This is a genomic window from Pseudescherichia sp. AS216 (assembly GCF_037152055.1).
GTDB lineage: Bacteria > Pseudomonadota > Gammaproteobacteria > Enterobacterales > Enterobacteriaceae > Pseudescherichia.
Genome location: NZ_JBBCMV010000009.1, coordinates 1 through 92,340, shown reverse-complemented (window position 1 = coordinate 92,340; position 92,340 = coordinate 1). Strand labels below are relative to the sequence as shown.

At 57.7% G+C, this 92,340-nt stretch carries 86 protein-coding genes, 6 tRNA genes, 1 rRNA gene, 1 other RNA gene and 1 pseudogene; 70 read left to right on the top strand and 25 right to left on the bottom strand.

Features of this window, described 5'->3' with window-relative positions:
* The 3 genes from rrf to WFN61_RS19825 all read left to right on the top strand — a co-directional run.
* A 5S ribosomal RNA gene (rrf, locus tag WFN61_RS19835) occupies positions 1-103 on the top strand; the annotation flags it as partial.
* A gap of 55 nt (positions 104-158) precedes the next feature.
* Positions 159-235 (top strand) — tRNA-Asp (locus WFN61_RS19830).
* Positions 236-290: 55 nt separating this feature from the next.
* A tRNA-Trp gene (locus tag WFN61_RS19825) sits at positions 291-366 on the top strand.
* A 119-nt stretch (positions 367-485) separates the two neighbouring features.
* Here WFN61_RS19825 and hdfR read toward each other — a convergent pair.
* A complete protein-coding gene (hdfR, locus tag WFN61_RS19820) occupies positions 486-1,307 on the bottom strand; it encodes an HTH-type transcriptional regulator HdfR (RefSeq protein WP_257759158.1) in 822 nt (273 codons plus the stop codon).
* 118 nt (positions 1,308-1,425) lie between these two features.
* On the opposite strand from hdfR, the gene WFN61_RS19815 reads away from it, so the two are divergent.
* Complete coding sequence (locus WFN61_RS19815; RefSeq protein ID WP_144819090.1) at positions 1,426-1,764, top strand: DUF413 domain-containing protein; 339 nt, start codon at positions 1,426-1,428, stop codon at positions 1,762-1,764.
* Positions 1,765-1,791: 27 nt separating this feature from the next.
* Here the strand turns inward: WFN61_RS19815 and WFN61_RS19810 are convergent, their stop codons facing one another.
* Positions 1,792-3,312, bottom strand: a complete 1,521-nt coding sequence (locus WFN61_RS19810; RefSeq protein ID WP_238082114.1) for a YifB family Mg chelatase-like AAA ATPase — start codon at positions 3,310-3,312, stop codon at positions 1,792-1,794.
* Positions 3,313-3,632: 320 nt separating this feature from the next.
* On the opposite strand from WFN61_RS19810, the gene ilvL reads away from it, so the two are divergent.
* The 7 genes from ilvL (at position 3,633) to ilvA (ending at position 10,180) form a co-directional block, all read left to right on the top strand.
* Positions 3,633-3,731 (top strand): ilv operon leader peptide, encoded by a 99-nt coding sequence (gene ilvL, locus WFN61_RS19805; protein ID WP_001311244.1) that lies wholly within the window; start codon positions 3,633-3,635, stop codon positions 3,729-3,731.
* A gap of 86 nt (positions 3,732-3,817) precedes the next feature.
* Positions 3,818-3,868: a peptide IlvX gene (gene ilvX, locus WFN61_RS19800; RefSeq protein ID WP_208674148.1), complete on the top strand. Its 51-nt coding sequence runs from the start codon at positions 3,818-3,820 to the stop codon at positions 3,866-3,868.
* 2 nt (positions 3,869-3,870) lie between these two features.
* Positions 3,871-5,517 carry an acetolactate synthase 2 catalytic subunit gene (gene ilvG, locus WFN61_RS19795; RefSeq protein WP_257759160.1) on the top strand — a complete coding sequence of 549 codons (1,647 nt, stop codon included), beginning with the start codon at positions 3,871-3,873 and terminating at the stop codon, positions 5,515-5,517.
* Complete coding sequence (ilvM, locus tag WFN61_RS19790; RefSeq protein ID WP_042395027.1) at positions 5,514-5,777, top strand: acetolactate synthase 2 small subunit; 264 nt, start codon at positions 5,514-5,516, stop codon at positions 5,775-5,777. The genes ilvG and ilvM overlap by 4 nt, the downstream gene beginning before the upstream one ends.
* A gap of 17 nt (positions 5,778-5,794) precedes the next feature.
* Entirely contained in the window at positions 5,795-6,724 is a 930-nt protein-coding gene (locus WFN61_RS19785; RefSeq protein ID WP_257759161.1) for a branched-chain amino acid transaminase, read from the top strand.
* Positions 6,725-6,782: 58 nt separating this feature from the next.
* Complete coding sequence (gene ilvD / locus WFN61_RS19780; RefSeq protein ID WP_144819098.1) at positions 6,783-8,633, top strand: dihydroxy-acid dehydratase; 1,851 nt, start codon at positions 6,783-6,785, stop codon at positions 8,631-8,633.
* Positions 8,634-8,635: 2 nt separating this feature from the next.
* Entirely contained in the window at positions 8,636-10,180 is a 1,545-nt protein-coding gene (ilvA, locus tag WFN61_RS19775; protein ID WP_257759162.1) for a threonine ammonia-lyase, biosynthetic, read from the top strand.
* Here the strand turns inward: ilvA and ilvY are convergent.
* The gene (gene ilvY / locus WFN61_RS19770; protein WP_144819102.1) at positions 10,177-11,067 is read right to left on the bottom strand and encodes an HTH-type transcriptional activator IlvY; all 891 of its coding nucleotides are present in this window, start codon (positions 11,065-11,067) and stop codon (positions 10,177-10,179) included. The genes ilvA and ilvY overlap by 4 nt on opposite strands.
* 152 nt (positions 11,068-11,219) lie before the next feature.
* On the opposite strand from ilvY, the gene ilvC reads away from it, so the two are divergent.
* A complete protein-coding gene (gene ilvC / locus WFN61_RS19765) occupies positions 11,220-12,695 on the top strand; it encodes a ketol-acid reductoisomerase (protein ID WP_144819104.1) in 1,476 nt (491 codons plus the stop codon).
* Positions 12,696-12,786: 91 nt separating this feature from the next.
* On the opposite strand, the gene WFN61_RS19760 is transcribed toward ilvC, so the two are convergent.
* Positions 12,787-13,401, bottom strand: coding sequence for a class I SAM-dependent methyltransferase (locus WFN61_RS19760; protein WP_222126339.1), 615 nt, complete (start codon positions 13,399-13,401; stop codon positions 12,787-12,789).
* 181 nt (positions 13,402-13,582) lie between these two features.
* Between WFN61_RS19760 and WFN61_RS19755 the strand changes: the two genes are divergently transcribed.
* Together WFN61_RS19755 and WFN61_RS19750 are read left to right on the top strand one after the other, a co-directional pair.
* Complete coding sequence (locus WFN61_RS19755; protein ID WP_257759164.1) at positions 13,583-14,023, top strand: Rrf2 family transcriptional regulator; 441 nt, start codon at positions 13,583-13,585, stop codon at positions 14,021-14,023.
* On the top strand, positions 14,020-14,385 hold the full coding sequence (locus WFN61_RS19750; RefSeq protein WP_222889108.1) for a DUF1360 domain-containing protein: 366 nt from the start codon (positions 14,020-14,022) through the stop codon (positions 14,383-14,385). The genes WFN61_RS19755 and WFN61_RS19750 overlap by 4 nt, the downstream gene beginning before the upstream one ends.
* Before the next feature lie 49 nt (positions 14,386-14,434).
* Here WFN61_RS19750 and ppiC read toward each other — a convergent pair whose 3' ends face one another.
* Positions 14,435-14,716, bottom strand: a complete 282-nt coding sequence (gene ppiC, locus WFN61_RS19745) for a peptidylprolyl isomerase PpiC (RefSeq protein ID WP_024555327.1) — start codon at positions 14,714-14,716, stop codon at positions 14,435-14,437.
* Between the two features lie 83 nt (positions 14,717-14,799).
* Here ppiC and rep point away from each other — a divergent pair, with 83 nt between their 5' ends.
* Entirely contained in the window at positions 14,800-16,821 is a 2,022-nt protein-coding gene (gene rep / locus WFN61_RS19740; protein WP_337039122.1) for a DNA helicase Rep, read from the top strand.
* 49 nt (positions 16,822-16,870) lie between these two features.
* Here the strand turns inward: rep and gppA are convergent, their stop codons facing one another.
* Both gppA and rhlB read right to left on the bottom strand, forming a co-directional pair.
* Positions 16,871-18,355 carry a guanosine-5'-triphosphate,3'-diphosphate diphosphatase gene (gene gppA, locus WFN61_RS19735; protein WP_312235462.1) on the bottom strand — a complete coding sequence of 495 codons (1,485 nt, stop codon included), beginning with the start codon at positions 18,353-18,355 and terminating at the stop codon, positions 16,871-16,873.
* Between the two features lie 6 nt (positions 18,356-18,361).
* Positions 18,362-19,633 (bottom strand): ATP-dependent RNA helicase RhlB, encoded by a 1,272-nt coding sequence (gene rhlB, locus WFN61_RS19730; RefSeq protein ID WP_144819114.1) that lies wholly within the window; start codon positions 19,631-19,633, stop codon positions 18,362-18,364.
* A gap of 135 nt (positions 19,634-19,768) precedes the next feature.
* On the opposite strand from rhlB, the gene trxA reads away from it, so the two are divergent.
* From trxA to WFN61_RS19640, 18 genes are all read left to right on the top strand, one after another.
* Complete coding sequence (gene trxA / locus WFN61_RS19725; protein ID WP_042394997.1) at positions 19,769-20,098, top strand: thioredoxin TrxA; 330 nt, start codon at positions 19,769-19,771, stop codon at positions 20,096-20,098.
* A 356-nt stretch (positions 20,099-20,454) separates the two neighbouring features.
* Complete coding sequence (rho, locus tag WFN61_RS19720) at positions 20,455-21,714, top strand: transcription termination factor Rho (RefSeq protein WP_042394994.1); 1,260 nt, start codon at positions 20,455-20,457, stop codon at positions 21,712-21,714.
* 244 nt (positions 21,715-21,958) lie between these two features.
* Positions 21,959-23,062, top strand: coding sequence for a UDP-N-acetylglucosamine--undecaprenyl-phosphate N-acetylglucosaminephosphotransferase (wecA, locus tag WFN61_RS19715; RefSeq protein ID WP_144819116.1), 1,104 nt, complete (start codon positions 21,959-21,961; stop codon positions 23,060-23,062).
* Positions 23,063-23,075: 13 nt separating this feature from the next.
* Positions 23,076-24,122, top strand: coding sequence for an ECA polysaccharide chain length modulation protein (wzzE, locus tag WFN61_RS19710; protein ID WP_337039121.1), 1,047 nt, complete (start codon positions 23,076-23,078; stop codon positions 24,120-24,122).
* Between the two features lie 56 nt (positions 24,123-24,178).
* Entirely contained in the window at positions 24,179-25,309 is a 1,131-nt protein-coding gene (wecB, locus tag WFN61_RS19705; RefSeq protein WP_144819120.1) for a non-hydrolyzing UDP-N-acetylglucosamine 2-epimerase, read from the top strand.
* Positions 25,306-26,568, top strand: a complete 1,263-nt coding sequence (gene wecC / locus WFN61_RS19700) for a UDP-N-acetyl-D-mannosamine dehydrogenase (protein WP_144819122.1) — start codon at positions 25,306-25,308, stop codon at positions 26,566-26,568. The genes wecB and wecC overlap by 4 nt, the downstream gene beginning before the upstream one ends.
* A 9-nt stretch (positions 26,569-26,577) precedes the next feature.
* Entirely contained in the window at positions 26,578-27,255 is a 678-nt protein-coding gene (gene rffC / locus WFN61_RS19695) for a dTDP-4-amino-4,6-dideoxy-D-galactose acyltransferase (protein ID WP_144819124.1), read from the top strand.
* A 4-nt stretch (positions 27,256-27,259) separates the two neighbouring features.
* Positions 27,260-28,390: a dTDP-4-amino-4,6-dideoxygalactose transaminase gene (gene rffA, locus WFN61_RS19690; protein WP_222889102.1), complete on the top strand. Its 1,131-nt coding sequence runs from the start codon at positions 27,260-27,262 to the stop codon at positions 28,388-28,390.
* Between the two features lies 1 nt (position 28,391).
* Entirely contained in the window at positions 28,392-29,642 is a 1,251-nt protein-coding gene (gene wzxE, locus WFN61_RS19685; RefSeq protein ID WP_337039120.1) for a lipid III flippase WzxE, read from the top strand.
* Positions 29,639-30,718, top strand: a complete 1,080-nt coding sequence (locus WFN61_RS19680) for a TDP-N-acetylfucosamine:lipid II N-acetylfucosaminyltransferase (protein ID WP_312283146.1) — start codon at positions 29,639-29,641, stop codon at positions 30,716-30,718. Before wzxE ends, WFN61_RS19680 begins: the two co-directional genes overlap by 4 nt.
* Positions 30,715-32,067, top strand: coding sequence for an ECA oligosaccharide polymerase (wzyE, locus tag WFN61_RS19675; RefSeq protein ID WP_222889099.1), 1,353 nt, complete (start codon positions 30,715-30,717; stop codon positions 32,065-32,067). The genes WFN61_RS19680 and wzyE overlap by 4 nt, the downstream gene beginning before the upstream one ends.
* A 13-nt stretch (positions 32,068-32,080) precedes the next feature.
* Entirely contained in the window at positions 32,081-32,821 is a 741-nt protein-coding gene (gene wecG / locus WFN61_RS19670; RefSeq protein ID WP_144819134.1) for a lipopolysaccharide N-acetylmannosaminouronosyltransferase, read from the top strand.
* Positions 32,822-33,061: 240 nt separating this feature from the next.
* The gene (gene thrP / locus WFN61_RS19665) at positions 33,062-34,447 is read left to right on the top strand and encodes a bifunctional threonine/serine APC transporter ThrP (RefSeq protein WP_312283148.1); all 1,386 of its coding nucleotides are present in this window, start codon (positions 33,062-33,064) and stop codon (positions 34,445-34,447) included.
* 102 nt (positions 34,448-34,549) lie between these two features.
* Positions 34,550-34,626 (top strand) — tRNA-Arg (locus WFN61_RS19660).
* A 67-nt stretch (positions 34,627-34,693) separates the two neighbouring features.
* Positions 34,694-34,769, top strand: a tRNA-His gene (locus tag WFN61_RS19655).
* Between the two features lie 19 nt (positions 34,770-34,788).
* Positions 34,789-34,874, top strand: a tRNA-Leu gene (locus tag WFN61_RS19650).
* Positions 34,875-34,917: 43 nt separating this feature from the next.
* Positions 34,918-34,994: transfer RNA gene (locus WFN61_RS19645), tRNA-Pro, on the top strand.
* Positions 34,995-35,028: 34 nt separating this feature from the next.
* Positions 35,029-35,162: non-coding RNA, RtT sRNA (locus WFN61_RS19640), on the top strand.
* A gap of 20 nt (positions 35,163-35,182) precedes the next feature.
* On the opposite strand, the gene WFN61_RS19635 is transcribed toward WFN61_RS19640, so the two are convergent.
* The 5 genes from WFN61_RS19635 to hemC all read right to left on the bottom strand — a co-directional run bounded on the left by WFN61_RS19635 (position 35,183) and on the right by hemC (position 42,749).
* Positions 35,183-38,104: an RHS repeat-associated core domain-containing protein gene (locus tag WFN61_RS19635; RefSeq protein ID WP_337039119.1), complete on the bottom strand. Its 2,922-nt coding sequence runs from the start codon at positions 38,102-38,104 to the stop codon at positions 35,183-35,185.
* Between the two features lie 558 nt (positions 38,105-38,662).
* Entirely contained in the window at positions 38,663-39,859 is a 1,197-nt protein-coding gene (hemY, locus tag WFN61_RS19630) for a protoheme IX biogenesis protein HemY (protein ID WP_257759171.1), read from the bottom strand.
* A 2-nt stretch (positions 39,860-39,861) separates the two neighbouring features.
* Positions 39,862-41,049 (bottom strand): uroporphyrinogen-III C-methyltransferase, encoded by a 1,188-nt coding sequence (gene hemX / locus WFN61_RS19625; protein ID WP_144819142.1) that lies wholly within the window; start codon positions 41,047-41,049, stop codon positions 39,862-39,864.
* A gap of 21 nt (positions 41,050-41,070) precedes the next feature.
* The gene (gene hemD, locus WFN61_RS19620) at positions 41,071-41,811 is read right to left on the bottom strand and encodes a uroporphyrinogen-III synthase (protein WP_312283150.1); all 741 of its coding nucleotides are present in this window, start codon (positions 41,809-41,811) and stop codon (positions 41,071-41,073) included.
* On the bottom strand, positions 41,808-42,749 hold the full coding sequence (hemC, locus tag WFN61_RS19615; RefSeq protein WP_312283151.1) for a hydroxymethylbilane synthase: 942 nt from the start codon (positions 42,747-42,749) through the stop codon (positions 41,808-41,810). The genes hemD and hemC overlap by 4 nt, the downstream gene beginning before the upstream one ends.
* A gap of 344 nt (positions 42,750-43,093) precedes the next feature.
* On the opposite strand from hemC, the gene cyaA reads away from it, so the two are divergent.
* Positions 43,094-45,640 (top strand): class I adenylate cyclase, encoded by a 2,547-nt coding sequence (gene cyaA / locus WFN61_RS19610; RefSeq protein WP_144819148.1) that lies wholly within the window; start codon positions 43,094-43,096, stop codon positions 45,638-45,640.
* A 69-nt stretch (positions 45,641-45,709) separates the two neighbouring features.
* On the opposite strand, the gene cyaY is transcribed toward cyaA, so the two are convergent.
* Positions 45,710-46,030 (bottom strand): iron donor protein CyaY, encoded by a 321-nt coding sequence (gene cyaY / locus WFN61_RS19605; RefSeq protein ID WP_144819150.1) that lies wholly within the window; start codon positions 46,028-46,030, stop codon positions 45,710-45,712.
* Between the two features lie 135 nt (positions 46,031-46,165).
* Here cyaY and lptM point away from each other — a divergent pair, with 135 nt between their 5' ends.
* The 8 genes from lptM to corA all read left to right on the top strand — a co-directional run bounded on the left by lptM (position 46,166) and on the right by corA (position 53,077).
* On the top strand, positions 46,166-46,369 hold the full coding sequence (gene lptM / locus WFN61_RS19600; protein ID WP_144819152.1) for an LPS translocon maturation chaperone LptM: 204 nt from the start codon (positions 46,166-46,168) through the stop codon (positions 46,367-46,369).
* Positions 46,370-46,404: 35 nt separating this feature from the next.
* Positions 46,405-47,229, top strand: coding sequence for a diaminopimelate epimerase (gene dapF, locus WFN61_RS19595; RefSeq protein ID WP_337039118.1), 825 nt, complete (start codon positions 46,405-46,407; stop codon positions 47,227-47,229).
* Positions 47,226-47,933 (top strand): DUF484 domain-containing protein, encoded by a 708-nt coding sequence (locus tag WFN61_RS19590; protein ID WP_144819156.1) that lies wholly within the window; start codon positions 47,226-47,228, stop codon positions 47,931-47,933. The genes dapF and WFN61_RS19590 overlap by 4 nt, the downstream gene beginning before the upstream one ends.
* The gene (gene xerC, locus WFN61_RS19585) at positions 47,930-48,832 is read left to right on the top strand and encodes a tyrosine recombinase XerC (RefSeq protein ID WP_337039117.1); all 903 of its coding nucleotides are present in this window, start codon (positions 47,930-47,932) and stop codon (positions 48,830-48,832) included. Before WFN61_RS19590 ends, xerC begins: the two co-directional genes overlap by 4 nt.
* Positions 48,832-49,548, top strand: coding sequence for a 5-amino-6-(5-phospho-D-ribitylamino)uracil phosphatase YigB (yigB, locus tag WFN61_RS19580; protein WP_337039116.1), 717 nt, complete (start codon positions 48,832-48,834; stop codon positions 49,546-49,548). Before xerC ends, yigB begins: the two co-directional genes overlap by 1 nt.
* A 62-nt stretch (positions 49,549-49,610) precedes the next feature.
* The gene (uvrD, locus tag WFN61_RS19575) at positions 49,611-51,773 is read left to right on the top strand and encodes a DNA helicase II (protein ID WP_337039115.1); all 2,163 of its coding nucleotides are present in this window, start codon (positions 49,611-49,613) and stop codon (positions 51,771-51,773) included.
* Between the two features lie 148 nt (positions 51,774-51,921).
* Complete coding sequence (gene ysgD / locus WFN61_RS21005; protein ID WP_353621329.1) at positions 51,922-51,978, top strand: YsgD/CorL family protein; 57 nt, start codon at positions 51,922-51,924, stop codon at positions 51,976-51,978.
* Positions 51,979-52,126: 148 nt separating this feature from the next.
* Complete coding sequence (corA, locus tag WFN61_RS19570) at positions 52,127-53,077, top strand: magnesium/cobalt transporter CorA (protein ID WP_222889085.1); 951 nt, start codon at positions 52,127-52,129, stop codon at positions 53,075-53,077.
* A gap of 37 nt (positions 53,078-53,114) precedes the next feature.
* Here corA and WFN61_RS19565 read toward each other — a convergent pair whose 3' ends face one another.
* From WFN61_RS19565 to yigI, 4 genes are read right to left on the bottom strand one after another with little or no spacing between them, the layout of a single operon-like run.
* Positions 53,115-53,495, bottom strand: coding sequence for a DUF2628 domain-containing protein (locus WFN61_RS19565; protein WP_042394921.1), 381 nt, complete (start codon positions 53,493-53,495; stop codon positions 53,115-53,117).
* Between the two features lie 4 nt (positions 53,496-53,499).
* Positions 53,500-54,012 (bottom strand): hypothetical protein, encoded by a 513-nt coding sequence (locus WFN61_RS19560; RefSeq protein WP_337039114.1) that lies wholly within the window; start codon positions 54,010-54,012, stop codon positions 53,500-53,502.
* A 31-nt stretch (positions 54,013-54,043) separates the two neighbouring features.
* Positions 54,044-54,937, bottom strand: a complete 894-nt coding sequence (rarD, locus tag WFN61_RS19555) for an EamA family transporter RarD (RefSeq protein WP_257759178.1) — start codon at positions 54,935-54,937, stop codon at positions 54,044-54,046.
* A gap of 56 nt (positions 54,938-54,993) precedes the next feature.
* On the bottom strand, positions 54,994-55,461 hold the full coding sequence (gene yigI, locus WFN61_RS19550) for an acyl-CoA thioesterase YigI (RefSeq protein WP_144819182.1): 468 nt from the start codon (positions 55,459-55,461) through the stop codon (positions 54,994-54,996).
* Positions 55,462-55,621: 160 nt separating this feature from the next.
* Here yigI and pldA point away from each other — a divergent pair, with 160 nt between their 5' ends.
* Genes pldA through rhtC form a run of 3 tightly spaced genes read left to right on the top strand, consistent with a single transcriptional unit; the run spans position 55,622 to position 59,034 of the window.
* Entirely contained in the window at positions 55,622-56,491 is an 870-nt protein-coding gene (gene pldA / locus WFN61_RS19545) for a phospholipase A (protein WP_144819184.1), read from the top strand.
* 35 nt (positions 56,492-56,526) lie between these two features.
* A complete protein-coding gene (gene recQ / locus WFN61_RS19540) occupies positions 56,527-58,353 on the top strand; it encodes an ATP-dependent DNA helicase RecQ (protein WP_222890676.1) in 1,827 nt (608 codons plus the stop codon).
* 60 nt (positions 58,354-58,413) lie between these two features.
* Complete coding sequence (rhtC, locus tag WFN61_RS19535) at positions 58,414-59,034, top strand: threonine export protein RhtC (RefSeq protein WP_144819186.1); 621 nt, start codon at positions 58,414-58,416, stop codon at positions 59,032-59,034.
* Between the two features lie 38 nt (positions 59,035-59,072).
* On the opposite strand, the pseudogene WFN61_RS19530 reads toward rhtC, so the two are convergent.
* Positions 59,073-59,423: pseudogene (locus WFN61_RS19530) on the bottom strand (ISNCY family transposase); the annotation flags it as partial.
* Positions 59,422-60,042, bottom strand: coding sequence for a homoserine/homoserine lactone efflux protein (rhtB, locus tag WFN61_RS19525; RefSeq protein ID WP_042394902.1), 621 nt, complete (start codon positions 60,040-60,042; stop codon positions 59,422-59,424). The pseudogene WFN61_RS19530 and the gene rhtB, both read right to left, overlap by 2 nt.
* 108 nt (positions 60,043-60,150) lie before the next feature.
* Between rhtB and pldB the strand changes: the two genes are divergently transcribed.
* The 3 genes from pldB (at position 60,151) to WFN61_RS19510 (ending at position 62,954) form a co-directional block, all read left to right on the top strand.
* A complete protein-coding gene (gene pldB / locus WFN61_RS19520) occupies positions 60,151-61,143 on the top strand; it encodes a lysophospholipase L2 (RefSeq protein WP_312235323.1) in 993 nt (330 codons plus the stop codon).
* Between the two features lie 39 nt (positions 61,144-61,182).
* Positions 61,183-61,983, top strand: coding sequence for a sugar/pyridoxal phosphate phosphatase YigL (gene yigL, locus WFN61_RS19515; protein ID WP_144819192.1), 801 nt, complete (start codon positions 61,183-61,185; stop codon positions 61,981-61,983).
* Between the two features lie 71 nt (positions 61,984-62,054).
* A complete protein-coding gene (locus tag WFN61_RS19510; RefSeq protein ID WP_144819194.1) occupies positions 62,055-62,954 on the top strand; it encodes a carboxylate/amino acid/amine transporter in 900 nt (299 codons plus the stop codon).
* Here WFN61_RS19510 and metR read toward each other — a convergent pair.
* A complete protein-coding gene (gene metR, locus WFN61_RS19505; RefSeq protein WP_144819196.1) occupies positions 62,839-63,795 on the bottom strand; it encodes an HTH-type transcriptional regulator MetR in 957 nt (318 codons plus the stop codon). The two genes, WFN61_RS19510 and metR, sit on opposite strands and share 116 nt — an antisense overlap.
* Positions 63,796-63,911: 116 nt before the next feature.
* Here metR and metE point away from each other — a divergent pair, with 116 nt between their 5' ends.
* A complete protein-coding gene (gene metE / locus WFN61_RS19500) occupies positions 63,912-66,173 on the top strand; it encodes a 5-methyltetrahydropteroyltriglutamate--homocysteine S-methyltransferase (protein WP_337039113.1) in 2,262 nt (753 codons plus the stop codon).
* A gap of 36 nt (positions 66,174-66,209) precedes the next feature.
* Here the strand turns inward: metE and WFN61_RS19495 are convergent, their stop codons facing one another.
* Positions 66,210-66,968 (bottom strand): DeoR/GlpR family DNA-binding transcription regulator, encoded by a 759-nt coding sequence (locus WFN61_RS19495; RefSeq protein WP_257759184.1) that lies wholly within the window; start codon positions 66,966-66,968, stop codon positions 66,210-66,212.
* 134 nt (positions 66,969-67,102) lie between these two features.
* On the opposite strand from WFN61_RS19495, the gene WFN61_RS19490 reads away from it, so the two are divergent.
* The 6 genes from WFN61_RS19490 to WFN61_RS19465 are packed head-to-tail and all read left to right on the top strand — an operon-like array spanning position 67,103 to position 72,862.
* Entirely contained in the window at positions 67,103-68,080 is a 978-nt protein-coding gene (locus WFN61_RS19490) for an ABC transporter substrate-binding protein (protein WP_312176920.1), read from the top strand.
* 3 nt (positions 68,081-68,083) lie between these two features.
* Positions 68,084-69,796, top strand: a complete 1,713-nt coding sequence (locus WFN61_RS19485) for an ABC transporter permease (RefSeq protein WP_257759186.1) — start codon at positions 68,084-68,086, stop codon at positions 69,794-69,796.
* On the top strand, positions 69,784-70,809 hold the full coding sequence (locus tag WFN61_RS19480) for an ABC transporter ATP-binding protein (RefSeq protein WP_337039112.1): 1,026 nt from the start codon (positions 69,784-69,786) through the stop codon (positions 70,807-70,809). The genes WFN61_RS19485 and WFN61_RS19480 overlap by 13 nt, the downstream gene beginning before the upstream one ends.
* Positions 70,806-71,876: an MBL fold metallo-hydrolase gene (locus tag WFN61_RS19475; protein WP_337039111.1), complete on the top strand. Its 1,071-nt coding sequence runs from the start codon at positions 70,806-70,808 to the stop codon at positions 71,874-71,876. The genes WFN61_RS19480 and WFN61_RS19475 overlap by 4 nt, the downstream gene beginning before the upstream one ends.
* Positions 71,860-72,417 (top strand): histidine phosphatase family protein, encoded by a 558-nt coding sequence (locus tag WFN61_RS19470; RefSeq protein ID WP_312633928.1) that lies wholly within the window; start codon positions 71,860-71,862, stop codon positions 72,415-72,417. The genes WFN61_RS19475 and WFN61_RS19470 overlap by 17 nt, the downstream gene beginning before the upstream one ends.
* On the top strand, positions 72,407-72,862 hold the full coding sequence (locus WFN61_RS19465) for a phosphatase domain-containing protein (protein ID WP_144819212.1): 456 nt from the start codon (positions 72,407-72,409) through the stop codon (positions 72,860-72,862). Before WFN61_RS19470 ends, WFN61_RS19465 begins: the two co-directional genes overlap by 11 nt.
* Before the next feature lie 18 nt (positions 72,863-72,880).
* Here the strand turns inward: WFN61_RS19465 and WFN61_RS19460 are convergent, their stop codons facing one another.
* Complete coding sequence (locus tag WFN61_RS19460) at positions 72,881-73,693, bottom strand: dienelactone hydrolase family protein (protein ID WP_144819214.1); 813 nt, start codon at positions 73,691-73,693, stop codon at positions 72,881-72,883.
* 253 nt (positions 73,694-73,946) lie between these two features.
* Between WFN61_RS19460 and udp the strand changes: the two genes are divergently transcribed.
* From udp to tatD, 9 genes are all read left to right on the top strand, one after another.
* Complete coding sequence (udp, locus tag WFN61_RS19455) at positions 73,947-74,708, top strand: uridine phosphorylase (protein WP_337039110.1); 762 nt, start codon at positions 73,947-73,949, stop codon at positions 74,706-74,708.
* Between the two features lie 134 nt (positions 74,709-74,842).
* The gene (rmuC, locus tag WFN61_RS19450) at positions 74,843-76,219 is read left to right on the top strand and encodes a DNA recombination protein RmuC (RefSeq protein WP_042395935.1); all 1,377 of its coding nucleotides are present in this window, start codon (positions 74,843-74,845) and stop codon (positions 76,217-76,219) included.
* A gap of 66 nt (positions 76,220-76,285) precedes the next feature.
* Positions 76,286-77,041, top strand: a complete 756-nt coding sequence (ubiE, locus tag WFN61_RS19445) for a bifunctional demethylmenaquinone methyltransferase/2-methoxy-6-polyprenyl-1,4-benzoquinol methylase UbiE (protein WP_042395932.1) — start codon at positions 76,286-76,288, stop codon at positions 77,039-77,041.
* Between the two features lie 13 nt (positions 77,042-77,054).
* Entirely contained in the window at positions 77,055-77,660 is a 606-nt protein-coding gene (ubiJ, locus tag WFN61_RS19440; RefSeq protein ID WP_042395926.1) for a ubiquinone biosynthesis protein UbiJ, read from the top strand.
* Complete coding sequence (ubiB, locus tag WFN61_RS19435; protein WP_312176937.1) at positions 77,657-79,303, top strand: ubiquinone biosynthesis regulatory protein kinase UbiB; 1,647 nt, start codon at positions 77,657-77,659, stop codon at positions 79,301-79,303. The genes ubiJ and ubiB overlap by 4 nt, the downstream gene beginning before the upstream one ends.
* Positions 79,304-79,373: 70 nt before the next feature.
* On the top strand, positions 79,374-79,628 hold the full coding sequence (gene tatA / locus WFN61_RS19430; RefSeq protein WP_103821756.1) for a Sec-independent protein translocase subunit TatA: 255 nt from the start codon (positions 79,374-79,376) through the stop codon (positions 79,626-79,628).
* A gap of 3 nt (positions 79,629-79,631) precedes the next feature.
* Positions 79,632-80,150: a Sec-independent protein translocase protein TatB gene (gene tatB, locus WFN61_RS19425; protein ID WP_337039109.1), complete on the top strand. Its 519-nt coding sequence runs from the start codon at positions 79,632-79,634 to the stop codon at positions 80,148-80,150.
* A 2-nt stretch (positions 80,151-80,152) separates the two neighbouring features.
* A complete protein-coding gene (tatC, locus tag WFN61_RS19420) occupies positions 80,153-80,917 on the top strand; it encodes a Sec-independent protein translocase subunit TatC (protein ID WP_144819220.1) in 765 nt (254 codons plus the stop codon).
* Complete coding sequence (gene tatD, locus WFN61_RS19415) at positions 80,910-81,692, top strand: 3'-5' ssDNA/RNA exonuclease TatD (RefSeq protein WP_337039108.1); 783 nt, start codon at positions 80,910-80,912, stop codon at positions 81,690-81,692. The genes tatC and tatD overlap by 8 nt, the downstream gene beginning before the upstream one ends.
* On the opposite strand, the gene rfaH is transcribed toward tatD, so the two are convergent.
* Positions 81,689-82,177 (bottom strand): transcription/translation regulatory transformer protein RfaH, encoded by a 489-nt coding sequence (rfaH, locus tag WFN61_RS19410; RefSeq protein ID WP_042395910.1) that lies wholly within the window; start codon positions 82,175-82,177, stop codon positions 81,689-81,691. The two genes, tatD and rfaH, sit on opposite strands and share 4 nt — an antisense overlap.
* 170 nt (positions 82,178-82,347) lie before the next feature.
* Here rfaH and ubiD point away from each other — a divergent pair, with 170 nt between their 5' ends.
* Complete coding sequence (gene ubiD / locus WFN61_RS19405) at positions 82,348-83,844, top strand: 4-hydroxy-3-polyprenylbenzoate decarboxylase (protein WP_144819224.1); 1,497 nt, start codon at positions 82,348-82,350, stop codon at positions 83,842-83,844.
* Positions 83,845-83,899: 55 nt separating this feature from the next.
* Complete coding sequence (gene fre, locus WFN61_RS19400) at positions 83,900-84,601, top strand: NAD(P)H-flavin reductase (RefSeq protein ID WP_144819226.1); 702 nt, start codon at positions 83,900-83,902, stop codon at positions 84,599-84,601.
* A gap of 54 nt (positions 84,602-84,655) precedes the next feature.
* Here the strand turns inward: fre and fadA are convergent, their stop codons facing one another.
* Positions 84,656-85,819 (bottom strand): acetyl-CoA C-acyltransferase FadA, encoded by a 1,164-nt coding sequence (gene fadA / locus WFN61_RS19395; protein WP_312633923.1) that lies wholly within the window; start codon positions 85,817-85,819, stop codon positions 84,656-84,658.
* A 9-nt stretch (positions 85,820-85,828) separates the two neighbouring features.
* Positions 85,829-88,018, bottom strand: a complete 2,190-nt coding sequence (fadB, locus tag WFN61_RS19390) for a fatty acid oxidation complex subunit alpha FadB (RefSeq protein ID WP_312235328.1) — start codon at positions 88,016-88,018, stop codon at positions 85,829-85,831.
* 187 nt (positions 88,019-88,205) lie between these two features.
* Between fadB and pepQ the strand changes: the two genes are divergently transcribed.
* Genes pepQ through hemG form a run of 4 tightly spaced genes read left to right on the top strand, consistent with a single transcriptional unit; the run spans position 88,206 to position 92,207 of the window.
* Positions 88,206-89,537 (top strand): Xaa-Pro dipeptidase, encoded by a 1,332-nt coding sequence (gene pepQ, locus WFN61_RS19385; protein WP_313574409.1) that lies wholly within the window; start codon positions 88,206-88,208, stop codon positions 89,535-89,537.
* A complete protein-coding gene (locus tag WFN61_RS19380; protein WP_144819234.1) occupies positions 89,537-90,151 on the top strand; it encodes an IMPACT family protein in 615 nt (204 codons plus the stop codon). Before pepQ ends, WFN61_RS19380 begins: the two co-directional genes overlap by 1 nt.
* 41 nt (positions 90,152-90,192) lie before the next feature.
* On the top strand, positions 90,193-91,644 hold the full coding sequence (trkH, locus tag WFN61_RS19375) for a Trk system potassium transporter TrkH (RefSeq protein WP_144819236.1): 1,452 nt from the start codon (positions 90,193-90,195) through the stop codon (positions 91,642-91,644).
* An 11-nt stretch (positions 91,645-91,655) separates the two neighbouring features.
* Entirely contained in the window at positions 91,656-92,207 is a 552-nt protein-coding gene (gene hemG / locus WFN61_RS19370) for a menaquinone-dependent protoporphyrinogen IX dehydrogenase (RefSeq protein WP_144819238.1), read from the top strand.
* Positions 92,208-92,340 lie beyond the last annotated feature (133 nt).

The following is a 92,340-nucleotide window of genomic DNA, read 5'->3' as shown; positions in this document are numbered from 1 at the left end:
GCGCGGTGGTCCCACCTGACCCCATGCCGAACTCAGAAGTGAAACGCCGTAGCGCCGATGGTAGTGTGGGGTCTCCCCATGCGAGAGTAGGGAACTGCCAGGCATCAAATTGAAGTAAACCGGGACACAATACCCGGTTAGTGACAAAGAAATTCGGTGGAGCGGTAGTTCAGTCGGTTAGAATACCTGCCTGTCACGCAGGGGGTCGCGGGTTCGAGTCCCGTCCGTTCCGCCACTTATTATAAAATTAAGCCTGCTCAGTTATAGCAGGCTTAATAGTAAGAAAATTTAGGGGCGTAGCTCAGTTGGTAGAGCACCGGTCTCCAAAACCGGGTGTCGCGAGTTCGAGTCTCTCCGCCCCTGCCATATTAAGATCCTTTGCTTAGGCAAAGGATTTTTTTTGCCTGCAATTTGGGGTTCCCTCCCTTATCACTCTCTCTTGTCAAACTCATCTCTACGATGCGTCCCTGCACCGTATCCTTGAATCATTCCATCACACTGTTTTTTAAAAGATCTTTAATCTGGCTCTGTTTGTCGCTGTTTTGCAGCCAGATAGCGTAAAGCGGGCGTGAGAGCGTCAGCGTATCAGCCACCATATGCAGATCGGCCTTATCCTTAGCCCAGGAGACTGGCAACCACGTGCAGCCATCAAGCGCTCCTAGCTGCTGGCGTGCAATTTCGGCAGAGCTGGTTGTCAGGAGCGGGATCTCATCGCTGGCAATCAGGCCAGACTCATGCTGTTGAAAATCAGGGCCCCATTCGAGCCGCAGGTAGTTCAGAGTCGATTTCAGGCGCGACGGTACGGTACAGTAGAGCGCAAGGGCAAAATGCCCCAGCAGTTGGCTACTGAACTCATCCATTTTAGGAGCTTCAGTGGTAATCAGCAGATCCAGCTGCCGCTCATGCAACTGTTTTACCAGCGATTGCCGCTGTGCGATACGAGCCTCAAACTGTAAGCTTTTATGTGTCTGATAGAGCCGACCCAGCCAGCCGTTCAGCATACACTCCCATAGCGATGCGCTGGCACCAATAGAGAACTCATTGTGCTGCGAACTGTGCGCTACCTCCTTGCGCGCTGCTTGCCAGGTATTCATTAGCATCTCTGCATAAGGAAGAAGTTTCTCACCTGCCACCGTAAGACGAATATTATTCCGGTGGCGGGTGAACAGGTTTACCCCAAGCTGGTTCTCAAGCTGGCGAATACGAAAACTGACCGCTGATTGTGTCAGATAGAGCGCTTCTGCAGCGCGTCCAAAGTGACGAGTCCTGCTTACTTCCAGGAAAGTTTTTAGCAATTCCGTATCCACAGCTTTCTCCGCAAAATTATTTGTCGTTATGATTTAAATGTTTTGTTTTACACTCTGTCAAGCGTAACTAATACTCCGCGCCATAAATAGCTCGGCCAAAGAATTAGGAGTGTGTAGGATGGCGGAAAGCTTTACGACGACTAATCGTTTTTTCGACAACAAATACTACCCGCGCGGGTTCTCTCGTCATGGTGATTTCACCATCAAAGAGGCGCAGCTGCTGGAGCGGCACGGTTATGCTTTCAATGAACTCGATCTCGGTAAACGTGAGCCGATGACCGAAGAGGAAGAGCTGTTTGTCGCCGTCTGCCGTGGTCAACGCGAGCCCGTCACCGAAGCGGAACGCGTCTGGAGTAAGTACATGACGCGCATTAAACGTCCGAAGCGCTTCCATACCCTCTCCGGCGGTAAGCCGCAGATGGAAGGTGCGGAAGATTACACCGAATCCGACGATTAAGATGCAGGGGCTACGGCCCCTGTTTTTTTATCCCATCATCTTCTGCAGGTGAATGAGCAGGCGGTCAATAGCGCGATAGCCCAGCGCCTCCTGGAGATGCTCTCTGCGTATCGTCTCACTCTCTTCCAGATCGGCAATGGTACGTGCCACCTTAAGCAGGCGCTGCCAGGCGCGTATCGATAGCCCAAGCTGCGTAAGCGTCTCTTCAAGCCAGTCGGCATCCTCGGGCACCAGCTGACAGTAATCGCGTATAGCGGCGCTTTCAAGCCGGGCGTTAAGCGTCTGCTGCCGTTGGTACTGGATCGCCTGTGCAGCAAGCACACGGGCGCGTACCGCCTCGCCAGGTTCGCTACGATTATCCGTCTGGCGCAGTAGACCCGGCGGGGGAAGGGGGATCTCCAGAGAGAGATCGAAGCGATCGAGAAACGGTCCGGAGAGCTTGCTCAGGTAGCGCAGCGTCTGCTCTGGCGTTGCACGATTATGGTTCCCCTGATAGTGGCCAGTAGGGCTGGGGTTCATCGCGGCTATCAGCTGGAAGCGGGCGGGGTAGGTCACCTTGGCGCGGGTTCGGGAAATATGGATCTGTCCGGACTCAATGGGTTCGCGCAGAGCATCAAGCACGCGCCGTTCAAACTCTGGCAGCTCATCCAGAAACAGGATGCCGTTATGCGCCAACGAAATTTCGCCGGGCCCGGGAATTGCCCCCCCGCCTACCATAGCGGTCAGGGATGCACTGTGATGCGGTGAGCGAAAGGGTCTGCGCCGCCACTGTTTTTTTAGCATGGCGGTATTGATCAAGCTTAGGATCGCCGCGCTCTCAAGCGCCTCACGGTTATCTAAAGGCGGCAAAAGGCTATTCAGTCGGCTGGCCAGCATGGTCTTACCCGTGCCGGGTGGGCCAATCAGTAACAGGTTATGCCCGCCTGCTGCCGTGATCTCCAGCGCCCGTTTACCTTGCTCCTGACCCATCACGTCGCTGAGATCGTTTTCAGCTGCAGGAATGGCGTCGATGTCAGGTACGGCCTCCCGAAGCTGATGTTTCCCTTCGAGAAAGGCACACACCTCCTGCAGATGTCCCGCGATCAGGCAGTGGGCGGATTCGATGAGTCCCACTTCAGCTTCGTTATCGCTGGCAACGATAATTTGTCTGCCGGCGCGCGTGGCCTCCTGAGCGCTGGGGATCGCCCCGGGAACGCCACGGAGCGCGCCTGTAAGCGCGAGTTCGCCAACAAACTCATACTGACTTAAGTGAGATGCACTGAGCTGCTCAGAGGCCGCCAGAAGCGCAATAGCGATAGGTAAGTCATAGCGTCCCCCCTCTTTAGGGAGATCGGCGGGGGCAAGGTTAATAGTGATCTTCTTTGCCGGGAACGTATAGCCACTGTTGATGATGGCGCTGCGCACGCGATCGCGGGCTTCCTTGACCGTGGTTTCTGGCAGCCCAACGATGGTAAGGCCGGGAAGTCCGGCGCTAATATGCACCTCAACCGTAATAAGCGGCGCGGTGACGCCCAACGCCGCACGGGTATAGATAACCGACAGTGACATAGCTCCTCCTGTGACTGCAGGATTATGCCGCTGCGTTTTTTCACCGGCAGCTACGCATCTGCGTTTTTACGGCCTGGGTTCCGCACTAATTGTGTCAGAGATGCAACGTATGCTTAACGCTGGAAGCAGGTGCGCAGCCGCGAAAAATCGTTCGCAGGTGAATTATTTTCACTTAATCTTTTTCTTATATAAAACAATACGTTTTATGAATACTTGCCGCCACGCCACTAAAAAACTTATAAAAAAATCTTGTGTCGTTAGCAAAAACTGTGATAACTCTTTAGGTATTCCTTCGAACAAGAAGCCAGAAAGTACAGAAAATGACAGCCCTTCTACGAGTGATTAGCCTGGTCGTGATTAGCGTGGTGGTGATTATTATCCCACCGTGCGGGGCTGCACTTGGACGAGGAAAGGCTTAAAAAACAAGCCTTAACGAACTAAGACCCCCGCACCGAAAGGTCCGGGGGTTTTTTTATGGCCTTAAAACAACAGCGAGGAGCAAAGAATGCGTTGTAGCACAAAATTCTGTTTCTCACGATTTACGACGGGGAACTGACTATGAATGGGGCACAATGGGTAGTACATGCATTGCGAGCGCAGGGGGTCGAAACGGTCTTCGGTTACCCAGGCGGCGCAATTATGCCGGTTTACGATGCGTTGTATGACGGCGGCGTGGAACATCTGCTGTGTCGCCACGAGCAGGGAGCGGCCATGGCGGCCATCGGCTATGCCCGCTCTACCGGCAAAACAGGCGTCTGCATCGCTACGTCAGGTCCCGGTGCCACCAACCTGATCACCGGACTCGCCGATGCCCTGCTCGACTCCGTTCCCGTTGTGGCTATCACCGGCCAGGTTGCCTCGCCGTTTATGGGTACCGACGCATTTCAGGAAGTGGACGTCCTCGGTTTGTCGCTGGCCTGCACCAAGCATAGCTTTTTGGTGCAGTCGCTGGAGGAGCTGCCGCGCGTAATGGCGGAAGCGTTCCAGGTGGCAAACTCAGGCCGTCCAGGTCCAGTGCTGGTCGATATTCCAAAAGATATCCAGGTTGCCGTGGGTGAGCTGGAGCCGCATTTCTCTACTGTTGCAGATGATGACGCCTTCCCACACGCCGACGTTGCGGAAGCCCGCAAGATGTTAGCCCGGGCACAGAAGCCGATGCTGTACGTGGGCGGTGGCGTGGGTATGGCGCAGGCCGTTCCGGCGCTGCGGGAGTTTATCGCCGCGACGCAGATCCCTGCCACCTGTACGCTGAAAGGGCTGGGGGCGGTTGAGGCCGATTACCCGTACTACTTAGGCATGCTGGGGATGCACGGCACCAAAGCTGCCAACCTGGCGGTACAGGAGTGCGATCTGCTTATCGCCGTAGGCGCACGCTTCGACGACCGGGTGACCGGCAAGCTGAACACCTTTGCACCGCACGCCAGCGTGATCCATATGGATATCGACCCGGCAGAGATGAACAAACTGCGCCAGGCACACGTTGCGCTGCAGGGCGATCTTAATGCGCTGCTGCCCGCGCTGCAGCAGCCGTTAGCGGTTGATGGATGGCGTCAGCACGCGGCAGAGATGCGCCATGAATATGCGTGGCGTTACGATCACCCCGGTGACGCCATCTATGCACCACTGCTGTTAAAACAGCTCTCCGACCGCAAGCCGCAGGATAGCGTGGTCACCACTGACGTGGGCCAGCATCAGATGTGGTCCGCGCAGCACATGACCTACAGCCGTCCGGAAAACTTTATTACCTCCAGCGGCTTAGGCACGATGGGCTTTGGCCTGCCAGCCGCCGTTGGCGCGCAGGTGGCGCGCCCGGATGATACCGTAATCTGTATCTCCGGTGACGGCTCCTTCATGATGAACGTGCAGGAGCTGGGCACCGTGAAGCGAAAGCAGCTGCCGCTGAAGATTGTCCTGCTGGATAACCAACGCTTAGGCATGGTTCGCCAGTGGCAGCAGCTCTTCTTCCAGGAGCGCTATAGCGAAACCACCCTGACCGATAACCCCGATTTCCTGATGCTGGCTCGTGCCTTCGGCATTCCCGGCCAGCACATCACCCGTAAAGACCAGGTTGAAGCGGCACTTGACGCCATGCTCGCAAGCGAGGGGCCTTACCTGCTTCATGTCTCAATCGATGAGCTTGAGAACGTCTGGCCCCTGGTGCCACCCGGTGCAAGCAACGCACAAATGCTGGAGAAATTATCATGATGCAACATCAGGTCGCCGTTCAGGCCCGCTTCAATCCGGAAACGTTAGAGCGTGTTTTACGCGTGGTTCGCCACCGTGGCTTTCAGATTTGCGCCATGAATATGGAGACAGCCACCGATGCGCAGAGCATAAATATTGAATTGACCGTTGCCAGCCCGCGCTCTGTCGAATTACTGTTTAGCCAGTTGAGCAAACTGGTCGACGTGGCGCGCGTTGAGATCCAACAACGTTCAACCCCAACACAACAAATCCGCGCCTGAGCGCAAAAGGAAGAAAAATGACGACGAAGAAAGCTGATTACATTTGGTTCAATGGCGAGATGGTTCCGTGGGGTGAAGCGAAAGTACACGTGATGTCCCATGCGTTGCACTACGGTACGTCTGTATTTGAAGGCATCCGCTGCTACGACTCGCACAAAGGACCAGTGGTGTTCCGCCATCGCGAACACATGCAGCGTCTGCGTGATTCAGCAAAAATCTATCGTTTCCCGGTTTCACAAAGCGTTGATGACCTGATGGAAGCCTGCCGGGCGGTGATCCGCAAAAACAACCTGACCAGCGCCTATATTCGTCCGCTGGTCTTCGTGGGTGACGTGGGCATGGGCGTGAACCCACCAGAGGGTTACGGCACCGATGTGATCATCGCCGCTTTCCCATGGGGCGCATACCTGGGCGCGGAAGCGCTGGATCAGGGTATCGATGCGATGGTCTCCTCCTGGAACCGCGTTGCGCCAAACACCATCCCGACCGCGGCGAAAGCCGGCGGTAACTACCTCTCCTCCCTGCTGGTGGGCAGCGAAGCACGCCGCCATGGCTATCAGGAAGGGATTGCGCTGGACGTTAACGGCTACATCTCTGAAGGCGCTGGCGAAAACCTGTTTGAAGTGAAAGACGGCATTCTGTTCACCCCGCCATTCACCTCTTCCGCGCTGCCGGGCATCACCCGCGACGCAATCATCAAGCTGGCGAAGGATCTGGGTATCGAAGTGCGCGAGCAGGTGCTCTCCCGCGAATCCCTCTATCTGGCCGATGAAGTGTTCATGTCAGGTACCGCAGCCGAGATCACCCCGGTGCGCAGCGTAGACGGTATCCAGGTGGGCGAAGGCCGCTGTGGTCCGGTAACCAAGCGCATCCAGCAAGCGTTCTTCGGCCTGTTCACCGGCGAAACAGAAGATAAGTACGGCTGGTTGGATCAGGTTAACCAATAAGCATAAATATGGGACGGCACGCACCGTCCCATTTATTAAATAGAGTTGGGAGTAAAGCATGCCTAAGTACCGTTCCGCTACCACCACCCACGGCCGTAACATGGCAGGTGCCCGCGCGCTGTGGCGCGCCACTGGGATGACCGACGCCGACTTCGGCAAGCCGATTATCGCCGTGGTGAACTCATTTACTCAGTTTGTGCCGGGCCACGTGCACCTGCGCGACCTGGGCAAGCTGGTTGCCGAGCAGATTGAAGCCGCAGGCGGCGTGGCGAAAGAGTTCAATACCATTGCGGTCGATGACGGCATCGCGATGGGCCACGGAGGCATGCTCTATTCACTGCCGTCTCGCGAGCTGATCGCCGACTCGGTGGAGTACATGGTCAACGCCCACTGCGCGGACGCCATGGTCTGTATCTCCAACTGCGACAAGATCACCCCGGGGATGTTGATGGCCTCATTGCGCCTGAACATTCCGGTTATTTTTGTCTCCGGCGGCCCGATGGAGGCCGGAAAAACCAAGCTGTCTGACAAGATCATCAAGCTCGACCTGGTCGATGCCATGATCCAGGGCGCGGACCCGAAAGTGTCCGACGAGCAGAGCGAGCAGGTAGAACGTTCCGCCTGCCCGACCTGTGGCTCCTGCTCCGGCATGTTCACGGCTAACTCCATGAACTGTCTGACGGAAGCGCTGGGCCTGTCGCAGCCGGGCAACGGCTCGCTGCTGGCGACCCACGCCGATCGTAAGCAGCTGTTCCTCAATGCCGGGTCACGTATTGTTGAACTCACTAAACGTTATTACGAGCAGGACGACGAGAGCGCGCTGCCGCGCAACATCGCCAGCAAAGCCGCGTTTGAAAATGCCATGACGCTGGATATCGCCATGGGCGGCTCCACCAACACCGTGCTGCACCTGCTGGCGGCGGCCCAGGAAGCAGAAATTGATTTCACTATGACCGACATCGACCAGCTCTCTCGCAAGGTGCCGCAGCTCTGTAAGGTCGCACCAAGTACCCAGAAATATCATATGGAAGACGTGCACCGTGCGGGTGGCGTTCTGGGTATCCTGGGCGAGCTGGATCGTGCGGGATTGTTGAACCGTGAAGTGAAAAACATACTTGGCCTGACGCTGCCGCAGACGCTGGAGCAGTATGACGTGATGCTGACCCAGGACGAGGCGGTGAAAAAGATGTTCCGCGCGGGTCCGGCGGGCATTCGTACTACCCAGGCATTCTCGCAGGATTGCCGCTGGGACACGCTGGATGACGATCGCGCTGAAGGCTGTATCCGCTCGCTGGAACACGCCTACAGCAAAGACGGTGGGCTGGCGGTGCTGTACGGCAACTTTGCCGAAAACGGCTGCATCGTTAAAACCGCCGGCGTGGACGACAGCATCTTGAAATTTACCGGCCCGGCGAAAGTATACGAGAGCCAGGACGATGCGGTAGAAGCCATTCTCGGCGGTAAAGTTGTGGCGGGCGACGTGGTAGTGATCCGCTACGAAGGGCCAAAAGGCGGGCCGGGAATGCAGGAGATGCTCTACCCAACCACCTTCCTGAAATCAATGGGCCTCGGCAAAGCCTGCGCGCTGATCACCGACGGACGTTTCTCTGGCGGCACCTCTGGCCTCTCTATTGGCCACGTCTCCCCGGAAGCCGCCAGCGGCGGCAACATCGCGCTGATTGAAGATGGCGATATGATTGCCATCGATATCCCAAACCGTGGCATTCAGCTGCAGGTAAGCGATCAGGAGCTGGCCGCACGTCGGGAAGCACAGGACGCACGCGGTGCGGCAGCGTGGACGCCGAAAGCGCGTGAGCGCCAGGTCTCCTTCGCGCTGCGCGCCTATGCCAGCCTCGCAACCAGCGCAGACAAAGGCGCGGTACGCGATAAATCCAAACTGGGAGGCTAACCGTGGCCGAATCCCAACCCTTGTCCGCCGCCCCCGAGGGGGCGGAGTATCTGCGGGCGGTACTGCGCGCGCCGGTCTATGAAGCGGTGCAGGTCACGCCGCTGCAAAAGATGGAGAAGCTCTCGTCGCGGCTGGATAACGTGATCCTGGTGAAGCGTGAAGATCGCCAGCCGGTACACAGCTTCAAGCTGCGCGGTGCCTACGCCATGATGGCCGGGCTCACCGACGAGCAGAAGGCGCGGGGCGCGATCACCGCGTCGGCGGGCAACCACGCCCAGGGCGTCGCGTTCTCTGCCGCGCGTCTTGGGGTGAAGGCGCTGATCGTCATGCCGGTAGCCACCGCCGATATTAAAGTCGATGCGGTACGCAACTTTGGCGGCGAAGTGCTGCTCTACGGCGCTAACTTCGATGAGGCAAAAGCGAAGGCTATCGAGCTGGCCCAGCAGCAAGGCTTTACCTGGGTGCCGCCGTTCGATCACCCGATGGTGATTGCCGGACAGGGTACGCTGGCGCTGGAGCTGCTCCAGCAGGACGCACACATTGACCGCGTCTTTGTGCCGGTTGGCGGCGGTGGCCTGGCGGCAGGCGTGGCGGTGCTTATCAAACAGCTGATGCCGCAGATTAAAGTGATTGCAGTGGAAGCGGAAGACTCTGCCTGTCTGAAGGCCGCGCTGGACGCCGGGCAGCCGGTGGATCTGCCCCGGGTTGGGCTATTTGCCGAAGGGGTGGCGGTTAAACGCATCGGCGACGAGACCTTCCGCCTCTGCCGGGAGTATCTCGACGATATCATTACCGTCGACAGCGACGCGATCTGCGCCGCCATGAAGGATCTGTTCGAGGATGTGCGGGCGGTAGCGGAACCTTCCGGCGCACTGGCTCTGGCGGGCATGAAGAAGTACATCGCCCAGCACAACATCCGCGGTGAACGGCTGGCGCACGTGCTCTCCGGGGCGAACGTCAACTTCCACGGTCTGCGCTACGTTTCCGAACGCTGCGAGCTGGGTGAACAGCGTGAAGCGCTGCTGGCGGTCACCATTCCCGAAGAGAAGGGCAGCTTCCTGAAGTTCTGCCAGCTGCTGGGCGGCCGCTCGGTGACCGAGTTCAACTACCGCTTTGCCGATGCCCACGACGCCTGCATCTTTGTCGGTGTGCGCCTGAGCCGCGGGCTGGAGGAGCGTAAAGAGATCCTTGCTCTGCTCAGCGAGGGGGGCTACAGCGTGGTCGATCTCTCCGACGATGAGATGGCCAAGCTGCACGTGCGCTACATGGTGGGGGGGCGTCCGTCGAAGCCGCTTAAGGAGCGTCTCTACAGCTTTGAGTTCCCTGAGTCTCCCGGTGCGCTGCTGAAGTTCCTGCATACGCTGGGCACCCACTGGAACATCTCCCTGTTCCACTACCGCAGCCACGGTACGGACTATGGCCGCGTGCTGGCCGCCTTTGAGCTGGGGGAACACGAGCCGGATTTCGAAACCCGGCTAAGCGAGCTGGGTTACTACTGTCATAACGAGAGCGATAACCCGGCGTTCCGCTTCTTCCTCGCCGGTTAAGGGTTCGGCAGGATCTCCCAGAACGCGCTAATAAGCGGCTCATGCAGCCGCTTTTTTTGTGCGCAGACGCCAAGCTCAAACGGCGTCTTCTCATCGCTGCGCTCTAAAATCATCACGCGGTTGCGTACCGGCTCCGGGCTGTTTTCCAGCACTACCTCCGGGATCAGCGCCACGCCGCAGCCGAGGGCTACCATTGAGACCATCGCCTCATGGCCGCCGACGGTGGCATAGATCGATGGGTTACTGATCTTCTGCCGCCGGAACCACAGCTCAATGCGTTTTCGTACCGGCCCCTGATCGGCCATGATAAAGGGCACCGTCGACCAGTCAGGCTCTGGCACCGAGATTTGGCTGCGTACCGGGCAGGGCAGCGCCGGGGCAATCAGCACCACCGCCAGATTCTCCAGCATCGAAAAGGCCACCGCGCCGGGCAGCGCCTCTGGCTTACCTGCAATCGCCAGATCCGCCTCGCCGGTGACCACGCGCTCTACCGCATCGGCGGCATCACCGGTGGTCAGTTTGATCTCAACCGAGGGGTGCTCGGCGCGGAACCGGTCAAGGATCGGTGGCAGATGACTGTAGGCCGCCGTGACCGAGCAGAACAGCCGCAGCTCGCCAGAGAGCGAAGGACCCTTCTGGTCAATGGTGTGGCGCAGCTGCTGGTACTGGAGCAGGGTCTGCTGGGCGAAGGTCCGCAGTTCGTCACCCGCCTCGGTCAGGGTAACGGTGCGGTTGTCTCGCACAAAAAGCGGCTGGCCGAGATCCTCCTCCAGGCGCTGGATCTGCCGTGACAGCGTCGACGGGCTGACGTGCATCGCCCGTGCGCTACGGCCGAAGTGGCGGCTCTCCGCCAGGTGGAGAAAGATTTTTAGATCGCGCAGATCCATATGCAGAGCCTCTGTGTTTACGTTGCAGAAAGTGCAATGTCATATTGTGAATATATCAATTTCAGCAACGCATTTCCTGTCATATAGTGGGTTCATTCTCGCGAGAACGCGAACCGAACAATAAGCACGACACAACATCACGAGGTATGATCATGGCTAACTACTTTAATACACTGAACCTGCGCCAGCAGCTGGCCCAGTTGGGTAAATGTCGCTTTATGGGACGCGATGAATTCGCCGATGGCGCGAGCTACCTGCAGGGTAAAAAAGTGGTTATCGTCGGCTGTGGCGCTCAGGGCCTGAACCAGGGCCTGAACATGCGTGACTCCGGTCTGGATATCGCCTACGCGCTGCGTAAAGAGGCGATTGCTGAGAAGCGTGCGTCATGGCGTAAAGCCACTGAAAACGGTTTTAAAGTAGGTACCTATGAAGAGCTGATCCCGCAGGCGGACCTGGTGGTTAACCTGACGCCAGACAAGCAGCACTCTGACGTGGTACGCACCGTACAGCCGCTGATGAAAGATGGCGCGGCGCTGGGCTACTCCCACGGCTTCAACATCGTGGAAGTGGGCGAGCAGATCCGTAAAGATATCACCGTGGTGATGGTTGCCCCGAAGTGTCCGGGCACCGAAGTACGTGAAGAGTACAAGCGTGGTTTTGGTGTGCCGACGCTGATCGCCGTGCACCCGGAGAACGATCCGAAAGGCGAAGGCATGGCGATCGCTAAAGCCTGGGCTGCGGCCACCGGCGGCCACCGTGCGGGCGTGCTGGAGTCCTCCTTCGTTGCCGAAGTAAAATCTGACCTGATGGGTGAGCAGACTATCCTCTGCGGTATGCTGCAGGCGGGCTCGCTGCTGTGCTTCGACAAGCTGGTGGAAGAGGGTACCGATCCGGCCTACGCTGAGAAACTGATTCAGTTCGGCTGGGAAACCATCACCGAAGCGCTGAAGCAGGGCGGCATCACCCTGATGATGGATCGCCTCTCTAACCCGGCGAAGCTGCGTGCCTATGCGCTCTCCGAACAGCTGAAAGCGATCATGGCTCCGCTGTTCCAGAAGCATATGGATGACATCATCTCCGGCGAGTTCTCCTCCGGCATGATGGCCGACTGGGCCAACGACGATAAGAACCTGCTGACCTGGCGCGAAGAGACCGGCAAAACCGCGTTTGAGACCGCCCCGCAGTTTGACGGCAAAATCAGCGAGCAGGAGTACTTCGACAAGGGCGTACTGATGATCGCCATGGTGAAAGCGGGCGTTGAGCTGGCATTTGAAACCATGGTCGATTCCGGCATCATTGAAGAGTCCGCCTACTACGAGTCGCTGCACGAGCTGCCGCTGATCGCCAACACCATCGCGCGTAAGCGTCTGTATGAGATGAACGTGGTGATCTCCGATACCGCAGAGTACGGTAACTACCTCTTCTCCTACGCTTGCGTACCGCTGCTGAAAGAGTTCATGACCACCCTGCAGGCGGGCGATCTGGGCAAAGCGGTAGAGGGCACGGCGGTAGACAACGCCCAGCTGCGTGACGTGAACGAAGCAATCCGCAGCCACGAGATCGAGAAGGTGGGCCAGAAGCTGCGCGGCTATATGACCGATATGAAGCGTATCGCCGTAGCGGGTTGATCGAAAAAGGGTCGGGTGGCGCCACGCTTACCCGACCTACAGAAGTGCAAAATCGTAGGCCTGGTAAGCATCTCGCTACCGGGCCGTTTTTTTATTCGCGACGCAGCGCCACCACTGAGTCGGATACTTCATCCTGCTGCCCTTCTGGCCCTGCCATCACCCGTGAAACCTCTTCGCAAAATTCGACTTTCCAACCTTGTGGCAGTGGCTTCAGCGTGGCAAGAACCTCACTGGCTGAAAGGAACGGGCGTGGGTGTTTGGACCAGCTCGGAGCCTTACCGTGTGAAGTTATGAGGAGGAGACCACCTGGAGCAGTATGACCCAACGCGGTACGGAAAATGGTGGCACGATCGAAGTCTAGCGGTGACTCCAGGAAGGAGGCGACAATCAGATCATATTTACCTGCCGGGAAGCTTTGCGTGAGGTCATGGCATTCGAAAGTAATATGAACGCCCGCGCGCTCGGCGTTTGCCGAAGCATATTCAAGCGCCCGATGAGAAAGATCCACCGCCGTTACCTGCCAGCCCCGCCTGGCTAGCCAGACCGCATCATCTCCCCGTCCGCAGCCCAGTTCCAGTGCGTTACCCGGTGTTAATCCTTCGGTGAAGCGCACCAGAATTTTTCCCGGAATACCATTAGACACAGGGGACATGGCATCGTAGTGCGACTCCCAGAAGCATTCCGGCGTTTGTTCAGCGTTGTGCATAACGGCCTCGTTGTTAGTGATAAATATCATGTAATATTTAAAGTAACATAAGATGATATTTGATCAATGACTACGAGGAAAAAAATAATTAACCATAAATATCAATGATATATTTTTTTGTTGGTATGATTATGCGTTTGGGGATTGTCGTTGGCTACTATTATGTAATATTGTAAGTTACATGAAAACAAATAACTCATTCTCCGCGACGCTACATATCCTGCTTCACCTGGAGCAGATGGATAAACCTCTGACGTCAGAACAGATGGCTGCCTTTATCGACGGAAATCCGGCGTTCATCCGCAAGCTGCTTGCCGGACTTCGAGAAAACAATATTGTCTGTGCCACTAAGGGGCATCACGGCGGCTGGCGGCTGTGCCGTCCAGTTGGGGATATTACGCTTTACGATATCTATAAGGCGCTGGGCGAGCCGACGCTGTTTGCGCTAGGTAACCGCAGCGAAAACCCGCAGTGTCTGGTGGAGCAGGGGGTAAATAGGGTCATGTCAGCGACACTTGCCGACGCACAAACGCTAATACTTGACCGCTTCAAAAGCCTGACGTTGCAGGATATCGGCAGCGAATTTATCAGCTACTTCAACGACAAAGGCCATGACCTATGATGACTACCTTAACCACCTGCCTGATGATTGCCCTGGCGGCCAGCAGTATTTCTATGACGGTGACGCAGACCGAACTATTCGCCGCGTTTCGCGAATGGACGGTAAAGAAAAACGCGCTGATAGGCCACCTGTTTCAGTGCTTTTACTGCTTGAGCCACTGGGTGGTGTTTGGCGGAATGGCAGTATACCGCCCGGCACTTCTCAGCAGCGGTTTTGTGCTGATTGACTGGGTCATGACGGCATTCATCACCATCACTATCACAACGCTGATTAATGGCCTGATGTTTAAAGTGTTTCAGGCAGCAATTAGTACGCACGTGATGAAGCACAATGCGCAGCAGACGTTGCAATCGCAGAAATAAAAAAGGCTTTTTTATCGGTGGCGGCAGGGCAATGCCGCCACACGGATAATTAGTTACGGTACAACACTTTGATAATGTGGTAACCGAACTGGGTGTGCAGCGGGCCGGTCGGCTCCAGCACCGGGCAGGAGAACACCACTTTATCGAAGGCTGGCACCATCTGGCCCTGGCGGAATTCACCCAGGTGACCGCCCTTTTTGCCCGACGGGCAGGTAGAGTGTTTCTTCGCCAGCTTCTCGAAATCGCCGCCGTTTTTGATCTGCTCCAGAAGATCCAGAGCCAGTTTCTCTTCTTTAACAAGGATATGCATCGCTGCCGCTGTTTTTGCCATGATCGTGCCTTGAGTGGTATGGATTAGGCTGGCTATACTACCACGCGTTTTTTCTCCTCTCCCGACTTTCATTGAGTGATCCCATGCGTCTAAATCCAGGGCAACAGCAAGCCGTCGAATTCGTCACCGGACCCTGCCTGGTACTGGCAGGAGCTGGATCCGGTAAAACCCGCGTCATTACCAACAAGATAGCGCACCTGATCCGCGGCTGCGGCTACCAGGCCCGGCATATCGCGGCGGTCACCTTTACCAACAAAGCCGCACGCGAGATGAAAGAGCGCGTGGGCCAGACGCTGGGACGCAAAGAGGCGCGCGGGCTGATGATCTCCACTTTCCACACCCTGGGGCTGGATATCATCAAGCGCGAGTATGCCGCGTTGGGCATGAAATCTAACTTTTCGCTTTTTGACGATACCGATCAGGTCGCACTGCTCAAGGATCTTACCGAAGGGTTGATCGAAGATGAGAAAACGATCCTTCAGCAGCTGATCTCGACGATCTCTAACTGGAAAAACGATCTGATGACCCCGGCGCAGGCGTCAGCGCAGGCCAGGGGCGAGCGGGACCGCATTTTTGCCCACTGCTACAGCCTGTATGACGCCCATATGAAGGCCTGCAACGTGCTGGACTTTGATGACCTGATCCTCCTCCCGACCCTGCTGCTCCAGCGCAATGAAGAGGTGCGCGAGCGCTGGCAGAACAAGATCCGCTATCTGCTGGTGGATGAGTATCAGGATACCAACACCAGCCAGTACGAGCTGGTTAAGCTGCTGGTGGGTGCCCGGGCGCGCTTTACGGTGGTAGGCGATGACGATCAGTCGATCTACTCCTGGCGCGGGGCACGGCCACAGAACCTGGTCCTGCTTAGCCAGGATTTCCCGGCATTGCAGGTGATCAAGCTGGAGCAGAACTATCGTTCATCGGGGCGTATCCTGAAGGCGGCCAACATTCTGATCGCCAACAATCCACACGTTTTTGAAAAAAAGCTCTTTTCAGAGCTGGGCTACGGGCCAGAGCTGAAGGTGATCAGCGCTAACCATGAAGAGCATGAGGCCGAGCGCGTCACGGGCGAGCTGATTGCGCACCACTTTATCAATAAAACCCAGTACAAAGATTACGCCATTCTCTATCGCGGGAACCATCAGTCGCGGGTATTTGAAAAATTCCTGATGCAGAACCGTATTCCGTACCGTATTTCGGGCGGAACCTCGTTCTTCTCCCGTCCGGAAATCAAAGACCTGCTGGCCTACCTGCGGGTGCTGACCAATCCGGACGACGACAGCGCCTTCCTGCGTATCGTTAACACGCCGAAGCGCGAGATTGGGCCAGCGACGCTGCAAAAGCTGGGGGAGTGGGCCAACTCGCGCAACAAAGGTCTGTTTGCTGCCAGCTTTGACATGGGCCTTACCCAGACGCTGAGCGGGCGCGGATACGAGTCGCTGACCCGCTTTACCCACTGGCTAAGCGAAGTACAGCGTCTCGCTGAACGGGAGCCGATTGCCGCAGTGCGCGACCTAATCCATGGTATCGACTACGAATCCTGGCTGTTTGAAACGTCGCCCAGCCCCAAAGCAGCGGAGATGCGGATGAAAAACGTCAACACGCTCTTTAGCTGGATGACCGAGATGCTGGAAGGGTCGGAGATCGACGAGCCGATGACCCTTACTCAGGTGGTGACGCGCTTTACCCTGCGCGACATGATGGAGCGGGGTGAAAGCGATGAGGAGTCGGATCAGGTTCAACTCATGACCCTGCACGCCTCCAAGGGACTGGAGTTCCCTTACGTTTTCCTGGTCGGCATGGAAGAGGGGCTGCTGCCTCACCAGAGCAGCATCGATGAAGAGAACATCGACGAAGAGCGTCGGCTGGCCTATGTCGGCATCACCCGGGCGCAAAAAGAGCTCAACTTTACCCTGTGCAAAGAGCGTCGTCAGTATGGCGAGCTGGTGCGCCCCGAGCCGAGTCGCTTCCTGCTGGAACTGCCGCAGGACGATCTGCTCTGGGAGCAGGAGCGTAAAGTGGTGAGTGCAGAAGAGCGGATGCACAAGGGGCAGGCGAGTATTGCCAATATTCGGGCGATGATGGCGAAAGCCAAAGCTAAATAGTGATGGAACCGGTGGGTCGGGTAAGCGCAGTGCCACCCGGCACAACTGACTAATTGACCGCCAGCGCCCAGTGAACGTAGCTCTGCCACTGGCACTCCTGAACGAGTGTCTCAGCACCCAGCGGGTGCGTCGCCAGCCAGCCCTCCGGCAGCGTCAGCGTTATCGCCTCACCGTGAGCGGCCAAAGAGACATCGGGTAAAAACTCATCCCGGCGACGGCTGGCAAAGATGATCGCCAGGCGCAGCAGACGACAGAGGTGCTCCGCGGTACGCGGCGGCACAGCGTTTTGCTGATGCAGCGAAGAGAGATCGACTGGGTTAGTCTGATTGAGCAGGAGGGTGGCCAGCAGCTTCTTCTGCGCAGGCGTGAAGCCGGGCAGATCCAGGTTACGCACCAGGTAGGCGGCGTGCTGGGAAGCGTGCTTAAAATCGACGCTCAGGCCAATCTCATGCAGATGGCAGGCACCCATCAGCAGCTCGCGGCTTAACGGCTCCAGCTGCCATTCAGCCTGAACCTGCTCCGCAAAACGGGAGGCCAGTTGAGCCACGCGCTGGGCCTGACCGGAGTCGACCATAAAACGGCGCTGAAGATTGCGCAGCGTGCGGCTGCGAATATCGTGATCGACGGGCAGATGCAGCATGCCATAAACCAGCCCTTCACGCAGCGCGCCGCCGGCCAGGGTCATGCCCTGAACCTCCAGCTCGCTAAAGATAGCGATCAGAATGGCCAGGCCGCTGGGGAAGACCAGCGCCCGCTCAAGCGTTAGCCCTTCAATCTCCAGCTCTTCCAGACGGCCGCACTGAATAGCGCGCTGCTTTAGCTGCTGCAGTTTGGCAAGGGTGATGCACTCATCCATGCCCTGCGCCATCATGATCTCCTGCAACGCCTGAACGGTGCCGGAGGCCCCTACGCAGATTTTCCAGCCGTGACGACGCAGCGCATCGGCTACCGGCAGCAGAACCTCCCGCGCTGCCTTTTCCGCCGCGTCGAAATTTTCCTGAGCCAGGTTGCGATCGGCGAAGAAGCGTTCGAGCCAGGTAACACAGCCCATCGACAGGCTAAAGAGGGAGGTAGCGTGCGCGCCGGTGCCGGTGACCAGCTCGGTGCTGGCCCCGCCGATATCGACGACCAGGCGGCGATCGTCCCCGCCAGTCGTATGGGCCACGCCCTGATAGATAAGCCGCGCCTCATCTTCACCGCTAATCACCTGGACAGTCGTGCCTAAAATCTCCTGCGCGGTGGCAAGAAACTCCCCGGCATTAACGGCCAGACGCAGCGTTGCCGTGGCGACCACCCGGATCTGCATGGGTGGGATATCCTGTAGCCGTTCAGCAAACAGGCGCAGACACTGCCAGCCACGCGCCATGGCATCCGGAGAGAGCCGGTTATCGCGGTCCAGCCCTGCCGCCAGGCGTACTTTACGTTTGATGCGGGTCAGGGTCTGTATACTCCCCGCTACCTCGCGCACTACCAGCATATGAAAACTGTTCGAACCTAAATCAATAGCGGCGTAGAGCGAGTTAGAGGTGAGCATAAGGCATTAACCTGAACGACGTCTGTTACGTGGTGCACCACCACCGGTGCGGCGTGGGCCATTGCCTGGACGCGCGCGAGGCAGGCGCTTCGGCGGTGGCAGCTCGCTCAGGAGCGCATCCGGATTGTATTTACTGACTGGAATCGAGTGACCGATGTAGGTCTCGATAGCCGGCAGGTTCAGGGCATACTCTTCACAGGCAAGGCTGATTGAATTGCCGCTTGCGCCCGCACGACCGGTACGGCCAATACGGTGAACATAGTCTTCGCAGTCGTCTGGCAGATCGTAGTTAAAGACGTGGGTCACGGCCGGAATATGCAGGCCACGCGCGGCAACGTCGGTCGCTACCAGAATGTCTATATCACCACTGGTAAACTCTTCGAGAATGCGCAGGCGTTTTTTCTGCGCCACGTCGCCGGTCAGCAGGCCAACGCGATGACCATCGGCAGCCAGGTGGCCCCAGATATCTTCACAGCGGTGCTTGGTATTGGCGAAGATGATGGCGCGATCCGGCCACTCCTCTTCGATCAGCGTTTGCAGCAGACGCATTTTCTCTTCGTTGGACGGATAGAAAAGCTCTTCTTTAATACGGTGGCCGGTTTTCTGTTCCGGTTCCACTTCCACATACTCAGCGTTGTTCATCTGCTCAAACGCCAGCTCACGCACGCGGTAAGAGAGCGTCGCCGAGAAGAGCATGTTCAGGCGCTGGTTTGTCGCAGGCATGCGACGGAACAGCCAGCGGATGTCTTTAATAAAGCCGAGATCGTACATGCGGTCGGCTTCGTCCAGCACCACGACCTGGATCGCGCCCAGGTTGATATGGTTCTGTTTCGCGTAATCGATCAGGCGCCCGGTGGTGCCGATAAGGATATCAACGCCGCTCTCCAGCACCTTAAGCTGTTTATCATAGCCGTCGCCGCCGTAGGCGAGGCCCAGTTTCAGGCCGGTAGTCTGGGCCAGCGGCTCAGCATCGGCATGAATTTGCACCGCCAGTTCACGGGTTGGAGCCATGATCAGCGCGCGCGGTTGGTTCACCTTGCGGTCTTCGATCGCCGGGTGAGAGAGAAGATAATGAAACGTTGACGTCAGAAACGCCATCGTTTTGCCGGTACCGGTTTGCGCCTGTCCCGCTACATCCCGACCCGCCAACGTCAGCGGAAGGGCGAGTGCCTGGATGGGGGTGCAGTTATGAAAGCCTTTATTTTCAAGGGCTTCAATCACCTTCGGGTGCAGGGCGAAGTCGGAAAACTTCTGTTCTGTTAAATGTGTTTTGCTCATAGTGTGGTAGAATATCAGTTTACTATTGCTTTACGAAAGCACATCCGTTCAAATAAACGGGGTGAAATAACGTCAACCTTTAGCCAGGCTATGCTACAGACCTTAATAAGGTAGACATAATCCTGTGGAGTAAATATGAGCGATAAAATTATTCACCTGACCGACGACAGTTTTGACACGGACGTACTCAAAGCGGAAGGGCTGACCCTCGTCGATTTCTGGGCAGAGTGGTGTGGTCCGTGCAAAATGATCGCCCCGATTCTGGATGAGATCGCTGACGAGTACCAGGGTAAGCTGACCGTAGCGAAGCTGAACATCGACCAGAACCCAGGCACCGCGCCGAAATACGGCATCCGCGGTATCCCGACCCTGCTGCTGTTCAAAAACGGCGAAGTGGCGGCCACCAAGGTAGGCGCGCTCTCTAAAGGGCAGCTGAAAGAGTTCCTCGACGCTAACCTGGCGTAAGGGCTCTCCCCACCTGGCGTCTGGCTCTCCTAATTTTAGTGGATTGCTGGACGCCCGGCTTTAGTCGTGCTAAGTTAGTTTTGACTTCGAAATAAACATATCTTTGTCGTTTGAACCTTGTCAGTTTGAACCGTGTTGTACCCGATGCTTCCCGCCAGCCACCGCGCCGCGAGAGAAGTGGATAGATTCCGGGCTCGTCACTCAATCCGTCTTGTCGTTTCAGTTCTGTGTTCTTCCTGTAAGCAGGCAGCGAACAGACATGAGTTGATGGCCGCTAAAACAGGCATGGATGACCCTGCCATACCATTCACAAATTAAGTTCGAGATTTACCCCGAGTTTAAGAACCCACACCACTATGAATCTTACCGAATTAAAGAATACGCCGGTTTCTGAGCTGATTACTCTCGGCGAAAATATGGGTCTGGAAAACCAGGCTCGTATGCGCAAGCAGGACATCATTTTTGCCATCCTGAAGCAGCATGCTAAGAGTGGCGAAGATATCTTTGGCGACGGTGTGTTAGAGATATTGCAGGACGGATTTGGTTTCCTCCGTTCTGCAGACAGCTCCTACCTCGCCGGTCCTGATGACATCTACGTATCCCCTAGCCAAATCCGCCGTTTCAACCTCCGCACTGGTGACACCATTTCAGGTAAGATTCGTCCTCCGAAAGAGGGTGAACGTTACTTTGCGCTGTTGAAGGTTAATGAGGTTAACTACGACAAACCGGAAAACTCGCGCAATAAGATCCTGTTTGAAAACTTAACCCCGCTGCACGCCAACTCGCGTCTGCGTATGGAGCGTGGTAACGGTTCAACAGAAGATTTAACCGCCCGTGTTCTGGACCTGGCATCGCCGATTGGCCGTGGCCAGCGTGGCCTGATCGTTGCACCGCCGAAAGCGGGTAAGACCATGCTGCTGCAGAACATCGCCCAGAGCATTGCCTACAACCACCCGGACTGTGTCCTGATGGTGCTGCTGATCGACGAGCGTCCGGAAGAAGTGACCGAGATGCAGCGTCTGGTTAAAGGCGAAGTGGTTGCGTCTACCTTTGATGAGCCAGCGTCTCGCCACGTGCAGGTTGCCGAGATGGTTATCGAGAAAGCGAAGCGTCTGGTTGAGCATAAAAAAGACGTTATCATTCTGCTCGACTCCATCACCCGTCTGGCGCGTGCTTATAACACCGTCGTACCGGCTTCTGGCAAGGTGCTGACCGGTGGTGTGGATGCCAACGCCCTGCACCGTCCGAAACGCTTCTTCGGTGCTGCGCGTAACGTGGAAGAGGGCGGTAGCCTGACCATCATTGCTACTGCGCTGGTGGATACCGGCTCTAAAATGGATGAAGTTATCTACGAAGAGTTTAAAGGTACCGGCAACATGGAGCTGCACCTCGCGCGTAAAATCGCTGAGAAACGCGTCTTCCCGGCTATCGATTACAACCGCTCCGGTACACGTAAAGAAGAGCTGCTCACCACTCAGGAAGAGCTGCAGAAAATGTGGATCCTGCGCAAAATCATTCACCCGATGGGGGAGATTGACGCGATGGAGTTCCTCATCAATAAACTGGCGATGACCAAAACCAACGACGACTTCTTCGATATGATGAAGCGCTCGTAACTTAAATAAAGCCTGTAAACGCCACGTTTTTACGTGGCGTTTTTTATTTATGGAATATAGGCTATAGCCAGGGGATCCGCTGTCGGCCATGGCTGGCGGTGGTAATGCAAAGCATTCAAGCTGATTATGTTCTAATTGAATGAAAAATATACAATAGAGCCCGTGTGTGACCTGCTTTATCTCTTTTGGAGAGGGGGCATCGTCGTTATACTTCCGGGATCAACATTTGCTGAGAGCATGCATTGTGAATTTACTCACTGCGGTTACTGAGTTATTCAGTATTTTTTTACTCACGTTTATCTTTCTCTTTTTTGCCCGCAAGGTGGCAAAAAAGATAGGGTTGGTCGATAAACCAAATTTTCGTAAACGTCACCAGGGACTGATTCCCTTAGTGGGCGGTATCTCTGTCTATGCGGGGATCTGCTATACGTTTGCTATTGCTGACTACTATATTCCGCATGCTGCACTCTACCTGATGTGTGCCGGGGTTCTGGTTTTCATTGGGGCGCTGGACGACCGCTTTGATATCAGCGTAAAAATTCGTGCCACCGTACAGGCGGTCATCGCTATTATCATGATGGTGGTGGGTAAACTCTATCTCAGCAGTCTCGGCTACATTTTTGGCACCTGGGAGATGGTTCTCGGGCCGTTTGGCTTCTTCCTGACGCTGTTTGCCGTCTGGGCTGCCATCAACGCCTTTAATATGGTTGACGGTATTGATGGTCTGCTGGGTGGGCTCTCCTGCGTCTCCTTCGCCGCTATCGGCATCATTCTGTGGTTTGACGGTCAGCTGAGCCTGGCGATGTGGTGTTTTGCCATGATTGCCGCCATTCTCCCCTATATCCTGCTTAACCTGGGTATCCTCGGTCGCCGCTATAAGGTCTTTATGGGCGATGCGGGCAGTACGCTGATTGGCTTTACGGTAATTTGGATCCTGCTGGAAACGACCCAGGGCCAGACGCACCCGATTAGCCCGGTGACGGCACTGTGGATCATTGCTATTCCGCTGATGGACATGGTTGCCATCATGTACCGCCGCCTGCGTAAAGGGATGAGTCCTTTCTCGCCTGACCGTCAGCACATCCACCACCTGATCATGCGCGCCGGGTTTACCTCCCGTCAGGCCTTTGTGCTGATTACGCTGGCTGCCGCTCTGCTGGCCGCGGTGGGTGTCGTGACAGAATATCTGCATTTTATTCCCGAATGGGTGATGTTGGCACTGTTTGTGCTAGCTTTCTTCCTGTACGGCTGGTGCATTAAACGTGCATGGAAAGTGGCGCGCTTTATCAAACGCGTCAAACGTAAAATGCGTCGTAATAGTGGACATAAACCAACTCTAACCAAGTAATTCTGGGATAGCGATGACTCAACCATTGGCGGGAACACATACAGGAAGTATGGAAAATGAACTGGATATTCGCGGTTTATTTCGTACTTTATGGGCGGGGAAATTGTGGATTGTCGGCGTGGCGCTGGCCTTCGCGCTTATCGCGCTGGCCTACACCTTTTTCGCTAGGCAGGAGTGGGGCGCAACGGCCATCACCGATCGTCCAACGGTAAACATGCTGGGCGGGTTCTACTCCCAGCAGCAGTTTCTACGCAATCTTGACGTCAAAGCTAACCTGGCACCGGTCGATCAGCCCTCGGTCATGGACGAAGCGTATAAAGAGTTCATTATGCAGCTGGCATCATGGGATACGCGCCGTGACTTTTGGCTGCAAACTGACTACTACAAGCAGCGGATGGTGGGCAACAGCAAGGCGGACGCCGCGCTGCTGGATGAGCTGATTAATAATATTCAGTACACCCCCGCCGACGCGCAGCGTAACCTCAGCGACAGCGTTAAGCTGACGGCAGAGACCGCGCCTGACTCAAATAACCTGCTGCGCCAGTATATTGCTTTCGCCAGCCAGCGTGCGGCCAGCCATCTTAACGATGAGCTGAAAGGCGCATGGGCGGCCCGCACTATCCAGATGAAAGCGCAGGTGAAACGTCAGGAAGAGGTTGCGAACGCGATTTTTAAACGTCGGGCGCACAGCGTTGAGCAGGCGTTAAAAGTGGCCGAGCAGCACAATATCTCCCGCAGCGAGACCGAGGTCCCCCCTGACGAGCTTCCCGACTCAGAGATGTTCCTGTTAGGGCGTCCGATGCTGCAGGCGCGACTGGAAAACCTGCAGGCAGTGGGGCCCGAGTTCGATCTGGACTATGATCAAAATCGAGCCATGCTGAACACCCTCAACGTAGGCCCCTCGCTCGATCCCCGTTTTCAGACATATCGTTATTTGCGGACGCCTGAAGAGCCGGTAAAACGCGATAGCCCGCGCCGTGCCTTCCTGATGATTATGTGGGGAATGGTAGGGGCGTTGATAGGTGCTGGTGTTGCGTTAACGCGCCGTCGTTCACTGTAAGCGCTGCCTGATATGAAGGCCACTGGGCCTTCATCATCTAATCGAAGAGAATCGTTGTGAAAGTACTTACCGTATTTGGCACACGACCAGAAGCCATCAAGATGGCACCTCTGGTACATGCGCTGGCAAAGGACCCTTATTTTGAAGCCAAAGTCTGCGTGACCGCGCAGCACAGGGAGATGCTTGACCAGGTTTTGAACCTGTTTTCCATTGTGCCGGATTATGACCTGGATATTATGCAGCCGGGCCAGGGGCTGACGGAGATAACCTGCCGCATTCTCGAAGGGCTAAAGCCGATCCTCGAATCATTTAAGCCTGACGTCGTGCTGGTCCACGGTGATACCACAACGACGATTGCCGCCAGCCTGGCGGCCTTTTACCAACGTATTCCCGTTGGGCACGTCGAGGCCGGGCTGCGCACGGGCGATCTCTCTTCGCCCTGGCCGGAGGAGGCAAACCGCACGCTGACGGGCCACCTGGCGATGTATCACTTCTCCCCGACGCAGAACGCCCGGCAAAACCTGCTGCGCGAAAATATTCTGGATAAGCAGATCTTTGTCACCGGTAATACGGTGATCGATGCGCTGTTCTGGGTGCGCGATACGGTATTGAATAACGAAAACCTGCACAGCGAGCTGGCAGCGCGATATCCATTCCTTGATGAATCTAAAAAGCTGGTGCTGGTCACCGGCCATCGTCGCGAAAGCTTTGGCCAGGGCTTTGAGCAGATCTGCCATGCGCTGGTCGACATTGCGGCGAAACATCAGGATGTCCAGATCGTCTATCCGGTACACCTGAACCCCAACGTCAGCGAGCCGGTGAACCGTATCCTTGGGCATGTTAAAAACATTATCTTAATTGAGCCGCAGGACTACCTGCCGTTCCTCTGGCTGATGACCCATGCCTGGCTGATCCTGACGGATTCAGGTGGTATTCAGGAAGAGGCGCCGTCGTTAGGCAAGCCGGTGCTGGTGATGCGTGAAACTACCGAGCGACCAGAGGCTATCGAAGCCGGAACGGTAAGGCTGGTGGGTACCGATCGCCAGCGTATCGTTGAAGAGGTGACGCACCTGCTGCAGGACAATGACGCCTGGCAGGCGATGAGCCGGGCACACAACCCTTACGGCGACGGGCAAGCCTGTGAACGTATTCTGCACGCACTTAAAAATAATCAGGTAACACTATGAGCTTTGCAACCCTCTCCGTTATTGGCCTGGGCTATATCGGACTGCCCACCGCAGCAGCTTTCGCCTCCCGCCAGAAGCGCGTCGTCGGCGTTGATATCAATCAGCACGCGGTAGATACCATTAACCGTGGGCAAATTCATATCGTTGAACCCGAGCTGGATCGGGTGGTGAAAGCCGCGGTAGAGGGCGGCTATCTGCACGCCAGCACCACGCCGGTCGAGGCGGATGCTTACCTGATTGCCGTGCCGACGCCATTCAAAGGCGATCACGAGCCGGATATGGCCTATGTCGAGGCGGCAGCAAAATCTATTGCTCCCGTCCTGAAAAAAGGTGCGCTGGTGATCCTTGAGTCGACCTCACCGGTAGGCGCGACCGAGCAGATGGCACAGTGGCTGGCGGATCTGCGCCCGGATCTCACCTTCCCCCAGCAGGCCGGCGAGCAGGCAGATATCAACGTTGCCTACTGCCCGGAGCGCGTACTGCCAGGCCAGGTGATGGTTGAGCTGATTAAAAACGATAGGGTCATTGGCGGTATGACGCCGGTGTGCTCTGCCCGCGCCAGCGAACTGTATAAGATCTTCCTTGAGGGCGAGTGTGTGGTTACTAACGCCCGCACCGCTGAGATGTGCAAGCTGACCGAGAACAGTTTCCGCGACGTGAATATCGCTTTTGCTAACGAGCTGTCGCTGATCTGTGCCGACCAGGGCATCAACGTCTGGGAGCTGATCCGCCTCGCTAACCGCCACCCGCGCGTCAATATCTTACAGCCGGGGCCGGGCGTAGGCGGTCACTGTATCGCGGTCGACCCGTGGTTTATCGTGGCGCAAAACCCGCAGCAGGCGCGGCTGATCCGTACCGCTCGTGAAGTTAACGACAGCAAACCGCACTGGGTGCTTAATCAAGTTAAAGCAACGGTGGCAGACTGCCTCACGGCTAACGACAAGCGGGCCAGCGAAATTAAAATCGCCTGCTTTGGCCTCGCCTTTAAGCCCAATATCGACGATCTGCGGGAAAGCCCGGCGATGGAGATTGCCCACAGCATTGCCCAGTGGCACAGCGGCGAGACGCTGGTGGTAGAGCCTAACATTCAGCAGCTGCCGAAGAAGCTGGCGGACAGCTGCCAGCTGGTCGGTCTGGAGGCGGCGCTGGCCGACGCGGATGTGCTGGTGATGCTGGTGGATCACCGAGAATTTAAAGCCATTGCCGGTGAGCAGGTTACCCAGCAATACATTATTGATACCAAAGGCGTCTGGCGCTAAGGCGACAACATGACGGTACGCGGGACGGTTGAAGCTTTAACCTGGGAGAACCAGTTCTTTGGTATCTCCAGCGCCATCGTGCGCCTGAGTGACAGTGCCGCACCGCTGAACGAGACGCAGCTTGCGGCCTGGCAGCGGGTGCAGGTCAAGATCCCGGCGACGGATACCGCGCGGCTGGATGCGCTCCAGCAGCTGGGTTTCCAGCTGGTAGAGGGTGAGGTAGATCTGGCTCTGGCCGTACCGGCAACGATAACCGACCCCGGCGCGCAGGTGGCGACCGCAACGGATATCGCCCCGCTGCGCCAGCAGGCCGCCACTGCCTTTGCGCAGAGCCGGTTTCGTACACCCTGGTACTCTGCGGATGCCAGCGGGCGTTTCTACGCCCAGTGGATTGAAAACGCCGTTAACGGCGCATTCGACCATGAGTGCCTGGTCTTACGCGCCGCCAGCGGCGAGATCCGCGCCTTTGTTTCGCTGCGCCAGCTGAACGACAGCGAGGCGCGTATTGGCCTGCTGGCCGGACGCGGTGCGGGGGAGGCCCTGATGCAGGCGGCGCTTCTCTGGGCGCAGCGGCGTCAGCTTTCGGTTCTGCGCGTCGCGACCCAGGTGGGGAATACCGCGGCGCTTAAACGTTACATTCAGAGCGGTGCCAACGTGGAAAGCACTGCCTACTGGCTATACAGGTGACTCTATGATCCCTTTTAACGCGCCCCCGGTTGTGGGTACAGAACTCGATTACATGCAGTCGGCGATGGGCAGCGGCAAGCTGTGCGGCGACGGCGGCTATACGCGCCGCTGCCAGCAGTGGATGGAACAGCGTTTCGGCAGTGCCAAAGTGCTGTTGACCCCCTCCTGTACCGCCTCGTTGGAGATGGCGGCGCTGCTGCTGGATATCCAGCCCGGCGATGAAGTGATCATGCCCAGCTACACCTTCGTCTCTACCGCCAACGCCTTTGTGCTGCGCGGGGCGAAAATCGTCTTTGTTGATGTCCGTCCGGACACCATGAACATTGATGAACGGCTTATCGAGGCGGCGATCACCGAGAACACTCGCGCCATTGTGCCGGTCCACTATGCGGGCGTAGCCTGTGAGATGGACACCATCATGGCTATCGCGAAACATCATAACCTGTACGTGGTAGAGGATGCCGCCCAGGGGGTGATGTCGACCTACAAAGGGCGTGCGCTCGGCACCATCGGCCATATCGGCTGCTTTAGCTTCCATGAAACCAAAAACTATACCGCCGGCGGCGAAGGTGGCGCGACGCTGATTAACGACCGTGCGCTGGTTGAACGCGCCGAGGTTATTCGCGAGAAGGGCACCAACCGCAGCCAGTTCTTCCGCGGTCAGGTTGATAAATACACCTGGCGCGATATTGGCTCCAGCTATCTGATGTCGGATCTGCAGGCAGCCTATCTGTGGGCGCAGCTGGAAGCAGCAGATCGTATCAACCAGCAGCGTCTCTCGCTGTGGCAGACCTACTTTGACGCCCTGACGCCGCTGGCTCGTGCCGGGCGTATTGAGCTGCCGTCGATTCCTGCCGAGTGTGAACACAACGCGCATATGTTTTATATCAAGCTGCGTGACGATGAGGATCGCAGTAAGCTGATCGCTTTCCTCAAGGAGGCGGAGATCCTGGCGGTGTTCCACTATATCCCGCTGCACTCCAGCCCAGCCGGTGAGCGCTTTGGTGAGTTCTTCAGCGAAGATATCCATACCACGAAAGAGAGCGAACGCTTGCTTCGCCTGCCGCTGTTCTACAATCTCTCGCTTGTTAACCAGCGCACGGTGATCAATACGCTGCTGAGCTACTTCAACTAAGATGTCGCTGGCAAAGGCTTCACTGTGGACCGCGGCGAGCACGCTGGTCAAAATCGGCGCGGGACTGCTGGTGGTTAAGCTGCTGGCCGTCTCCTTTGGTCCCTCGGGCGTAGGGCAGGCGGGTAACTTCCGCCAGCTGGTGACGGTACTGGGCGTGCTGGCCGGGGCTGGCATCTTTAACGGCGTCACCAAATTTGTCGCCCAGCACCACGACGATCCGGCGCAGCTGCGCACCGTCGTAGGCACCTCATCCGCCATGGTGCTGGGGTTCTCGACGCTGTTGGCTATCGTTTTTCTGCTGGCCGCTGCGCCCATCAGTCAGGGGCTATTCGGGCATGCCCATTTTCAGGGGCTGGTAAGGCTGGTGGCGCTGGTGCAGATGGGCATCGCGTGGGCCAACTTCCTACTGGCAGTCATGAAAGGTTTTCGCGACGCCGCCGGGAATGCGCTGTCGCTGATTAGCGGCAGTATTATCGGGGTCATCGCCTACTACGCCTGCTACCGGCTGGGCGGCTACCAGGGCGCGCTGCTGGGCCTGGCGCTGGTTCCGGCGCTGGTCGTCGTCCCGGCGCTGCTGCTGTTTATCCGCCGTAAAACCGTGCCGTTAGGCTATCTTAAGCCACGGTGGAGCAACGCGCTGGCCGGGCAGCTGGGCAAGTTTACCCTGATGGCGCTGATCACCTCCGTGACCCTGCCCGTCGCCTACGTGATGATGCGAAACCTGCTGGCGACGCACTACGGCTGGGATGAGGTCGGGATCTGGCAGGGGGTGAGCAGCATCTCCGATGCCTATCTGCAATTTATCACCGCCTCGTTCAGCGTCTATCTGCTGCCTACCCTGTCGCGGCTGACGGAGAAGCAGGCAATAAGCCGCGAGATCGTCAAGTCGCTGCGGTTTGTACTGCCTGCGGTGGCGGCGGCAAGTTTTACCGTCTGGCTGCTGCGTGACGTTGCAATCTGGCTGCTCTTTTCAGAGAAGTTTATCGCTATGCGCGATCTCTTTGCCTGGCAGCTGGTCGGTGACGTACTGAAAGTCGGCGCATATGTTTTTGGCTATCTGGTGATTGCCCGGGCCTCGTTAAGCTTCTATATCCTGGCGGAAGTGAGCCAGTTTACGCTGCTGACGGCCTTTTCCCATTGGCTCATTCCGGCGCACGGCGCGCTAGGTGCGTCACAGGCCTACATGGCTACCTATATCGTTTATTTCGCCACCTGTTGTGGCGTATTTCTACTCTGGCGTAAAAGGGTATGACTACACTGATTCACGTTCTGGGATCGGATATCCCACACCATAACCTGACCGTGCTGCGTTTTTTCAACGACAGCCTTGCGGCAACGGGCGAGCACGCTCGCGAATTTATGATCTGCGGCGACGACGAGCGCTGGCGCACGCAGTTCCCTGCACTTACGCTGCGCTTCTTTAGCAATAAGAAGGCGCTGGCCCAGGCGGTGATTGCCCTTGCCAAAGCCGATCGCCAGCAGCGCTTCTTTTTTCACGGCCAGTTCAATACCGACCTTTGGCTGGCCCTGCTACGCGGATCCATCAAGCCTCAGCAGTTTAACTGGCACGCCTGGGGAGCCGATCTCTACGAGGTTTCCCAAAGCCTGAAGTTTCGTCTTTTCTATCCGCTGCGGCGTCTCGCCCAGCGGCGAGTCGGCTGTATCTTTGCCACCCGTGGCGATCTACACTTTTTTGCCCGCCGCCATCCGCAGGTGCGCGGCGAGCTGCTCTACTTCCCGACGCGAATGGATCCCGCGCTCAACACGATGGCGCAGGAGACGCAGCGCGCGGGCAAGCTGACGGTACTGGTCGGCAACTCCGGCGATCGCAGCAACGAGCATATTGCCGCCCTGAAGGCGGTTCATCAGCAGTTCGGTGATACGGTCAACGTCATCGTGCCGATGGGCTATCCGGCCAATAATGAAGCGTATATTGACGAGGTGCGCCAGGCGGGTCTGGCCCTCTTTAGCGCGGAGAATCTGCGCATCCTGGCCGATAAGCTAGAATTTGACGACTACCTGGCGCTGCTGCGCCGGTGCGATCTTGGCTACTTTATCTTTGCCCGCCAGCAGGGGATCGGCACGCTCTGCTTACTGATCCAGGCAGGCGTCCCCTGCGTGTTAAACCGGGAGAACCCTTTCTGGCAGGATATGGTTGAGCAGCACATTCCGGTGCTGTTTACCGGCGACCGGCTCGATGAGGCGGTCGTCCGCGAGGCCCAGCGGCAGCTGGCGGCGGTGGATAAAAACGCTATCACCTTCTTTAGCCCCAACTACCTTGTGCCCTGGCACGAGGCGTTACGTATTGCTGCAGGAGGTGCGCAATGAGCCAGCTTGCGTTCTCGGGTCTGCTGGCCATCTGGCTACTGGCATCGCTGTTTATCGCCACGCTGACCTGGTTTGAATTCCGCCGGGTACGTTTTAACTTTAACGTCTTCTTTTCGCTGCTGTTCTTGCTGACGTTTTTCTTTGGCTTTCCGCTCACCAGCATTCTGGTCTTCCGCTTCAACGTCGGCGTCGCGCCGCCAGAGGTGATGATGCAGTCCCTGCTAGCCGCGGTCTGCTTTTACGCTATCTACTACGTCACCTATAAAACGCGCCTGCGGCCCTCGTCCGCGGTCACGCCACGCCGTCCTCTGTTCACCATGAACCGAGTGGAAACGCATCTGGCGTGGGTAATGCTGATGCTCATCGCTTTAGTAAGCGTCAGCATCTTCTTTATGCATAACGGCTTCCTGCTGTTCCGGCTGCACTCCTACAGCCAGATCTTTTCGAGTGAAGTCTCTGGCGTGGCGCTTAAGCGTTTCTTCTACTTCTTTATTCCCGCTATGCTGGTGGTCTATTTCCTGCGCCAGGATGGCCGGGGCTGGATCTTTTTCCTGGTGAGCACCGTTGCCTTTGGCCTACTGACCTACATGATTGTGGGCGGCACGCGGGCTAACATCATCATCGCCTTCGCTATTTTCCTGTTTATTGGCATTATTCGCGGCTGGATCTCGCTGTGGATGCTGGCGGCGGCGGGCGTGCTGGGCATCGTCGGAATGTTCTGGCTGGCGCTGAAGCGTTACGGATTGCAGGTGAGCGGTGACGAAGCGTTTTACACCTTCCTCTATCTCACCCGCGACACCTTCTCGCCGTGGGAGAACCTCTCTCTCCTGCTGCAAAACTACGACAAAATTGACTTCCAGGGGCTTGCGCCTATTGTGCGCGATTTCTACGTCTTTATTCCCACCTGGCTGTGGCCGGACAGACCTGGTATTGTGCTGAACACGGCGAACTACTTTACCTGGGAAGTGCTGAACAACCACTCCGGGCTGGCGATCTCGCCGACGCTGATCGGCTCCCTGGTGGTGATGGGCGGCGTCTGGTTTATTCCGCTGGGTGCGGTCGTGGTCGGACTGATCATTAAGTGGTTTGACTGGCTTTATGAGCTGGGCAACCGGGAGAGCAACCGCTATAAGGCAGCGATTTTGCACAGCTTCTGTTTTGGTGCCATCTTCAATATGATCGTGCTGGCGCGCGAGGGGCTGGATGCCTTTGTTTCTCGCGTTGTCTTTTTCCTCGTGGTCTTTGGCGCCTGCCTGCTGATGGCGAAGCTGCTCTACTGGCTGTTCGATAGCGCGGGGCTGATTCACAAACGTGCCGGGCGATTACCGCAACCGCTCTCGCAAGCCTGACAAGGATATCATCATGACGGACACCACTACTGCGCCAACCTATACGCTGCGCGGTCTGAAGCTGATTGGCTGGCGTAACATGGCCCACGCGCTGGATTTCCTCTTTGCCGGTGGCGAGCTTAAGCAGGGCACGCTGGTGGCGATTAACGCCGAGAAGATGCTGACCCTTGAGGATGACGCCCAGGTTCGGGCACTGATCGAGGCGGCAGAGTTTAAGTATGCGGACGGCATCAGTGTGGTGCGCTCAATGCGCAAAAAGTACCCGCAGGCGGTGGTTGAGCGGGTGGCGGGGGCCGATCTCTGGGAAGCGCTCATGGAGCGCGCCGGGAAAGAGGGGACGCCGGTTTTCCTGATCGGCGGCAAGCCTGGCGTGCTGGCCCAGACGCAGCAGCAGCTGCGCGACCGCTGGCAGGTAAACATTGTCGGCGGCCAGGATGGCTATTTCCAGCCCGAGCAGCGCCAGGCGCTGTTTGAACGCGTCCGCGACAGCGGGGCGAAGATTGTCACCGTAGCGATGGGCTCCCCGCGTCAGGAGCTGCTGATGCGTGACTGTCGGGAAGTTTATCCTCACGCGCTCTATATGGGCGTTGGCGGTACCTATGACGTCTTTACCGGCCACGTTAAGCGTGCGCCGAAGGTGTGGCAGCGGATGGGCCTGGAGTGGCTCTATCGCCTGCTATCACAGCCCAGCCGCATCACGCGCCAGCTGCGACTGCTGCGCTACCTGGCTTGGCACTATCGCGGCCAGCTCTAACCCTCTGACGGCGCAGCGATTCTGCTGCGCCGTGCCTGCCCTCTGTTTGCTGCTTTATTGTGCTTTCTACTGATTTTTCTTATGCATCATTTGCCATTTCAGCGAAATTAAGAAACCATTCGCTCACTCAACGCGGCACGGGAGTGCTATTTGCATCGCCCTGCGGCCGCAATGAGCTGAGATTGCACTCATAACGATAACCCGCAGCGTCGGGACAGTAGTAAACACGACAGAGGATTTATGGCCGAGAGTAAACCGGAGCTTCAGCGTGGGCTGGAAGCACGACATATCGAACTTATCGCCCTGGGCGGTACAATAGGCGTTGGCCTGTTTATGGGGGCGGCAAGCACCCTGAAATGGGCAGGGCCGTCAGTATTACTGGCCTATATTGTGGCCGGGCTTTTTGTTTTCTTCATCATGCGCTCAATGGGCGAAATGCTCTTTCTTGAGCCGGTAGCCGGTTCGTTCGCCGTCTATGCCCACCGCTATATGAGCCCGTTCTTTGGCTATCTCACCGCCTGGTCATACTGGTTTATGTGGATGGCGGTAGGGATATCAGAGATCACCGCGATTGGCGTCTACGTTCAGTTCTGGTTCCCGGAGATGGCGCAGTGGATACCGGCCCTGATTGCCGTTGGGCTGGTGGCGCTCGCTAATCTGGCTGCTGTGCGGCTGTATGGCGAGATTGAGTTTTGGTTTGCGATGATCAAAGTCACCACTATCGTGGTAATGATTATTGTCGGACTTGGCGTGATCTTCTATGGCTTCGGCAACGGCGGGCAGGCTATTGGCTTCGGTAACCTCACCGAGCACGGCGGCTTTTTTGCCGGCGGCTGGAAAGGCTTCCTGACCGCGCTCTGTATTGTTGTCGCCTCGTATCAGGGCGTCGAGCTGATCGGCATTACCGCCGGTGAGGCGAAAAACCCGCAGGTCACGCTGCGCAGCGCGGTGGGCAAGGTGCTGTGGCGTATTCTGATCTTCTACGTAGGGGCGATTTTCGTTATCGTCACTATCTTCCCGTGGAATGAGATCGGCAGCAACGGCAGTCCGTTTGTGCTGACCTTCGCTAAGATCGGTATTACCGCAGCGGCAGGGATCATTAACTTTGTGGTACTCACCGCTGCGCTCTCGGGCTGCAATAGCGGAATGTACAGCTGCGGACGCATGCTCTATGCGCTGGCCAAAAACCGTCAGCTGCCTGCTGCGGTGGCAAAGGTATCGCGCCACGGCGTGCCGGTAGTAGGCGTCGCTATTTCGATTGCTATTCTGCTAGTGGGCTCCTGCCTCAACTACATCATTCCTAACCCGCAGCGCGTGTTTGTCTACGTCTACAGCGCCAGCGTACTGCCGGGAATGGTGCCGTGGTTTGTCATTCTGATTAGCCAGCTGCGTTTCCGCGAGGCTCACAAAGCCAGGATTGCCACGCATCCGTTCCGTTCGGTCCTCTTCCCGTGGGCGAACTATTTAACGATGGCGTTCCTGATCTGCGTATTAATCGGCATGGGTTTTAACGACGACACCCGTATGTCGCTGTTTGTCGGCATCATCTTTTTGGCTGTGGTATCGCTGGTCTACAAGGTTTTACGTCTCAATCAGCATACTGCAGCGCAAAAAGCGGAGAAATAAAAGACAAAATGCACAAAGCGTAACCAAACGCGCATTTTATTTAAAAAGGCACTAGACAGCGGGGGGGGAAGTCCGTAATATCCAGCCCCGCAACGGCGCTAAGCGCCCGTAGCTCAGCTGGATAGAGCGCTGCCCTCCGGAGGCAGAGGTCTCAGGTTCGAATCCTGTCGGGCGCACCATTTTACCCGGTGCTGGAGCTGCGGTGGACTGTGAAGTTAACAGGACCGCGTAAAAGAATTTGTAGTGGTGGCTATAGCTCAGTTGGTAGAGCCCTGGATTGTGATTCCAGTTGTCGTGGGTTCGAATCCCATTAGCCACCCCATTATTTAAAGTTGTGAAATGCGAAGGTGGCGGAATTGGTAGACGCGCTAGCTTCAGGTGTTAGTGTCCTTTGGATGTGGGGGTTCGAGTCCCCCCCCTCGCACCACGACTTAAAATGAATTGAACTAAAAATTCAAAAAGCAGTACATCGGCGAGTAGCGCAGCTTGGTAGCGCAACTGGTTTGGGACCAGTGGGTCGGAGGTTCGAATCCTCTCTCGCCGACCACATTTAGAAACCCCGCTTTATAGCGGGGTTTTTTTTCGCCCAAATTTCACAGAGGATGAGAACCTCCGGGGCAGGAGGTTCGACTCGAGCGAAGCGAGAGAGCGTTGCTTCAGCAACGACCCGCAGGGCGAAGCCACGAAGTGGCGAGTCATCCTCGCTCGCCGACCACATGCCTGACAATTTCCGACTCATCGTGCGTCTGTGGCAGCGGCAGGCCATAACCTTATCATTTCATTACTTGCTCCCAGCGCATTCTGCAAAACAATGTCTCGCGATACGGTGTGCGGTTGATGAGCGACTTCTATAATTAACTCTCCAGATGATGTCATTTCATATCTGGACGTTTCCATACGACCATTTATCTCCAGGCCTATTAATCCTAATTGAGAACGACCTCGCAGAAATTGGATTGTTATAAAATCATAGGCTTCTTGCCAGCTATCTGTTGCGGCTGCTCTCGTAACCTGCTGAAAAACATGATAACTTTCATGTGGCAGACTCTCAGGCGGCGTGTTTCTGTCTATTAAGCTGATTTGGCCTGACTGATAATCCAGAACATAAATATTTTCATTGCTTCTTGTCACTGTAACGACATGCCCCCCTCCGGGAGAAAAAACGTTCTGCTGAACGTTGGCCGGTCGTCGATAAGCTAACCCAACGGCTTCATTGTTGGCTAATTCTCTATTCAAATAATCATACGTTGCCTGCCAGCGATCTTGAGGAGAACCCATATGGTCATTAAAATTCTGCGCACTAACGTGTACGCCTACTTGGTTAAATAGTAAGTCAATTTCATCCAGTGAAGCAGAGTCCTGTTGCATGGTCTCCGTATGGTTAACAATATTATTTACATCTGTATTTATTAACGCTGCTATCGTGCAGTAATAACAATTCTGGTTTAACTGATGGGGATTCATAACCCCGGCGACGATGGGGAACATCGCAGCAAATTGCTCCATTAAATTAGTACCAAAAAAATGGGTGAAATTTTCAGGTAATGGTCTGAGATTAAACGCATTCATTACTTCGAGCATATGACTGGACCACTCTTCGTTTGTATAGAGGCCAGTACTATCTTTGAGCGTTACCGGATTATTACCTACCATCCGAAACAGATTCAGACCATCCACCTCGCCTGCCGGGTCGGCGCTCATCCACCGGCACAGCCACGAGGCATAGTAGCGGTGGCCGTAGTAGTACAGCCCGGTGCCGTCCCGCTCCTTGCCCGAGTAGCGCACGGTCTTGTAGCTGGCTTCGGTTTCACTGCGCCCCGTCCATACCGCTGTGCCGCCGAACGGGTAATACTCCTCCCGGCTGATAAGCTGGCCTTCGGCATCTAACTCCAGCGACAGCGAGCCGATGTTATCATCCACGCTCCAGCGCACCTGGTTATTCTCGATACCGCTCGGTTGTCCGGTTTCCCAGTGCAGGACCCGGATACCTGCCCGTCCCGCCTGACCGGTAATTACGTGCAACTCCTCTGACAACGCACTGTCACCCTCCGCCGTCTCCTGCCAGCTCTTACGCAGCTCCAGTCCCGGCAGGTAGCGTACCTCGTCCACGTTCCACAGCCCACTACTGCTGTTCACCAGAGTCCGGGTCTGTTTACGCACCCGCTGGCGGCCGCTGTACTGATATAGCTCCCGGTCGTTCTGCGTAATGTCGGTGCTGCGGCTGACGAGGGTCACCGACTGCAGGTTGTTGCTGCCGTCCCACGTCATGCCGTCGCTGCCTGCGGCGCTGGCCTGGAGTTTTAACAGATTGCCGTTACCGTCAAACCAGTCCACGACCTCATCCGGCGTCTGCGGCCCGCCATCGCTCTGTTGCACGCTGCGGTTGGAGGTGCTCTCCGTGGTCATGATGCGGGTGAAACTTCCCGCACCGGTATGCTTCAGGGTGGACAGATTGCCGCTGTCGTCATACGCATAGCTGCGGCTGTAGTTCACATACTGGCTGCCGTCTGACATCGCTGGCAGGCTGCTGTATTGCATCCCGGTGTTATTCGCGTTCTCGCGCCCGGTGGCGCTCAGCAGCTGGTAGAGGGCGTCATAGGTGAACAGCCGCGAACCGTCAGTGGCCTGGTTACGGTAATAGCGCGACGTCACGGTACCGTCGCTAATGGAAGTAACGTTGCCGGTGGAGTCATATCCGTAGCTCAGGGCCTGAAGCGTCGTCTTATCCGCACGTTGCGTCGTGATGGTGGAAAGCCACTGATTCTGGAGGTCATAGCCGTAATTGGTTGTCACGCCGTTCCCTGCAGACTCCGTCAGCAATCGTCCCGCCGCGCTCCATGTTACGCTATTAAGTAAAGTCTGCGTCACTCCGCCTGCCGGGGTGACGTCCTGATAACAGACGTTGCCGCTAACGTTATAGCGCCAGGCCTGCATATGGCTTTCGGCATCCGTCTGGTTCAGGACAGCGCCGCGGGCGTCGGCGGTGACGGACGTGGTGTATGTCTCCGCCTCCAGCAGCGCCTCCCGCCCGGCCTCATCCTCAGGCCAGTCCGGTAACGCCTCCGCTGACGCCAGGAAGCGCTGGCCTTGGCTGAGCACCGCCCCGCTCAGCGCCACCGCGTTCACCTGTACCAGGCCGCCATCGTTATACTGCGCTACGCAGACGCCGCGCAGGTTGTTCCCCTGCGAGCCGTCATCCGCCGGACCGCTGTCACCATATTCGTTGCGCCAGCTGACGCGAATGTCATGACTTCCACCCGGTTGCTCCCTGCCGTACTCAGGTCGTCCCAGTTCATCGTACGCTACGGTCTGCACTGTGCTGCACCCGTCCTGGACCCATGCCGGGCGGTCCGTTGAGTCAAACAGCGTCACCTGGCTGCCGCTGTCGCTGCTCTCCCGCCGCAGCACCTGGCCCGCCAGCGAAACCATAGTTCGCAAGTTTGCCGGAGACGCGCTGGCTGTTGTCCAGGCCGTAAACAGGCGCGGATCGCGATACGCCGCTACCCGGCTGGCGTCATCCACATACGCATGACCAATCAGCAGGCGTAGCGGGTCCGCAGACTGCCCTCGGTTCCAGTTGAGGGTGCGCACGGTCAGTCCCCGATTATCAGTGACGTTGACTATCGGCGTGCCGATGGCAATAGTTGGATTGCTCATTTCGATTCCTTTTTATTTTATTAAGCATACCTGGTGCAATATTAAACAAAAGGTACAGCATCCAGGCCTGTGGAAATGAGCAAAATAGAGAGGCTGAAAACTATTAAGCAGACGAAGGCTATGTCAGGTGTCGTTAATGAAAGACACTTAATTTATTGTTTTAAGTAACCTTATTATGGAAGTGTCTTTTTTGTCGCCATAAGGTGACACTTTTGCTATTTTATGCGCACTTCACCCTGCTTCTCAGCGTAATTTCGTGACGCCTTCCATAATTCCTAAATGAATACAGGCTGCTAGTTTTAGGAGTGAAAAAGTGGCACGGCTTGTGCAATAATATACCTGTAGATGCTCATTCCATCTCTTATGCTCGCCGCAAGGCCTCATAAACTCAGGAATGACGCAGAGCCGTTTAATGGTGCTTATCGTCCACAGACAGATGTCGCTCCGGCCTCATCAAACACCATGGACACAACGTTGAGTGAAGCACCAAATTTGTTGTCACGCAGACCTGTTTAATGCCCGCTCTGGTTTCAGAGCGGGCGTTTTTTTATGGCGGGTTTACTGCGGGGGATTGTTCTGCAGGGTATGCATCAGGCCGTCGCGGCGCATGGCGGCTGCCTCTTCCGGCTGCTGCAGACGATCAAGGGTATCAGCCAGCCAGGCATAATCAAACGGATCCGGGCGCTGCTTCAGCGCGGCGCGGAACGCCAGGCTCGCCTCTTTCCACTCACCGTGCTTCATCAGCGACTGGCCAAGCGTACTCCATAACAGCGGGCGATCGCCCTGGGTTTTGATCTGCTGACGCAGCGCCTTCTCTACCTGCTCTGGGTTGTTGGTTTTCAGACGCGGGATCAGCAGTACCAGACGGTCGTCATACTGACGCTTCAGCCCGTCGAGCAGGATCGCCTGGGCAGTATCATGATCGTCACACTCAATAAGATGCTCGGCCATGGCCGCCTGGAGCGCAACCTGATGACGGGTCTTGCGGCTCTGGTGCTTCCACCAGGTCTTCAGGCCGTCGCTGCCTCCTTCGGCCCGCGCCTGATCCATCATGCCAATCCACGCCTGCTGGGCCAGCGCCTCGCGGTGGGCTTCGTCACCGACGCCCGCTTTCGCCATGGAGGGGAGACAGTCCAGCAGCGAGTTCCAGGCTCCGGTACGAATATAAGCCTGCTCGGCCAGACGCAGCACTTCCGGGTGGCGAGGCGTAATCTCCAGCAGGTTATCAACGCCGTGGCGTGCCGCGTGGTTTTCGTTACGCGCCAGCTGCAGACGCACGCGCGTGATCTCAACCGGAATAGGATCGTGACCAGCAAGCTCGGTAGCGCGCTGCAAATGCTGATTAGCCCGGGCCTCATCGCCGCGCTGCTGGGCTGCCTCGGCGGCCAGCAGATAGTTGACCATCGGCTGTTCGGCGTGATCGGCATTTTTCGCCATCAGCTTTTCAACCTGCTGATAATCACCCTCAGCCAGCTTCAACAGCGCCTGCTCGGTCTGCTTGCGGGCGCGGCGGCGTTTGCGACCTGTGAACCAGCCGCGAGTGCGCGCACCGGTATGGAAAATACGGCGCAGCAGCCACTCAACGGCAAACAGCACCACCATGGCGAGGATCAGGATAATCACCAAACCCGTGACGCTGGTTTCAATATTGTAGGTATCGGTCTGGATCAGCACATAGCCCTGATGCCCGGCGACCATAGGCCCGACAACGATCCCGGCGAGCAGCAGTGCAAAGAGGAGCAATACTTTTAGCATGATTATTCCCCCTGCTGCGGCGCAGCGGCAGGCGCTGCTTCATTCGCCGCCGGAGCGGGCGGAGCTTCATTCGCCGCTGCCACTGGCTGTGCCAGCAGGTTACGCACGCGCGTCTGCATCAGCTTCTCCAGAATCGGCTGGCTTTGCAGCGAATCCGGCAGCTCCATGGTGATATTCTGCTGGCTGAGTTTATCCACCTCTTCAAGGAACGCTTTGGTGCTCGCATCATCGGTATCGTAGTACGCGCGTACCCAGCTGGAGACGTTATCCAGCGCCTGCTTGTAGGTCTCTTCCTGATGACGCGGCACGGCCTGCGCGGCAACCAGCAGACGAGAGCGGATGTTCTCGCGCAGGTAGATATCCTGGTTCGGAGCGAGCAGCGGGACCGCGGTCTCATCGCGGCGGCGAACGGTAATAAAGCTGTCCATAAAGTTGTGCCAGCTCTTTTGCAGGTTTACCCGCCACTCGCTCAGCGAACTGGAGAGCTCGCTGCTGTCGTTATCCATCGGCGCATCGTCGTCGTTGTTATCCGCCAGGCGCAGATTGTCGATCTGGTTGGAGAGCTGGTTAACCTTGAGGATGATGCCGTCATAATCCACCTGCGCCACGCCGGAGAGGCTGGCCACGTCGTCGGTAATAGCGCGGCGGGCGGCGATCAGGCTGGGATCGTTCATATCGGCCAGGCTCGCGTCGGCGCTTTTCAGCAGCGCGGCAGCGGTAGTGACGTCGCCATCGCTCCACAGCTTACGACCGGCCAGCTTCACCAGGAAATCGGCCTGAGCCAGCAGCCAGGTTTTGGCGTCGGTTCCGGAGATGGTTGCGACCTTCTGCGATAGCTCATCAAGCTGCTTGTTCTGCTCGGCCTGCTGGCGCTCTGCGGCGGCCAGGGCATCGCTCTGCTGCTTGATAATGCCTTCAAACTGCGTTTTTTGCGTCTCCTGCGCTTTTTGCAGGGCGGTAATTTGGCTCACCAGCGCGTCGCTGTTAGCGGACTGCGTTGAGGTCTGCTGTTTCACCCAGCCATAAAGCCCTACGCCCGCCGCCAGCGCAATGGCGATGGCAATCGCGCTCAGCGCGAGGCTGGTCTTAATGGCGCGATCTCTCTTCTCAGTTTTTTCTGGCTGTGGCGTCATCTCCACGGCCTCCCTGGTCTCTTCAACCCCGGCAGAGGTGTTTTCTTGTTCCGTCATTATGGCTTCCCATTATGAGAGTTATTGTAATGCGCGCAGCAGCGCATCGTTGTCAGCGTTATCAGCGACCTGAATATCCTGCCAGCCCAGATCCCGGGCGAGGTGCGCCAGACGTTCGCTTACCACCAAAAGACGGCAGCGAAGTAACCAGTTTTCGCGATACCAGGCTGGAATCAATGAGAAAAGCTGCTGGAGCATCTCGCCGCTGGTCACCACAAGGGTGGTGACGCCGCGAGTCTGCCAGCGCATTGCCTCTTCCGCGCCGTCATAATACTTCGCACTACGTTGATAACATTCACAAAATGTAACATCAGCGCCGCGTGCCGCCAGCGTGTCGCCTAACAGCTCGCGTCCACCGTTGCCACGTAACAGCATTGCACGCTTACCTGCAATATTTTGTAATTCAGGTAATTGTAGCAACACTTCGCTAATTTCCCGATCCAACGGATAGCGTACATTGATGCCGCTTACGGTATGAAGTGCCAGGGCGGTAGTACGCCCAATGGCAAAATAGCGGGGCGCAAGCGGCCAATGAAGGCCGTGATGCTGGAGATGCGCGTGAGCAAATGCCACCGCATGCTGCGACAGCACAAAGATAAGGTCGTCAGCAGAAAATGCGGCAAGGCGGTCGGGCAGCGTAGCCAGCTCCCGGCCAGGGGTAAATTCGATCAGCGGAAAGCTCCAGGCCACCTTGCCCAGTGCGCGCAGACGGCTCACTAATTCCTCCCCGGCGGGAGAGGGGCGGGTGACCAGGATACTCATGCAGGGGCTTCTCCGTTATAGACCTCGGCCAGGATCTCACGCGCGCCGTTAGCCAGCAGCTCTTCAGCGAGAGACACGCCCAGCTGCTCCGCCTCTTCCGGCTTGCCACGGCGTTCGCCCCGAACCATCACCGAGCCATCCGGTGCACCCACCAGCGCCCGCAGCCAGATCTCTCCGCCGACCAGTTCAGCATAGCTGCCGATAGGCACCTGGCAGCCGCCCTCCAGCCGCATGTTCATGGCCCGCTCGGCTTTGACGCGCAGCGCCGTATCATCATGGTTAAGCGGTGCCAGCAGCGCGCGGGTGCGCTCATCGTTGAGACGGCACTCAATGCCTACCGCACCCTGTCCCACGGCGGGCAGAGAGAGTTCCGGCGGCAGCGCCACGCGAATGCGTGACTCGAGATCAAGACGTTTGAGTCCGGCAACCGCAAGAATGATGGCGTCGTAGTCGCCGTTATCGAGCTTGCCCAGCCGGGTGCCGACGTTGCCGCGTAGCGAACGGATCTGCAGATCCGGGCGGCGTTCGGCCAGCTGACACTGGCGGCGTAAACTTGACGTGCCAACCACGCTGCCTACAGGCAGGGCGTCCAGGCTCTCGTAGTGATTAGAGACAAAGGCATCGCGGGGATCTTCCCGCTCGCAGATGGTGACCAGCCCCAGCCCTTGCGGGAATTCAACCGGCACATCTTTCATCGAGTGGACGGCCAGATCGGCGCGGTTCTCAATCAGGGCCAGCTCTAGCTCTTTAACGAACAGCCCTTTGCCGCCGACTTTCGCGAGGGGGGTATCGAGGATCACATCGCCACGCGTGACCATTGGCACCAGCTCAACGTTGAGCCCCGGATGGCAGGCCATCAGGCGCTGCTGAACATAGTGTGCCTGCCAGAGCGCTAGGGGGCTTTGGCGTGTGGCGATTCTTAAAATAGTGTCTGGCATGCTTGTTACCGTCATTGTCGTCCATTGACCATCCTAACACCGTTGTCTTAGGGTGTCAGTTTTCACGGGTGATTGCGCAGCAGGGCGAAGTGGCCGTATTCTGAGATTTACACGTAACGAACGATGCTACACTTGTATGTAGCGCATCTTTCTTTACGGTCAATCGGCAAGGTGTTAAATTGATCACGTTTTAGACCATTTTTTCGTCTGTCCTCACATAATCATAAGGACGAAAAAGGGTGACGGGTATCTTTGTAATACTAAAAATCTGAACCGGACCGCGATTGTCGACGTTGCTGTCAGCATGGCGCTACGGAAAGGTTTAAAACATCAGGCGATACGTCTTGTACCTCTATATTGAGACTCTGAAACAGAGACTGGATGCCATAAACCAACTGCGTGTCGATCGCGCGCTGGCCGCTATGGGGCCTGCTTTCCAGCAGGTATACAGTCTGCTGCCTACATTATTGCATTATCATCATCCGCTGATGCCGGGCTACCTTGAAGGTAGCGTTCCCTGTGGCATCTGCCTCTACACGCCCGATGAAAACCAGCTCCACTACCTTAACGAGCTGGAGCTAAGTCGCGGCCTGCCGGTGCAGGAGTCGCCTAAGGGCGAACTGCCGATCACCGGTCTCTATACTATGGGTAGCACCTCATCGGTCGGACAGAGCAGCTCTTCCGATCTCGACATCTGGGTGTGCCATCAGTCGTGGCTCGACAGCGATGAGCGCCAGCTATTACAACGTAAATGCAGCCTGCTGGAGAGCTGGGCCGCCTCGCTCGGCGTAGAGGTAAGCTTCTTCCTGATCGACGAAAACCGCTTCCGCCATAACGAAAGCGGCAGCCTCGGCGGGGAGGACTGCGGCTCTACTCAGCACATCCTACTGCTTGATGAGTTTTACCGTACCGCCGTGCGGCTGGCGGGGAAACGTATTCTGTGGAATATGGTGCCCGGCGATGAAGAGGCCAACTACGACGACTATGTGATGTCGCTGTATGCCCAGGGCGTGCTGACGCCAAACGAGTGGTTGGATCTCGGCGGGCTGAGCTCGCTGTCGGCGGAGGAGTACTTCGGGGCTAGCCTGTGGCAGCTCTATAAAAGTATCGACTCTCCTTATAAAGCGGTGCTGAAAACGCTGCTGCTGGAGGCCTACTCCTGGGAGTACCCGAACACGCGCCTGCTGGCAAAAGATATCAAACAGCGGCTGCACGACGGGGAGATCGTCTCCTTTGGGCTCGATCACTACTGCATGATGCTGGAGCGGGTCACTCACTATCTGACGGCGATCGAAGACTTTACGCGCCTTGATCTGGTGCGTCGCTGTTTCTACCTAAAAGTGTGTGAAAAGTTGAGCCGCGAGCGCGCCTGCGTTGGCTGGCGACGCGAAGTCGTGAGTTCGCTGGTGAAGGAGTGGGGCTGGGACGAAGCGCGTCTCGCCATGCTCGATAACCGCGCCAACTGGAAAATCGGCCAGGTGCGCGAAGCGCATAACGAACTGCTCGATGCCATGATGCAGAGCTATCGTAACCTGATCCGCTTTGCACGGCGTAACAACCTGAGCGTCTCCGCCAGTCCGCAGGATATCGGCGTCCTGACCCGTAAGCTGTATGCCGCGTTTGAAGCGCTGCCGGGGAAAGTGACGCTGGTAAACCCGCAAATTTCGCCGGATCTCTCTGAGCCGAATCTGACCTTTATTCATGTGCCGCCTGGTCGCGCCAACCGCTCCGGCTGGTATCTCTATAACCGCGCCCCGAGCATGGATTCGATTATCAGCCAGCAGCCGCTGGAGTATAACCGCTATCTGAACAAGCTGGTGGCGTGGGCATGGTTTAACGGCCTGCTGACGTCGCGCACGCATCTGTTTATTAAGGGCAACGGCATTGTCGATCTGGCGAAGCTGCAGGAGATGGTGGCCGACGTGTCGCACCACTTCCCGCTGCGTCTGCCTGCGCCAACGCCGAAGGCGCTCTACAGTCCGTGTGAAATTCGTCATCTGGCGATCATTGTCAATCTGGAGTACGACCCGACGGCGGCGTTCCGCAATCAGGTAGTCCATTTTGACTTCCGCAAGCTGGACGTGTTTAGCTTCGGCGAGCAGCAAAACTGTCTGGTAGGCAGCGTCGATCTGCTCTATCGCAACTCGTGGAACGAGGTGCGTACCCTGCACTTTAACGGCGAGCAGGCGATGATCGAGGCGTTGAAAACCATTCTGGGCAAGATGCATCAGGACGCCGCGCCGCCGGATAGCGTTGAGGTGTTCTGCTATAGCCAACACCTGCGCGGTTTGATTCGTACCCGGGTGCAGCAGCTGGTGTCAGAGTGTATCGAACTGCGCCTCTCCAGCACCCGCCAGGAGACCGGACGCTTTAAAGCGCTACGCGTCGCCGGGCAGACGTGGGGCCTCTTCTTTGAGCGTCTGAACGTCTCGGTGCAGAAGCTGGAGAATGCTATTGAGTTCTATGGCGCGATCTCCCACAACAAGCTGCATGGCTTGTCGGTGCAGGTAGAGACCAATCAGGTCAAACTGCCGCCGGTGGTGGATGGGTTTGCCAGCGAAGGGATTATCCAGTTCTTCTTTGAAGAGTCGGGTGACGAGGCGGGCTTTAATATTTATATCCTGGACGAGAGCAACCGGGCAGAGGTGTATCACCACTGCGAGGGCAGCAAAGAGGAGCTGGTGCGCGACGTAAGCCGCTTCTACTCTTCATCCCACGATCGCTTTACCTACGGCTCCAGCTTTATCAACTTCAATCTGCCGCAGTTCTATCAGATTGTAAAAGTTGACGGGCGTGCGCAGGTGATCCCGTTCCGCAATCAGGCGATTGGCGTAGTGCCGCCGGCCAGTCCGAACAACGACGCGCCACTGCTGCAGCACTATTTTTCCTGAGGACAGTTCTCTTAAGGTAGCGCCCGGTGGCGCTGCGCTTACCGGGCCTACGAGGGCGCGTAGCCGTTATTAACGGAAGCTCACCGGCTCCCCGGCCTGCTGCGTTGCTGCCTGCTCCAGCACATCCCAAAACTCGTCGCCGGTGCGATCGCAGATCCACGCGTCGCCTTTCAGGTCGAAGTGATAGCCGCCCTGTTTCGTTGCCAGCCACACCTGGTGCAGCGGCTCCTGACGGTTAATGATGATTTTGCTGCCGTTTTCAAAGGTTAGGGTCAGCACGCCGCCGTTGATCTCGCAGTCGATATCGCTGTCGCCGTCCCAGCTATCCAGGCGCTCTTCAATGTTCTGCCACAGGCCATCGGCAAGGCGGTGAAACTCAGAGTCGTTCATTTTTTTTCCTTCTGATCGTGATGGCGGCAGTATAACGCGAAATAATTCCCATTGCAGGCGGCGTGCAAACTCTTGCTTTTGTGCCCTCTCCTGCGATGATAGAAAACATAAAGCATGAACTTACAGGCAACCATAATGAAAAACGTTTTTCGTTCGCTGGCGGTACTTCTGACCCTCTTTAGCCTGACGGGCTGCGGTTTGAAGGGACCTCTCTATTTCCCGCCCGCTGACAAATCTGCTCCGCCGCCAACCAAGAAAGTGGATAACCCGGCTCAGACAAGCACGCCGACGCGTAACGATCGCGGGACCGCCGATGGCCCAACCCAGGTGATTTACTGACGGTAACATTCTGTTTCTGTGCAATGGAGTCAATGATGCAGTTCTCTAAAATGCATGGCCTTGGCAACGACTTTATGGTCGTCGACGCGGTAACGCAGAATGTCTTCTTTTCGCCAGAGCTGATCCGCCGGCTGGCGGATCGCCATCTGGGCGTTGGCTTCGATCAGCTGCTGATCGTCGAACCGCCTTACGATCCGGATCTCGACTTTCACTACCGGATCTACAACGCCGACGGCAGCGAAGTGTCGCAGTGCGGCAACGGTGCACGCTGCTTCGCCCGTTTTGTCCGTCTGAAAGGGCTGACCAACAAGCGTGATATCCGCGTCAGCACCGCCAACGGGCGTATGGTGCTGAGCGTCACGGAAGATGAGCTGGTACGGGTGAATATGGGCGAGCCCAATTTTGAGCCCTCTGCCGTGCCGTTCCGTGCGAACAAAGCGGAAAAAACCTATATCATGCGCGTCGCTGAACAGACCATTCTGTGCGGCGTCGTTTCGATGGGGAATCCGCACTGCGTGATTCAGGTGGACAGTGTCGACACCGCCCCGGTTGAAACCCTGGGTCCGGTGCTGGAGAGCCACGAGCGCTTCCCGGAGCGCGCCAATATCGGCTTTATGCAGGTCGTTAAGCGCGAACATATTCGCCTGCGCGTCTTTGAACGCGGCGCGGGCGAAACCCAGGCCTGCGGCAGCGGTGCCTGTGCGGCAGTGGCCGTAGGGATCCAGCAAGGTTTACTGGCAGAAGAGGTACGCGTGGAGCTTCCAGGCGGCCGTCTTGATATTGCCTGGAAGGGTCCGGGCCAGCCGCTGTTTATGACCGGCCCGGCAACACACGTCTACGACGGATTTATTCATCTATGAAGCACATTGAGGAAGAGCAGCAGGCGGCCCTGGCCGAACTAACCGATCGTGAGGTCGTGGATTACCTGCTGCGCAATCCTGAGTTTTTTATTCGCAATGCCCATGCGGTCCAGATGATCGAGGTCCCGCACCCGGTGCGCGGCGCGGTATCGCTGGTTGAGTGGCAGATGATGCGCGCGCGCAACCATATTAACCTGCTGGAAGAGAACATGACCCTGCTGATGGAGCAGGCGAGCAGCAATGAAGATCTCTTCTCCTGCCTGCTGCGTCTGCAGGGGCAGATGGCTTCGGCCAGCAGCCTTGAGGATCTGCTGGTGCGTTTCCAGCGCTGGGCAAAAGAGATGGGTCTGGCCGGTGCCAGCATCCGTCTCTTCTCCGATCGCTGGCGCATCGGCGCGCCCTCTGACTTTACCCATCTGGCGCTGAGCCGGCAGGCGTTTGAGCCGCTGCGTATTCAGCGCCTGGGCCATGAGAACCACTATCTGGGGCCGCTTAACGGGCCTGAGCTGCTGCTGCTGCTGCCCGAGGCACGTGCTATCGGCTCCGTGGCGCTCTCCATGATGGGCCGCGACGGCGATCTCGGCGTGATTATTTTCAGTAGCCGGGATGTGACCCACTACCACCCGGATCAGGGCACCCAGCTGCTGCAAGAGGTGGCGGCCATGCTGCCGGAACTGCTGGCGCGCTGGATTGAACGCATATGATCGACTCGCCGCTGCAGCCGCTGGTTGCCCGTTTTCTGCGCTACCTGAGCGTTGAGCGGCAGCTAAGTCCCATCACCCTGCTGAACTATGAGCGCCAGCTCGCTGCCATTATTACGCTGGCGGACGAGAGCGGCGTGAAGAGCTGGCCGGAATGCGATGCCGCCGTGGTGCGCAGCTTTGCGGTGAAGAGCCGACGTAAGGGTCTGGGCGCAGCAAGCCTTGCGCTGCGGCTCTCGGCCCTGCGCAGCTTTTTTGACTGGCTGGTGAGCCAGGGCGAGCTGGTGGCCAACCCGGCGAAGGGGATATCTGCCCCGAAAGCGCCGCGCCACCTGCCGAAAAATATCGACGTCGATGACGTTAACCGTCTGCTGAATATCGATCTTAACGATCCGCTGGTCGTGCGCGACCGGGCGATGCTGGAGGTGATGTACGGTGCGGGCCTGCGTCTCTCTGAGCTGGTAAACCTGGACATCCGCCATCTCGATCTCGACACCGGCGAGGTGTGGGTGCTGGGCAAAGGCAGCAAGGAGCGTCGTCTGCCGATAGGCCGCAACGCGGTCATCTGGGTTGAACACTGGCTGGATCTGCGCGGGCTGTTTGGTACGGATGAAGACGCGCTGTTTCTGTCGAAGCTCGGCAAGCGTATTTCGGCGCGCAACGTGCAGAAGCGGTTTGCCGAGTGGGGCATTAAGCAGGGGCTGAACAGCCACGTGCATCCGCATAAGCTGCGCCACTCCTTTGCCACCCACATGCTGGAGTCGAGCGGCGACCTGCGCGGCGTGCAGGAGCTGCTGGGCCACGCGAACTTATCCACCACGCAAATCTATACCCATCTTGATTTTCAACACCTTGCCTCGGTGTACGACGCGGCGCATCCACGCGCCAAACGGGGGAAATAATGCGTTTTTATCGTCCACTGGGTCAGATCTCGGCGCTGACCTTTGACCTTGATGACACCCTGTACGATAACCGTGAGGTGATCCTGCGGACCGAGCACGAGTCGCTGACCTTTGTGCAAAACTATCACCCCTCGCTTAACCATCTGCAGAATACCGATTTCCATCGGCTGCGGCAGGCGCTGCGTGAAAGCGAGCCGGATATCTGCCATGACGTCACAGAGTGGCGGCGGCGGTCGGTAGAGCGCGCCATGCTGGATGCTGGCCTGAGCGCGGAAGAGGCGCAAGAGGGGGCCACGGCGGCGATGGCAAACTTTGCTATCTGGCGCAGCCGGATCGATGTCCCGCAGGCGACGCACGATACGCTGGCGGCGCTGGCCAAAAAGTGGCCGCTGGTAGCGATCACCAACGGTAATGCGCAGCCGGAGCGCTTTGGCCTCGGCGACTACTTTGAGTTTGTCCTGCGCGCTGGCCCGGACGGACGTTCGAAGCCGCATCAGGATATGTATCATCGGGCGGCGGAGAAGCTCTCCCTGCCGCTGGGCGAGATCCTGCACGTGGGCGATGACCTCACCACCGACGTGGCGGGCGCGATCCGCTGCGGGATGCAGGCCTGCTGGATCAAACCGCAAGGCGTTAGCCTGCTGACCGCGACCGACAGTCGCTTATTACCCCACGTTGAAATTTCCCGGTTGGCATCTCTGACCTCGCTGATATAATCACCAGATAATCTGTATATATTAACAGGGGTCTGTACGGCCCCTCTCTCCCGGCGGTGCCAATGGACGTTTCTTACCTGCTCGACAGCCTTAATGACAAACAGCGTGACGCCGTAGCCGCGTCGCGCAGCAACATGCTGGTGCTGGCGGGCGCAGGCAGCGGTAAGACGCGCGTGCTGGTTCACCGTATCGCCTGGCTACTGAGCGTAGAGAACTGCTCGCCGTACTCGATTATGGCAGTGACCTTTACCAACAAAGCGGCGGCAGAGATGCGCCACCGTATCGGCCAGCTGATGGGCAACACCCAGGGTGGCATGTGGGTCGGCACCTTCCACGGGCTGGCGCACCGCTTGCTGCGCGCCCATCATCTGGACGCCAACCTGCCGCAGGATTTTCAGATCCTCGACAGCGAAGATCAGCTGCGCCTGCTGCGTCGTCTGATCAAGGCCATGAACCTCGACGAGAAGCAGTGGCCGCCGCGGCAGGCGATGTGGTACATCAACGGCCAGAAAGACGAAGGCATCCGTCCACACCATATTCAGAGCTTTGGTAACCCGGTTGAACAGACCTGGCAGAAGGTCTATCAGGCCTACCAGGAGGCGTGCGATCGCGCCGGGCTGGTGGACTTTGCCGAGCTGCTGCTGCGTGCTCACGAGCTGTGGCTCAACAAGCCGCATATTCTCAACCACTACCGCGAGCGCTTTACCAACATCCTGGTGGATGAATTTCAGGATACCAACAACATTCAATACGCCTGGATCCGTCTGCTGGCGGGAGATACCGGCAAGGTGATGATCGTGGGCGACGACGACCAGTCTATCTATGGCTGGCGCGGCGCACAGGTTGAAAACATCCAGCGCTTCCTCAACGACTTCCCCGGCGCAGAGACCATCCGCCTGGAGCAGAACTACCGCTCGACCAGCAACATTCTCAGCGCGGCTAACGCCCTGATTGAGAACAACAACGGTCGCCTCGGGAAAAAGCTCTGGACCGAGGGCCTCGACGGCGAGCTGATTTCGCTCTACTGCGCGTTCAACGAACTCGACGAGGCGCGCTTCGTGGTGAACCGCATCAAGACCTGGCAAGAGAGCGGCGGCGCGCTGGAGCAGTGCGCGATCCTCTACCGCAGCAACGCCCAGTCGCGCGTGCTGGAAGAGGCGCTGTTGCAGGTAGGCATGCCGTACCGTATCTATGGCGGCATGCGCTTCTTCGAACGCCAGGAGATCAAAGATTCTCTCTCCTACCTGCGCCTGATTGCCAATCGCAACGACGATGCGGCCTTTGAGCGCGTGGTGAATACGCCGACGCGCGGCATTGGCGATCGCACCCTCGACGTGGTGCGCCAGGCGTCGCGCGATCGCCAGCTGACTCTGTGGCAGGCTAGCCGGGAGCTGTTGCAGGAGCGGGCGCTAGCCGGCCGCGCCGCCAATGCGCTCCAGCGTTTCCTTGAGCTGATCGACGCCCTGGCCCAGGAGACCGCCGATATGCCGCTGCACGTGCAGACCGATCGGGTGATCAAAGACTCCGGCCTGTGGATGATGTACGAGCAGGAGAAAGGCGAAAAGGGCCAGGCTCGTATCGAAAACTTAGAGGAGCTGGTGACGGCAACGCGTCAGTTTAGCTACAACGACGAAGACGCAGATCTGATGCCGCTGCAGGCGTTCCTCTCCCACGCGGCGCTGGAAGCGGGCGAGGGGCAGGCCGATACCTGGCAGGATGCGGTGCAGCTGATGACCCTGCACTCGGCAAAGGGTCTGGAGTTCCCGCAGGTCTTTATTGTCGGCATGGAAGAGGGGATGTTCCCCAGCCAGATGTCCCTTGATGAGGGTGGCCGGCTGGAGGAGGAGCGCCGTCTGGCTTACGTCGGCGTGACCCGTGCCATGCAGAAGCTGACGCTGACCTATGCTGAAACCCGCCGTCTGTATGGCAAAGAGGTTTACCACCGTCCATCACGCTTTATCGGCGAGCTGCCGGAAAACTGTGTGGAAGAGGTGCGCCTGCGCGCCAGCATCAGCCGCCCGGTGAACCATCAGCGTATGGGGACGCCGGTGACGCAGAACGACTCTGGCTACAAGCTCGGTCAGCGGGTGCGTCATCCTAAATTTGGTGAAGGCACCATCGTCAACCTTGAGGGCAGCGGCGAGCATAGCCGTCTGCAGGTGGCCTTCCAGGGCCAGGGGATCAAATGGCTGGTAGCCGCTTATGCACGGCTGGAAGAAGTGTAACGTTCAGAAAAATATCATTATTTTGTAATACTCTGCTACCCTTAAACGCTGAAGGCCAATTATTGCTCTTCAGCGTTCCGTTGCGTGTTGACGCCATATTTTAGCTGGCGTAACATGCGCGCACGATCACGCTAAGAGGACATTCGCCTTGGACACACCCAGTAGATGCTGGCTCAATTCCCTGTCATTCAGGAACAACTCCTAAGGCTATCTCCTCGCGCTGATGGCCTTAGTGGTTGTCAGCGACAATAATTCCCGTCGCGCTGAGTCAGGCTGTTTAATGGTCTGAAACCCAATTTGTTTCTGTGTGCCCACCGAACTGTCCGATAATTTTTGTATTGGGAGTCCCGGTCATGTTGAGCGCATTTCAACTGGAAAATAACCGTCTGACCCGTCTCGAGGTTGAAGAGGCACCTACCCTGATCGATGCCGTGTGGGTGGATCTGGTCGAGCCGGACGATGATGAACGTAACCGTGTGCAGACGGATCTTGGCCAGAGCCTTGCGACGCGTCCTGAGCTGGAGGATATCGAAGCCTCCGCGCGTTTCTTTGAGGATGAAGACGGGCTGCATATCCACTCCTTCTTCTTTTTTGAAGATGCAGAGGATCACGCCGGTAACTCGACGGTGGCGTTCACCATTCGTGACGGTCGCCTGTTTACCCTGCGCGAGCGTGAGCTGCCGGCATTTCGCCTCTATCGGATGCGCGCCCGCAGCCAGGCGATGGTTGACGGTAACGCCTACGAGCTGCTGCTCGATCTCTTTGAGACCAAAATCGAACAGCTGGCGGACGAGATCGAGAACATCTACAGCGATCTGGAGAAGCTGAGCCGCGTCATTATGGAAGGCCAGCAGGGCGATGAGTATGACGAGGCGCTCTCTGCGCTGGCGGAGCAGGAGGATATCGGCTGGAAGGTGCGTTTGTGCCTGATGGATACCCAACGTGCCCTTAACTTCCTGGTACGTAAGGCGCGTCTACCGGGCAGTCAGCTGGAGCAGGCTCGGGAGATCCTACGCGATATCGAATCCCTGCTGCCGCATAACGAATCCCTGTTTCAGAAGGTCAACTTCCTGATGCAGGCGGCGATGGGCTTTATCAATATCGAGCAGAACCGAATCATCAAGATCTTCTCGGTGGTCTCGGTGGTGTTCCTGCCGCCGACGCTGGTGGCTTCCAGCTACGGGATGAACTTTGAGTTTATGCCAGAACTGCACTGGAGCTTCGGCTATCCGGGCGCGATCGTCTTTATGATGCTCGCCGGGCTGGCGCCCTATCTCTACTTCAAACGTAAAAACTGGCTGTAAATGTCACGGCGGTTCACTCTGAACCGCCGTAACTCTCTTAAAGGCCCCAGTCCTGCTGTTTAAGCACCACTTTCTGGTAATACCAAATGTTGGTGCGGAAGGCGACCCATAACGACACCACCGATCCCAGCCAGCCAAAATCGGTCAGGAACACAATAAAGCCGACTAAAATTTGTAATAAGATTACGACGACTGCTTTTTTCCACAGACCCAGAATCAGCAAATAGATGACTGAGAAAAAGAGGGCATAAAAGTTCATTGCCACTTTCAGGCGCTGGCCAAAGGTCAACTTCTTATAAGCCGCTTTCCATTCAGGGGTATTTCCCCAGAAGCCCGGCACACCGTTTTTGTCGAGAAATGAGAAGCGGAATTTCCATTTATCACTAATGGAAGGGTCGTTCATATAGTCGTGTTTCATAATGTTATTCCTTGCTATGAGTATCGCTATGTGGTGCAGGATCCTTTCCCTCTGTGGGGGCCAAAATCAGCGCAATAAAGCAGATAAAATACCACGCCACATAGATCCTAAAGCCGCTGCCTGTCACGTCATACTCTTCATTCATGTCGGCTAACAGAGCAACGATAAATACGACAATGGTAAGTAAGACATACCACACTATTTTTTTGAAGCCGCTGTCACGCAGTCGGCAGCAATTAATGTTGATCACGAGGTACTGAAAGAAAAGTGTTGCCGCTATGAGTACCATAGCGTTTTCGACCTCGGCATATAAAAATAGCGCGAGGATATTAATAACTAAAAAGGCCGCGATATAGAGGCCGCGTGAAATCCTACCACTATTAGTAGGAACGAATAGTTTATAGAGCATGTAATAACGCTTTGGCTGAAAGGTATTAAGGATAGTATTAAAATGGGAAGCAATTGTTAATTGTTGACTACGAACTTTGGTAGGGCGTAAGTGACGACGAGAGCGCATTCCCCTCTCCCTGTGAAGAGGGGAAGACAGGTTATATTTTTCGCATCCGGCGCTGGGTGTAGAGAGCATCCATCACGAATACGGCCAGCGCTACCCAGATGAAGCCAAAGGTCACCATCTTGTCCATGCCCGGTATCTCGCCGTAGAAGGTGACCGCCAGCAGGAACATCAGCGTCGGGCCGATGTACTGGAAAAAGCCGAGCGTCGAAAGGCGCAGACGGGTGGCTGCGCCGGTAAAGCAGAGCAGTGGGATGGTGGTTACCACGCCCGCAGCCATCAGCAGCACGTTGAGCGACCAGGGGTTACTGCCCATATGGCTGGTTGGGCTGTCAGCGATGCCGAACAGCCAGACGGCGGCGACCGGCAGCAGCCACAGGGTCTCGATCAGCATACCGGTCTGGGCATCGACGGCAATTTTCTTACGCACCAGGCCGTAGAAGGCAAAGCTGAACGCCAGCGCCAGGGCGATGATCGGCAGTGAGCCAAAGGTCCAGAGCTGCACCAGCACGCCGCAGCCGGCAAGGATCACCGCCAGCCACTGCATGCGACGAAAGCGTTCGCCGAGGAAGATCATACCCAGCACAATATTAACCAGCGGGTTGATAAAGTAGCCGAGGCTGGCTTCCAGCATGTGATGGTTATTAACTGCCCAGATAAACAGCAGCCAGTTACCGCCGATCAAGAGTGCCGAGAGGGCCAGCAGCAGGATCTTCTTCGGCGTGCGCAGCAGGTTTTTCAGCCGTGACCACTGGCGGCTCACGCTGATCAGCGCCACCATAAAAAAGAACGACCAGATAACCCGATGAGTAAAGATCTCATTGGCGGGAACATAGTCGATTAGCTTGAAGTACGCCGGTGCGATACCCCAAATAAAATAAGCGGCAAGAGCGAGTAATACACCCTGCCGCGTCTGCTTAGCATCCATCGGAACATCCAAATCCGTCATCAAAAAGTAACAGCATGTTAAACGATTTCACCGTCTCAACCTACCATGTAGGTTGCCGTGGCGCTGGCGATATAGAGCTGCTCTTCGTTATGCAGCTCAACCCGTGCCACGGCAACTTTATTACCCGCCCGCAACAGGCTGCTGGTCGCGGTAAAGCGATTGCCCCGCCCAGGACGCAGATAGTCGACGCGCAGATCGATGGTACCCATCTTTGCGAGGCGCGTACGCAGCTCTTCTTCAGCAATGGTGTCATGGCGAGTGAGCGTGCTGCCGACGCAGACCAGCCCTGCCGCAACGTCTAGCGCAGAGGCGATGACGCCGCCGTGAAGAATACTTTGCGCCCAGTTGCCAACCATCATCGGCTGGTTGTTAAAGCTGAGCTGGGCGAAGGATTTTTCATAGCGATCCAGCTCCAGACCCAGCGCGCGGTTAAACGGCATGTGATAAACAAAAATTTCGCCCACCAGCTGTAACGCTTCTTCGGCGGTAAGAACGGCTGACATTATTTTATGCGTCCGGTAGTTAATGAGTTGTTGATTTTATGCTTCTTAATTGTTGTTTTCCACTTTCGGAAACGATAGCTGCGCAGCGTTTATAGAAAGATGTAAAATAGGTGTCTGAATATTACCCATCTCAACAATTTTGGTCAGGAGAGCAAAACCGATGCGGACGTATCTGCCCTGGTTTTTGTCAGCCATCGCACTGCCTTTTACAGCATTAGCGCAGGAAGCCACGGTTAAAGCAGTACACGATGCGCCAGCGGTACGCGGCAGCATCATCGCGAATATGTTACAGGAGCACGATAACCCCTTTACGCTCTATCCGTATGAGTCCAACTATCTGCTCTATACGGTGACCAGCGATCTCAACAAAGAGGCGATCAACACCTACAACTGGTCCGATAACGCGCGCAAAGATGAGGTAAAATTCCAGCTCAGCCTGGCATTCCCGTTCTGGCGCGGTATCATTGGGCCAAACTCGGTGCTGGGCGCCTCCTATACGCAGAAGTCCTGGTGGCAGCTCTCTAACAGCGGTGAATCTTCACCGTTTCGTGAAACCAACTACGAGCCGCAGCTGTTCCTCGGCTTCGCTACTGACTATGAACTGGCAGGCTGGACGCTGCGCGACGTCGAGTTCGGGTACAATCACGACTCTAACGGCCGCTCCGATCCGACTTCCCGCAGCTGGAACCGCATCTATAGCCGCCTGATGGCACAAAATGCTAACTGGCTGGTAGAGGTAAAACCGTGGTTCGTGGTGGGCGACACCGATGATAATCCGGATATCACCAAGTATATGGGCTACTACCAGCTCAAGGTCGGTTATCAGCTGGGTGAGGCCATTCTGAGTGCTAAAGGACAGTACAACTGGAACACCGGCTACGGCGGTGCCGAGCTGGGTCTGAGCTATCCAGTCACGAGGCACGTGCGCCTGTATACCCAGGTTTACAGCGGTTACGGTGAATCATTAATTGATTACAACTTTAACCAGACACGCGTAGGCGTGGGCGTTATGCTTAACGATCTTTTTTAAGGCAGAGTCATTTTTTGAAGGCAGATGGGGTTAACGTGGCGCAGGCGGAAGTATTGAATCTGGAGTCGGGGGCAGGGCAGGTTTTGCGGGACACCTTCGGCTACCAGCAGTTCCGTCCGGGCCAGCAGACCATCATTGAGACCGTGCTCGCTGGGCGCGACTGTCTGGTGGTCATGCCGACCGGCGGCGGGAAATCCCTCTGCTATCAAATTCCGGCGCTGGTACAAAGCGGTCTGACGGTGGTGGTATCGCCGCTGATATCGCTGATGAAAGATCAGGTCGATCAGCTGCTGGCGAACGGTGTGGCCGCCGCCTGCCTCAACTCCACCCAGAGCCGGGAGGAGCAGCAGGGCATTATGGCGGGCTGTCGCAGCGGCCAGATCCGCCTGCTCTACATTGCCCCAGAACGCCTGATGCTGGATAACTTCCTTGAGCATCTCGCGCACTGGGATCTCCGTCTGGTGGCGGTTGACGAGGCGCACTGTATTTCACAGTGGGGGCACGATTTCCGCCCCGAGTATGCCGCGCTCGGCCAGCTGCGCGCCCGCTTCCCCGCTGTGCCCTTTATGGCGCTGACCGCCACGGCGGATGACACCACCCGCAGCGATATTGTGCATCTGCTCGGGCTGCGCGATCCGCTGATCCAGGTAAGCAGCTTCGACCGTCCTAACATTCGCTATACGCTGCTGGAGAAATTTAAGCCGCTCGATCAGCTGCTGCGCTACGTTCAGGAGCAGCGAGGCAAATCCGGCATCATCTACTGCAACAGCCGCGCTAAGGTAGAGGATACCGCCGCGCGCCTGCAGGCCCGTGGCTTTAGCGCCGGGGCCTATCACGCCGGGCTGGATAACAGCATTCGTGCCGACGTGCAGGAGAAGTTCCAGCGCGACGATCTGCAGATCGTGGTGGCTACCGTGGCGTTCGGAATGGGAATTAACAAACCCAACGTGCGCTTTGTGGTGCACTTTGATATTCCGCGCAACATTGAGTCCTACTATCAGGAGACTGGCCGCGCCGGGCGTGATGGCCTGCCTGCCGAGGCAATGCTGTTTTACGATCCGGCAGATATGGGCTGGCTGCGTAAATGCCTGGAGGAGAAGCCGCCTGGTCAGCTACAGGATATTGAGCGCCACAAGCTCAACGCGATGGGGGCGTTTGCCGAAGCGCAGACCTGCCGCCGTCTGGTGCTGCTGAACTACTTTGGTGAAGGGCGTCAGGAGCCGTGCGGCAACTGCGACATCTGCCTCGACCCGCCGCGTCGCTACGACGGGCTGGTGGACGCCCAGAAAGCGCTGTCGGCTATCTACCGCGTCGGCCAGCGTTTCGGTATGGGCTACGTGGTTGAAGTGCTACGCGGCGCGAACAATCAGCGTATTCGCGACATGGGTCATGACAAGCTCAAGATCTATGGCGAAGGGCGGGATCACACAACGGAGCACTGGGTGAGCGTGATCCGCCAGCTGATCCACCTTGGCGTCGTGACGCAGAATATCGCCCAGCACTCGGCGTTACAGCTTACCGAGGCCGCGCGTCCGTTCCTGCGTGGCGAGGTCCCGCTGCAGCTTGCCGTGCCGCGCGTGGTGGTGGTGAAGGCGCGGGCAAACCCGAAAATATTCGGCGGCAACTACGACCGCAAGCTGTTTGCCAAACTGCGCAAACTGCGTAAGGCCATTGCCGATGAAGAGAACATTCCCCCCTACGTGGTGTTCAACGATGCCACGCTGATCGAGATGGCCGAGCAGATGCCGATTACCGCCAGCGAGATGCTCAGCGTGAACGGCGTCGGGATGCGCAAGCTCGAGCGCTTCGGCAAGCCGTTTATGACCCTCATTCGGGAGCACGTCGACGGCGACGATGAGTAGTCAGCGCGGGGAAAAGGTGCCAGGATAGTGCTCTCATTTCTCTTTCTTCACGAGTAATCTATGTTGACGCTATTTCTGACCGTGGCGCTGGTACATCTGGTGGCGCTGATGAGCCCTGGCCCGGACTTCTTCTTTGTCTCGCAAACTGCCGTTAGCCGCTCGCGCAAAGAGGCGATGATGGGCGTGCTGGGGATCACCCTCGGCGTCATGATCTGGGCTGGCGTGGCACTGCTTGGCCTTAATCTGATCCTCGAAAAAATGGCCTGGCTGCACACCATCATTATGGTCGGCGGTGGGCTCTACCTCTGCTGGATGGGCTACCAGCTGCTGCGCGGAGCGCTGAAGAAAGAGGTCCTGAATACACCAGCGCCGCAGGTTGAGCTGGCCACCAGCGGGCGTAGCTTTGTAAAGGGGCTGCTGACTAACCTGGCGAATCCAAAAGCGATTATCTACTTCGGCTCGGTCTTCTCATTATTCGTGGGTGATGGCGTCGGTGAGACGGCGCGCTGGGGAATTTTCGTGCTGATTGCGCTGGAGACCTTCGCCTGGTTTACCCTGGTGGCGAGCCTGTTTGCTCTGCCGACAATGCGCCGCGGCTACCAGCGTATGGCGAAGTGGATCGACGGCGTGGCTGGCGCGCTCTTCACCGCCTTTGGCCTGCATCTGATTATTTCCCGTTAAGCCGCTGCCCGTCCGGGTTTAACCGGGCGGGTCGCGTTTCAGTGTGCTAGCTGCTGCAACTCGTCTTTTGACAGGCCGGTGATCTCCATGACCGTACCACTATCAAAACCTCGCAGCAGCATCGCCCTGGCGATGTCCAGCATAGCGGCACGTTTTCCTTCCTGCATGCCTTGCAGTATACCTTCCTGCATGCCTTCAGCCAGGCCTATCTGCTTCATATGTTCTGCAAACGTCATCAGTGTTTCTCCATGCTGCGGCACGCGCTGTGCCAGTCCAAATAACAGGGTCTGAACGTCCTGAGCTTCTCCTGCCTGTGCGATGTAGTTTATCAGCGTGGTTATTTGTTGTCCGCTCATCTGCTCCAGCATCAACAAAACTGTGAGCTTGTTACGCGTGCCTTGCCGAGGCCAGCAGCGCCCCGACCAGCATAAACAGCGAGCCAAATACTCTATTTAATGCTTTCATCTGACGCGGTCCTTTGATCCATGCCGCGATGCGCGTTGCCAGAGTGGCATAGCCAATCATCACGATGATATCTACCACGACGGTGGTGACGCCGAGCACCAGGTACTGCATCACCTGCGGCTGATCCGGGTTGATAAACTGCGGAAACAGCGCGGCAAGAAACACGATGCTTTTGGGGTTAGTGAGGTTAACAAAAACAGCGCGTTTAAACAGGCGTCCGCGAGACTGGGTTTGGGCCAGGGTATTAAGATCCAGTGCGCCAGCAGCCCGCCACTGTTGAATGCCCAGCCATACCAGGTAGGCCGCGCCTGCCCACTTCAGTACCTCAAAGGCCAGCAGCGAGCGGGAGAATAGCGTTCCGAGCCCAACGCCAACCAGCACGATATGAATGGCCAGACCGGTCTGCAGGCCGCTAATCGACGCCGCTGCGCCGCGATAGCCGTGGCTGATGGCGGTGGTCATGGTGTTAATCGCGCCGGAGCCTGGCGAGAGGCTGAGGATGATCGAGGTAAGCAGATAGGCAAACCACCACTCGAAGGTCATGCGAAACTCCCTGAACGATATATTTTATGCAACAATACGCTATTGTTAACATGTTGTATCACGAGTCATAAAAAAACAATTTTACAGACGACCGGGGGCGGAAACCCAATGTTTCGGCAGAAAAAGGGGTGGGAAACAAGAGAAAATGCCTTTGCAGCTTTCACGCACGGACCCTTGACCGATTTCTGGCGGCAGCGTGAAGAGGCTGAATTCATTGGCGTTGGCGATATTCCAGTGCGCTTTGTGCGCTTTCATGCCGCCGATCACGATCGGGTGATCGTTGTCTGTCCTGGACGTATTGAAAGCTACGTCAAATATGCCGAGCTGGCTTACGATCTGTTCCATCTCGGTTTTGACGTGCTGATCATCGACCATCGTGGGCAGGGGCGCTCAGGCCGCATTCTGCCCGACCGACATCGTGGGCACGTCGATAATTTTGATGACTACGTTGACGATCTGCAGGCCTTCTGGCAGCAGGAGGTTGTACCTGGCCCATGGCGTAAACGCTATATTCTGGCGCACTCGATGGGTGGGGCGATCGCCACGCTGCTGCTGCAACGCCAGCCGCAGCTTTGTGATGCGATCGCGCTCTGTGCGCCTATGTTTGGTATTGTTATCCGTCTGCCCGACTGGATGGTGCGCCATATCCTGAACTGGGCCGAAGGCTATCAGCCGTTCCGGGAGAGCTACGCGCTGGGCACGGGGCGCTGGCATGCGCTGCCGTTTAGCATTAACGTGCTTACTCATAGCCGGGTACGCTATCGGCGAAACCTGCGCTGCTATGCTGACGATCCGCAGCTGCGCGTCGGCGGGCCGACCAACCACTGGGTGCGAGAGGGTATTCTCGCCGGTGAAAAGGTGCTGGCTGGCGCGGCGCAGGATGCGACGCCCATGCTCCTGCTCCAGGCAGAGGAAGAGCGCGTCGTCGATAACCGAATGCACGATCGTTTTTGTGAAATCCGCGCTGCAGCGGGCCATCCCTGTGAGGGAGACAGGCCGCTGGTCATCAAAGGCGCGTACCATGAGATCCTTTTTGAAAAGGACGCCATGCGCTCAGTCGCGCTTAACGCCATCGTTGATTTTTTCGACAGGCATAACTAATCCGGCGGTTCGCCGCCTGACCAGAGGTTAAATTCTATTATGTATCAGGTTGTTGCGTCTGATTTAGATGGCACGCTGCTCTCACCCGACCACTCACTCTCTCCCTACGCTAAAGAGACGTTAAAGCTGCTGACCGAGCGCGGCGTCAACTTCGTTTTTGCCACCGGCCGTCACCATGTCGACGTAGGACAGATCCGCGATAAGCTGGGTATCAAAGCCTATATGATCACCTCTAACGGCGCGCGAGTGCACGATACCGAGGGTAACCTGGTCTTTACGCATAACCTGGATCGCGAAATCGCTGAGGATCTGTTTGGCGTCATGCATAACGATCCGCACATCGATACCAACGTCTACCGTGACGACGAGTGGTTTATCAACCGTCACCGCCCGGATGAGATGCGCTTTTTCAAAGAGGCCGTCTTCCAGTACTCTCTTTTTGAGCCAGGTATGCTTGATCCCGAGGGGATCAGCAAGGTGTTTTTCACCTGCGATACCCATGAGCCGCTGCTGCCCCTGGAGCAGGCCATTAACGCCCGCTGGGGCGATCGCGTCAACGTCAGTTTCTCTACGCTGACCTGTCTGGAAGTGATGGCGGGCGGCGTGTCGAAAGGCCACGCGCTGGAGGCGGTAGCGAAAGCGATGGGCCACAGCCTGAAAGAGTGCATCGCTTTTGGCGACGGAATGAACGATGCCGAGATGCTCTCTATGGCGGGTAAAGGCTGTATTATGGCTAACGCGCACCAGCGCCTGAAGGATCTCTACCCGCAGCTGGAGGTGATCGGCACTAACGGGGACAACGCGGTGCCGCACTATCTGCGTAAGCTGTTTCTTGATTGATTAATGATTAATCAGTTGTCAACCGGTAACTCCGCTACAATGGGTGCTCATTAACCAACGAGACACCTATTGTGGCGTTACTGATTATCACCACCGTTCTGTGGGCCTTCTCTTTTAGCCTCTATGGCGAATACCTCGCCGGACATATCGACAGCTACTTCTCCGTGCTGATGCGCGTTGGGCTGGCCGCGCTGGTTTTCCTGCCCTTCCTGCGCACGCGAGGCCACGGGCTAAAAACCATCGGCCTCTATATGCTGGTGGGTGCCATGCAGCTGGGCATCATGTATATGCTCAGCTTCCGCGCCTATCTCTATCTGACGGTCTCCGAGCTGTTGCTGTTTACCGTCCTGACGCCGCTCTACATCACGCTGATCTACGATCTGATGAGCCGACGTCGGCTACGCTGGGGCTATGCGCTGAGCGCGCTGCTGGCGGTGATCGGGGCGGGGATCATTCGTTACGATCAGGTGACCAACCACTTCTGGACCGGACTGCTGCTGGTGCAGCTCTCTAACATCAGCTTTGCCATCGGCATGGTGGGCTACAAGCGCCTGATGGAGACCCGGCCGATGCCGCAGCATAACGCCTTTGCCTGGTTCTATCTGGGCGCGCTGCTGGTGGCGGTGGTGGCCTGGTTTGCATTGGGCAACGCCCAGAAGCTGCCAGAGACAAACCTGCAGTGGAGCATTCTGGTGTTTCTTGGCGTGGTGGCGTCAGGGATTGGCTACTTCATGTGGAACTACGGCGCAACCCAGGTGGATGCCGGTACGCTCGGCATTATGAACAACATGCACGTCCCGGCAGGGCTGCTGGTTAATCTCGCCATCTGGCAGGAGCAGCCCCACTGGCCAAGCTTTATCCTTGGGGGGACAGTGATAGTGGCGTCCCTATGGGTGCATCGCCGCTGGGTCGCTCCGCGCTCCGCACAAAAGGAAGGTGGTCGCACGCATGGTTCCGCGCTGAGCGAATAAACGCCTCCGTTACCGGCTGACGCTGCTCGCCATCGCGCACTGCCGCGTACAGTCGGCTCCACAGTCCTTCGCCCAGGGTCTTGGTCACGATCAGACCCTGGCGCTCAACGTTCTCCACCACCCAGTGCGGCAGTGCCGCGATGCCCATCCGGGCTGCCACCATCTGGATCAGCAGCAGCGTGTTATCCACGCTCTTCAGCATCGGGTTAATGCCTGCCGGCTGCAGGAAGTGACGCCAGATATCCAACCGGCTGCGCTGGACCGGATAGATCAGCAGCGTTTCAGCGGCGATATCCTCGGGCGTAATGCGCGCCCGGGTCGCGAGGGGGTGATCCGGGGCCAGCACCAGGCGCACTTCAAAATCAAACATCGGCGAATAGTGCAGCCCGCTGCGCGGCAAAATATCTGAGGTCAGCACCACGTCCAGCTCGCTCTGCTGCAACGCTGGCTGGGGATCGAAGGTCACGCCGGATTTGAAATCCATCTCTACCTGCGGCCATTTGCTACGGAAATTCTCAAGGGCGGGAGTGAGCCACTGAATACAGCTGTGGCACTCAATGGCGATCCGCAGGGTGGTTTGCTGCGGTTCGCTACAGTCCTGAAGCGCGCGGCTAATCTGCGGCAGCACCTGATTGGCCAGCTGTAACAGGATTTCACCCTGCGGCGTAAAACGCAGCGGCTGGCTTTTACGGACAAAAAGACGGAAGCCAAGGCGCTGTTCGAGATCGCTGAACTGGTGGGAGAGGGCGGACTGCGTCTGATGCAGCGTAGCTGCCGCCGCCGCCAGCGATCCGCTGTTCCGTAACGCCTGGAGCGTTTTCAGGTGTTTAATTTCGATCATGAAAGTCCTTCACTTCGCCATGAACAATTTGCGCTTGAGGAATATACAGTACCTGTCGAATATAGATGTGTAAACATCTGGACGTCCAAAATCCTAAAATTCACAAGGGGCATACCATGACAGTACTGAACCACACCCTCGGTTTTCCTCGCGTTGGTCTGCGTCGCGAGCTGAAGAAGGCACAAGAGAGCTATTGGGCGGGAAATACCACGCAGGAAGCCTTGCTGGCGGTGGGCCGGGAGCTGCGCGCCCGCCACTGGGAGCAGCAGAAGCAGGCGGGTATTGACCTGCTGCCAGTGGGCGATTTCGCCTGGTACGACCATGTTCTGACCACCAGCCTGCTGCTTGGCAACGTGCCGGCTCGTCATCAGAACAAAGATGGATCGGTTGATATCGACACCCTGTTCCGCATTGGCCGCGGCCGTGCACCCACCGGTGAGCCGGCGGCGGCGGCAGAGATGACCAAATGGTTTAACACTAACTATCACTATATGGTGCCGGAGTTCACGCAAGGGCAGCGGTTCACGCTGACCTGGACCCAGCTACTAGACGAAGTGGACGAGGCGCTGGCGCTGGGTCACAGGGTCAAACCCGTCCTGCTGGGGCCGGTAACGTACCTGTGGTTGGGTAAGGTAAAAGGCGAACCGTTTGACCGCCTCAGCCTGCTGAATGATATTCTGCCGGTCTACCAGCAGGTGCTGGCCGAGCTGGCAAAACGCGGCGTCGAGTGGGTACAGATCGACGAGCCCGCGCTGGTGCTGGAGCTGCCGCAGGCGTGGCTGAATGCCTTCAAGCCCGCCTATGAGGCGCTGGCAGGAGAGGTGAAGCTCCTGCTGACCACCTATTTCGACGACGTGACGCCGAACCTCGATACTATTGCCGCGCTGCCGGTACAGGGTCTGCACGTTGACCTGGTGCACGGTAAAGATGACGTAGCCGAGCTGCATCGCCGCCTGCCAGCCGACTGGCTGCTCTCCGCCGGGCTGGTAAACGGGCGTAACGTTTGGCGGGCCGATCTCACCGAGAAATATGCTCAGGTTAAAGAGATCGTCGGCCAACGCGAGCTGTGGGTCGCCTCCTCCTGCTCGCTGCTGCACAGCCCCATCGATCTGAGCGTTGAAACCCGGCTGGATGCCGAAGTGAAGAGCTGGTTTGCCTTCGCCCTGCAAAAATGTCACGAGCTGGCCCTGCTGCGCGATGCCCTGAACAGCGGCGACATCGCACCGCTGGCTGAATGGAGCGCCCCGATCCAGGCCCGCCGCCACTCAACCCGGGTGCACAACACGGCCGTAGCCCAGCGGCTGGCGGCGATTACCACCAGAGATAGCCAGCGGGCGCGCCCCTACGCGGAGCGTGCGGCGGTTCAGCGGGCACGTTTCAACCTGCCCGCCTGGCCGACAACGACCATCGGCTCGTTCCCGCAGACCACCGAGATCCGCGGCCTGCGTCTGGAGTTCAAACAGGGACGCTTAGATGCGGGCAGCTACCGCACCGGCATCGCTGAACATATCAAGCAGGCGATTGCCGAGCAGGAGCGCCTCGGCCTTGACGTGCTGGTGCATGGTGAAGCCGAGCGTAACGATATGGTGGAGTATTTCGGCGAGCACCTGGACGGCTTTGTCTTTACCCAGAATGGCTGGGTGCAGAGTTATGGCTCCCGCTGCGTGAAGCCGCCGGTGGTGATCGGCGATGTTAGCCGTCCGGACGCGATCACCGTGGAGTGGGCGAAATATGCCCAGTCCCTCACCGATAAGCCGGTAAAAGGGATGCTGACCGGGCCGGTGACTATTCTCTGCTGGTCCTTCCCGCGCGAAGACGTCAGCCGGGAAACCATCGCCAGGCAGATTGCGCTGGCGCTGCGCGACGAAGTGGCGGATCTGGAGGCGGCGGGCATCGGGATTATCCAGATCGATGAGCCCGCCTTGCGTGAAGGGCTGCCGCTAAAGCGCAGCGAATGGGACGCCTACCTGGCGTGGAGCGTGGAGGCCTTCCGTATCAACGCTGCGGTGGCGAAGGACGAGACGCAGATCCACACCCACATGTGCTACTGCGAGTTCAACGACATCATGGACTCCATCGCCGCGCTGGATGCGGACGTGATCACCATCGAAACCTCGCGCTCGGATATGGAGCTGCTGGCGTCGTTTGAAGCCTTTGAATACCCAAATGAGATCGGGCCGGGGGTCTACGATATTCACTCGCCAAACGTGCCGGACGTGGCGTGGATCGAGACTCTGCTGAAGAAGGCGGCGGATCGCATTCCGGCCGAGCGCCTGTGGGTTAACCCGGACTGTGGCCTGAAAACCCGTGGCTGGCCAGAGACCCGTGCGGCGCTGGCCAACATGGTTAAAGCGGCACAGAACCTGCGTAACGCGTAAGGTAACAATGCCGGGCGGCGCTTGCGCTTGCCCGGCCTACGCCTGGCTTAGCCACGCTGTCCCCCTCTGCTTAATGACCGCATGCTGCTGCGGCGTCGGGGGCCTGTCGCTTACCACATAATCGAAATCCCCCACGCTGCCGTTCTGGCAGATCGCGTTCCGGCCAAACTTAGTGCTGTCCACCACCAGCACGCTCACCGCCGCGCTGGCGACCAGCGCCCGGCGTGCGGCGACCTCATCATCGTTATAGTCATACAGCTCGCCCGCCTCACCGATCCCGCCTATTGAAACCACGCCAGCGTCAACGCGGTAACGGCTGAAAAAGCACTGGGCATCGCTGCCGATCACATCCAGATCGCGCTTGCGGACGCGCCCGCCTGCCACCGTCAGCTCGCAGGCGGCAAGACGGCTCAGCGCTTCGGCGGCGTGCAGATTATTGGTAAATACCGCCAGCCGACTCGCTTCCGGCAGCGCCCGGGCCACCATCTCAACGGTGGTGCCGGTCCCGAGAAAGCAGCTCTGGTAGTCGCCCAGCAGCAGCGCCGTGCGCTCACCGATCCATCGCTTGCCTGCAATATTGACGATCTCCCGCTGCTGATAGCCAATATTTTCGCGGGCGAAAGGGGCAACCATGCCGTGACGCCGCAGCAGCAGTCCGCCTGAGGTGAGCATACGCAGATCGCTACGCACGGTTTGCAGCGAGACGCCAAAGTGCTGCGCCAGCTGTTCAATGCTGCTTTCACCGTGCGCCGTCACCAGCTCGACAATCGCCGTGCGGCGGGATTCGGGGGTCATTATTCGCTCCTGTTAGCACCCTTTTGCATCATGCTAGCGCGCGAATGTGAAATTATTACTACGAAAAAAGCTGGTCATATTTTTGTCAGATTTCCCTGTTTTAATCATCACAACGAAAACAGAGGGAAGAGATCATGAGTAAGCACACCGCGCTGGCCGCCGTTATCGTAACCGCGTTAAGCACGCCGGCTTTCGCCGCCTCCACGCTGACGCTCTATACCAGCCAGCCGAACGAAGATGCCCAGATGACTGTTACCGCCTTCGAAAAGGCGCACCCGGATATTGAGGTCAAATGGATCCGCGACGGAACCACCAAACTCACGGCGCGCCTGCAGGCCGAACTGGCAGCGGGCGGTGCCGCGCCGGACGTGCTGCTGATCGCCGACAGCGTCACCATGGAGTCCCTCAAAAAGCAGGATCTGCTGGCGGCCTATAAATCGCCTGAAGCCAGCCGCTACGATGCTCAGCTGTACGATCCGCAGGGCTACTACTACGGCACCAAGCTGATCACCACCGGGATTGCCTACAACACCCGGGCACCGGTGAAGCCTGGCTCGTGGCAGGATCTGCTCAAGCCTGAACTCAAGAACATGACCACGCTGCCCAGCCCGCTCTACTCTGGCGCGGCGCAGATCCATATGGCGACGCTGATGAACGATCCGCAGCTCGGCTTTGCCTGGTACGAAAAGCTGAAGGCTAACGGCGCGATGCCGCAGAGCGGAAACGGCGCGGTGATGAACGCCATCACCTCTGGCAGCAAGGGCTATGGCGTGCTGGTGGACTACATGGCGATCCGCGAAAAAGCCAAGGGCGCGCCGATTGAGTTCGTGTTCCCGAAAGAGGGCGTCAGCATCGTCACCGAGCCGGTAGCCATGCTGAAGAAGGCGAAAAACCCGGACGGGGCAAAAGCCTTTATCGACTTTGTGCTGTCGGATGCGGGTCAGCGCCTGGTGCTGAAGCAGGGCTACCTACCTGCCGATGCGAACCTCCCGGCCCCGGAAGGCTTCCCCGCGCGAGAGAGCATCAAGCTGATGCCGTATGACCCGGCGAAGGCGCTGGCGGATACCGACGCCAATAAAAAACGCTTCGCCGATCTGTTTGGAAACCGCTAACTGATGACCACCATGACCCTCCGACAACCCGCCAGCAGCGGCCCGCCGAAGGGGCTGCTCTGGCTGCTGCTCGGCCTGGTGGCGCTGCTCAGCCTGCTGCCGAGCCTGCGGCTGCTGGTTTCAGCGCTGCTCGACTGGCAGCAGGGGAGCAGTAGCAGCCTGTGGCGCGTTCTCAGCAACCCGACGACCTGGACCGCGCTCTCCCATAGCCTCTATACCAGCGGCCTGGGCACGCTGCTCTCGCTGCTGCTGGGCGGGCTGTTTGCCTTCTGCCTCGCGCTGACCAATATCCGCCTCAAGCAAGTCTGGGTATTCCTGTTTATGCTGCCGATGATGATCCCGCCTCAGGTGACGGCCCTGAGCTGGCTCCAGCTCTTCGGGCCGAGCAGCATCCTGCTTAACAGCCTCGGCATCGCGCCGTCGTTCGGCAGCGCCAATCCGCTCTACTCTCCGGAGGGGATCGCCCTGCTGCTGGGGATCCAGCATGCGCCGCTGGTCTTTCTGGCCCTGCGCACCCAGCTTCAGTGCCTGCCGAAAGAGCAGATCGAGGCGGCGCGGCTGAACGGCGCGTCGCTGTGGCGGGTGTTTATCGACATCGTGCTGCCGCTGTGCCGCACCGCGCTGTGGGCCGGAGCGGCGATAGCCTTTGTCTCCGCGCTGGGTAACTTTGGTATTCCGGCGATGCTGGGCATCCCCATCTCCTACTTTGTGCTGCCGATTCAGATCTACCAGTCGCTGTCCAGCTTCGGACCGTCGATGCTGAGCGACGTAGCCGCGCTGTCGGTGCTGATGGGCGTGTTGGCGATTGGCATTGTCTCGCTGCAGGGCTATCTACAGCGCCGCCATGCGCTGCCGCTGATCGGCATGGCCGGACGGGCGCTCGATTTTCAGCTCGGCAGGTGGCGTCTTGCTACCGAGCTGCTGCTGGGTGCAGTGCTGTGCGCTATTCTGCTGGCTCCGCTGCTGGCGCTGGTTGCGACCTCGCTGGTGCCGACCCTTGGCGTGCCGCTGACGGCCAACACCCTGACCTTTAACGCTTACCAGGCGATGCTGGAGAGCGGCAGCGCCACCTGGCGCGCGCTGAGCAACAGCCTGCTGCTTTCGGTCTCTGCCGCCCTGGTGCTGATGCTGCTGAGCTTGCCGCTGGCGTGGCTGCTGGTGCGTTTCCCGGCGCGTCCGCTGCGCTGGCTGCACAGCGCCATCGATATTCCCTATACCCTGCCGGGGGTAGTGCTGGCTATCGCCTGCATCCTGCTGTTCGCCCGTCCGCTGCCCATTATCGGCATCAGCCTGAGCGGCACGCTGCTGATCATCTTCTTCGCCTACCTGGCGCGCTTTCTCACCGTCTGCCTGAAGCCGCTGCACAACAGCATGCTCCAGCTCGATCCGGCGATGGAGGAGGCGGCCAGCCTGGCGGGAGCCAACTTTTCCCAACGGCTGCGGCATATCGTTCTGCCTCTGCTGGCTCCGGCGGCCTTTGCCGGCGCGCTACTGGTGTTTCTGACGGCGGTGAATGAGCTGACCGTCTCTGCCCTGTTGTGGAGCGCGGGCAAGGAGACCCTCGGCGTGGTCATATTTAACCTTGATGAGAGCGGCGATAAGGTGTTGGCCTCCGCCATCTCCGTGATGGTCGTCGCGCTGGTAGCACTGGTGATGCTGATGCTGAGCGGCCTGAGCCGCTATCTACCCAAAGGAGTGATCCCATGGCAGAACTAAGCCTGGAGAGCCTGAGTAAAACGTTCGGCGACCAGACCGTGGTGCGCGATCTGAGCCTGACCATTCCCGAAGGCGCATTTACAGCGCTGCTCGGGCCAAGCGGCTGCGGGAAAACCACCACCCTGCGCATACTGGCCGGGTTGGAGCGGCTCTCCAGTGGCCGCCTGACGCTGGGCAACCGGCTGCTGGCCGATGCGGTTACTCATCTGCCGCCGGAGGCGCGCAACATGGGAATGGTGTTTCAATCCTACGCCCTCTGGCCGCATATGACGGTAGCGGAGAACGTTGGCTATCCGCTGAAGCTGAAGAGAGTGAACGGCGCGGCGCGGCATAAGCAGGTGCTTGCTGCTCTTGAGGTGGTAGAGCTGGCGGCGTATGCCGACCGCTCACCGCAGGATCTGAGCGGCGGGCAGCGTCAACGCGTGGCGCTGGCACGCTGCCTGGTTTCCGAGCCGCAGGTGGTGCTGCTTGACGAGCCGCTGGCGAATCTCGATCGTCATCTGCGGGCCACCATGGAGCAGACCTTCCGCGAATTTCATCGCCGCACCGGAGCAACCTTTGTCTACGTGACCCACGATCAGGCAGAGGCGATGGCGCTGGCCAGCCATATCGCGGTGATGCATCGGGGCGAGCTGATGCAGTGGGGAACGCCGCAGGAACTCTATCAGCAGCCCCACAGTGCATGGGTTGCGGGGTTTATTGGCAAGGGCAGCGTGCTGAACCTGGCGAGCGCAACGCAGGATCGCCATCTGGATGGCATACAGCTTCATCATGGCCTGAGCGTGAGCGATGGCGTGCGCCACCCGGTGCTGGTACGCCCCGAGCACGTTGAAATAGGCGAGGGCGGCCTGGCCGCTACCGTCGAAAACTGTATCTATCAGGGGGAGCGCTACCTGCTGGCGCTGCGCCTGGCCGACGGTCAGCCGCTCACGGCCTTCCATCATCTGCCGCTGCGCGAGCAGCAGCTCACCGCCGTGCGCCTGCATCAGGGCTGGCGGCTGGAGGCGGCGTGACAGCGCAGATTGAGATTATCAGCGGGCTGCATGACAAAACGCCCGCCGCTATTCTGGTGACCACCCCCACACAGCACATTCTGCTGGATGCCGGGGGCTCGCTGGAGCCGGGAGCTGACGACTGGCCAGTGCCGGATCGTCTGGATGCCGTGCTGCTTAGTCACGATCATATCGATCATATCGCTGGTCTGGCGCGGCTGCCCGCCTCGGTGCCGATCTATTGTAGCGCCGTAACGGCCCGCGCGTTGCCGCCAGGATCGAACGTTCACCCGATACCGGTGCGCGGTCAGTTCTCCCTCGGCGAATTGACGGTGACCACCGGCAGCAGCGGCCATGCCTGGGGCGGGATCTGGTTCCACCTTAATGTGCCAGGGGGGCTGTTCTACAGCGGCGACGTGAGCCTGGAGTCGGCGCTGTTTCATTTCGATCCACCGCCGCCTGCGACAGTCGCGCTGATGGACGCCTCGTATGGCCTGTACGACACGCCCCAGCATCAGCAGCTTGAGACTCTGTGGCTGCACGTGCAGCGGCCGGTGCTCTGTCCGGTTCCGCCTTCTGGACGGGCGGTGGAGATGGCCCTGCTGCTGGCGCGTCGTGGCATGAGTGACGTGACGATGGATGATGCCTGCCGCGAGATGATGACGCTGATGGCGGAAGATAATGACGGTAGCCTGATCCCCGGCATAGAGCATGAGCTGCGGCAGCGGATACGTGACCTGCCTTCGTTGACCGCTGACGCGCCGGTGATTTTGGCCGCCGACCCGGATGGGCAGCAGGGCATCGCGGGCGAACTACGGCGGCGCGCTGATTTCCGCCACCGCACCCTGTTTACCGGGCATATGAATCACCGCGCCCGCGAGCAGCATCAACGAGGCGAGGTGGATTTCTGCCGCTGGAACGTTCATCCCACGCGTCGCTGCTTACAAAAGCTGGTGGCGATACTGCGTTGTCGCCAGCTGGTGCCGCTGTTTACCCCTGTTGATGACGCCGTGCTCTGGCAGCAGACGCTGGGCTGCGACATCTTTACCCAGCCCCGTTTCAGGATAAAACATGACGCTACTACCTAAGCCTTTTGTCTTTGTTCGCCATGGCCAGACGCCGCTTAACCGCGATCGCCTGATTGGCGGACGAACTGAAGTACCGCTCACCGCGACGGGCGAGCAGCAGGCCCGCGATGCCGCACCGCTACTGGCCAACCACCCCTGGAGCATCGTTGCCGTTAGCCCGCAGCAGCGCGCCCGGCGTACCGCAGAGCTATTACTGCCTGGGGCATCGCTGACGCAGGTTCCCGACCTGCGCGAGCGAGACTGGGGCGACCTTGAATGTCGTCCCCTTGGCGAGCAGACGCCCTACGAGGAGACGCCGCCGAACGGCGAAGCCTGGCTGCCTTTCTGTCGGCGCGTGATCGAGGCGTTGAACACCCTGCTGGCGCAGTACGACACGCCGCTGATCGTGGCGCACTCTGGTGTGTTTCGCGTGATCCGCCTGCTGGCGACCGGCACGCCGCATGGCGAGCGGATCGGCAACGTTGCCCCGCTCTGGATCCTGCCCGGCGCTACCCCTGATGACTGGAAAATGATCCCGCTGGAGAAGATGAATGCTGACTGAACAATGTGTGATTGTAGATATTGACGGTACCCTGGCCGAGTTTGACGCCGAGGCGGTACGCGAGTGGGTCTTAGGCCCGGAAAAACAGTGGCAGCCCTTTTTCGCCCACATGGCGGAAGCGCTGCCGAGCGTGGCCATTAGCCGTCTGGTGGGGCTGCTCAGCGCCCAGCAGCAGAAGATCGTGATCTGCAGCGGACGGCCTGCCAGCTTCCAGCGCCATACCCAGGAGTGGCTGGAGCGGCACTGTATTCCTTTCGATGCGCTCTATCTTCGGCCGGACGGGGAGGACATGCTCCCGGATGAGGTAGTGAAGAAGACGCTGCTGCAGCAGATAAAAGCGGACGGCTACGCCCCCTGGCTGGTGATCGACGATCGTCAGGCGGTGGTGGATTTCTGGCGTGCGGAAGGGCTGACCTGCCTGCAGTGTGCGCCGGGCGATTTTTAAGCCACCCGGCACGGTACGCTACCCTCGCTTTTCGCCGTACTGGGCAAACCATGCCAGCATGCGCTGCCAGCCCTCTTTGGCCGACTCTTCGTGGTAGCTCGGACGATAGTCGGCGTTAAAAGCATGTCCGGCATCGGGATAGACCACGATCTCCGCCTCAGCGTTGGCGGCACGCAGGGCGTGACGCATGGTTTCTACGGTATCAAGCGGAATACTGCCATCCTGTGCACCGTATAGACCCAGCACCGGCGCGTTCAGATCGGTGGCGATATCCACCGGATGCGTCGGCGAGTTCAGGGTTTTATCGCCCACCAGCTTGCCATACCACGCCACCGCCGCCTTCAGCTGTGGATTATGCGCGGCGTAGAGCCAGGCGATGCGTCCGCCCCAGCAAAAGCCGGTAAGCAGAAGCCGGTGCGCGTCGCCGCCGTTGCGCGCCGCCCAGTTGGCGACATGATCGAGATCGGCTAATACCTGTGCATCCGGCACTTTTGAAACCAGCTCTTTAAACAGCGTGGGAACATCGCTGTAGTCATTGGGATCGCCCTGACGGAAGTAGAGTTCGGGCGCGATGGCCAGATAACCCTCCTGCGCCAGCCGACGGCAGATATCACGAATATGCTCGTGCACGCCGAAAATCTCCTGAACGACAATCACTACCGGCAGTGGGCCGGCGGCAGCCTGTGGCCGGGCATGCCAGGCGGGCATGTTTTCTCCCTGAGTGGGAATTGACGTCTCACCGGTCAGAATTGACTCTTCAGAGGTGCGAACGGCGGTGGAAGCGTGAGGTGAAGCTGCAGGTGCAAAGCCGGGCTGTTTTTCTGTTGTCATGGCAATCTCCGTACCCTTATTTAGCGCATCAGGTAACTATAGCCAGTACGCCAAAATCATCCTGTGCGGAAGAGACTATCTTTAAGACGAACGGGCGAAGAAGAACATCACAGTGTGATGTAGATCACTTTTTGATGAAAAATTAATGTAACCAGTTTTCTTGAGAGTGATTGGTGTCACGAAAAAAAGCGATGGCCTTCTGTAGAGTACCGTTTTACTTCTGCTGATGAATCGACCCACAAAGGAGTCACCTATGTCCAAGTCTGATGTTTTTCACCTCGGCCTTACCAAAAACGATCTGCAGGGGGCTACGCTGGCTATCGTCCCTGGCGATCCGGAGCGAGTGGAAAAGATCGCCGCGCTGATGGATAAGCCGGTTAAGCTGGCATCGCATCGCGAATTTACCTCATGGCGCGCCGAAGTGGATGGCAAAGCCATCATTGTCTGCTCCACCGGTATCGGCGGCCCGTCAACCTCTATCGCCGTTGAAGAGCTGGCGCAGCTGGGCATCCGTACTTTCCTGCGCGTGGGTACCACCGGCGCGATCCAACCGCACATCAACGTTGGTGACGTACTGGTGACCACGGCGTCCGTGCGTCTCGACGGAGCCAGCCTGCACTTTGCGCCGATGGAGTACCCAGCGGTAGCAGATTTCACCTGTACCACCGCGCTGGTAGAGGCTGCTAAAGAGGTGGGCGCAACGATCCACATCGGTGTGACCGCCTCGTCTGACACCTTCTACCCGGGCCAGGAGCGTTACGACACCTTCTCCGGCCGCGTCGTTAGCCGCTACAAAGGCTCTATGGAAGAGTGGCAGTCAATGGGCGTGATGAACTACGAGATGGAGTCCGCCACGCTGTTGACCATGTGCTCCAGCCAGGGCCTGCGTGCCGGTATGGTAGCGGGCGTGATCGTCAACCGCACCCAGCAAGAGATCCCGAACGCAGAGACCATGAAGCAGACCGAAAGCCACGCCATTAAAATCGTGGTGGAAGCGGCGCGCCGTCTGGCTTAACGCGCCTCTCTGGCAGGTCGATCTCCTCGGCCTGCCGGTTTTGCGTAGTACCTCGCAGGAAAATCCTTCCCAACTGGACACCTATCCAGCACACTCTTATTTTGCATCGGTAAGTGGTTTATGCAGGAGGCAGGGTGGATATCTCAATTTTACTCAGCGCGGCGGCGGCGATAGCCGGCTTGCTGATAGGCTGGCTGGCGACAAAATCCCATGCCGATCGCTTGCGGGCCGATCTTACCGAAGAGCGGCGCGAGCTGGATATCGAACTGAGCGCGGCGCGACAGCGGCTGGTACAGAATCAGCACTGGCGTGACGAGTGCGAACTGCTGAATAACGAACTGCGCAGCCTGCGCGAAATCAACACCTCGCTGGAGGCCGATCTGCGCGAGGTCACCACCCGGCTAGAGTCTACCCAGCTGCATGCGGAAGATAAGATTCGCCAGATGATCAACAGCGAGCAGCGCCTGAGCGAGCAGTTTGAAAACCTCGCTAACCGTATCTTCGAGCAGAGCAATCGCCGGGTCGAAGAGCAGAACCGGCAGAGTCTGCACGGGCTTCTCTCTCCCCTGCGGGAACAGCTGGACGGTTTCCGTCGCCAGGTGCAGGACAGCTTTGGCAAAGAGGCGCAGGAGCGCCACACGCTTGCCCACGAGATCCGCAACTTACAACAGCTTAATGCCCAGATGGCGCAGGAAGCAATTAACCTGACCCGCGCCCTGAAAGGCGATAATAAAGCGCAGGGCAACTGGGGCGAGGTGGTGCTGGCCCGCGTGCTGGAGGCATCCGGCCTGCGGGCGGGCTATGAGTATGAAACCCAGGTCAGCATCGAAACCGAAGCCCGCGCCAGGATGCAGCCTGACGTCATCGTGCGGCTACCGCAGGGTAAAGATGTGGTCATCGACGCCAAAATGACCCTGGTAGCCTATGAGCGCTACTTCAACGCCGACGATGAGTACACCCGCGAAAGCGCGCTGCAGGAGCATATCGCCTCGGTGCGCAGCCATATTCGCCTGCTCGGACGTAAAGATTACCAGCAGCTGCCGGGCCTGCGCTCCCTTGACTACGTCCTGATGTTCATCCCCGTCGAGCCGGCCTTTTTAGTGGCCCTTGATCGTCAGCCGGAGCTGATCACCGAGGCGTTAAAAAACAACATCATGCTGGTCAGCCCGACCACGCTGCTGGTGGCCCTGCGCACCATTGCAAACCTCTGGCGCTACGAGCACCAAAGCCGCAACGCGCAGCAGATCGCCGAGCGCGCCAGCCGTCTCTACGACAAGATGCGGCTGTTTGTTGATGATATGTCGTCGGTGGGGCAGAGCCTGGAGAAAGCGCAGGATAATTACCGCCAGGCGATGAAAAAACTCACCTCCGGGCGGGGGAATTTGCTTGCCCAGGCCGAGGCGTTTCGCGGGTTGGGCGTTGAGATCAAGCGCGAGATTAATCCAGATTTAGCCGATCAGGCCGTAGCGCAGGATGAGGAGTTCCGTTTGCGCGCCGGGCAGGAGGGTTGAAACGTAGGGCAATCTCGCCCAATCTGTTACACTTCACGAACAATTTCTTGAATAGCAGGCACTGAGATGGCGGAAGATTCACAAGAAACGACGCATTTTGGTTATCAGACTGTCGCCAAAACGCAAAAGGCCGACATGGTGGCTCACGTATTTCACTCCGTGGCCGCAAAATATGACGTAATGAACGATCTGATGTCGATGGGCATCCATCGTCTGTGGAAGCGTTTCACAATTGACTGCAGCGGCGTACGCCGTGGGCAGAAGGTCCTCGACCTCGCGGGCGGCACCGGTGATCTGACGGCGAAATTCTCCCGTCTGGTGGGTGAAACCGGGCAGGTAGTGCTGGCCGACATCAACGACTCCATGCTGAAAGTCGGGCGTGAAAAGCTGCGCAACCTTGGCGTGGTAGGTAACGTTGAATACGTGCAGGCCAACGCTGAAGCGCTGCCGTTCCCGGATAACACCTTTGACTGCATCACCATCGCTTTCGGGCTGCGTAACGTCACCGATAAAGAGAAAGCGCTGCGCTCTATGTTCCGCGTGCTCAAGCCGGGCGGACGCCTGTTAGTTCTTGAGTTCTCTAAACCGATTATCGAGCCGCTGAGCAAGGCCTATGATGCCTACTCTTTCCACGTGCTGCCGCGCATCGGCGAGCTGGTGGCGAAGGATGGCGAAAGCTACCGCTACCTGGCGGAGTCCATCCGTATGCATCCCGATCAGGAGACGCTGAAGGCGATGATGCAGGATGCTGGTTTTGAAAACGCAGAGTATTTCAACCTGACGGCGGGTATCGTCGCGCTGCACCGTGGATATAAGTTCTGACAGGAGTGAGTGAATGCCCTTTACGCCGTTAGTGAGCGCTGGAATCGAAGGTGTTCTCAATACATTTTTATATCGCGAAAGGGCATTAAAACCCGCCCGCCAGCGCCTGCAGGGTAAGGTACTGCGTATTGTCCTCAAAGAGTTCTCTACGCCGCTTATCCTGGCCTTTAGCGAGCGCCAGGTCGACGTGCTGAGCGCCTGGGAGGGCGAGGCGGACTGCACCGTCATTACCCAGGCCCGGTTGTTACCGAAGCTGCGCGATCGCCAGCAGCTGACTACGCTTATACGCAGCGGCGAGCTGGAAGTGCAGGGTGATATTCAGGTTGTACAAAACCTTAGCGCGCTTTTCGATCTCGCAGAGTTCGATTTTGCTGAGCTACTTGCCCCTTACACCGGCGATATCGCCGCCGAAGGCATCGCGAAAGTTCTGCGCGGCGGTGCAAAGCGTTTCCAACATGGCCTGCAGCGTCAGCAGCAGTACGTGGGCGAAGCCATAACGGAAGAGTGGCGTCTGGCACCCGGTGGACTGGAAGTTGCCTGGTTTGCCGAGGAGGCCGCCGCCGTCGCGCGCTCGGTTGATGCGTTAACCAAACGGCTGGAAAAACTGGAGGGCAAATGACGCCAGGTGAAATTCGACGCCTGTACTTTATCATTCAAACTTTTTTGAGTTACGGGCTTGATGAGCTCATCCCACGAATGCGTCTTACCCTGCCGATTCGGCTCTGGCGTCGCACGCTGTTCTGGATGCCAAACCGTCACAAAGACAAAGAGTTAGGTCATCGCCTGCGGCTGGCGCTACAGGAGCTGGGACCGGTGTGGATCAAGTTCGGGCAGATGCTCTCTACCCGTCGCGATCTCTTCCCGCCCGTGATCGCCGACCAGCTTGCGATGCTTCAGGATCGCGTAGCGCCCTTTGACGGCAAGCTGGCTAAGCGGCAGATCGAAAAGGCGATGGGTGATATCCCCGTAGAGACGTGGTTTGATGATTTTGACATTACGCCGCTGGCGTCGGCCTCTATCGCCCAGGTCCACACTGCTCGCCTGAAAGAGAACGGCAAGGAAGTGGTGATCAAGGTGATCCGGCCGGATATTCTGCCGATAATCAGAGCCGATATGAGCCTGATCTATCGCCTTGCGCGCTGGGTTCCGCGCCTGATGCCGGACGGACGTCGCCTGCGCCCGCTGGAAGTGGTGAAGGAGTATGAGAAGACGCTGATCGACGAGCTGGATCTGCTGCGTGAAGCGGCCAACGCCATCCAGCTGCGGCGTAACTTTGAAAATAGCGCGATGCTCTACGTGCCAGAAGTTTACTCCGATTACTGCAGCCAAAATATGCTTGTCATGGAACGCATCTATGGTATTCCGGTGAACGACGTTGCTGCACTGGAGAAAAACAATACCGATTTGAAGCTGCTGGCCGAGCGTGGCGTACAGGTGTTCTTTACCCAGGTGTTCCGTGATAGCTTTTTCCACGGGGATATGCACCCGGGCAATATCTTTGTCAGCTATGAGCATCCGGAAGATCCGCAGTATATCGGTATCGACTGTGGCATCGTCGGCTCGCTGAACAAAGAGGATAAGCGCTACCTGGCGGAGAACTTCATTGCATTCTTCAACCGCGACTACCGTCGGGTTGCCGAGCTGCACGTTGATTCTGGCTGGGTACCGCCGGATACCAACGTTGAAGAGTTTGAGTTTGCGATCCGCACCGTGTGCGAGCCGATTTTTGAGAAGCCGCTGGCGGAGATCTCTTTTGGCCACGTGCTGCTGAACCTGTTCAACACGGCGCGGCGGTTCAATATGGAGGTGCAGCCGCAGCTGGTGCTGCTGCAAAAAACGCTGCTTTATATCGAGGGCGTAGGACGTCAGCTCTATCCGCAGCTCGATTTGTGGAAAACGGCGAAACCTTTCCTCGAAACGTGGATCAAAGATCAGGTAGGCTTCCCGGCGCTGGTCCGTTCCCTGAAAGAGAAGGGACCGATGTGGATTGAGAAAATGCCCGAGCTGCCCGAACTGATCTACCACAACCTGCGCCAGCATAAGCAGCTGCAGCACAACGTGGATCTGATAGCCCGGGAGATGCGCGTTAACAATGTGCGCCAGGGGCAGTCCCGTTATCTGTTCGGTATTGGGGCAACGTTGATCCTGAGCGGAACGCTCTTTTTGATCAACCGGCCGGAGTGGCAAACGGCGTCCGCATGGCTTATCGCCGGTGGCGTGGTGGCCTGGCTTATTGGCTGGCGGAAAACCCGCGTGCTGTAGCCGCACGCTTAATGGGCCGGGTAGGCTGTACCGGCCCGCTAATTTCAGCATCTATCCTTGAGGATCGTGTATGGGTGGTATCAGTATTTGGCAGTTGCTTATTATTGCCGTCATCGTTGTCCTGCTGTTTGGAACGAAAAAGTTAGGCTCTATCGGTTCCGATCTCGGCGCGTCGATCAAAGGCTTTAAAAAAGCCATGGGCGATGACGATAAGCACGAGAAAAAATCGGCGGAGGACGCTGATTTCTCCACAAAAACCCTTGCTGAAAAGCAAGACGATGTGAAAACAGACGAAGAAAAACGTCGCGATAAAGAGCAGGTGTAATTCGTGTTCGATATTGGTTTTGGCGAACTGGTACTGGTATTCGTGATCGGTCTGATTGTGCTGGGGCCGCAGCGTTTACCGGTAGCGGTTAAAACGGTGGCCGGATGGGTGCGCGCGCTGCGCTCGCTGGCAAGCACTGTACAAAATGAGCTGGCGCAGGAGCTGAAGATCCAGGAGCTTCAGGACAGCCTCAAGAAGGTTGAAAAAGCGAGTATGGATCACCTGACGCCAGAGCTAAAAGAGTCTATGGATGAGCTGCGCCATGCGGCAGAGTCAATGAAGCGCACCTACAACGTCAACGATCCCGAGCGTGCAAGCGACGTAGCGCATACTATTCATAATCCGATTGTGAAAGGCAATGAGGAGCAGCATCAGGGCGTGACGCCTGCCGTTGCGGAGCACCAGGCCAGCGCGCCAGCGCAGGCACCGTTGCCGGAGACGGAGACCCCCGTCGACAGCAAGCCAGCTCAGCCCGCTGCCTCTGCCGCACATTTATCTTCATCGACAAGTGATAAACCGTAACCATGGCTGTACAAGATACCCAACCGCTGATTACGCACCTGATCGAGCTGCGAAAACGCCTGATGAACTGCATCTTTGCGGTGCTCGCCATTTTCGTGGTGCTGGTCTATTTCGCTAACGATATCTACCAGCTGGTCTCAGCCCCGCTGATCAAGCAGATGCCCTTGGGTGCAACGATGATTGCTACCGACGTGGCGTCGCCGTTCTTTACCCCGGTAAAGCTGACCTTCATGGTGTCGCTGATCCTCTCTGCGCCCGTTATTCTTTATCAGGTCTGGGCCTTTGTTGCCCCAGCGCTCTATAAGCACGAGCGGCGTCTGGTTGTGCCGCTGCTGGTCTCCAGCTCGCTGCTGTTCTATATCGGCATGGCCTTCGCCTACTTTGTGGTGTTCCCGCTGGCGTTTGGCTTTTTGACCCATACCGCCCCGGTGGGCGTGCAGGTATCGACGGATATTGCCAGCTACCTCGACTTCGTCATGGCGCTGTTTATGGCCTTCGGCGTGTCGTTTGAAGTACCGGTAGCCATTGTCCTGCTCTGCTGGATGGGCGTCACAACGCCGGACGATTTGCGTCGTAAACGGCCTTATGTGCTGGTAGGCGCGTTTGTTGTCGGTATGCTGCTGACGCCGCCGGATGTTTTTTCCCAGACGCTGCTGGCGATCCCGATGTACTGCCTGTTTGAAGTGGGCGTCTTCTTCTCGCGTTTTTATGTTGGCAAGCGCCGCTTCCGCCAGGAAGAGAGCGACGAAAGCGAAGACGATGTTTGATATTGGCGTAAACCTCACTAGCTCACAGTTTGCTGGCGATCGCGAGCAGGTTGTCGCCCGGGCTGCCGCCGCAGGCGTTAGCGGCATGCTGCTTACCGGAACCAACCTGCATGAGAGCCAGCAGGCACAGGCGCTGGCTGCGCAATACGCGGGCTGCTGGTCCACGGCGGGCGTCCACCCGCATGACAGCAGCCAGTGGCAGCCGGAGACCACTGACGCCATTCGGGAGCTGGCCAGCCTGCCGCAGGTCGTCGCCATTGGTGAGTGCGGGCTGGATTTTAACCGTAACTTCTCCACGCCGCAGGCGCAGGAAGTGGCGTTTAGCGCCCAGCTGGCTCTCGCCGCTGAGCTCTCCCTGCCGGTGTTTTTGCACTGCCGCGACGCCCACGAGCGTTTCTTAGCTCTGCTCGATCCGTGGCTGGATAAACTCCCCGGCGCGGTGCTGCACTGCTTTACCGGCTCAGAGCAGGAAGCGCGCGACTGTCTGGCGCGCGGGCTCTATCTGGGCATTACCGGCTGGGTCTGCGACGAACGTCGCGGGCAGGCGCTTAGCGAAATCGTACCGCTTATCACGGCCGATCGTCTGCTGATTGAAACCGATGCCCCCTATCTGCTGCCTCGCGATCTCAAGCCTAAGCCAGCGTCACGGCGCAATGAGCCCGCCGTGCTGGGGCATATTTTGCAACGCGTGGCGCAGCTGCGAGGCGAGGATGCTGACCGGCTGGCAGGCATAACAGATAACAACGTCAGGCAGCTGTTCGGTATCGCGTTTTAAGCTTTACGGAAGTCGGTGTTTCTCACGCTCTGCACTACCTGCTGGTTGAGCAGATTCAGCAGCAACATCGAGCGCGCTTCGCCGTCAGGCTCGGTAAAAATAGCCTTTAGCCCCTCAAACGCCCCTTCAGTGATCACCACGCTGTCACCCGGATAAGGTGTCTCAGGATCGGTCACCCCTTCAGGTTGATAGTGCACCAGCTGAGCGATCACCGGCGCAGGCACCGTTGCCGGACTAACACCGAAGCGGACAAAGTGGCTCACGCCGCGAGTCGCGTTAATGGTGGTGGTGTGGATAACTTCCGGATCGAATTCGACAAACAGATAGTTGGGGAACAGTGGTTCGCTCACTGCAGTGCGTTTGCCACGCACGATTTTTTCAAGCGTGATCATCGGCGTCAGGCAGTTTACCGCCTGGCGTTCAAGGTGTTGCTGGGCGCGTTCGAGCTGTCCCCGCTTGCAGTACAGTAGATACCAGGCTTGCATAATCACTCTGTTTTAGCTAATCGTGTGCAAGCATATCAAAACCCGATAATGATGGCTAAGGTGATTATAGCGGTCATCGCCACATGTTGGCGTAACGATTTACCCTAATTTAACAAAACTACAGCATCACGCCGATGTTCACCGTATAATGGAAGGCTGACTCCGAGGCCATGATTAACTGCATGAAATACCACGACCTACGTGATTTTATGGCGCTGCTGGAACAGCAGGGCGAACTCAAACGCATCACGCTGCCTGTTGATCCTCATCTGGAAATAACAGAAATTGCCGACCGCACGCTGCGCGCCGGTGGTCCCGCCCTGTTATTTGAAAACCCCACAGGCTACGCAATGCCGGTACTCTGCAACCTCTTTGGCACCCCGAAGCGTGTAGCGCTAGGTATGGGGCAAGAGGATGTGACGGCGCTGCGCGAGGTGGGCAAGCTGCTGGCCTTCCTGAAAGAGCCAGAGCCGCCGAAAGGCTTCCGCGATCTCTTTGATAAGCTGCCGCAGTTTAAGCAGGTGCTCAATATGCCCACCAAACGCCTGCGCGGCGCGCCGTGCCAGCAAAAGGTCGTGCAGGGCGAAGCGGTGGATCTCACCACTATCCCGATCATGCAGTGCTGGCCGGAAGATGCCGCCCCGCTGATCACCTGGGGCCTCACCGTCACCCGTGGTCCGCATAAAGAGCGGCAAAACCTGGGTATCTATCGCCAGCAGCTTATTGGCAAGAACAAACTGATCATGCGCTGGCTGTCGCATCGCGGCGGCGCGCTGGATTATCAGGAGTGGTGCGCAGCGCATCCCGGCGAACGTTTCCCGGTTGCCGTGGCGCTGGGGGCCGATCCCGCTACGATTTTAGGCGCAGTGACCCCTGTACCGGATACGCTTTCTGAATATGCCTTTGCCGGTCTGCTGCGCGGTACCAAAACCGAGGTAGTTAAGTGCATCTCAAACGATCTGGAGGTGCCTGCCAGCGCGGAGATCGTGCTTGAGGGCTACATTGAGCCGGGTGAGATGGCCCCGGAAGGCCCGTATGGCGACCACACGGGTTACTATAATGAGATAGATAGCTTCCCGGTCTTTACGGTGACGCATATTACCCAGCGCGAGGATGCTATCTACCACTCCACCTACACGGGTCGCCCGCCCGATGAGCCAGCCGTGCTTGGCGTGGCGCTGAACGAAGTCTTTGTGCCGATCCTGCAAAAGCAGTTTCCGGAGATTGTCGATTTCTATCTTCCCCCGGAAGGGTGCTCGTACCGCCTGGCAGTAGTGACCATCAAAAAGCAGTATGCCGGTCATGCCAAACGCGTGATGATGGGCGTGTGGTCCTTCCTGCGGCAGTTTATGTACACCAAATTTGTTATTGTCTGTGATGATGACGTGAACGCGCGCGACTGGAACGACGTTATCTGGGCGATCACCACCCGTATGGATCCGGCAAGGGATACGGTGTTGGTAGAGAACACGCCGATAGACTACCTGGATTTTGCCTCGCCGGTTTCCGGTCTGGGCTCTAAAATGGGGCTGGATGCTACCAACAAATGGCCTGGTGAAACCCAGCGTGAATGGGGGCGTCCGATTAAAAAGGATCCTGCCGTTACCGCGAGAATTGACGCTATCTGGGATGAGCTGGGCATAATGAGTGACGGTAAAGGCAGCTAATGCGCCGCCGTTTTGCCTTTTGATTCGTAATAAAACGACCCGACAGAGGGAGCGCATGACAACCTTAAGCTGTAAAGTGACTTCGGTAGAAGCTATCACCGATACCGTATACCGTGTTCGTCTTGTACCGGACGCGGCGTTTTCCTTTCGCGCTGGGCAATATTTGATGGTGGTGATGGACGAGCGCGATAAGCGTCCGTTCTCCATGGCATCCACGCCGGATGAGCAGGCGTTCATCGAGCTGCACATTGGTGCTTCCGAGCTGAACCTCTATGCGATGGCGGTGATGGACCGGATCCTGAAAGAGCGCGAAATTGTTATCGATATTCCGCACGGCGATGCCTGGCTGCGCGATGACGAAGAGCGTCCGCTGATCCTGATTGCAGGCGGAACCGGCTTCTCCTACGTGCGCTCGATTCTGCTGACCGCGCTGGCGCGTAACCCGGCACGTGATATCACCATCTACTGGGGCGGACGCGAAGAGAAGCACCTGTACGATCTCTCTGAGCTGCAAGCTTTAGCGGTGACCCACCCCAATCTGAAGGTGGTGCCGGTGGTTGAGCAGCCGGAAGAGGCGTGGCAGGGCCGCAGCGGCACGGTATTGACCGCGGTACTTCAGGATTTCGGCACGCTGGCCGAGCATGATATCTATATTGCCGGACGTTTCGAAATGGCAAAAATCGCCCGGGATCTCTTCTGCAACGAACGCGGTGCGCGGGAAGATCGTCTCTTCGGCGACGCTTTCGCCTTTATCTAAGCTCTGGCGTCACTGGCCCGACGGTGTCTCTCCCGCCGGGCCTGCCTGACACGCTTAAACTCGCTCAAACACCGTCGCAATCCCCTGACCCAGCCCAATACACATTGTCGCCAGGCCAAACTGCGCGTCTTTACGCTCCATCAGGTTCAGCAGGGTGGTGCTGATCCGCGCCCCGGAACAGCCGAGCGGATGACCCAAGGCGATCGCGCCGCCGTTGAGGTTGATCTTCTCGTCAATCTGCTCCATCAGACCCAAATTCTTAATGCACGGCAGGATCTGCGCCGCAAAGGCTTCGTTCATCTCAAACAGATCGATGTCGCTCACCGTCAGACCGGCTTTTTTTAACGCCAGCTGCGAGGCCGGAACCGGACCGTAGCCCATGATAGAGGGATCGCAACCCACGACCGCCATTGAACGTATACGGGCGCGTGGCGTCAGGCCCAGCTCGCGGGCGCGGCTTTCACTCATCACCAGCATCGCCGCCGCGCCGTCAGAGAGCGCGGAGGAGGTGCCCGCCGTCACCGTGCCGTTAGCCGGATCGAACGCGGGCCGCAGCGCGGAGAGACCTTCAACGCTGGTCTCCGGGCGGATCACCTCGTCGAAGTTAAACATTTTCGGCACGCCGTCGGCGTCGTGACCGCCGGTGGGGACAAGCTCATTTTTGAACGCCCCACTCTGGGTGGCGGCCCATGCACGGGCGTGGGAGCGGGCGGCAAACTGGTCCTGCATCTCACGACTGATGCCGTGCATGCGTGCCAGCATCTCAGCGGTTAAACCCATCATGCCTGCCGCTTTAGCGACGTTACGGCTGAGGCCGGGATGAAAATCAACGCCGTGGCTCATCGGTACGTGGCCCATATGCTCAACGCCGCCCACCAGGCACGCCTGCGCATCGCCGGTCATGATCATGCGTGCTGCATCGTGCAGCGCCTGCATCGACGAGCCGCACAGACGGTTAACGGTCACCGCCGGAACGGAGTGGGGGATCTCGGCCAGCAAGGCGGCATTACGGGCGATGTTAAAGCCCTGCTCCAGGGTCTGCTGCACGCAGCCCCAGTAGATATCGTCCAGCGCCGCGGCGTCGAGGGCCGGGTTGCGCGCCAGCAGGCTACGCATCAGGTGCGCGGAGAGATCTTCCGCGCGTACGTTACGGAACGCGCCGCCCTTAGAACGGCCCATCGGGGTACGAATTGCATCGACAATGACTACCTGTTCCATTGTGACTCCTTAAGCCGATTTCAGAACGCCTGCCGGGCGGGCTGGCGCAACGGGAGGATAATAGGGTTCGTTATGGCGCGCTTTCTCACGCAGGCCGTCCGGCACGGCGTAGAGCGGGCCAAGGGCGGCGAACTGCTGCGCCCGATCGAGATAGCTGGCGCTGCCCTGCGTGTCGAGCCAGCGGAATGCGCCGCCGTGGAACGGTGGGAAGCCAAGGCCGTAGACCAGGGCCATATCGGCTTCAGCCGGGCTGGCGATAATGCCCTCTTCCAGACAGCGCACCACTTCGTTGACCATCGGGATCATCATGCGGGCAATAATCTCCTCGTCAGAGAAGTCGCGCTTCGGCTGGCTAACCTCTGCCAGCAGGCCGTCAACGGCAGCATCTTCCTCTTTCTTCGGCTTGCCTTTGCTGTCCTCTTTATAACGCCAGAAGCCCTGGCCGTTTTTCTGTCCAAAGCGGCCCGCGTCGAACAGTACGTCAATGGCGTCGCGGTAATCCTTCTGCATCCGCTCCGGGAAGCCAGCGGCCATGACCGCCTGGGCGTGATGCGCCGTATCGATGCCCACCACGTCCAGCAGATAAGCCGGGCCCATTGGCCAGCCAAACTGCTTTTCCATTACCTTATCCACGCGGCGGAAGTCCGCGCCGTCGCGCAGGAGCTGGCCGAAGGCGGCAAAGTAGGGGAACAGGACGCGGTTGACGAAGAAGCCAGGGCAGTCGTTAACGACGATAGGCGTTTTGCCCATTTTGCTCGCCCAGGCGACCACTTTGGCGAGAGTCTGTTCCGAAGTTTTTTCGCCGCGGATCACCTCTACCAGCGGCATGCGGTGTACCGGGTTAAAGAAGTGCATGCCGCAGAAGTTCTCTGGGCGTTGCAGAACGCTGGCCAGCTCGCTAATAGGGATAGTCGAGGTGTTTGAGGCCAGCACCGTATCCGGGCGTACCTTCTGTTCAGTCTCGGCCAGCACCGCTTTTTTCACCTTAGGATTTTCGACGACCGCCTCCACCACTACGTCGACGCGATCAAAGCCGGTGTAATCGAGGGTCGGATGGATAGTGGCAATGACGCCCGCCAGCTTCAAACCGTCAATCTTGCCGCGCTCAAGCTGCTTATTGAGCAGCTTGCTGGCTTCGCTGATACCCAGCGTCAGGGATTTGTCGTTGATATCTTTCATCAGCACCGGCACGCCTTTCCATGCCGACTGGTAAGCGATGCCGCCACCCATAATGCCTGCGCCCAGCACGGCGGCCTGCTTCGGGGTCTCGACGTTCTGGGTCAGCTTTTTGGCCTGACCTTTGACATACTGATCGTTCAGGAAGATGCCTACCAGCGCGCGGGCCTCGTTGGTGTGGGCCAGTGGGACAAAGCTCTGGTTCTCAAGCGCCAGCGCCTCATCACGGCCAAACCGGGCCGCCGCTTCAATGGTTTTCACCGCCGTCAGCGGGGCGGGGTAGTGCTTGCCTGCGGTCTGCATCACCATGCCTTTGGCGATGGTAAAGCTCATGGCGGCTTCAATCTTGCTGAGTTTCAGCGGCTCCAGCTTCGGCTGGCGTTTGGCGCGCCAGTCCAGATCGCCCTCTATCGCCTGACGCAGAACGGCCAGCGCGCCATCGCGCAGTTTTTCCGCCGCTACGATGCCATCGACGAGGCCGATTTTCAGCGCCTGTTCAGCGCCTACGTCTTTGCCAGCAGCAATAATCTCCAGCGCGCTGTCAGCTCCCAGCAGACGCGGCATGCGCACCGAGCCGCCAAAGCCTGGCATAATCCCCAGCTTGGTTTCCGGCAGGCCAATACGCAGATCTGGCGTCGCTAAACGATAGTCGGTGGCGAGCACACACTCGCAGCCGCCGCCCAGCGCATAGCCGTTAACGGCAGAGATTGTGGGAACAGGCAGATCTTCCAGGCGGTTAAAGACGCTGTTAGCGAAGTGCAGCCACTGGCTAAGCTGCTCTTCGGGAACCTGGAACAGAGAGAGGAATTCGGTAATGTCCGCGCCGACAATAAAGGCGGCTTTGTCGGAGCGCAGCAGCAGCCCGGTGAGGTCGGGGCTTTTTTCCAGCACGTCCAGCGCCTGGCCGAGACTCGCCACCGTCGCCGTATCGAGCTTGTTGACCGAGCCGGGGGCCGCGAACACCAGTTCAGCAATGCCGTTTTCCAGCCAGTCGAGGTATAGGGTATCGCCTTTGTAGAGCATGTCAGTCTCCTGAATCCAGCAGGGTTACTGGTCTTACCAGATGAGACGGAGTGTGGTTATTATGTTAATAAAATGCAAATGAGAGTTTAAAAAGTTGCTGAGGCGATCACGCTAAACGGAAAACACGCAGGCGTTACCGGGTATGTTAAGATGCCGAGAATTGCCGTCTAAACCAGAAGGGAAAATCATGGACTCACTGGCTGCGCTTTATAAAGATCATATCGTTACCCTACAGGAACGTGCCCGGGACGTACTGGCCCGCTTTAAGCTCGACGCATTGCTGATTCACTCCGGCGAGCTGTTCAACATCTTCCTTGATGACCATCCGTACCCCTTTAAGGTCAACCCGCAGTTTAAAGCCTGGGTACCTGTTACTCAGGTTCCCAACTGCTGGTTGCTGGTGGATGGTGTCAACAAGCCCAAGCTGTGGTTCTACCTGCCGGTAGATTACTGGCACAACGTCGAGCCGCTGCCGACCTCGTTCTGGACCGAAGAGATCGAGATTATTGCCCTGCCAAAAGCAGACGGTATCGCCAGCCAGCTGCCTGCGGCACGGGGCAATATCGCCTACATCGGCCCGGTGACAGAGCGCGCATTGCAGCTGGAGATCAAAGCCGAGAATATCAACCCGAAAGGGGTGATTGACTACCTGCACTACTATCGCGCCTATAAGACCGACTACGAGCTGGCCTGTATGCGAGAGGCGCAGAAGACGGCAGTGATGGGCCACCGCGCAGCGCACGAGGCGTTTCTCTCCGGTATGAGCGAATTTGACATCAACGTGGCCTATCTGACCGCCACCGGCCACCGCGATACCGACGTACCCTACAGCAATATCGTGGCGCTCAACGAGCACGCTTCCGTGCTGCACTACACCAGGCTGGATCATCGCGCACCCGCTGAGATGCGCAGCTTCCTGCTGGACGCTGGCGCCGAGTATAACGGCTACGCCGCGGATCTGACCCGGACCTGGGCCGCCAATGGCGATAACGACTTTGCGCAGCTGATCAAAGATGTCAACGACGAGCAGCTGGCGCTGATCGGCACTATGAAAGCGGGGGTGAGCTATATCGAGTACCACCTGCAGTTCCATCAGCGCATTGCGAAGCTGCTCCGTCGTCATCAGATTGTTACCGATATCAGCGAAGAAGCGATGGTAGAGAACAATCTCACCGGCCCCTTCATGCCGCACGGTATCGGCCATCCGCTGGGCCTTCAGGTGCATGACGTTGCTGGCTTTATGCAGGATGATACCGGTACGCATTTGGCCGCGCCGGCAAAATATCCTTACCTGCGCTGCACCCGCGTAATCCAGCCGCGCATGGTGCTGACCATTGAGCCGGGTATCTACTTCATCGACTCGCTGCTGAGCGCGTGGCGTGAAGGCGAGTTTAGCAAGCACTTCAACTGGCAGAAAATTGAAGCGCTGAAACCGTTCGGCGGGATCCGTATCGAAGATAACGTGGTGATCCACGAGAACGGCGTGGAGAACATGACCCGAGATCTGAAGCTGGCCTGATGGAGAGCTGGCTGATACCGGCTGCGCCGGTGACCTTCGTTGAGGAGATCAAAAAGAGCCGCTTTATTACGCTGCTGGCCCACACCGACGGCGTAGAGGCGGCGAAAGCCTTCGTCAGCGCCGTGCGGGCAGAACACCCGGAGGCGCGGCACCACTGCGTCGCATGGGTGGCCGGGCCGCCGGACGACTCGCAGCAGCTGGGCTTTTCCGACGATGGTGAACCGGCTGGCACGGCGGGCAAGCCGATGCTGGCCCAGCTGATGGGCAGCGGCGTCGGTGAGATCACCGCTGTAGTGGTGCGCTACTATGGCGGCATTCTGTTAGGCACCGGCGGGCTGGTCAAAGCCTATGGCGGCGGCGTACAGCGTGCGCTTAATCAGCTCACCACACTCCGCAAATTACCGCTGACCGAATATACTTTGTGTTGTGATTATGCTCAGCTCGCTGGCGTAGAAGCGCTACTGGGTCAGTTCGAGGGGAAGATCGTCACCAGCGACTATCAGGCGGTCGTGCAGCTCCGAGTGGCGCTTCCCCGCGCCAGGCTGAGCGAGTTTTCCGCCCGGCTGGCAGATTTTAGTCGTGGTTCATTGCAATTATCAGCCATTAAAGAATAATCCCCACCTCATTTATCTGGATACCTAAGGAAGCGGCAGAGATGCATTTTCGCGCCATTACCCGAATCGTTGGACTGCTGGTGATACTCTTTTCCGGAACGATGATCCTGCCTGGACTGGTTGCGCTGATTTATCGGGACGGCGCGGGGCGTGCATTCACCCAAACGTTCTTTGTGGCGCTGGCGATCGGCTCCCTGCTGTGGTGGCCTAACCGCCGGGAGAAGAGCGAACTGAAGTCGCGGGAAGGCTTCCTGATTGTCGTCCTGTTCTGGACGGTGCTGGGTAGCGTGGGGGCCTTGCCGTTTATCTTCTCTGAGCGTCCCAACCTGACGGTGACCGACGCCTTCTTTGAGTCCTTTTCTGGCCTGACGACCACCGGGGCGACTACGCTGGTGGGGCTGGATTCCTTGCCGCACGGTATTCTTTTCTATCGCCAGATGCTGCAATGGTTCGGCGGGATGGGGATCATCGTCCTGGCCGTGGCTATTCTTCCTATTCTTGGCGTTGGGGGAATGCAGCTTTACCGTGCGGAGATGCCCGGCCCGCTGAAGGATAATAAGATGCGCCCGCGTATTGCCGAGACGGCAAAGACGCTGTGGCTTATCTATGTTCTGCTGACCGTGGCCTGCGCACTGGCGCTCTGGTTTGCGGGTATGCCGGCGTTTGACGCCATTGGACACAGCTTTGCTACCATCGCCATTGGCGGGTTCTCCACCCATGATGCCAGCGTGGGCTATTTCGATAGCCCAACGATTAACACCATTATTGCTATCTTCCTGCTGATCTCCGGCTGTAACTATGGTCTGCACTTCTCCCTACTGAGCGGGCGGAACCTGAAGGTCTACTGGCGCGATCCTGAGTTCAGAATGTTTATCGGTGTGCAGCTAACGCTGGTGGTGATCTGCACCCTGGTACTCTGGTTCCACGATGTCTACAACTCGGCGGTCACTACGCTAAACCAGGCGTTCTTCCAGGTGGTGTCGATGGCAACGACCGCCGGCTTTACTACCGACAGCATTGCGCGCTGGCCGCTGTTCCTGCCGGTGCTCCTGCTCTGCTCGGCGTTTATCGGCGGCATGGCGGGGTCCACCGGCGGGGGACTGAAGGTCATTCGTATCCTGCTGCTGTTTAAGCAGGGTAACCGCGAGCTGAAACGGCTGGTGCATCCTAACGCGGTGTACAGCATCAAGCTGGGGAACCGCGCGCTGCCGGAGCGTATTCTCGAGGCGGTGTGGGGCTTCTTCTCTGCCTATGCACTGGTCTTTATCGTAAGCATGCTGGCGATTATCGCCACGGGTGTAGATGACTTCTCCGCCTTTGCTTCCGTGGTGGCGACGCTGAACAACCTTGGGCCGGGTCTTGGGGTGGTGGCAGATAACTTTGCCAGCATGAACCCGGTGGCGAAGTGGATCCTCATCGCCAACATGCTTTTTGGTCGTCTTGAAGTCTTTACGTTGCTGGTACTCTTTACCCCAACGTTCTGGCGCGAATAAGGGAACACGCTATGAAAACGTTGATTCTATTCTCCACCCGTGACGGGCAAACCCGTGAGATCGCCTCCAGTATCGCCTCTGAACTGAGCGAGCTCAGCGTCTATTCCGATGTGGTTAACCTTAACCGTACAGAATCAATCGCATGGGAGGAGTATGACCGCGTGGTTATTGGGGCATCGATTCGCTATGGTCACTTTCATCCGGCCGTGGATAGGTTTGTGAAAAAGCATCTACAGCACCTTAATGCGCTGCCCAGTGCCTTTTACGCCGTTAACCTTGTGGCGCGCAAACCAGAGAAGAGCTCGCCGCAAACTAATAGCTATACGCGTAAGTTTTTATTGAACTCACCCTGGCAGCCGGATCGCTGTGCGGTGTTTGCCGGTGCCCTTCGCTACCCACGCTACTCCTGGTACGACCGGATCATGATCCGCCTGATTATGAAGATGACCGGAGGGGAAACGGATACGCGTAAAGAGGTGGTTTATACCGACTGGTCACGCGTAAGTGAATTTGCGCGAGAAATTGCACAATTAACCAGCAAATCGGCGGCAAAACAGGCATAAAGACTGCAAAATAAGCGCTTGGAAAGTTTTTTGCATTTAAGACTTGTCACCCCGGAATAACTCCCTATAATGCGCCTCCACTGACACGGAACAACGGCGAATAAGCCGGCCGGTCAGCGAAGCGCCTCCGGGC

Coding starts and splice junctions, on each gene's coding strand:
- pldA (WP_144819184.1), top strand. CDS start 55,622: ATGCGGACGTATCTGCCCTGGTTTTTGTCAGCCATCGCACTGCCTTTT.
- tatC (WP_144819220.1), top strand. CDS start 80,153: ATGGCTGTACAAGATACCCAACCGCTGATTACGCACCTGATCGAGCTG.
- WFN61_RS19755 (WP_257759164.1), top strand. CDS start 13,583: ATGAAAACAAATAACTCATTCTCCGCGACGCTACATATCCTGCTTCAC.
- WFN61_RS19480 (WP_337039112.1), top strand. CDS start 69,784: ATGGCAGAACTAAGCCTGGAGAGCCTGAGTAAAACGTTCGGCGACCAG.
- dapF (WP_337039118.1), top strand. CDS start 46,405: ATGCAGTTCTCTAAAATGCATGGCCTTGGCAACGACTTTATGGTCGTC.
- rffA (WP_222889102.1), top strand. CDS start 27,260: ATGATCCCTTTTAACGCGCCCCCGGTTGTGGGTACAGAACTCGATTAC.
- xerC (WP_337039117.1), top strand. CDS start 47,930: ATGATCGACTCGCCGCTGCAGCCGCTGGTTGCCCGTTTTCTGCGCTAC.
- uvrD (WP_337039115.1), top strand. CDS start 49,611: ATGGACGTTTCTTACCTGCTCGACAGCCTTAATGACAAACAGCGTGAC.
- trkH (WP_144819236.1), top strand. CDS start 90,193: ATGCATTTTCGCGCCATTACCCGAATCGTTGGACTGCTGGTGATACTC.
- fadA (WP_312633923.1), bottom strand. CDS start 85,819: ATGGAACAGGTAGTCATTGTCGATGCAATTCGTACCCCGATGGGCCGT.
- metR (WP_144819196.1), bottom strand. CDS start 63,795: ATGATCGAAATTAAACACCTGAAAACGCTCCAGGCGTTACGGAACAGC.
- yigB (WP_337039116.1), top strand. CDS start 48,832: ATGCGTTTTTATCGTCCACTGGGTCAGATCTCGGCGCTGACCTTTGAC.
- ubiE (WP_042395932.1), top strand. CDS start 76,286: ATGGCGGAAGATTCACAAGAAACGACGCATTTTGGTTATCAGACTGTC.
- ubiD (WP_144819224.1), top strand. CDS start 82,348: ATGATTAACTGCATGAAATACCACGACCTACGTGATTTTATGGCGCTG.
- hemD (WP_312283150.1), bottom strand. CDS start 41,811: ATGAGTATCCTGGTCACCCGCCCCTCTCCCGCCGGGGAGGAATTAGTG.
- WFN61_RS19465 (WP_144819212.1), top strand. CDS start 72,407: ATGCTGACTGAACAATGTGTGATTGTAGATATTGACGGTACCCTGGCC.
- pldB (WP_312235323.1), top strand. CDS start 60,151: ATGTTTCGGCAGAAAAAGGGGTGGGAAACAAGAGAAAATGCCTTTGCA.
- thrP (WP_312283148.1), top strand. CDS start 33,062: ATGGCCGAGAGTAAACCGGAGCTTCAGCGTGGGCTGGAAGCACGACAT.
- fadB (WP_312235328.1), bottom strand. CDS start 88,018: ATGCTCTACAAAGGCGATACCCTATACCTCGACTGGCTGGAAAACGGC.
- ppiC (WP_024555327.1), bottom strand. CDS start 14,716: ATGGCAAAAACAGCGGCAGCGATGCATATCCTTGTTAAAGAAGAGAAA.
- fre (WP_144819226.1), top strand. CDS start 83,900: ATGACAACCTTAAGCTGTAAAGTGACTTCGGTAGAAGCTATCACCGAT.
- WFN61_RS19760 (WP_222126339.1), bottom strand. CDS start 13,401: ATGCACAACGCTGAACAAACGCCGGAATGCTTCTGGGAGTCGCACTAC.
- hemC (WP_312283151.1), bottom strand. CDS start 42,749: ATGCCAGACACTATTTTAAGAATCGCCACACGCCAAAGCCCCCTAGCG.
- ilvY (WP_144819102.1), bottom strand. CDS start 11,067: ATGGATCTGCGCGATCTAAAAATCTTTCTCCACCTGGCGGAGAGCCGC.
- trxA (WP_042394997.1), top strand. CDS start 19,769: ATGAGCGATAAAATTATTCACCTGACCGACGACAGTTTTGACACGGAC.
- WFN61_RS19495 (WP_257759184.1), bottom strand. CDS start 66,968: ATGACCCCCGAATCCCGCCGCACGGCGATTGTCGAGCTGGTGACGGCG.
- wzxE (WP_337039120.1), top strand. CDS start 28,392: ATGTCGCTGGCAAAGGCTTCACTGTGGACCGCGGCGAGCACGCTGGTC.
- WFN61_RS19590 (WP_144819156.1), top strand. CDS start 47,226: ATGAAGCACATTGAGGAAGAGCAGCAGGCGGCCCTGGCCGAACTAACC.
- WFN61_RS19485 (WP_257759186.1), top strand. CDS start 68,084: ATGACCACCATGACCCTCCGACAACCCGCCAGCAGCGGCCCGCCGAAG.
- ilvG (WP_257759160.1), top strand. CDS start 3,871: ATGAATGGGGCACAATGGGTAGTACATGCATTGCGAGCGCAGGGGGTC.
- WFN61_RS19470 (WP_312633928.1), top strand. CDS start 71,860: ATGACGCTACTACCTAAGCCTTTTGTCTTTGTTCGCCATGGCCAGACG.
- pepQ (WP_313574409.1), top strand. CDS start 88,206: ATGGACTCACTGGCTGCGCTTTATAAAGATCATATCGTTACCCTACAG.
- wzyE (WP_222889099.1), top strand. CDS start 30,715: ATGAGCCAGCTTGCGTTCTCGGGTCTGCTGGCCATCTGGCTACTGGCA.
- wzzE (WP_337039121.1), top strand. CDS start 23,076: ATGACTCAACCATTGGCGGGAACACATACAGGAAGTATGGAAAATGAA.
- yigI (WP_144819182.1), bottom strand. CDS start 55,461: ATGTCAGCCGTTCTTACCGCCGAAGAAGCGTTACAGCTGGTGGGCGAA.
- metE (WP_337039113.1), top strand. CDS start 63,912: ATGACAGTACTGAACCACACCCTCGGTTTTCCTCGCGTTGGTCTGCGT.
- WFN61_RS19460 (WP_144819214.1), bottom strand. CDS start 73,693: ATGACAACAGAAAAACAGCCCGGCTTTGCACCTGCAGCTTCACCTCAC.
- yigL (WP_144819192.1), top strand. CDS start 61,183: ATGTATCAGGTTGTTGCGTCTGATTTAGATGGCACGCTGCTCTCACCC.
- WFN61_RS19380 (WP_144819234.1), top strand. CDS start 89,537: ATGGAGAGCTGGCTGATACCGGCTGCGCCGGTGACCTTCGTTGAGGAG.
- wecG (WP_144819134.1), top strand. CDS start 32,081: ATGACGGACACCACTACTGCGCCAACCTATACGCTGCGCGGTCTGAAG.
- rhlB (WP_144819114.1), bottom strand. CDS start 19,633: ATGAGCAAAACACATTTAACAGAACAGAAGTTTTCCGACTTCGCCCTG.
- ubiJ (WP_042395926.1), top strand. CDS start 77,055: ATGCCCTTTACGCCGTTAGTGAGCGCTGGAATCGAAGGTGTTCTCAAT.
- WFN61_RS19785 (WP_257759161.1), top strand. CDS start 5,795: ATGACGACGAAGAAAGCTGATTACATTTGGTTCAATGGCGAGATGGTT.
- hemY (WP_257759171.1), bottom strand. CDS start 39,859: ATGCTAAAAGTATTGCTCCTCTTTGCACTGCTGCTCGCCGGGATCGTT.
- WFN61_RS19810 (WP_238082114.1), bottom strand. CDS start 3,312: ATGTCACTGTCGGTTATCTATACCCGTGCGGCGTTGGGCGTCACCGCG.
- WFN61_RS19560 (WP_337039114.1), bottom strand. CDS start 54,012: ATGCGCTCTCGTCGTCACTTACGCCCTACCAAAGTTCGTAGTCAACAA.
- tatA (WP_103821756.1), top strand. CDS start 79,374: ATGGGTGGTATCAGTATTTGGCAGTTGCTTATTATTGCCGTCATCGTT.
- rffC (WP_144819124.1), top strand. CDS start 26,578: ATGACGGTACGCGGGACGGTTGAAGCTTTAACCTGGGAGAACCAGTTC.
- rhtC (WP_144819186.1), top strand. CDS start 58,414: ATGTTGACGCTATTTCTGACCGTGGCGCTGGTACATCTGGTGGCGCTG.
- ilvC (WP_144819104.1), top strand. CDS start 11,220: ATGGCTAACTACTTTAATACACTGAACCTGCGCCAGCAGCTGGCCCAG.
- lptM (WP_144819152.1), top strand. CDS start 46,166: ATGAAAAACGTTTTTCGTTCGCTGGCGGTACTTCTGACCCTCTTTAGC.
- WFN61_RS19680 (WP_312283146.1), top strand. CDS start 29,639: ATGACTACACTGATTCACGTTCTGGGATCGGATATCCCACACCATAAC.
- WFN61_RS19635 (WP_337039119.1), bottom strand. CDS start 38,104: ATGAGCAATCCAACTATTGCCATCGGCACGCCGATAGTCAACGTCACT.
- WFN61_RS19490 (WP_312176920.1), top strand. CDS start 67,103: ATGAGTAAGCACACCGCGCTGGCCGCCGTTATCGTAACCGCGTTAAGC.
- ilvM (WP_042395027.1), top strand. CDS start 5,514: ATGATGCAACATCAGGTCGCCGTTCAGGCCCGCTTCAATCCGGAAACG.
- ilvL (WP_001311244.1), top strand. CDS start 3,633: ATGACAGCCCTTCTACGAGTGATTAGCCTGGTCGTGATTAGCGTGGTG.
- hemX (WP_144819142.1), bottom strand. CDS start 41,049: ATGACGGAACAAGAAAACACCTCTGCCGGGGTTGAAGAGACCAGGGAG.
- rarD (WP_257759178.1), bottom strand. CDS start 54,937: ATGGATGCTAAGCAGACGCGGCAGGGTGTATTACTCGCTCTTGCCGCT.
- gppA (WP_312235462.1), bottom strand. CDS start 18,355: ATGCTCACCTCTAACTCGCTCTACGCCGCTATTGATTTAGGTTCGAAC.
- cyaY (WP_144819150.1), bottom strand. CDS start 46,030: ATGAACGACTCTGAGTTTCACCGCCTTGCCGATGGCCTGTGGCAGAAC.
- WFN61_RS19565 (WP_042394921.1), bottom strand. CDS start 53,495: ATGAAACACGACTATATGAACGACCCTTCCATTAGTGATAAATGGAAA.
- ubiB (WP_312176937.1), top strand. CDS start 77,657: ATGACGCCAGGTGAAATTCGACGCCTGTACTTTATCATTCAAACTTTT.
- rhtB (WP_042394902.1), bottom strand. CDS start 60,042: ATGACCTTCGAGTGGTGGTTTGCCTATCTGCTTACCTCGATCATCCTC.
- wecC (WP_144819122.1), top strand. CDS start 25,306: ATGAGCTTTGCAACCCTCTCCGTTATTGGCCTGGGCTATATCGGACTG.
- rho (WP_042394994.1), top strand. CDS start 20,455: ATGAATCTTACCGAATTAAAGAATACGCCGGTTTCTGAGCTGATTACT.
- rfaH (WP_042395910.1), bottom strand. CDS start 82,177: ATGCAAGCCTGGTATCTACTGTACTGCAAGCGGGGACAGCTCGAACGC.
- WFN61_RS19750 (WP_222889108.1), top strand. CDS start 14,020: ATGATGACTACCTTAACCACCTGCCTGATGATTGCCCTGGCGGCCAGC.
- udp (WP_337039110.1), top strand. CDS start 73,947: ATGTCCAAGTCTGATGTTTTTCACCTCGGCCTTACCAAAAACGATCTG.
- WFN61_RS19815 (WP_144819090.1), top strand. CDS start 1,426: ATGGCGGAAAGCTTTACGACGACTAATCGTTTTTTCGACAACAAATAC.
- corA (WP_222889085.1), top strand. CDS start 52,127: ATGTTGAGCGCATTTCAACTGGAAAATAACCGTCTGACCCGTCTCGAG.
- rep (WP_337039122.1), top strand. CDS start 14,800: ATGCGTCTAAATCCAGGGCAACAGCAAGCCGTCGAATTCGTCACCGGA.
- hemG (WP_144819238.1), top strand. CDS start 91,656: ATGAAAACGTTGATTCTATTCTCCACCCGTGACGGGCAAACCCGTGAG.
- tatD (WP_337039108.1), top strand. CDS start 80,910: ATGTTTGATATTGGCGTAAACCTCACTAGCTCACAGTTTGCTGGCGAT.
- ilvD (WP_144819098.1), top strand. CDS start 6,783: ATGCCTAAGTACCGTTCCGCTACCACCACCCACGGCCGTAACATGGCA.